Annotated in this window: 109 protein-coding genes and 1 pseudogene (1 of these 110 cut by a window edge); 58 read left to right on the forward strand and 52 right to left on the reverse strand. The window is 71.0% G+C overall.

Translation table 11 applies throughout. The annotated features are described in order from the left end of the window. Positions 1–199: 199 nt before the first annotated feature. Positions 200–664 carry a tetratricopeptide repeat protein gene (locus AB0L65_RS05885; protein ID WP_364240756.1) on the forward strand — a complete coding sequence of 155 codons (465 nt, stop codon included), beginning with the start codon at positions 200–202 and terminating at the stop codon, positions 662–664. 97 nt (positions 665–761) lie between these two features. Here the strand turns inward: AB0L65_RS05885 and AB0L65_RS05890 are convergent, their stop codons facing one another. Then, positions 762–1,373 (reverse strand): dihydrofolate reductase family protein, encoded by a 612-nt coding sequence (locus tag AB0L65_RS05890; RefSeq protein WP_364240759.1) that lies wholly within the window; start codon positions 1,371–1,373, stop codon positions 762–764. Between the two features lie 75 nt (positions 1,374–1,448). Continuing rightward, positions 1,449–2,291, reverse strand: coding sequence for a helix-turn-helix domain-containing protein (locus AB0L65_RS05895; RefSeq protein WP_364240762.1), 843 nt, complete (start codon positions 2,289–2,291; stop codon positions 1,449–1,451). 440 nt (positions 2,292–2,731) lie between these two features. Here AB0L65_RS05895 and AB0L65_RS05900 point away from each other — a divergent pair, with 440 nt between their 5' ends. Further along, positions 2,732–3,739 (forward strand): phosphotransferase, encoded by a 1,008-nt coding sequence (locus AB0L65_RS05900; protein WP_364240765.1) that lies wholly within the window; start codon positions 2,732–2,734, stop codon positions 3,737–3,739. A 331-nt stretch (positions 3,740–4,070) separates the two neighbouring features. On the opposite strand, the gene lgt is transcribed toward AB0L65_RS05900, so the two are convergent. Next, on the reverse strand, positions 4,071–4,967 hold the full coding sequence (lgt, locus tag AB0L65_RS05905) for a prolipoprotein diacylglyceryl transferase (RefSeq protein ID WP_364240768.1): 897 nt from the start codon (positions 4,965–4,967) through the stop codon (positions 4,071–4,073). Positions 4,968–5,544: 577 nt separating this feature from the next. Further along, entirely contained in the window at positions 5,545–6,618 is a 1,074-nt protein-coding gene (locus AB0L65_RS05910; protein ID WP_364240770.1) for a LuxR C-terminal-related transcriptional regulator, read from the reverse strand. 111 nt (positions 6,619–6,729) lie between these two features. On the opposite strand from AB0L65_RS05910, the gene AB0L65_RS05915 reads away from it, so the two are divergent. After that, a complete protein-coding gene (locus AB0L65_RS05915) occupies positions 6,730–7,674 on the forward strand; it encodes a hypothetical protein (RefSeq protein ID WP_364240773.1) in 945 nt (314 codons plus the stop codon). Between the two features lie 147 nt (positions 7,675–7,821). On the opposite strand, the gene AB0L65_RS05920 is transcribed toward AB0L65_RS05915, so the two are convergent. Together AB0L65_RS05920 and AB0L65_RS05925 are read right to left on the reverse strand one after the other, a co-directional pair. Beyond that, on the reverse strand, positions 7,822–8,100 hold the full coding sequence (locus AB0L65_RS05920; protein ID WP_364240776.1) for a hypothetical protein: 279 nt from the start codon (positions 8,098–8,100) through the stop codon (positions 7,822–7,824). Between the two features lie 308 nt (positions 8,101–8,408). Then, positions 8,409–8,798 (reverse strand): hypothetical protein, encoded by a 390-nt coding sequence (locus AB0L65_RS05925; protein ID WP_364240778.1) that lies wholly within the window; start codon positions 8,796–8,798, stop codon positions 8,409–8,411. Positions 8,799–8,936: 138 nt separating this feature from the next. On the opposite strand from AB0L65_RS05925, the gene AB0L65_RS05930 reads away from it, so the two are divergent. Then, complete coding sequence (locus tag AB0L65_RS05930; protein ID WP_364241817.1) at positions 8,937–9,101, forward strand: helix-turn-helix domain-containing protein; 165 nt, start codon at positions 8,937–8,939, stop codon at positions 9,099–9,101. A 4-nt stretch (positions 9,102–9,105) separates the two neighbouring features. Here the strand turns inward: AB0L65_RS05930 and AB0L65_RS05935 are convergent, their stop codons facing one another. Further along, positions 9,106–9,432: a helix-turn-helix domain-containing protein gene (locus AB0L65_RS05935; protein ID WP_355212670.1), complete on the reverse strand. Its 327-nt coding sequence runs from the start codon at positions 9,430–9,432 to the stop codon at positions 9,106–9,108. A 153-nt stretch (positions 9,433–9,585) separates the two neighbouring features. Between AB0L65_RS05935 and AB0L65_RS05940 the strand changes: the two genes are divergently transcribed. Further along, positions 9,586–10,017 (forward strand): STAS domain-containing protein, encoded by a 432-nt coding sequence (locus tag AB0L65_RS05940; RefSeq protein WP_364240780.1) that lies wholly within the window; start codon positions 9,586–9,588, stop codon positions 10,015–10,017. Between the two features lie 226 nt (positions 10,018–10,243). On the opposite strand, the gene AB0L65_RS05945 is transcribed toward AB0L65_RS05940, so the two are convergent. Continuing rightward, the gene (locus AB0L65_RS05945; RefSeq protein ID WP_364240783.1) at positions 10,244–11,176 is read right to left on the reverse strand and encodes a helix-turn-helix domain-containing protein; all 933 of its coding nucleotides are present in this window, start codon (positions 11,174–11,176) and stop codon (positions 10,244–10,246) included. 97 nt (positions 11,177–11,273) lie between these two features. Between AB0L65_RS05945 and AB0L65_RS05950 the strand changes: the two genes are divergently transcribed. Continuing rightward, complete coding sequence (locus tag AB0L65_RS05950) at positions 11,274–11,939, forward strand: HD domain-containing protein (protein WP_364240786.1); 666 nt, start codon at positions 11,274–11,276, stop codon at positions 11,937–11,939. Positions 11,940–12,398: 459 nt separating this feature from the next. Beyond that, positions 12,399–12,980, forward strand: coding sequence for a carbonic anhydrase (locus AB0L65_RS05955; RefSeq protein ID WP_364240789.1), 582 nt, complete (start codon positions 12,399–12,401; stop codon positions 12,978–12,980). Between the two features lie 156 nt (positions 12,981–13,136). Here AB0L65_RS05955 and AB0L65_RS05960 read toward each other — a convergent pair whose 3' ends face one another. Further along, positions 13,137–13,268 (reverse strand): hypothetical protein, encoded by a 132-nt coding sequence (locus AB0L65_RS05960; RefSeq protein ID WP_364240792.1) that lies wholly within the window; start codon positions 13,266–13,268, stop codon positions 13,137–13,139. Positions 13,269–13,786: 518 nt separating this feature from the next. Between AB0L65_RS05960 and AB0L65_RS05965 the strand changes: the two genes are divergently transcribed. Beyond that, a complete protein-coding gene (locus AB0L65_RS05965; RefSeq protein WP_364240794.1) occupies positions 13,787–14,311 on the forward strand; it encodes a hypothetical protein in 525 nt (174 codons plus the stop codon). Between the two features lie 604 nt (positions 14,312–14,915). Here the strand turns inward: AB0L65_RS05965 and AB0L65_RS05970 are convergent. The 3 genes from AB0L65_RS05970 to AB0L65_RS05980 form a co-directional block, all read right to left on the reverse strand. Beyond that, on the reverse strand, positions 14,916–15,143 hold the full coding sequence (locus AB0L65_RS05970; protein ID WP_364240797.1) for an antibiotic biosynthesis monooxygenase: 228 nt from the start codon (positions 15,141–15,143) through the stop codon (positions 14,916–14,918). Between the two features lie 120 nt (positions 15,144–15,263). Continuing rightward, positions 15,264–16,184, reverse strand: coding sequence for an NAD(P)-dependent oxidoreductase (locus AB0L65_RS05975; protein ID WP_364240800.1), 921 nt, complete (start codon positions 16,182–16,184; stop codon positions 15,264–15,266). Continuing rightward, positions 16,181–16,774: a dihydrofolate reductase family protein gene (locus AB0L65_RS05980; RefSeq protein WP_364240803.1), complete on the reverse strand. Its 594-nt coding sequence runs from the start codon at positions 16,772–16,774 to the stop codon at positions 16,181–16,183. Before AB0L65_RS05980 ends, AB0L65_RS05975 begins: the two co-directional genes overlap by 4 nt. Before the next feature lie 92 nt (positions 16,775–16,866). Here AB0L65_RS05980 and AB0L65_RS05985 point away from each other — a divergent pair, with 92 nt between their 5' ends. Beyond that, a complete protein-coding gene (locus tag AB0L65_RS05985) occupies positions 16,867–17,319 on the forward strand; it encodes a helix-turn-helix domain-containing protein (protein ID WP_364240806.1) in 453 nt (150 codons plus the stop codon). Between the two features lie 851 nt (positions 17,320–18,170). Here AB0L65_RS05985 and AB0L65_RS05990 read toward each other — a convergent pair. Continuing rightward, entirely contained in the window at positions 18,171–18,821 is a 651-nt protein-coding gene (locus AB0L65_RS05990; protein WP_364240809.1) for an NAD(P)H-binding protein, read from the reverse strand. 45 nt (positions 18,822–18,866) lie between these two features. After that, entirely contained in the window at positions 18,867–19,508 is a 642-nt protein-coding gene (locus AB0L65_RS05995) for a DsbA family protein (RefSeq protein WP_364240811.1), read from the reverse strand. A gap of 139 nt (positions 19,509–19,647) precedes the next feature. On the opposite strand from AB0L65_RS05995, the gene AB0L65_RS06000 reads away from it, so the two are divergent. The 4 genes from AB0L65_RS06000 (at position 19,648) to AB0L65_RS06015 (ending at position 23,811) form a co-directional block, all read left to right on the forward strand. After that, positions 19,648–20,565: a helix-turn-helix domain-containing protein gene (locus AB0L65_RS06000; protein WP_364240814.1), complete on the forward strand. Its 918-nt coding sequence runs from the start codon at positions 19,648–19,650 to the stop codon at positions 20,563–20,565. Between the two features lie 166 nt (positions 20,566–20,731). After that, positions 20,732–21,319, forward strand: coding sequence for an HD domain-containing protein (locus tag AB0L65_RS06005; RefSeq protein WP_364240817.1), 588 nt, complete (start codon positions 20,732–20,734; stop codon positions 21,317–21,319). A 263-nt stretch (positions 21,320–21,582) separates the two neighbouring features. Further along, complete coding sequence (locus AB0L65_RS06010; RefSeq protein WP_364240820.1) at positions 21,583–22,128, forward strand: hypothetical protein; 546 nt, start codon at positions 21,583–21,585, stop codon at positions 22,126–22,128. A 444-nt stretch (positions 22,129–22,572) separates the two neighbouring features. Next, positions 22,573–23,811, forward strand: a complete 1,239-nt coding sequence (locus AB0L65_RS06015) for a HAMP domain-containing sensor histidine kinase (RefSeq protein ID WP_364240823.1) — start codon at positions 22,573–22,575, stop codon at positions 23,809–23,811. Between the two features lie 44 nt (positions 23,812–23,855). Here the strand turns inward: AB0L65_RS06015 and AB0L65_RS06020 are convergent, their stop codons facing one another. Further along, on the reverse strand, positions 23,856–24,419 hold the full coding sequence (locus AB0L65_RS06020; protein WP_364240826.1) for a TetR/AcrR family transcriptional regulator: 564 nt from the start codon (positions 24,417–24,419) through the stop codon (positions 23,856–23,858). 68 nt (positions 24,420–24,487) lie between these two features. On the opposite strand from AB0L65_RS06020, the gene AB0L65_RS06025 reads away from it, so the two are divergent. After that, positions 24,488–25,276 (forward strand): ABC transporter ATP-binding protein, encoded by a 789-nt coding sequence (locus tag AB0L65_RS06025; RefSeq protein ID WP_364240829.1) that lies wholly within the window; start codon positions 24,488–24,490, stop codon positions 25,274–25,276. Then, the gene (locus AB0L65_RS06030; RefSeq protein WP_364240832.1) at positions 25,273–26,598 is read left to right on the forward strand and encodes an FtsX-like permease family protein; all 1,326 of its coding nucleotides are present in this window, start codon (positions 25,273–25,275) and stop codon (positions 26,596–26,598) included. Before AB0L65_RS06025 ends, AB0L65_RS06030 begins: the two co-directional genes overlap by 4 nt. Here the strand turns inward: AB0L65_RS06030 and AB0L65_RS06035 are convergent. Beyond that, the gene (locus AB0L65_RS06035) at positions 26,582–29,773 is read right to left on the reverse strand and encodes a BTAD domain-containing putative transcriptional regulator (protein WP_364240835.1); all 3,192 of its coding nucleotides are present in this window, start codon (positions 29,771–29,773) and stop codon (positions 26,582–26,584) included. The two genes, AB0L65_RS06030 and AB0L65_RS06035, sit on opposite strands and share 17 nt — an antisense overlap. A gap of 173 nt (positions 29,774–29,946) precedes the next feature. On the opposite strand from AB0L65_RS06035, the gene AB0L65_RS06040 reads away from it, so the two are divergent. Beyond that, positions 29,947–30,435 carry a hypothetical protein gene (locus AB0L65_RS06040; protein ID WP_364240838.1) on the forward strand — a complete coding sequence of 163 codons (489 nt, stop codon included), beginning with the start codon at positions 29,947–29,949 and terminating at the stop codon, positions 30,433–30,435. A gap of 310 nt (positions 30,436–30,745) precedes the next feature. On the opposite strand, the gene AB0L65_RS06045 is transcribed toward AB0L65_RS06040, so the two are convergent. Then, on the reverse strand, positions 30,746–31,162 hold the full coding sequence (locus AB0L65_RS06045) for a hypothetical protein (protein WP_364240841.1): 417 nt from the start codon (positions 31,160–31,162) through the stop codon (positions 30,746–30,748). A gap of 368 nt (positions 31,163–31,530) precedes the next feature. Between AB0L65_RS06045 and AB0L65_RS06050 the strand changes: the two genes are divergently transcribed. Further along, on the forward strand, positions 31,531–32,043 hold the full coding sequence (locus AB0L65_RS06050) for a SigE family RNA polymerase sigma factor (protein WP_350741375.1): 513 nt from the start codon (positions 31,531–31,533) through the stop codon (positions 32,041–32,043). Continuing rightward, on the forward strand, positions 32,040–32,972 hold the full coding sequence (mltG, locus tag AB0L65_RS06055; RefSeq protein WP_364240845.1) for an endolytic transglycosylase MltG: 933 nt from the start codon (positions 32,040–32,042) through the stop codon (positions 32,970–32,972). Before AB0L65_RS06050 ends, mltG begins: the two co-directional genes overlap by 4 nt. Here mltG and AB0L65_RS06060 read toward each other — a convergent pair. From AB0L65_RS06060 to AB0L65_RS06080, 5 genes are read right to left on the reverse strand one after another with little or no spacing between them, the layout of a single operon-like run. Continuing rightward, positions 32,959–33,501: a hypothetical protein gene (locus tag AB0L65_RS06060; RefSeq protein WP_364240848.1), complete on the reverse strand. Its 543-nt coding sequence runs from the start codon at positions 33,499–33,501 to the stop codon at positions 32,959–32,961. The two genes, mltG and AB0L65_RS06060, sit on opposite strands and share 14 nt — an antisense overlap. A 24-nt stretch (positions 33,502–33,525) precedes the next feature. Beyond that, the gene (locus AB0L65_RS06065) at positions 33,526–34,710 is read right to left on the reverse strand and encodes an NAD(P)/FAD-dependent oxidoreductase (RefSeq protein WP_364240851.1); all 1,185 of its coding nucleotides are present in this window, start codon (positions 34,708–34,710) and stop codon (positions 33,526–33,528) included. After that, the gene (locus AB0L65_RS06070) at positions 34,707–35,537 is read right to left on the reverse strand and encodes an SDR family NAD(P)-dependent oxidoreductase (protein ID WP_364240854.1); all 831 of its coding nucleotides are present in this window, start codon (positions 35,535–35,537) and stop codon (positions 34,707–34,709) included. Before AB0L65_RS06070 ends, AB0L65_RS06065 begins: the two co-directional genes overlap by 4 nt. Next, positions 35,524–36,957, reverse strand: coding sequence for an AMP-binding protein (locus AB0L65_RS06075; RefSeq protein ID WP_364240857.1), 1,434 nt, complete (start codon positions 36,955–36,957; stop codon positions 35,524–35,526). The genes AB0L65_RS06070 and AB0L65_RS06075 overlap by 14 nt, the downstream gene beginning before the upstream one ends. Positions 36,958–36,992: 35 nt before the next feature. After that, a complete protein-coding gene (locus AB0L65_RS06080) occupies positions 36,993–37,496 on the reverse strand; it encodes an EF-hand domain-containing protein (RefSeq protein WP_364240860.1) in 504 nt (167 codons plus the stop codon). Between the two features lie 217 nt (positions 37,497–37,713). Here AB0L65_RS06080 and AB0L65_RS06085 point away from each other — a divergent pair, with 217 nt between their 5' ends. Both AB0L65_RS06085 and AB0L65_RS06090 read left to right on the forward strand, forming a co-directional pair. Continuing rightward, the gene (locus AB0L65_RS06085; RefSeq protein ID WP_364240863.1) at positions 37,714–38,769 is read left to right on the forward strand and encodes a histidine kinase; all 1,056 of its coding nucleotides are present in this window, start codon (positions 37,714–37,716) and stop codon (positions 38,767–38,769) included. Further along, positions 38,766–39,404 carry a response regulator transcription factor gene (locus AB0L65_RS06090; RefSeq protein WP_364240866.1) on the forward strand — a complete coding sequence of 213 codons (639 nt, stop codon included), beginning with the start codon at positions 38,766–38,768 and terminating at the stop codon, positions 39,402–39,404. The genes AB0L65_RS06085 and AB0L65_RS06090 overlap by 4 nt, the downstream gene beginning before the upstream one ends. A 10-nt stretch (positions 39,405–39,414) precedes the next feature. Here the strand turns inward: AB0L65_RS06090 and AB0L65_RS06095 are convergent, their stop codons facing one another. Then, on the reverse strand, positions 39,415–40,233 hold the full coding sequence (locus tag AB0L65_RS06095) for a lipase family protein (protein WP_364240869.1): 819 nt from the start codon (positions 40,231–40,233) through the stop codon (positions 39,415–39,417). Between the two features lie 199 nt (positions 40,234–40,432). Between AB0L65_RS06095 and AB0L65_RS06100 the strand changes: the two genes are divergently transcribed. From AB0L65_RS06100 to AB0L65_RS06115, 4 genes and pseudogenes are all read left to right on the forward strand, one after another. Further along, complete coding sequence (locus tag AB0L65_RS06100; RefSeq protein WP_364240872.1) at positions 40,433–43,534, forward strand: hypothetical protein; 3,102 nt, start codon at positions 40,433–40,435, stop codon at positions 43,532–43,534. A gap of 3 nt (positions 43,535–43,537) precedes the next feature. Continuing rightward, positions 43,538–45,577 carry a hypothetical protein gene (locus AB0L65_RS06105; RefSeq protein ID WP_364240875.1) on the forward strand — a complete coding sequence of 680 codons (2,040 nt, stop codon included), beginning with the start codon at positions 43,538–43,540 and terminating at the stop codon, positions 45,575–45,577. Positions 45,578–45,756: 179 nt separating this feature from the next. Continuing rightward, positions 45,757–46,467, forward strand: a pseudogene (locus tag AB0L65_RS06110) (aldehyde dehydrogenase family protein); the annotation flags it as partial. 124 nt (positions 46,468–46,591) lie between these two features. Then, a complete protein-coding gene (locus tag AB0L65_RS06115; RefSeq protein WP_364241836.1) occupies positions 46,592–46,897 on the forward strand; it encodes a hypothetical protein in 306 nt (101 codons plus the stop codon). Here the strand turns inward: AB0L65_RS06115 and AB0L65_RS06120 are convergent. The 3 genes from AB0L65_RS06120 to AB0L65_RS06130 all read right to left on the reverse strand — a co-directional run bounded on the left by AB0L65_RS06120 (position 46,887) and on the right by AB0L65_RS06130 (position 50,898). Further along, positions 46,887–47,774, reverse strand: coding sequence for an alpha/beta fold hydrolase (locus AB0L65_RS06120; protein WP_364240878.1), 888 nt, complete (start codon positions 47,772–47,774; stop codon positions 46,887–46,889). The genes AB0L65_RS06115 and AB0L65_RS06120 overlap by 11 nt on opposite strands. Before the next feature lie 3 nt (positions 47,775–47,777). Beyond that, complete coding sequence (locus tag AB0L65_RS06125) at positions 47,778–50,489, reverse strand: AAA family ATPase (RefSeq protein WP_364240881.1); 2,712 nt, start codon at positions 50,487–50,489, stop codon at positions 47,778–47,780. 187 nt (positions 50,490–50,676) lie between these two features. Further along, a complete protein-coding gene (locus AB0L65_RS06130; RefSeq protein WP_364240884.1) occupies positions 50,677–50,898 on the reverse strand; it encodes a hypothetical protein in 222 nt (73 codons plus the stop codon). Positions 50,899–51,070: 172 nt separating this feature from the next. Between AB0L65_RS06130 and AB0L65_RS06135 the strand changes: the two genes are divergently transcribed. After that, positions 51,071–51,523, forward strand: a complete 453-nt coding sequence (locus AB0L65_RS06135; protein WP_364240887.1) for a hypothetical protein — start codon at positions 51,071–51,073, stop codon at positions 51,521–51,523. Positions 51,524–51,530: 7 nt separating this feature from the next. On the opposite strand, the gene AB0L65_RS06140 is transcribed toward AB0L65_RS06135, so the two are convergent. The 6 genes from AB0L65_RS06140 to AB0L65_RS06165 all read right to left on the reverse strand — a co-directional run bounded on the left by AB0L65_RS06140 (position 51,531) and on the right by AB0L65_RS06165 (position 57,611). Beyond that, a complete protein-coding gene (locus AB0L65_RS06140) occupies positions 51,531–53,102 on the reverse strand; it encodes an ABC transporter permease (protein WP_364240890.1) in 1,572 nt (523 codons plus the stop codon). Next, positions 53,099–53,989 (reverse strand): ABC transporter ATP-binding protein, encoded by an 891-nt coding sequence (locus AB0L65_RS06145; RefSeq protein ID WP_364240893.1) that lies wholly within the window; start codon positions 53,987–53,989, stop codon positions 53,099–53,101. The genes AB0L65_RS06140 and AB0L65_RS06145 overlap by 4 nt, the downstream gene beginning before the upstream one ends. Next, positions 53,986–54,615, reverse strand: coding sequence for a TetR/AcrR family transcriptional regulator (locus tag AB0L65_RS06150; protein ID WP_192783476.1), 630 nt, complete (start codon positions 54,613–54,615; stop codon positions 53,986–53,988). The genes AB0L65_RS06145 and AB0L65_RS06150 overlap by 4 nt, the downstream gene beginning before the upstream one ends. Positions 54,616–54,793: 178 nt before the next feature. Then, positions 54,794–55,423 carry a Rid family hydrolase gene (locus AB0L65_RS06155; protein ID WP_364240896.1) on the reverse strand — a complete coding sequence of 210 codons (630 nt, stop codon included), beginning with the start codon at positions 55,421–55,423 and terminating at the stop codon, positions 54,794–54,796. A gap of 14 nt (positions 55,424–55,437) precedes the next feature. Beyond that, on the reverse strand, positions 55,438–57,027 hold the full coding sequence (locus AB0L65_RS06160) for a flavin monoamine oxidase family protein (protein ID WP_364240899.1): 1,590 nt from the start codon (positions 57,025–57,027) through the stop codon (positions 55,438–55,440). Positions 57,028–57,149: 122 nt separating this feature from the next. Beyond that, positions 57,150–57,611 carry a hypothetical protein gene (locus AB0L65_RS06165; RefSeq protein WP_364240902.1) on the reverse strand — a complete coding sequence of 154 codons (462 nt, stop codon included), beginning with the start codon at positions 57,609–57,611 and terminating at the stop codon, positions 57,150–57,152. A gap of 175 nt (positions 57,612–57,786) precedes the next feature. On the opposite strand from AB0L65_RS06165, the gene AB0L65_RS06170 reads away from it, so the two are divergent. Continuing rightward, positions 57,787–58,506, forward strand: a complete 720-nt coding sequence (locus AB0L65_RS06170) for a hypothetical protein (RefSeq protein ID WP_364240905.1) — start codon at positions 57,787–57,789, stop codon at positions 58,504–58,506. Positions 58,507–58,650: 144 nt separating this feature from the next. On the opposite strand, the gene AB0L65_RS06175 is transcribed toward AB0L65_RS06170, so the two are convergent. Beyond that, entirely contained in the window at positions 58,651–59,118 is a 468-nt protein-coding gene (locus AB0L65_RS06175; protein ID WP_364240908.1) for a MarR family winged helix-turn-helix transcriptional regulator, read from the reverse strand. Positions 59,119–59,250: 132 nt separating this feature from the next. Between AB0L65_RS06175 and AB0L65_RS06180 the strand changes: the two genes are divergently transcribed. After that, positions 59,251–60,225 (forward strand): nitronate monooxygenase, encoded by a 975-nt coding sequence (locus AB0L65_RS06180; protein ID WP_364240910.1) that lies wholly within the window; start codon positions 59,251–59,253, stop codon positions 60,223–60,225. A gap of 6 nt (positions 60,226–60,231) precedes the next feature. Here AB0L65_RS06180 and AB0L65_RS06185 read toward each other — a convergent pair whose 3' ends face one another. Next, on the reverse strand, positions 60,232–61,917 hold the full coding sequence (locus AB0L65_RS06185) for an aromatic amino acid ammonia-lyase (protein WP_364240913.1): 1,686 nt from the start codon (positions 61,915–61,917) through the stop codon (positions 60,232–60,234). 223 nt (positions 61,918–62,140) lie between these two features. Here AB0L65_RS06185 and AB0L65_RS06190 point away from each other — a divergent pair, with 223 nt between their 5' ends. Continuing rightward, positions 62,141–62,665 carry an RDD family protein gene (locus tag AB0L65_RS06190; protein WP_364240916.1) on the forward strand — a complete coding sequence of 175 codons (525 nt, stop codon included), beginning with the start codon at positions 62,141–62,143 and terminating at the stop codon, positions 62,663–62,665. A 67-nt stretch (positions 62,666–62,732) separates the two neighbouring features. Further along, positions 62,733–63,047 (forward strand): hypothetical protein, encoded by a 315-nt coding sequence (locus AB0L65_RS06195; protein ID WP_364240919.1) that lies wholly within the window; start codon positions 62,733–62,735, stop codon positions 63,045–63,047. 16 nt (positions 63,048–63,063) lie between these two features. On the opposite strand, the gene AB0L65_RS06200 is transcribed toward AB0L65_RS06195, so the two are convergent. Then, positions 63,064–64,035: a hypothetical protein gene (locus AB0L65_RS06200; protein ID WP_364240922.1), complete on the reverse strand. Its 972-nt coding sequence runs from the start codon at positions 64,033–64,035 to the stop codon at positions 63,064–63,066. A gap of 2 nt (positions 64,036–64,037) precedes the next feature. Continuing rightward, positions 64,038–64,220, reverse strand: coding sequence for a hypothetical protein (locus AB0L65_RS06205; protein WP_364240925.1), 183 nt, complete (start codon positions 64,218–64,220; stop codon positions 64,038–64,040). A 99-nt stretch (positions 64,221–64,319) separates the two neighbouring features. Between AB0L65_RS06205 and AB0L65_RS06210 the strand changes: the two genes are divergently transcribed. The 3 genes from AB0L65_RS06210 to AB0L65_RS06220 all read left to right on the forward strand — a co-directional run bounded on the left by AB0L65_RS06210 (position 64,320) and on the right by AB0L65_RS06220 (position 67,206). Next, positions 64,320–64,796 carry a hypothetical protein gene (locus AB0L65_RS06210; protein ID WP_364240928.1) on the forward strand — a complete coding sequence of 159 codons (477 nt, stop codon included), beginning with the start codon at positions 64,320–64,322 and terminating at the stop codon, positions 64,794–64,796. Between the two features lie 76 nt (positions 64,797–64,872). Then, complete coding sequence (locus AB0L65_RS06215) at positions 64,873–66,387, forward strand: helicase HerA-like domain-containing protein (protein ID WP_364240931.1); 1,515 nt, start codon at positions 64,873–64,875, stop codon at positions 66,385–66,387. Between the two features lie 165 nt (positions 66,388–66,552). Next, entirely contained in the window at positions 66,553–67,206 is a 654-nt protein-coding gene (locus AB0L65_RS06220) for a DUF6069 family protein (RefSeq protein WP_364240934.1), read from the forward strand. Positions 67,207–67,263: 57 nt separating this feature from the next. Here AB0L65_RS06220 and AB0L65_RS06225 read toward each other — a convergent pair whose 3' ends face one another. Beyond that, positions 67,264–68,331: an alkene reductase gene (locus AB0L65_RS06225; protein WP_364240937.1), complete on the reverse strand. Its 1,068-nt coding sequence runs from the start codon at positions 68,329–68,331 to the stop codon at positions 67,264–67,266. Between the two features lie 162 nt (positions 68,332–68,493). Between AB0L65_RS06225 and AB0L65_RS06230 the strand changes: the two genes are divergently transcribed. Continuing rightward, the gene (locus AB0L65_RS06230) at positions 68,494–68,994 is read left to right on the forward strand and encodes a MarR family winged helix-turn-helix transcriptional regulator (RefSeq protein WP_364240940.1); all 501 of its coding nucleotides are present in this window, start codon (positions 68,494–68,496) and stop codon (positions 68,992–68,994) included. A 10-nt stretch (positions 68,995–69,004) separates the two neighbouring features. Here the strand turns inward: AB0L65_RS06230 and AB0L65_RS06235 are convergent, their stop codons facing one another. Beyond that, entirely contained in the window at positions 69,005–69,475 is a 471-nt protein-coding gene (locus tag AB0L65_RS06235; protein ID WP_364240943.1) for a nitroreductase/quinone reductase family protein, read from the reverse strand. Beyond that, positions 69,472–69,900, reverse strand: a complete 429-nt coding sequence (locus tag AB0L65_RS06240) for a PPOX class F420-dependent oxidoreductase (protein ID WP_364240946.1) — start codon at positions 69,898–69,900, stop codon at positions 69,472–69,474. Before AB0L65_RS06240 ends, AB0L65_RS06235 begins: the two co-directional genes overlap by 4 nt. 69 nt (positions 69,901–69,969) lie before the next feature. On the opposite strand from AB0L65_RS06240, the gene AB0L65_RS06245 reads away from it, so the two are divergent. Continuing rightward, entirely contained in the window at positions 69,970–70,467 is a 498-nt protein-coding gene (locus tag AB0L65_RS06245; protein ID WP_364240949.1) for a MarR family transcriptional regulator, read from the forward strand. A gap of 21 nt (positions 70,468–70,488) precedes the next feature. On the opposite strand, the gene AB0L65_RS06250 is transcribed toward AB0L65_RS06245, so the two are convergent. Then, positions 70,489–71,439 (reverse strand): helix-turn-helix domain-containing protein, encoded by a 951-nt coding sequence (locus AB0L65_RS06250; RefSeq protein ID WP_364240952.1) that lies wholly within the window; start codon positions 71,437–71,439, stop codon positions 70,489–70,491. A gap of 151 nt (positions 71,440–71,590) precedes the next feature. On the opposite strand from AB0L65_RS06250, the gene AB0L65_RS06255 reads away from it, so the two are divergent. Continuing rightward, positions 71,591–71,998, forward strand: a complete 408-nt coding sequence (locus AB0L65_RS06255; RefSeq protein ID WP_364240955.1) for a DUF6010 family protein — start codon at positions 71,591–71,593, stop codon at positions 71,996–71,998. An 8-nt stretch (positions 71,999–72,006) separates the two neighbouring features. On the opposite strand, the gene AB0L65_RS06260 is transcribed toward AB0L65_RS06255, so the two are convergent. Beyond that, complete coding sequence (locus AB0L65_RS06260) at positions 72,007–73,179, reverse strand: acyl-CoA dehydrogenase family protein (protein ID WP_364240958.1); 1,173 nt, start codon at positions 73,177–73,179, stop codon at positions 72,007–72,009. Positions 73,180–73,262: 83 nt separating this feature from the next. Between AB0L65_RS06260 and AB0L65_RS06265 the strand changes: the two genes are divergently transcribed. Continuing rightward, positions 73,263–76,829, forward strand: coding sequence for a serine/threonine-protein kinase (locus tag AB0L65_RS06265; RefSeq protein ID WP_364240961.1), 3,567 nt, complete (start codon positions 73,263–73,265; stop codon positions 76,827–76,829). Positions 76,830–77,240: 411 nt separating this feature from the next. Beyond that, positions 77,241–78,482, forward strand: a complete 1,242-nt coding sequence (locus AB0L65_RS06270) for an MFS transporter (RefSeq protein WP_364240964.1) — start codon at positions 77,241–77,243, stop codon at positions 78,480–78,482. Positions 78,483–78,662: 180 nt separating this feature from the next. Here AB0L65_RS06270 and AB0L65_RS06275 read toward each other — a convergent pair whose 3' ends face one another. From AB0L65_RS06275 to AB0L65_RS06285, 3 genes are all read right to left on the reverse strand, one after another. After that, the gene (locus AB0L65_RS06275; RefSeq protein WP_364240967.1) at positions 78,663–79,193 is read right to left on the reverse strand and encodes a hypothetical protein; all 531 of its coding nucleotides are present in this window, start codon (positions 79,191–79,193) and stop codon (positions 78,663–78,665) included. Positions 79,194–79,275: 82 nt separating this feature from the next. Then, on the reverse strand, positions 79,276–79,776 hold the full coding sequence (locus AB0L65_RS06280; RefSeq protein WP_364240969.1) for an NUDIX domain-containing protein: 501 nt from the start codon (positions 79,774–79,776) through the stop codon (positions 79,276–79,278). 92 nt (positions 79,777–79,868) lie between these two features. After that, positions 79,869–80,321, reverse strand: coding sequence for a helix-turn-helix domain-containing protein (locus tag AB0L65_RS06285; RefSeq protein WP_364240971.1), 453 nt, complete (start codon positions 80,319–80,321; stop codon positions 79,869–79,871). A 95-nt stretch (positions 80,322–80,416) separates the two neighbouring features. On the opposite strand from AB0L65_RS06285, the gene AB0L65_RS06290 reads away from it, so the two are divergent. Together AB0L65_RS06290 and AB0L65_RS06295 are read left to right on the forward strand one after the other, a co-directional pair. Beyond that, positions 80,417–80,542, forward strand: a complete 126-nt coding sequence (locus tag AB0L65_RS06290; protein ID WP_364240974.1) for a hypothetical protein — start codon at positions 80,417–80,419, stop codon at positions 80,540–80,542. Between the two features lie 56 nt (positions 80,543–80,598). Continuing rightward, positions 80,599–80,982 (forward strand): PPOX class F420-dependent oxidoreductase, encoded by a 384-nt coding sequence (locus AB0L65_RS06295; protein WP_364240976.1) that lies wholly within the window; start codon positions 80,599–80,601, stop codon positions 80,980–80,982. Positions 80,983–81,237: 255 nt separating this feature from the next. Here AB0L65_RS06295 and AB0L65_RS06300 read toward each other — a convergent pair whose 3' ends face one another. After that, positions 81,238–82,116, reverse strand: a complete 879-nt coding sequence (locus AB0L65_RS06300; RefSeq protein ID WP_364240979.1) for an alpha/beta fold hydrolase — start codon at positions 82,114–82,116, stop codon at positions 81,238–81,240. A 116-nt stretch (positions 82,117–82,232) separates the two neighbouring features. Beyond that, positions 82,233–82,898, reverse strand: coding sequence for a 1,4-alpha-glucan branching protein (locus AB0L65_RS06305; RefSeq protein WP_364240982.1), 666 nt, complete (start codon positions 82,896–82,898; stop codon positions 82,233–82,235). Between the two features lie 134 nt (positions 82,899–83,032). Between AB0L65_RS06305 and AB0L65_RS06310 the strand changes: the two genes are divergently transcribed. Beyond that, the gene (locus AB0L65_RS06310) at positions 83,033–83,503 is read left to right on the forward strand and encodes a hypothetical protein (RefSeq protein WP_364240985.1); all 471 of its coding nucleotides are present in this window, start codon (positions 83,033–83,035) and stop codon (positions 83,501–83,503) included. A 366-nt stretch (positions 83,504–83,869) separates the two neighbouring features. Here AB0L65_RS06310 and AB0L65_RS06315 read toward each other — a convergent pair whose 3' ends face one another. Continuing rightward, positions 83,870–84,538 (reverse strand): response regulator transcription factor, encoded by a 669-nt coding sequence (locus AB0L65_RS06315; protein WP_364240988.1) that lies wholly within the window; start codon positions 84,536–84,538, stop codon positions 83,870–83,872. Continuing rightward, positions 84,535–85,755 carry a histidine kinase gene (locus AB0L65_RS06320; RefSeq protein ID WP_364240991.1) on the reverse strand — a complete coding sequence of 407 codons (1,221 nt, stop codon included), beginning with the start codon at positions 85,753–85,755 and terminating at the stop codon, positions 84,535–84,537. The genes AB0L65_RS06315 and AB0L65_RS06320 overlap by 4 nt, the downstream gene beginning before the upstream one ends. A gap of 159 nt (positions 85,756–85,914) precedes the next feature. Between AB0L65_RS06320 and AB0L65_RS06325 the strand changes: the two genes are divergently transcribed. Together AB0L65_RS06325 and AB0L65_RS06330 are read left to right on the forward strand one after the other, a co-directional pair. After that, on the forward strand, positions 85,915–87,360 hold the full coding sequence (locus AB0L65_RS06325; RefSeq protein WP_364240993.1) for a lipase: 1,446 nt from the start codon (positions 85,915–85,917) through the stop codon (positions 87,358–87,360). A 167-nt stretch (positions 87,361–87,527) separates the two neighbouring features. Beyond that, positions 87,528–87,848 carry a hypothetical protein gene (locus AB0L65_RS06330; RefSeq protein WP_364240996.1) on the forward strand — a complete coding sequence of 107 codons (321 nt, stop codon included), beginning with the start codon at positions 87,528–87,530 and terminating at the stop codon, positions 87,846–87,848. A 578-nt stretch (positions 87,849–88,426) separates the two neighbouring features. Here the strand turns inward: AB0L65_RS06330 and AB0L65_RS06335 are convergent. Next, positions 88,427–88,816 carry a hypothetical protein gene (locus tag AB0L65_RS06335; RefSeq protein ID WP_364240999.1) on the reverse strand — a complete coding sequence of 130 codons (390 nt, stop codon included), beginning with the start codon at positions 88,814–88,816 and terminating at the stop codon, positions 88,427–88,429. A gap of 353 nt (positions 88,817–89,169) precedes the next feature. Here AB0L65_RS06335 and AB0L65_RS06340 point away from each other — a divergent pair, with 353 nt between their 5' ends. Beyond that, positions 89,170–90,177: a hypothetical protein gene (locus tag AB0L65_RS06340; protein WP_355198612.1), complete on the forward strand. Its 1,008-nt coding sequence runs from the start codon at positions 89,170–89,172 to the stop codon at positions 90,175–90,177. Positions 90,178–90,504: 327 nt separating this feature from the next. Here the strand turns inward: AB0L65_RS06340 and AB0L65_RS06345 are convergent, their stop codons facing one another. Then, entirely contained in the window at positions 90,505–90,750 is a 246-nt protein-coding gene (locus AB0L65_RS06345; protein WP_364241838.1) for a hypothetical protein, read from the reverse strand. Between AB0L65_RS06345 and AB0L65_RS06350 the strand changes: the two genes are divergently transcribed. The 7 genes from AB0L65_RS06350 to AB0L65_RS06380 all read left to right on the forward strand — a co-directional run bounded on the left by AB0L65_RS06350 (position 90,688) and on the right by AB0L65_RS06380 (position 98,200). Then, the gene (locus AB0L65_RS06350; RefSeq protein WP_364241820.1) at positions 90,688–91,455 is read left to right on the forward strand and encodes a hypothetical protein; all 768 of its coding nucleotides are present in this window, start codon (positions 90,688–90,690) and stop codon (positions 91,453–91,455) included. The genes AB0L65_RS06345 and AB0L65_RS06350 overlap by 63 nt on opposite strands. Positions 91,456–91,528: 73 nt before the next feature. Beyond that, complete coding sequence (locus AB0L65_RS06355) at positions 91,529–91,879, forward strand: bifunctional 3-phenylpropionate/cinnamic acid dioxygenase ferredoxin subunit (protein WP_185074514.1); 351 nt, start codon at positions 91,529–91,531, stop codon at positions 91,877–91,879. Then, complete coding sequence (locus AB0L65_RS06360; RefSeq protein WP_364241002.1) at positions 91,876–93,054, forward strand: FAD-dependent oxidoreductase; 1,179 nt, start codon at positions 91,876–91,878, stop codon at positions 93,052–93,054. The genes AB0L65_RS06355 and AB0L65_RS06360 overlap by 4 nt, the downstream gene beginning before the upstream one ends. A gap of 15 nt (positions 93,055–93,069) precedes the next feature. Continuing rightward, entirely contained in the window at positions 93,070–94,155 is a 1,086-nt protein-coding gene (locus AB0L65_RS06365; RefSeq protein ID WP_364241005.1) for an S-(hydroxymethyl)mycothiol dehydrogenase, read from the forward strand. 70 nt (positions 94,156–94,225) lie between these two features. Further along, positions 94,226–94,849: an MBL fold metallo-hydrolase gene (locus AB0L65_RS06370; RefSeq protein WP_364241008.1), complete on the forward strand. Its 624-nt coding sequence runs from the start codon at positions 94,226–94,228 to the stop codon at positions 94,847–94,849. A 28-nt stretch (positions 94,850–94,877) separates the two neighbouring features. Then, positions 94,878–95,990: an aromatic ring-hydroxylating dioxygenase subunit alpha gene (locus AB0L65_RS06375; protein ID WP_364241011.1), complete on the forward strand. Its 1,113-nt coding sequence runs from the start codon at positions 94,878–94,880 to the stop codon at positions 95,988–95,990. Beyond that, on the forward strand, positions 95,987–98,200 hold the full coding sequence (locus tag AB0L65_RS06380) for an FdhF/YdeP family oxidoreductase (protein WP_364241014.1): 2,214 nt from the start codon (positions 95,987–95,989) through the stop codon (positions 98,198–98,200). Before AB0L65_RS06375 ends, AB0L65_RS06380 begins: the two co-directional genes overlap by 4 nt. Here the strand turns inward: AB0L65_RS06380 and AB0L65_RS06385 are convergent. Further along, positions 98,172–98,945: an IclR family transcriptional regulator gene (locus AB0L65_RS06385; protein ID WP_364241017.1), complete on the reverse strand. Its 774-nt coding sequence runs from the start codon at positions 98,943–98,945 to the stop codon at positions 98,172–98,174. The two genes, AB0L65_RS06380 and AB0L65_RS06385, sit on opposite strands and share 29 nt — an antisense overlap. Positions 98,946–99,072: 127 nt before the next feature. Between AB0L65_RS06385 and betA the strand changes: the two genes are divergently transcribed. Beyond that, entirely contained in the window at positions 99,073–100,710 is a 1,638-nt protein-coding gene (betA, locus tag AB0L65_RS06390) for a choline dehydrogenase (protein ID WP_364241020.1), read from the forward strand. 45 nt (positions 100,711–100,755) lie between these two features. Here betA and purU read toward each other — a convergent pair whose 3' ends face one another. After that, positions 100,756–101,619 (reverse strand): formyltetrahydrofolate deformylase, encoded by an 864-nt coding sequence (purU, locus tag AB0L65_RS06395; RefSeq protein ID WP_364241023.1) that lies wholly within the window; start codon positions 101,617–101,619, stop codon positions 100,756–100,758. Positions 101,620–101,840: 221 nt separating this feature from the next. Here purU and AB0L65_RS06400 point away from each other — a divergent pair, with 221 nt between their 5' ends. The 7 genes from AB0L65_RS06400 to AB0L65_RS06430 all read left to right on the forward strand — a co-directional run. Then, on the forward strand, positions 101,841–103,301 hold the full coding sequence (locus tag AB0L65_RS06400) for an aldehyde dehydrogenase family protein (RefSeq protein ID WP_364241026.1): 1,461 nt from the start codon (positions 101,841–101,843) through the stop codon (positions 103,299–103,301). A 24-nt stretch (positions 103,302–103,325) separates the two neighbouring features. Then, positions 103,326–104,384: a glycine betaine/L-proline ABC transporter ATP-binding protein gene (locus AB0L65_RS06405; protein ID WP_364241029.1), complete on the forward strand. Its 1,059-nt coding sequence runs from the start codon at positions 103,326–103,328 to the stop codon at positions 104,382–104,384. Next, positions 104,384–106,381 (forward strand): ABC transporter permease subunit, encoded by a 1,998-nt coding sequence (locus tag AB0L65_RS06410; RefSeq protein WP_364241032.1) that lies wholly within the window; start codon positions 104,384–104,386, stop codon positions 106,379–106,381. Before AB0L65_RS06405 ends, AB0L65_RS06410 begins: the two co-directional genes overlap by 1 nt. Positions 106,382–106,411: 30 nt before the next feature. Further along, positions 106,412–107,383, forward strand: coding sequence for an ABC transporter substrate-binding protein (locus AB0L65_RS06415; protein ID WP_364241823.1), 972 nt, complete (start codon positions 106,412–106,414; stop codon positions 107,381–107,383). Positions 107,384–107,568: 185 nt separating this feature from the next. Continuing rightward, positions 107,569–109,971 (forward strand): FAD-dependent oxidoreductase, encoded by a 2,403-nt coding sequence (locus AB0L65_RS06420; protein WP_364241034.1) that lies wholly within the window; start codon positions 107,569–107,571, stop codon positions 109,969–109,971. 14 nt (positions 109,972–109,985) lie between these two features. Continuing rightward, positions 109,986–111,242 carry a serine hydroxymethyltransferase gene (gene glyA, locus AB0L65_RS06425; RefSeq protein WP_364241037.1) on the forward strand — a complete coding sequence of 419 codons (1,257 nt, stop codon included), beginning with the start codon at positions 109,986–109,988 and terminating at the stop codon, positions 111,240–111,242. Continuing rightward, positions 111,239–111,474, forward strand: the beginning of a protein-coding gene (locus AB0L65_RS06430; protein ID WP_364241040.1) for a sarcosine oxidase subunit beta family protein. Its footprint extends 976 nt past the window's final position; only the first 236 of its 1,212 coding nucleotides appear in the window; its start codon is at positions 111,239–111,241; the stop codon falls past the right edge of the window. The genes glyA and AB0L65_RS06430 overlap by 4 nt, the downstream gene beginning before the upstream one ends.

A 111,474-nucleotide genomic window follows, 5' to 3' on the forward strand; every position in this document is an offset into this window, starting at 1 on the left:
ACATGCTCGGCTGGGACCAGCCAGCACTCGGGGGCTGATCGGCCGGAATGTCGGTCAGCACCCGGAGGTCGTCGCGGGCGACTCCCGGTCGTTGTCCCGGTTGCTCAACCGAACCTGCTGGTCAACCGCATGACGGTTTTTGAGCCGCGTCAGGCGAGTAGGCTGACCGCGCTTGCCCGCGACGATCAAGGAGCCGCTCATGACGACCGACCCGACGATGACCCGGATCGGCCAGGGGGTGGAGTTGCATCACCACCAAGGTCAGCGTGAAGCTGCTCGCGACCTGTTCGCGCAGATCTGGGATGACATCGGCGGCGAGCAAGGCGATCCGCTGCATGTTTGCGTTCTTGCCCACTCGATGGCCGATGTGCAGGACGACGTGCATGAGGAGCTGATGTGGGATCTGCGGGCGCTTGCCGCCGCCGATCTGGTCACCGATGAGCAGGTGGCCCAAGCCGGGGTGCCGCTTTCGGTGGCCGGCTTGTATCCGTCGTTGCACCTGAACCTGAGTGAGTGCTACCGCAAGCTGGGCGATCTCGATCGCGCCCGTGAGCACCTCCAGCAGGCGCGGGACGGGATCGGCGTGCTTGGCGACGACGAGTACGGGCGGCTCATCAAGGGTGGCCTGGAGCAGGTGGCCAAGCAGTTGGGTGAGACCATCTGACGTCCTCAGGCCAGGACCTCCGGGGTCTCCAGCAGCTCCACCGGCGTCCGCCAGGCAGATCCTTGAGCCATGCACATCGGAACAGTCTCAGCACCCCTTAACGACGCACCTTGAACCTCAGGTGCAGCACCCCTTCGCCCTGGATGACCACGTGGGGATCCTCCAGCAGATGCTGCCCGTCGATGCCGCCGAAGTAGCGTTTGCCCGACCCGAACACCACCGGCACCACGTCCATCGCCACCTCGTCCACGAGGCCCGCCGCCAGGATCTGGCTGCCCACGTCGCCGGCGTTCACAGCGACGGTTCGCTCCCCGGCGAGCTCCTGGGCCTTGTCGATCGCAGCCGTCACGCCATCGACGAAATGGTACGACGCCTCGGGGTGCCAGCCCTCAGGTTTGGGCCGGTGGGACACCACGACCACGTGGTCCCCGGCGGGCGGTCGCCCCTCCCAGCCGTTCACCAGGTCGAACAGGTGGCGGCCCATCACGATCGTGCCGATCGTCTCCCACATCGACCGGACGTACTCCGCCGATGCACGTGAGACCTTGAAGCCGCTTCCGGCTCCGGAATGGTCGTACTGCTGGTCGCCGCCTTCGGTGATCGGGATGTCGCCGTTGAAGTACCAATCGTGGAGTGGCCCGACGTCGTCGTTCTTGTCGGCGATGAAGCCGTCCACCGACACCACGTTGTGCATGATCACTGTGCCCACAGGTTCTCCCTGGAATCTCCTTGCGCGTTCGTCCCCGATCCTGCCGCCCTCAGGGGCGAGTGGGCTTGTAAAAAATCAATCGGCGGGCATCGGACCGCTGTCCGGCGGGAACCCCCGCTCGGCGGGGAACCGGCGCCGCAGGTCCAGGTAGTCCGTCGGGGTATGGCCGGTGAAGTCCTTGAACTCCCTGCTGAAGTGGGCCTGGTCGAAATAGCCCGCCGTTTGGGCGAGCTGCGACCAGTCGACCGGACGCAGTGCGTCCACGGACACGATCAGCCGCGCGAACCGGTAGATCCGCGCCACCCGCTTCGGGGTGACCCCGACATGAGACTTGAACTGCGTGGCCAGGTGATTGCCACTCACCCCGGCGGCATCGGCCAGCGCACCGACCGGGACCACGCCGTAGGAGGTCTCCAAACACCGGCCTGTGTGCCGGACCAGGTCGAGACCGCGCGACGGCGCCTCGGCAAGCCGCGATCGCAGCTCCTCCTCCAACACCCGCAGTGCCTCGGCGGCGGACGTGAGGTCGCCGACCTGGTTGCGGATCCGATCCATAGACCGTTGCCAGACGGCGTCGACCGGCACCCATCGGTCCCGCAGTTCGGTCGCCGGCATGTCGGCGAACGGCGAGATCCCCCAAGGCTTGAAGTGCACCCCCACGAGCCGCACCGGTGTGGGGTACTCGAAGAGGAAACGCCTGGTCCATACCCCCATGAACCACCCATCGGTGAACACTACCGGCGGCACCGAAGGGTCGGAATCCCACAGGCGGACGGGTCCGCCCAGGTTGATGAACAGGTGTGCCGACGGCATCGGCGGGACGTTCATCCGTCGGTGGCGCGGCACTCCGGTCAGGCAGTAGATGTCGTCGATGAACCGGTCGAGCGGCGGCGCGGGCACCCGGACGACGTACTCCATGGAGCCAGTGTGGCCGACAAGGGTTCAGTCCCGATAACCCTCAGCCCGGCCGGGCTGGCACCGCGCCGAACGCCGCGCAGGCCGCTCCCGGCGGCGGAAAGCCGAACGCCGGTCAGGCCCCGAGGCCTCTCGATTCCAAGCGGTGCCAACCCGGCATGTTCTGCATCTTCGCCGACGATCTGACCACCGCCTACGGCAGCTGCTAGAGAGCCGGTCATGTAGCCGTCCTGCTGTCGGGCTGCGACGTGGAGGTTGTGGACTACCACGGTGCGTCGCAGGTCGAACAGGTTCTTGCCGACTTCCGAGATTCTCGGCTCGACCCGCGCAGGAAAGCGCGACCCCGGCTGGTTGACCAGAATGGGAACCCTTTGCTGACTCTTGCTCCGAGGGGCCCATAAACCGGTTGCGGGCCGGCCTGGGCATGCCGCCAGAATTGGCGCGTGACTGCGCCCGCCGACCTGGAGTTCCTGGTCGGGCTGCCGGCCGCGTGGGGGTTTCCCCCGGACACGACGATCATCGGAGCCGAGCAGGGGACCAACAACCAGACGTTCGTGCTCCGCCAAGGGGACCTCCGATTCGTGCTAAGGGTCAGCCAGACCCTGTCCGCCGCGCAGGTCGGCGCCGAGCACCGGATCCTGCGGCGGCTACGGCAGGCCGGACTTCCCTTCCAGGTGCCTGAGCCGGTCGCCGCGCTCAGCGGGGACACCGTGATCGAAACCGCGGCCGGGCCCGCCACCGTCTGCCGGTGGATCCCCGGCGTACGGCCCGACCTCACGGGCCAGACGGCACTCGAGCGCTTCGGCCGGGCGGCCGGGCTGCTCGGCGAGACGTTGCTGGGCGTACCGCCAGAAGACGGGCTGACAGACTGGCGCGGCAATCCCCTGGCGCACCCCGCCGTACCGCACGTCGGCGCCCTTTGCCGTCAGCTGCGCGCCGCCGGGATCAGCGCGGAGCGGGCCGCCCACCTCGAGGCCGTGGCACGCCGCGTCGAGCAGGGGTGGCCTGTGGGCGGCGGCACACTGCCGACCCAGGTCATCCACGGTGACCTGGCGGCCTCGAACATGCTGGTCGACGAGGACACCGGGGAGGTGAGCGGGCTGCTTGACTTCGAGTTCGCCGGGGTCGGCTTCCTGGTCCAGGACGTGATGGCGGCGCTGTTCTACAGCGGGGCCCTGGAGACGCGCGACTGGCAGCTCCGCACGGCGGCCTTCCTCCGGGGGTACGCCTCGGTCCGCCCGCTGGACGCCGCCGAGGCCGACGCCCTCCCCCGGCTGCTCCTCGCGCGGGCGATCGGCAGCGCCCTCTGGCGGGCGGGCCATTGGCTGAACGGGAGGGTGCAACTCGACGAGGTCGCCGACCGAATCCGCAAGCTGGAGGACACGACCCGCTGGCTCGACGCCAACGGCGGAAAGCTCCGGTCACTCGCGGCTGCCGGCGGGCACGGCTGACGAGCGCGAGCGCCTGCCTCCATGAAGACTGGTCAGGACTGCGCGCACCTCCGTCGCTTCCCAACGCCGCCTTTCAGGGCGAGTACTCGGCGAAGTCCGGCGCGTTCGTCAGCCGCGTGGACTCCTCCCACAAACGCCGGGCCGGCACCGCATCGCGCGCCTGCGGGCCGCGCGGGTCCTCGACATCGAACCAGTCCGTTGGGCGTCGCTGCCGGTGTGGATGACGCGCGCGTCCGGCGTTCGGGCCGCCCGCCGGCGCGCAGACTGTTCAAGCACGGCCGCTGGCCCAGATCGCCTACTCGCGGGGCTCAAGCACGGCATGTCGGTCGCGTCAGGTGCTCTCGGCCGGATCGGAGACCTGCCCGCCATTCTCCTCGTGCGAGGCATTGCCTTGTGAGGCCGGCACCACGATCTCTTCGTTGTCCTTGTTACGAGTCACCCAGAGATAGACCAGCGCGCCGACGAACAGCACGATCGAAGTCCACTGGTTGATCCGCAGCCCCAGGAGCGTCACCGCGTGGTCCACCCCGCCGACCGGGTCGATCCGCAGCCCCTCGATCCAGAACCGCCCGAACGTGTAGCCGGCGACGTAAAGGGCGAACAGGCGGCCGTGGCGCAGCGTGAACCGCCTGCCGGCCAGGATCAGTCCGAAACCGAGCGCCGCGTCCCACAGCGACTCGTACAGGAATGTCGGGTGGTAGAGCACGCCTGGCTCGCCGCCGTGCGCCTGGTCGATCTCCAGGCCCCACGGCAACGTGGTCGGGCTACCGTACAGCTCCTGGTTGAACCAGTTGCCCCAGCGGGCGATCGCCTGCCCGAACGCGATGCCGGGCGCGACCGTGTCGGCCACGGCTGCCAGGGACAGCCCCCGGCGGCGGCAGGCCAGCCACATGCCCAGGCCTCCCAGGGCGACCGCGCCCCAGATGCTGAGCCCGCCTTCCCAAATGAACAGCGCCTGGTACGGCTCCTTGATCGCGCGCGGGCCGAAGTAGGTCTGCCAGTCGGTGATGACGTGGTAGAGGCGAGCCCCGATCAGGCCGAAGATCACTCCGGGGACCGCCAGGTCGCCGATCGTGCCCTTCTCGCCGCCGCGGGCGCGCCAGCGGCGCTCGCTCAGCCAGATGCCGAAGCCGATCGCGATGATGAAGCACAATGCGTAGGCCCGGATCGGGATGAATCCGAGATACCAGACCCCTTCGGAAGGGCTGGGAATCGAGGCGAGAGACATGCCGGTGAGGCTAGCCAACGCGAGGCCCCTTGGCCGCCTTCGTGACCTGATCGCGAGCCTTCTGCGACGTGACGCGACATAGCCGAACCGGTGCGGCATCCGACGCCGGGCCCGACGGTATTGCGACCTACGTGGCCGAAGACGGCCCGGCCTTCGACATCACGACCCACACAGCACAGTCGGGGATGATCGCCCTACCTGACAGCGGTTCTTCGATGGCTCGGCGATGCTGATAACCCACCTGTACGCGTACGACGGAACAGGCGCCCCTGCCCGCCAGGGCTCCGTCGTCGACCCGACCCGTACACGCCGAACAGATCACGGTCGGCCCCGGCCCGACGGCGATCGCACTGACCCCGGACGGACGCTACGCGTTCGTGACGAACCAGGGCGACCACACCATCACCGGCGCGCTATCGACCGCAATCCCGGCCGCGCGGACGCCTCCGTTCGACGGCCCCCGCGTCGTCGTCACCCACCAGAAGCAGGGAGGCGTAACCCTGCTATGACCCGCCGAGCGCGGCGCGTCCCTGATGACGTTGCGACCATCACCAGTCCAGGGTCCCGGCCGGGCGCCTCAGGTCCACACGTCCGGGGGATGGGCCATGAGAAGTCGTGCGACGAACTCGCGCCGGCTGCGAACACCGGCCTTGGTGAAGATCGACTTGAGATGATCCTGCACGGTCAGTGGCGTCGTGCAGAGGATCTGGGCGATGTCGCCGGTGCTGCGGCCCTGCACGATGCGTAAGGCGACCTCGCGTTCGCTGGGAGTGAGCCCGTAGGAGGCGAACACCACTGGCATGATGTCGGCGGGCGAGGCCGGGGTGATCACCACCGCTGCGGGTCCGTCCGCCTTACCTCGCAGCAGCGAGGCGTGCAGCACGAACCATCTGCCGTCGCGCCCCCGCACCCGCAGGCCCGAGGGAGTCCGGATGCCTGTCGCCGCGCTCCTGGCCTGCTCGGCCACCATGACGAACGACGTCGGCACGGTGAATATCGAGCCGGAGTCGTCGGTGAATTCGCCGAGCAACCGTTCTGCCTGCTCGTCGGCGCCAAGCAGGTGGTTGTCGGGCCCCAGCACCACCACGGCGGGCGGCAGTGGCGGCTGCGTGAAAGGCGAGTGCAGCAGTTGGCTGCGCTGCAGAGCGATGCCGAGATGCCGCGCGGCGCGCTGGGCCAGCACCAGCTCACCGGCCCGGTACGGGCCCCGGTCGGGGGCGCGCATGAACGCCGCACAACCCCACATCCCGCCTCCGGCGTCGAACACCGCGCGCAATTCGTCACCGAAGCCGGCCGGAGCGATCTGCTCGCGATAGCGCAGACTGCGCCGCAACACCCCGCCGGTGGCGCGGCTGAGGGTGTCGGCGCCGCGACCGCTGAGCCGGATCTCGGGGAACCTCGCGACGTCATCACCCCAGATCTCCAGCTGCACCGCCTGGCGAAAATCGTCCAGCTCCAGATCGTCGGTGAGCACCGAGTTGACCAGCCCCGTCGCCGGATCAGTCGTGTGCCAGCACACCGCGTCGAATCCGAGCACATCCCGCAGCATCGGATCGGCCTGCCGGAACACCTCCGGCGCGCTCAAGCCCGCCCTGGCCAGGTCCCGTAAATCAGAGATCACCTGGCGCTCCACTTCCCTGCGCGAGATCACGGCGGCAGCCTAACCCGTCGCCCGGAATATCCCAGATATCTGGGATATTCACGGACTTCTCCTTGCTGTGATCATGAGCTGGTCATCCCCCCAACTGAACCAGGAAGACGCATGACGCCTCGCAGATCCCCGCGACGAAAACCCCTCATGCTCGTCCTCGCCACCATCTCCTTCCTCCTCTCCCTCCTCACCGCGATCACGATCACCCCCGCACCCGCCTTCGCCGACGGAACCTGTTCCACCAGCGGCGGCCCCGGCGGAGGCGACGGAGGCGGCGGTCCCGGCGGCATCCCGGAAGATCCCGACGCGGACCCGAGTCAAGAGCCGCAGCTGACGGACGAGGAGATGCAGGCGTACGTGGCGGAGAACGAGAGCCCCTACGGGCTGAGCGGCAATCCGCACGTCTATCCCGACACCGCCGACCCCCCGCACCCCTCGGTGGGCGTCGGGTTCAACCTTGACCGCCTTGACGCCCCCGCCCTGCTGGCGGCCGTCGGCGCCAATTACGCCGCGGTACGCGCCGGAACCCAGGACCTGACGCCGCTTCAAATCAGCACCCTGTTCCAGGCCGACTACCGCACCGCCGTCGCGAACGCCCGCCGGGTGTTCCACAATTTCGACCTTCTGACGTCGGCCAGGCAAGTCGTGCTGATCGACATGCTGTACAACCTCGGTCCCGGGAGATTCGCAGAGTTCAAGGCCACGATCAATGCCGTGAACACCGGCAACTTCCTCGCCGCTTCGGTGCATATGCAGAACTCGAAATGGGCGAAGCAGGTCGGCAACCGGGCCAAGAAGAACGGGAGGCTGATGAGCCAGGGCGCGGTATGTGACCCCAGAGACAGGCCGCGCCACGTCCCCGTCCCCCACGGAGGCGGTGGCGGCGGTGCCACATATCCCGGCGGCATCGAGGTCATGCCGGTAGGCGGGAACAGCCAATCCGACTTCGAGATGATGCTCAAGAGCATCGCCAGCGAAGTCCGCTGCTACACCATGACCGTCACGGTCACCGGGCCAGGCGGAACGTATTCAGCCTCAGCGATCCGCTGCGACTGACCTGGAAGCGGCGGCGACGGGAAACCCCGCCGCCGCTTCTCACAGCGGCAGTGCACAGCGGGCGAGGGTGGCGACCGCGGATGTCGAGCCAGGCGGTAGTGCGGTTGATGTAGGCGCCGGCCTGGCTCAGGGCGCGGCGGGTATTGATCAGTACGTGGCCGTCGGACGGACGGGCCAGGTACGGCTCGATTCGAGGTTGTCGAAGATGACCAGCCAGCCCGGATGGGCGACCAGCCGGCTCAGCGCCCAGGCAGCGGCTTCTTCCTCGGTGGCCTGCTCGGCGGCCACCGAGTCGATGCCGCAGGTCAGCGCGCGGGCGAAAGCGGCCGGCCCGGCTCGGATCTGGTCCGGGCCGTCGGCGTCGACCCACCACCCCGGCCGGTACCGGCCGCGGTGGCGGTGGGCGTATTTGCAGGGCCGGTTCACTCTTGCCGACGCCGCTCAGCCCGAGTAGGGCCTGATTGACCGCACCCGTCCCGTCCTGCAGTGCCTGGCGGATGACGGTCAGGGCCGCATCGCGGCGACGAAGGATCGCGGCAGGACGGTCAGCCCGGTGCGGACTCGCACAGCGCCTGCCTCAGGCAGTGGCCGCCGCGGTGCATAGTGAGTGACCTGGTTGATGGTCTGGTCGCGAGCCACCCGGTAGAACCGGCCCTGCCCACGAGCGACGCCGTCCATCCGGACGTCCGGACGTTCGGGAGCAGGGCCGGGGAATCAGCCGCCCGGGGTGGTGGTCATCGTTCGTTGATGGTCTGGTCGCCGCCTGCCTGATACACCCGGCCCTCCCCCGAGGCCTGCGCCCGCATCTGCACATTGCGCGCGCCATCCCCGGTCGAGACGATGCCGGAGTTGTCCCCGCCGATGGCGATCGACCGCTCCCCCGAAGCCGACACGCCAGGCGGCGTCTCGGGCACCGCCTCCGCTGGATCAGTGGTGGCGGTCGGCTGAGTACGGTCGGCGCGCAGTTGCAGCAGCAGCGCCACCACCGCGACCACCAGTCCGGCCGCGCCGATGAACATGCTGATCACGCTGGCCCGCTGATCCAGCACGCCCAGCACGTCCGGCGGGAGGTGTAGCGGGTCGGCGAAGAAGCCGATCAACCCCACGGCCAGGAACGCTGTCATCGCGACGATCGCGGCGATGGCCGTCCACCGCCTGCCCCGTGACCGTGGGGCGCGTCCGGATCCTGCTGCCGTCTTCGACATGCTTCCAGAGTGCTCCCGAACCAGCATGAGCGGGACGCATAGTGACGAACGCGTTATCTGACACGGCCTGACGAAGCAAGGGGAGGAGGAAGGTGGTGCCGCGCCCGTGGCCAGTCCGTCACCCAGATCGCCCGCAAGGTCGGCGTCGGCCGCTCCACGCCGTACCGGGCGCTGGAAGACGACGACCAACCCGCCACATCGGCCGCCGAGCCGGCAAAGTAACGGTCTACGGCTGGTGCGACGGCGGGCCGTCGGGCAGGTCGCGGTCGGTGAACATGGCGATCAGGCGGCGCACCGGCATGCCGGCCTCGGTGGGGTAGCGGAAGTCCAGGTCGGTGTTGATGGTGTAGCGGTTGTGGCGGCCGACTCGTTCGCGGGTGAGGTATCCGGCGTCGTGCAGGTCGTTGACGATGCTCTGTACGGTGCGTTCGGTGATGCCGATCCAGGAGGCGATCTCGCGCAGTCGTACTTCGGGGTTGCGGGCGATCTCCAGCAGCACGCGGGCGTGGTGGGTCAGGAAGGTCCAGGCCGGGGTCTCGTGACCGGGCTGCATGGCGCTCACGCTTTCAGTCCGTGGTGGCGGACGGTGTCGGGTAGTGGCTGACTTCAGAGTTTATAGTGAAAGCCATTTCATGTAACCTTCTTCAGGGTTTACGGTTGAGAGCGTCACCAAAGTCCCCGTACCGATCGAGGAGGCGGATACGCGATGTCCGAGCAGGCGGTCGGCCACCATGCCGAGGACCTGGCCGCGCGGATGACTGACGTGACCCCGCTACGCCTGACCGGCCGAGCCCTGATCGGCGGCACCCTCATCGAGGTGGTTGGCGAGGTGGATGCCGCCACCGTCGCCCAGCTGACCGCCTACATCGAGCGTCAGCATCCGGACGCCGGCCTGCCCCTGGTGCTGGATCTGTCCGGGGTGACTTTCATGGACAGCTCCGGCCTGCATCTGCTCATCCGGCAGCACCACCGTCAAGATGAGCATGGCGCCGGCCTGCACCTGGCCGCCCCGCACGAACGGGTGAAGCGCATTCTGGAGATCACGGGCGTCGGTCAGTTGCTGCACACCCATTCCGGGCTCGATCAGGCACTGCTGGCCGCCGATCTGATCGATCCCATGCCGCGGTCCGCGGCATGACCTGACGCTCTGGCCATCGGATTGCCCCAGATCTGGACGGCCAACTCGCGCACGAGCCTGCATGCGTGCGGCTAGCCAGGCCGTCGGTGTCGGCTCCATTTACGCCCAGCGGGCATCGGACAGGTCCGGGGGTAAGGACGGCGTGAGGTCATAGCCCCCGTGTTGGCAGCTGTCGCCCCAGAAGGCCCGCATCTGTCGAGTCGGGCGATTCAAGGGCACCCCAAGATCATGCGTCCGCCATCTCGTCCTTGTGGCGGAACAGGCTCCGGTATTCCTGAGGGGAAGTGCCGAGGTGTCGATGGAATGCGGCCCGCAAGGAAGCGGGAGCGCCGAGACCGGTCAGGCGGCCGATCTGCTCGATGGGCACGGTGGTCGCCTCCAGCAGTTCGCGGGCTCGGTCAATGCGTGCGTCGGTCAGCCAGGCCATGGGTGGAGTGCCGGTCTCCTCGCGGAAGCGGCGGATCAGTGTCCGCCGCGACATATGGGCGCGTTCGGCGAGGTGGTCGACGGTCAGGGGCGTCGCAAGGTTGTCAAGCATCCACTCCCGCAGAGGTGCGAGTTCATCTCCGCTCGCTTCGGGGCGGAATTGTTCGATGAACTGCGCTTGGCCTCCCCGTCGCCGTGGCGGCGCGACGAGATCGCGTGCGTGTGTGTTCGCTGCTGCGGCGCCCAGGTCGGTACGGATCAGGTGCAGGCACAGGTCAATTCCCGCGGTCACGCCGGCGGACGTGAGGATCTCGCCGTCGTCGACGTAGAGCTGATTCGGCAGGACATCGACGTGTGGGTAGCGCTGACGCAATTGCTCGGCGTGCCGCCAGTGTGTGGTCGCGCGGCGCCCGTCGAGCAGCCCGGCCGCGGCCAGGGCGAAGGCGGCGGTGCAGATGGAGACGAGTCGGGCGCCTCGGTCATGAGCTGCTCGCAGTGCCGTCAGAAGCTCAGCTGACAGGGTCGCGTCAATGTGGTCGTAACCCGGAATGATCACAGTGTCGGCGTCGTCCAGGGCCTCGAGGCCGGCCGCGACGGTGATCGCGAAGCCGAACCCTGGCACCAGGCCGGTCTCGGTGTCGGCGCACACGGTCAGCTCGTAGTGGGGGTCCATGGCGAAGATCTGCGTCGCGGTACCGAACTCGAGCGGCAGCACACCGGGCAGTACGAGCACCGCAACGTGGTGTCTGTTTGTCATAGTGGCACGACTGTAGCGCTGGTTGGCATCCGTGCCACTTTTGGCAGGAGGGCCGGTTCCATAGTGTCGAGTCATGACCGGCATCCCCGCACTCTCGGAAGGCCTGCAGAACGAGGTACTCGCTCTTCCTGCCGGGCCGCTGGTTGAGGCAAGCCTCGCCGCGGCACGTGCTGCGACGCATCCGTCTGTGCTCAACCACTGCATTCGCGGTTTCTACTGGGCCCGTCTGTTCGCCGCCCACAAAGGCGTCCTGAACGACGCGGACTACGACGAGGAACTCCTCTTCGCCGCGCATGTGATGCACGACCTGGGAACAGGCCCCGACGCACCCGGCAGGCTCCGGTTCGAGATGGAAGGCGCCGATCTTGCCGCCACGGTGCTGACCGATCTCGGCGCTCCCGCCCGGGACGTCGACCGGGTCTGGGAGGCGATCGCTCTTCACACCACTCCGCAGATCCCCGAACGAATGGGACTGCTGACCTACCTCACCTACGAAGGCATCTGGATTGACTTCGGCAAACATTTCGACCTCGTGGCCAAGGAACAGAGGCAGATCCATGCCGCCTACCCACGGCTCGAGATGGTCCGCCATCTGACCGACGAAGTCCTCGCTCACGGAGCCCGCTCCGAGACCGCCGCGCCCCCTTACGCGATCGCCTACCACCTGGCGCGTGAGCGGGAAGCAGATGGAGTCACAGTCATGGAGCGTGGCGTAGCCAATGGCCCGTGGGGGGAGTAGGCGGAGACCCTCGGCACCGGCTTCATGGTGACCGTTTCCGTCGGCTGGACAGGGTCGCCTTTCGACCCGTCCCCTCCAATCAGGAAGCCAGCCCTCAATGACCGTACAAACCTCCGCCGATGCGAACGCGCGAGTAGCCACTACCCCGCAAGACCGATGACCATATCCTGCCGGCGGGCGGCGCGAGGATACCGCTGGGCCGCGTGCCGCCTCAGCCCAGATGGCCGGCGACGGCACACGGCCCCATTCTTTCACTCAGCAGTCCGTGCGCCGACGCATGATGAGCGGGCATCAGCTCAGCACCCCGGCCAGTCCTTCGTCGCCCAGCTGGTGGGCGTCCCGTCCAGGGGGGATGCATCGGCATCGCCCACCGAAAGGTCACAGAGGCGGTGCTCATATTCGAGTATCCCGGACTTTGCGTGAAAGCCCGGGACCGTACCGCGAGAATCGGAGTTGAGCATGTCGGATTTTGTCGAATTCACATTCCGTGGACAGCCGGGCTACAGCGAACCGGCAGTTCGGGAGATCGTCACCAGTTCGATTCCCGTCAGGACGATCGCCATCTACTGCTTTGACCCCCGGGCGGCGGGCGCCGCACAAGCAGTGGCCGATTACTTCGGCGACGAGGTCTACCCTGGTGACCTTGTCCTCGACGCGGCCGGCAGAAAGAGAGGTTCTACAGCGACGGTGTTCCCCCTCATCGTCGGCGGTGGACGTGCAGCGGACGCGCTTCGCTCGATCACGGTCTCCCAGCACCTCTTCGGAATCGAGCGGGTTGTCGTCGTACACCATTCCTTCTGTGGCGGTACCTCATTCACGGAGGAGGGGATCATCGATGCGTGGAAACGTGAACAGCACACCGATATCTCGTCGGCGTACGACTGGGACGGCATCTGCATCGCCGACTTCGAGAAGTCACTCAACTACGACGTAAGCCTGATCCGCAACAGCCCAGGCACGCCGAAGCACGTTGAGATTCATGGCCTCTTCTACGACATCGATTCCGGCGAGCTGACAGAGGTCGTCCGGGACGTTCCGTAATCCATCTGCACGTGCGGCGGGATGATCGGGGCGACGGTGATGGTGAGCCTGGGTTTGTGCTGGGTCGCGGTGGCGTCGGTGAAGGTGAACACGCCGTCGAGCTGCGCGCCGGTGGTCAGCGGGCCGGCGACCTGGCCGCCCGCGCCGCACGGCGCTTCACAGCTCGGGGTGAAGACCAGGCTTGAGCCGGCCGGGATGCCGAGCCGTCTTCAGGACCTCGACCGTCAGCCGTTCCGTGACGGTCTGGGAGTTGGCCCTGGCGGTGAGCGGGTGGGTGGCCACGAACACCACGGTTCCTTCCGGGACGCCGTCGACCAGAACGCGGCCGCGCCGCTGCTCGCAGGAAGAAAAGCGTGCACGAGGCGGCGGCCTGGCTGCCGAGTGCCCGGTATCCCGGCTTGCCTCCGGCACCCGGTGGGGCGCAGCTTGTGTCCACCAGGCGGTTCGTGAAGCAGAGCGGGATTCGCCAGGCCCGTGGCTGTGTGGCCGAACTGATCGGGCGGGCGGCGGGTCGCCTTCGACCCGGTGTGGCCTGGGCCGCAGGGCGGCCGGTCGAGGTGACCGCCCCTGTGCGCCGGCCGACCTGCGGGCCGCATAAAGCTGCGCGTCCAGGCCGCGGTGGATGACAGGTACGCCGCCGACCGGCTGGCCGGCGCGTCGGCGCGGGCAGGGGCGGGCGGGTGCTTGTACGGACTTGTACGGATGATTCGGCCAGGGCTTCACCGGCCACGGAATTCTCGTCAGCGTGGTTCCAGCAACGACCCATCGCGGAGCGCACGGCTTCGCGCCAGCAGAGAGGAACCCCGTTGTCCAGACTCATCAAGGCCGCTTTCGCCGCGGCGGCGCTGTCCGGCGCTCTCGCGCTGACGATCACCGCCGCCGACGCCGTGTCCAGTTCCCAGACCGGCACGCAGACCAGCGCTCAGTCTTACACCGGGGAGAGCAGCCCATGGACCGCCCAGACGGTCGGAGCCTGGGGGAACATCCCGACGGCGTCTGTCAACGTCACCGTGCCCTCGGGGACGACGCGGTTCGTCGACGCCCGCTTCACCGCCGAGTCCATTTGCGCCGGCGACGCCAGTGCATGGTGCTCCGTGCGTATCGTCGTGATCAACTCCGCGGGGACGACCACCGAGCTGCAACCGGTCACGAGCACGGACTACAGGTTCGACAGCCCCGGTGGCGTCGAGGAAGCGCACGCCCTCGAGCGTTTCTCTGCTCCCCTGGGCCCGGGCACCTACACCGTCCGGGTGCAAGCCCTGCGCATCACGGGCATCACTCAGTTCACCCTGGACGACTACGCGTTCGCGGTCGGCCTCGTCGAGCCGTAAGGCGTGATCATCGATAGGTCCCTGCGGACGTCTCCGCAGGGACCTATCGATCGTGAGATCAGGCGGCCGGGTCGCCGTGGCCTGCACGCCGTACCGGGTCAGGTCCACCATCCGCCGGTGCGGCGCCTCCGGTGGCAGCGGCATCGACCCCAGTCCGACACCGAGGACCCCCGCGGCTCGTTCCAACGTCCTGTCCAGGTTCTTGCCCGATGCCAAGTGAGCTCCGCCCGCATCACCACGCCGCCGCTCGGAGCCGTGGACGCAGCAACTGACCAAGCGCCAGTCCCCAGCGCCGATGTCGACCTCTACCGGCATCGTGGGGGTGCAGCAGCCGGTCCTTGTCAGCGGCGAGTCCGGCGCCGGCATGGGTCGGCGGCGCGCGCGACGGGGCCGATCTGGCCGGGAATGGGGAGTTTGCGTGATCGCAGCGTCAGTGCCGGCGTGAACAGCTGCGTGCTTTTGGCGTCAGGTTCACCGGTGGCGATGCGTCCGCCGGGCCCGGCCGGCGTGCCTGCCTCGTTCAACGGCAGGTGATCGACGCGCGCCACCACAGCCCAGCCGCGTGTGTCGCGGGGGTCGTGGCCTGGCTCTTGTCGGCTCCAGGTCACTCGTCCAGATTCGACATGGTGCTGTGCCCGAAGGGGATGACCATGGTCCAGCCCTCGACCAGGTCATTCATGATCTCACCGAACCTCTGCACCGGTCCGTTCTTGATGTGGCTCTCGAAGGCGGCCTCATCCGTGTAGACCTCGTAGACGTACACCACGTCAGGTTCCGTCTCGATCTCCCACAGGTCGAGTCGCAGCGTGCCCGGCTCGGATTCCCTGACCACCTGGGTGTTCCAACGCGAAAGCTCCAGAACTCCGATCGCTTTCCTGGTTTGATGACGAGCCTGACGAGTGCCCCGTACATCAGATGCTCCTGATCTTGGGCCGGCCGCTGCCGGGTGGTTCTAGCGGGGGTTGTCGGCGCGCCAGGCGACGTAGTCGGCGACCGCCTTGGCGAGGTCGAAGGCCGGCGCGAAGCCGGTGTCGTGGGTGAGCCGGGTGGTGTCGAGGTAGGGGTTGTCGCCGGGGCCGGCCTGCCGTCCGGGCAGGAGGTCGAGCCGCAGGCCGGGAGTGGTCGCCTGCACGGCGTCCGCAAGCTCGCGGTTGGTGAACGGTCGGCCGCTGGAGACGTTGTAGGTGTCGTGCCTCAGGGTTTCCGCGGTCGTCAGCAGGGCGATCGCGCGCCCGGCGTCGGGTGCGTAGCAACTGTCGCCGCCGTCGTCGGCGTAGAGTGGCCGCGGCTTCTCACCGCGGAGCACGGCGCTGATGTACGGCGGGATGTGGTTGAACGGTGATTCCGGGTCCATCAGCGGTCCCCAGATACTCCCGATCCGGAGCACGACCGGCTGGACGCCGCTGCCCTGGAGGCTGTGCGTGGTCAGTGGCTCGACGGCCTTCTTGAAGGCGACGATCAGGTGCGGCAGGTTCGCGGTGGGCAGCGCGAGCTCCTCGTGCCAGCGGGTCTCGCTCCGGCCGACGTACACGCCGAGGCTGCCGGCGACGGCGAACCGGCGCACGCCCCAGGTGCGGGCGGCGTCCAGCGCGTTGAGCAGGCCGATCGTGTCCGTGCGGAAGTAGCTGACCGGGTCCTCGCCGGGGATGCTGCCGGCGAGGTGGACGATGTCGCTGATGTCGTGGCGATCGGCGAGAGCCAGGAAGGCGTCCCGATCGGTGACGTCGAGAGGCTCCACGCTGACCCGGCCGGCGAGGAACGACGGGACCTCGGTCCGGTGGTGTGCGGTGACGACGACCTCGTGTCCGAGGTCGACGAGCGCGCGGGCGGTGTGCGCGCCGATCATGCCCAGCCCTCCGGTGACGAGGATCATCGGACCACCTCGTAGTGGAGGTGGGTGACCCCCTGTGCCGGTACGGCCTCCAGCAGGCGGAGGTGTACGTGCTCGGGCAGGGACTGGAAGAAGGGGCGGCCGCCGCCGAGCAGGACGGGCACCTGGTGGAGGATCACCTCGTCGACGAGTCCTGCCTTCAGGGCCTCGGTCGTGACGCCGCCGCCCATGAGGCCGACGTCCCGGCCGTCGGCGGCTTCGCGAGCGGCTGTGATCGCGTCTTTGATGCCGGTGGTGATGAGAGTTTGCCGTTCGGTCATCTCCGGTGCGGCCCGGTGGCTGAGGACGACCAGGCGGGCCTTCGGGTGCGGGCTGCCGCCTCCGAAATGGTCGGAGTCCTCATAGGTGTTGCGCCCCGCGACGACCGCGCCCACACGTGCGGCGAGGGAGTCGAAGACGCGGGCGCTCGGCTCGCTCAGTTTGAAGCCGTCGAAGACCTGGCTGGGTGTGTCGCCGTTGACGTACCAGTCGAACAGCATCGTTGCGTCACCCAGTCCGCGTCCGGCGCCGGGGTCGCGGCCGGTGATGTAGCCGTCGACCGACACCGCGTGGGCGGCGATGACCTTGCTCATGGCGGCAATTCCTTCCCTGGGTTCCTTGAAGAGACCCTATGAGCGTAGCACTTGAAGTTCCTTAAAGGAACTCCAATGGGTAGACTGACCCCATGCAACGCACCCACTTCGGCGACATGGCCTGCTCCATCGCCCGCACCCTCGACGTCATCGGAGAGCCCTGGTCGCCCCTGATCCTGCGCGACATCTGGGCCGGCCTGAACCGATTCGACCACCTCCAGGCCGACCTCGGAATCTCCCGCAAAGTCCTGACCGAACGCCTCAACCACCTCGTCGACCAAGGCATCCTCGAACGCCGCCCCTACGACAACCGGCCACGCCACGAATACCACCTGACCCTCAAAGGCACCGAACTGGTCGACCTGCTCATGGTCATGGCCAGCTGGGGCGACAAATGGCTCGCCGGCCAGGCCGGACCACCCGTCCTCTACCGCCACCACGCATGCGGCGAGATCAGCCGTACCGACCTGCGCTGCGCCCACTGCGGCCAGCCGATGCACGCCGGCGACGTCGACCTGCTACCAGGCCCAGGAGCGGCCACGTGATCGGGACCGGCTGCACAGCTCGCCGGGAGGCACATGCCCTGCCGTGCGACGAGGTAGGGCCGGCAACACCACGAACACCAGCGGCGACGACAGGGTGAGGACCGCGGGACCGAGCCACCGCCTCGGTTCCGGCCCGCGGCGCAGTCCGATCCATGATCATGATTGCGCTCCTTCCGGTTGCCGAAAAGTCTCGCGGCTCCGCCGCTCGACCGGCAGATGCCGATGTGGACTGTCATCGGTGACGAACGCCATCGCGAGTTTGGTGATATTTGCATCTGTTTCCGGAGGCCCGCCGCGGCAAGGCGGCCCGGGTATCCAGTCGGGAAAGCCGCGCACTAACGGTTGAGCTGCGGGGCGACGGCGAGCGGGTACGGGCGGAGACCGGCCCGGCGCCGGTGGCGCCTGATCTGCGAAAAAAACCGTTCTACGCCCTCGCGAAGGGGCAGGTCACCGTCGATGACGCGGTGGCCTCAGGACGACTTGTCGTGGAGGACGAGCCTGACACCGCTCGGCTGTTCTTCGAGCTGTTCCGCCTGCCCGACGGACATCGAGCCGGGCTGAGGCATTTACGCCTCCACGAAGTTCGCCGTCGAGGGATTCACCCAGACCATCCACGCCGAACTGGCGCCCCTCGGCGTCCACGTGACACTCGGGCCTCTTCCGCACCGGCGTGATCGACGACCACGCCGGCACCATGCGTGAAGCCGCTACGGGGCTCAACCACAGCTCGTCCAGTCCTTGAGCAGCCCCGGTCCCCCGTGCCCTGGAGTTCGGTGAGGGTGGCGGCGGGGATCTTCGGCGAGCCGCGCGTTGCCGGGCTGGAGGCTGCAAGAGCCTCAGGCCCCTGTCGGTCAGTAGCCGACGGTGAAGCGCTGCCCACGGTGCCTGGGCTGCTCGATCTCATCGACGAGGGCGACCGCGTAGTCCTCCACGGTGATGGTGCTGTTGCCGTCGTCGTCGGTGATGAGGTCGTCCAGGGCGGTGCGGTAGCCGCCGGTGCGGGTGCCGGGCTCGATCATGGCCGCGGGGCTGATGTTGGTCCAGTCGACGTCGGTGACGGTCCGGTAGTAGTCGAGGGCGTCGCCGTGGGCGTGCATGATCTGCAGCAGGAAGTCCGGCAGGCCCGGGGCGTCCCACACCTGCCTGCCGTCGGGAGTGCGCAGGGAGCCGGCGCCGCCGACGGTGATCAGGCGGGGTGCCTGCCCGCCGAGGGTCCGCAGTCCTTCGGTGAGGGCGACGGCGGCCGGCTTGATGGTGGCGATGTGGCCGGGGCCGTCACCGCCGCCGACAGCGCTGACGACGACGTCGCCGCCCTTCGCGGCGGCGGCGACCGACTGTGCGTCGAGGACGTCGCCGGTGGTGACGGTCAGGTTCGCGTGGTGTTCGGTGACCTTGGCGGGGTCGCGGACGACGGCGGTGACGGTGTGGCCGCGGCCGAGGGCCTCGCGGACGATGGCGGAGCCGATGGTGCCGTTGGCGCCGAAGACAGCGATGTTCGTCATGGCAGTGCTTTCCTTTGTGATCTGTTGTGGTGGTTCGGGGGGCGGTCAGGCGGAGGCGGGGGCCATGTGCCGGTCGAGGGCCTCGGTGAGCTGGAGGGCGTTCGAGATCGGTCCGCCGAGCCGGTGGATGCCGGTGGGGGTGTGCAGGAGCAGGGTCGGGTAGGCGTCGACGCCGAGCCGGCGCAGTTCCCGGAAGCCGTCCTCGGCTTCGGCGCGGGTGGCCGGGTCGAGGATGGCTTCGGCGACGGCGTCGGCGTCGAGGCCGTGCCCGGCGGCGATGGACCGGTACAGGTCGAGGTCGGAGAGGCTGTGGCCGTCGACGCACCAGGCGCGCTGGAGGGCACTCGCCAGTTCCAGGACGCGTCCGGGAGCCTGGCGGCTCAACGCGACCAGGCCGACGGCGGCGTCGGTGGAGTCCAGCACCAGGGTCCCCTTGGCCAGGGCGTGCTTGTAGCCCTCACCGAAGGTGACCCCGGTGGCGGCGGCGATGCGCCGGCTGGCGGCCGGGATGTGCGGGTACGCCGCCACGGGCAGGGCGCGCGGGCCGGAGAAGAGACCCCCGGACAACACCCGCAGATCGATACGGTCCGCGTTGCCGTCGGCGAACTGCCGCAGCGCCGGGCCCAAGCCGTAGCACCAGCCGCAGTAGGCGTCGAACGCGTACGTCAGACGGATACGGTCTGTCATTCGGGCCTCCTGACATTGGTAGAAGTCAGTCATCGATATCGGCCGGGAGCTGCGACATCGTTGCCGCCGCATATGCTCTCGACTGAGTTCAACCATAGGAGCCGGGCAAGGTTCCGCCCAGGTACGGTGAGGTCTCGTCGTGGTGAAAAACGGACACGAAGCGATCCCGGAGATCCAGTACGTCCCGCCGGCGGCCGGCGCGGTCGGTGTCGAAGTGATGCCGATCGCCGAGCTGCGCCGCCGCCTGCATCGCCACGGCGGGGTAGAAGGCGCACGGGACGCCGAGGGAGCCGGCCGCGCACAGCGCCCGGACTTCCACCTGCTCCTCACGGTGGAACAGGGGCTGCTGTGGCACATGATCGACTTCGCCGACTACGCCGCCACCGACAGCACCTGGCTGTGGGTCCGCCCCGGCCAGGTACAGCGCTTCGGCGACCTCGGCGCGGCGACCGGCACTGTGGTGCTGTTCCAGCCCGACTTCCTCGACCCCGCCACCGCCGCCGACGTCCGCCTCGACGACCCCTTCGGACGCACCCTGTGGCAGATCACCGCAGAGGACGCCCCCGCCCTGCACCGGGCCCTCGACCATCTCGCCCACGAATACGGCACCACCCACATGCCGACCCCCACCCGCTCCGCCATCCTCCAGCGGCTGCTCGCCGTGCTCCTGCTGCGCCTGACCCACTTGACCGCACCCGTGGGCACCCCGCCCGCCGAGCACGCGGAGACCTTCCAGCGCTTCCGCGCCGCCGTCGAAACCGGCTTCACCCAGGCCCGCGACGTCGGACACTACGCACGCGTCCTCGGATACTCGCCGCGGACCTTGACCCGGGCCGCGCTCGCCGCGGCCGGCGTCGGTGCCAAGGAGTTCATCGACCGTCGCGTGGTGCTGGAGGCCAAACGCCTCCTCGCCCACGGCGAAGAACCCGTCGCGGGCATCGGGGCCCGCCTCGGCTTCCTCGACGCCAGCAACTTCGTCAAGTACTTCGTCCAGCGCACCGGCACCACACCGGCCACTTTCCGTAGCCGGTACCGCCCGGCCCGGGCCGCCCGCTGAAGCCGCCAGACGTACCTTCAAGCGGCGCCGTGCCGCGAGACGCCGTCCACCAAGGACACGGTGCAGTGCGCTCCCTGGGCGGCCACCTGGTGTCATGACCCGATCCTGGCGATGCATGGCACTCGGGCCCCTTCTCGCTCTTGCTCCGCCCTCATACGTTCGGCGCATGAACGACATATTCGCCCTGCCCACGGGGCCGCTGGCCGACGCGAGCCTCGCCCTCGTACAGAAGACGGAGAGCCCGCCGATCGCCGACCACAGCATCCGCAGCTTCCTGTTCGCCCGCCTGCTGGCCGAACAGGAAGGCTGCCTGAACGATGCGGCTTACGACGAGAATCTGCTCTTCGCCGCCTGCGTGATGCACGATCTTGGGCTGGGCACCCTCGCGGCCGGCCAGGCCCGGTTCGAAGTGGAAGGCGCCGATCTGGCGGCATCCGTGCTGACCGAGCACGGCATCGCCGCGGCGGACGCCGACCGGGTGTGGGAAGCGATTGCCCTGCACTCCTCCCTGGGCATTGCCGACCGGCGCGGACTGCTGACCTACCTGACGCACAAGGGTGTCTTCACCGACGCCGGCGTCTTCACCGACCTCGACGCCGCGATCCTCCAGCCGGTCTACGCCACATACCCCCGACCCGCCGACGACCGCTCTGTCTCGGACGCGATCGTCGAGCATGCCTCCCGATCCCGGGCCGCGGCACCGCCGTACTCGATCGCAGCCGAGTTGCTGCGCCGGCGACAGGCCGGAGAGTGACCTCTGAGCGCCCGAACATGACCTGTTGACCGTGCAGTTCCGGGCAACGCCGGCTTGACGTTGGAGATCACCGCGCGCCGCCACATCGCCTTCGTACGACGCATCGTCTGTCGTACGGCGTATCGCTTCCTTCACCCGGTGGTGTGAATGGGTTCCCTCGTGCGAGGGAGGCGCGCCATCACCCCTTGACGGGAGCCTTGCGGTGTCACGGATGTTCGGCGTCGGGAGGGCGTGTGGCTGCTTCGCTGCGGGTTCGGAGGGCGGTGTATCTGCTGCTGTGCGGGCTCGTGCCGTGGGCGGGGGTGAAGACGGTGTGGACTCTTGGCGGTGATGCCCTTGGAGTGAGCGGGGAGGCCTGGCTGCGGGGGGTCGAGAGCGATGGGGACGCCGTCTATCAGGCGCTGGCGGATGTCGGCATTGACCTGACGGTGCTGGCGGCGCTGCTTGGCGTGTTTCTCGCTCTTGGACTGGTGCAGCGGTGGGGAACGGTCTTTCCGCGGTGGACCCTGTTTCTCGCCGGGCGGCGGGTGCCTGCCTTCCTGCCCCTGGTTCCGGCCTGGGGGGTGGGGTTGTGCCTCAGCGTGTACGGGGTTGTGCTGCTGGTCCTGGCGCCGCTCAGCGTTGCCGGGGTGATTCCGCGGTTCGCGCCACCGGCGCCCTTCACCAGCAGCGGGGACGTGACATGGATGATCTTGTTTGGCGGGCTGGCCTTCGGAGGGCTCGGGGGTGCTCTCGTCGTGGGAGCGTGGTCCTACGGACGGCGCGTGTCTGCGGCGAAGCGGGCCGCCGTGGGACCGGACGTGCCCTGAGGCCGCCGCGCCGCTCGGCCTGCCCGCCGCGGCTCCCGTCCTGGTCCGCCGCGCCAGGCCCGGCAAAGACGGGCCCGGCGTACGTCCATGGAGCGGCTGCCGCTGATCGGCGGCGGGTCGAGCACGGCGGGCTCGTCCCGTCGCGGGACTCGGCGGCGCAGAGCCGTCCTGCTCGGCGTCGTGATGGTCATCACCGGCGCCAGCCGGCGGCGTGAGAAGCGGTGGGCGGCGGGGAAGGCCCATGAGCAGGTCGTGGCCATCCGCGGAGACTTGGCCGAGGCTTTCCCCCAGCATTGTCCTGGTCCAGGACAGTTTCACTACTTTGGGGGTGTGGGCAGCTATTTGTCGAAATTGCGCCCGCGGTCGATTCGCGGGCGGCTCACGATCTTGAGCGTCGTCTGCACGCTGCTGGTCCTCATACCCATTGCCCTGATGATGAGCAAGATGATCTCAGAGGCGATCGCCGATGTGGCATGGCAGGACACGCAGCAACAGGCGGTGCTGGCGGCGGCCGCCGTACGCGCGGGCGTCCTGCCTCGTACGGTCAAGCCGTCGGTGCCCGGGGTGGATCTGTTGCAGGTCGTGAGTCCCAGTGGGCATGTGCTCGCGGCGTCCCCGTCGGCCGGCGGCGAGCCGATGGCGAAACTGGTGCCCTCTTCCGGCGGTTCGATGGAGAACAGCCAGACCTGCGCCAACCCCGCGCCCGGCTGCCTGCGCATCACCGCGCTCCGGGTGGACGGGCCGGGGTCCCCGATCGTCTACGCCGCCCGGCGCACCACGACGCTGACGTCCACCACGTTCGTCAACTCCATCGTGGCGGCGCAGGCCGCCATCCTGGTCGCCGGCGTCGGATGGATCGCCTGGGAGGTCACCGGGCGCATCCTGCGACCCGTGGAGGCCGTCCGGTCCCAGCTCGCCACGATCACCCTCAACCATCTGAGCGATCGCATCACCGAGCCGGAAGGCGACGACGAGATCGCCAGGCTGATCCATACGCTCAATCAGACGCTGCTGCGGCTGGAGCGGGCCACCTACGAACAACGGCGGTTCGTGGCCGACGCCTCGCACGAGCTGCGCACCCCGCTGGCCGGGCTGCGCGTCAAGCTGGAGGAGGCCCAGATACATCCGCAGGGCCGGGACGTGGATGGCCTGCTCACCGAGACCTTGGGCGACGTCGACCGGCTGCAGGCGATCATGGGGGATCTGCTCATGCTCGCCGGGCTCGGATCCAGCACATCCGCGGTGCGCGAGAAGGTGGACCTGGGGGACCTGACCCGTACGGAACTGGGGCGGCGCGCCGATCGGATCCCGGTCCGGGCGAGCCTGGCGGAAGGTGTCACGGTGCAGGGGGTGTCCAGCCAGCTCACCCGCGTGCTGACGAACCTGCTGGACAACGCCCAGCGGCATGCCCGCGAAAAGATCGAGGTCGAGGTGCACCGCGATGGGGGGCAGGCCATCATGGCGGTCGGCGACGACGGCCCGGGCATCCCCGAGGCAGATCGCGAGCGGGTCTTCGAACGGTTCACCCGGCTGGACACGGCCCGCAGCCGCGGGCACGGCGGCACCGGCCTGGGCCTGGCGATCGTCTCCGACGTCGTACGCTCCCACTCGGGAACCATCGCCGTCCTGGACTCCGCCTACGGCGGCGCCTGCTTCGAGGTGCGCCTTCCCCTTGCGCCTTAGCGCCGCCTTCCGCACAGTCCTCCCGATCGGCTACAGAGGCGGTATCACCCGCGATGGCCGGAGCTGAAGCCAGAGGCGGCGAACTGCTCTGCCGTGGGCGCGCGTTCAGGATCGGCGAGCCATTGCGAGGCGAGCCCGACGAGCAGGGCGAGGTAGTGTGATCCGGCCGCCCGGACCTCCCCCGGATCGCTGTCCGGCCCGAGGCCCGCGAACGCCCGCGCCAGCGATGCCCGCGCGAGCTCCTGACCGCCGGCGATCATTCCCCGGATCTCTTCGTCCTGCCGCGCGGACGCCACGGATTCGAAGTTGACGAACCACAGCGATCGGTTGGCCTGGATGGAGTCGATGATCCGTCCCCACAGGGCTTCCTGATCGCCGGACCGCGCCCCGGCGGGCTCTTCGAGCACGGCGAACAGCAGCTCACCCCACTCCGTGTTGAGATCGCGCAGGGCCCGCGTGAGCAGTTGCTCCTTGGACCCAAAGTGGTAGTTGATCGACGCCTGGTTCGCCCCTGACGCCGCGACCAGGTCTCGCACGGTGGTGTGCGCGTACCCCTTGGTCAGCAGGCAGTCGCGCGCCGCCAGCAGCAGCTTGTCCTTCGCACTCACATGCCCTACGGTATCAAATAAACGTTCGTTTAAGATGTTCGTTTAAAACAATCATTTAGAGAGGTTCCATGACCCCGTACGCCACCGCCGCGCCCGCGCCACCCGTGCTGCGCATCCGCGGTCTACGCTGCGAGTACCCAGGAGAGGCCGGGCCGGTCCATGCCCTTCGCGGCGTCGATCTCGATGTCGCCCGGTCCTCCTTCATCGCGATCATGGGACCGTCGGGTTCCGGCAAGACCACACTCATGCACTGCGCCGCCGGGCTGCAGCAGCCGACGTCAGGCTCCATCGAGCTCGACGGGCAGGACCTTCGCTCTCTCGATCAGACCCGGCTCACGCAGTTGCGCCGGCGCCGCGTCGGATTCGTCTTCCAGTCGTTCAACCTGCTGCCCGCGCTCTCGGCCGTCGACAACGTCGAGCTCCCCCTGCGCCTGGACTCGCGGGAGACGACGCCGGCGCGCACGACCGACCTGCTCACCCGCGTGGGGCTCGGCAACCGGGGCAGCCACCGCCCTCACCAGCTGTCCGGCGGTCAGAAGCAGCGCGTCGCGGTCGCGCGAGCGTTGATCACCGACCCCGACGTCGTCTTCGCCGACGAGCCCACGGGCGCCCTCGACATCCGCAGCGCCAGGGACGTCCTGCGGTTGATGCGCGAACTCGCCGACCGCGGTCAGACGATCATCATGGTCACGCATGATCCGGTCGCCGCCTCCTATTCCGACGCCGTCCTCTTCCTCGCCGACGGCCGGATCGTCGATCACCTCCCGCGGCCCACCGCACAGCAGGTCGCCGGCAGAATGGCCGTCCTGGTCGAATCGGCCGAACAGGCCGCCAACGATGCGACGGCGAGCCGATGATCAGAATCGCCATGCGCTCCTTCGCGCATCACCGCGCCACCGCGATCGCCACCGGCCTGGTCGCGCTCGTCGGCACGATCCTGGTCACGGGCATGATGAGCCTGCTCGGCACCGGGCTGGCCCAGAGCACGGCCGCCGCCGACCGCGCGTTCCTCGTGCAGTTCCCGCTCATCATGGGCGGGTGGGCGGTCGCGATCGTCCTGTTCGCCATGGTCTCGACGATCAGCGTCGCGCTCGGCGGCCGGGCCGGGGAGATCGCGGGCATCCGTCTCATCGGCGCCGGTCCTCGGCAGGTGCAGCAGCTGCTCGCCATCGAGACAGCGGCCGTCTCGGCCGTCACGGCGCTCCCCGGCCTGGCCGGCGGCTACCTCGTCGGCTGGATCGTCATGCGCGGCGTCCATGCCGCCGGGCTCACCGACGCGGCCTCGGTCTTCGCGCCCGGCGTGCTCCTCCCGGTCCTCGGCATGCTCGTCGTGCTGGCCGCGAGCGTGCTCGCCGCGTGGATGGGCAGCCGCACCCTCGCTCATCGCAGCCCGGTTGCCGACGCGTCCCCGCCCCCGCGCCGTCGTACCGTACGGCGTCCGGAACGGCGACGCCGTATCGCCGCGACGATCATCATCGCCGCCGGTCTGGCCTCGTCGGCCGCGGTATTCGCCATGGACCCGGCCGACGTGCTCACCACCGCGATGACCGGACCCGGCTGCGTACTCGTCGCCGCCGGCCTGTGCATTCTCGCCCCGGAGCTCGTCGTCACGGCGAACACCACGCTCAGCGCCTTCCGCCGGGCACAGGCCACCGCCCCGTCCCGCCTGGCCGCGATCAACCTCGCCGTGGCCCCGGACCGGGTACGACCGACCGTGACGTTCCTGACCCTCTTCGTCGGCGTCGCCGCCGGCACGCTCAGCATGCAAGGCATCGAGAACAGCGCCGGCACGGCGAACGGCACCGCTCAGGTCCTCGCCTCGATCAACTACTTCGTCGTCGCCCTGATCGCGGCGTTCATGGCCATCGCCCTCACCAACAACCTCGTCGCCTCCATCACCCGGCGCCGCTCCGAATTCGCGACCATGTCCCTGATCGGCGCGACCGGCGCCCAGACACAGCGCATGCTGGTACGCGAGATCGGTACGGCCGCCGCCATCAGCACCGTCGCCGGAAGCGTGGGTGCGTTCGTCACGGTCCTGCCCTTCGCCGTCGTCAAGACAGGCAACCCCCTGCAGGCCGCGGCACCCCTCCCCCACGCCGTCACGATCGTGGTCGGGATCGGCGTCACCCTGGGCGTCACGTCCGTCGTCGGAAGGCGCGTCATCCGCCAGGCGTGAGGTCGTGACGGGCCGGGGAGCGCTCGGTCAGCTCCTTCGCCCTGCGGTGATCGTACGGTGCGCAGAGCCGTTCGGCCGTCCTCATGGCCTGCTCCGCCGCCTTCCTCGCGGCCTTCCGCCGTCCCCCGTGGGCCAGGACGAGGGCGCGGGCCCAGCCGATGCGGGCCGCGGCGCCGGGGTGGCGGGACTGGAACGCGGCCAGGTGCCGGTCGAGCCGGCGCGCCGTGGCGGCGTCCGGGGGCAGGGACACGAGCAGTTCGGCCAGACCGGACCAGCACTCCAGGAGGCCGCGCCGGCCCGCCGGCAGCCGGGCGGCCAGCTCCAGCACCGTGGTCAGCGCCTGTCCCGGGCCGATCCGCCCGAGGCGGGCCGTGGCCGTGAGCAGGCGCATCTCCTGGATGACCGGCATGACCGCGCCGTCACGCAGGCCGAGTCGCTGCTCGTGGGAGCGGCGGCGGTCCGTCGACGCGCGGGCCGCCGCCAGTACCTGCCCGATCCGCTCCGCGCTCGTCCCGTCGAGGCGCAGCAGCGCCTCGGCCTGGCCGATCAGGCACCAGTGGCGGCCGATGTCGTCGCCGCCCACCCGCCTGGCCGCCTGCTCCGCCGTGGCGGCGAACAGCTCCGCCGCCTGCTCGAAGTCGCCGCGCCACAGGGCCGTCTCGGCGAGCATCCCCGCGCAGTTCTCCGCCACCCGGGGGTCGACGGTCCTGGCCCGGCACTCGGTGAACGAGGCGCACGCCGCCTCGAAGTCCCCGGCCGCGAGCAGATCCAGGCCCCTGGCCAGGCGGGCGCGGCTCGCCGGCTCCGTCGGGTGGTCGATGTCGCTCAGCGATCGATCGGCGAGGGCGCCGTAGCGGGTGGCCAGGCGATGTCGTCCGGCGACGCGGGCGATGGTGGCGAAGTTCGCGTACGCCTCCGCGCGCAGGGCCGCGTCCGGCGTCCGGTCGGCGGCGTTGAGCTGGCGTAACGAGGCGGCCAGCATGGTGAGCAGGTCCTGCTGGTGGTAGGCCAGCCGCGCCAGGAACGTCAGCGCCTGCGCCACCTCGGCCTGTGTCGACGCGCCCGAGCGACGGATCGGCAGGACGCGGTGGAGGACCTGGCGGGCGGCGGCCGTCAGGACGGCGGCGGCGAGGCCGGGGCGGGACGTCGGGAGCGGCTCGCCTATCGTGTCGAGCGCCGCCCTGGCCAGACGGGTGGACTCGCGCTCCCTGGCCAGCTGGTGCTCGCTCACGCCCGCCATCCGCAACCACCGCGCCCGAAGGTACGGGGCCTCGCGCGTACGGGCGAGGTGCCGCAGGACGACGGCGCCGGACTCCTCGTACAGACGAAGGCGCAGGCACAACACCCAGTAGCGGTCGAGGAAGCCGGGCCGGCCGGACACCGCCCAGGCCAGCCGGATGTTGTCCAGCTCCACGCCCAGCACGCGGGTGACCTCTGCGTCGGAGGCGTCCTGCAAGGCGGCGGCGTGCCGGTCGAGCAGGCGGGCGAAGTGGGCGGCGTGCCGTTCCCGCACCGCGCGGCGCTCCCGGGGGTTCAGGTGTCCGGCGGCGAACTGCCGGATGACCGGATGCAGGACGTAGCGGCCGGACGGGGTGAGCTGGATCATGCTGTGATCCACCAGGTGGACCAGCACGCGCGGCGTGGTCCCGGCCACCTCCAGCGCGGCCCGCAGCGTGCAGCCGCCGCTGAACACCGACAACGCCGCCAGCGCCGCTCGCCCGGCCGGGTCGAGCAGCCGCCAGGAGGTCTCGAAGACCGTACGCATGCAGGCGTGCCGCGACCGGGCGGCCGGCCCGTCGGCGGACAGCAGGCCGGTGTCCACGCCGAGGCGCTGGGCCAGCTCCGCGAGCGGCACCGCGCGCAGCAGGCCGGCCGCCAGTTCGATGGCCAGGGGCAGGCCGCCGATGGCGGCGCAGATCGCGGCCATCGGGACGGCGTGCGGGCCGGGGTCGAAGGCCGGTTGCGCCCGTACGGCCCTGGACGCGAACAACGCCTCGGCCTCCGGGCCCGGCAGGCCCGGCACCTCGAACGTCACCTGTCCGGGCACGTCCAGCCGGCGTCTGCTGGTCGCGAGGATCCGCACCCCCGGAGCGGTGCGCATGATCCGGGCGATGACCGGGTCGATGGCCGGCAGGTGTTCGAGGTTGTCCAGCACGAGGAGCTGATCGCGGCCGGACAGGACGGCCAGCAGCAGGTCAAGGGCCGGGCGCTGCGGGGAGAGGTCCACGCCGAGACGCCGGGCGAGCGTCGTGACGGCCGCCTCCGGGCCCACCCCGGCGAAGGACACGAACGCGCACGACGACGTGGCGGCGGCGATGGCCAGGCGGGTCTTGCCGACGCCGCCGGGGCCGAGCAGGGTCACGAGGCGTTCGCGGGCCAGCAGCGCGCGCAGTTCGCGGATCTCCGTCTCCCGGCCGAACAGGTCGGTGCGGGGTACGGGCGGCGCGGCGCGGACCTGCCGGCCGGCGGGCGCCGCCTGCGGCGCCCGTACGGAGGTGACGAGCTGCCGGCGGACGGCCGCCGTCTCCGGCGCGGGCTCCACCCCCAGCTCGTCGGCCAGGCGCCGCCGCAGGTCGTCGTAGCAGGCCAGCGCCGCGCCCCGGTTCCCGCCCCGGGCCAGCGCCGTGATCAGCAGCCGGTGCGCCTCCTCGTCGTACGGATCCAGCCCGGCCACCAGCCGCGCCAGCCGTACGAACTGGTCGGGCGGCGCGGAGCCGGCCCCCAGCAGGAGTTCGCGCAGCAGCAGCCGGGTCCGCCCGCGCTCCGACTCCAGCCAGCCGCCGAACGCCGGGGCGTCGCAGAACCACACGCCGTCCATGAAGTCGCCGCGCCACAAGCGCAGCGCCTCGGCCACGGTCGGCGTCTGGGCCAGGCGCCCGTGATCGACGAAGCAGCCGTCGCCGGCGCGGAAGCGTACGTGGTCGCGGGTGATGTCCAGCCACCCGCCCACCTCCTTGCGCAGCTCCGACAGCGCCAGGCGCAGGCTGCCCCGGGCGTTGGCGTCGGGCCGCTCGCCCCACAACAACGCGGCCAGCTCCGAGCGCGGTCGCGGCCCCGGCGTGGCGGCGAGGTAGCAGAGCAGGGCGCGCGTCTTGGCGGCGCGGATGTCCACCGGCCGCCCCGCGACGGCCAGCTCCGGCGGACCGAGCAGCAGCAGGGTCAGCGACTCTCCCATAGAAGCAGCACAGTAGGCGCGCCCCGGCCGCGCGGCTGTGCCAAAAGGCGCATATGGAACGTGCTCTCCGTCACTGACCTGGGCTCTCACGATCCGCTCACGCTGCCGGCCCCACTCTGATGCCGCGTTCCGCGACAGCAGCGGAGCACACCTCACACCGTAGGAGAAACAGGATGCGCACTCAGAAACTGATCCCGGCGCTCGCCCTGACGGCGACCCTGGCCGTACCGGCGGCCCTGGCCGTCGCACCGCCTGCCGGCGCGACGGCCAGGGCCGCGACATGCCGGGTGGAACTGGACTACATCGACTCGAACAACGTGGACGAGTCCGACAACGTGGACGAGATCCGGATCAACCTGGGCGGGATCATGTATCCCGCCGGCAACAACTGGGTCAACATGTGGGCCGGCTCCCGTGCCTACACCGCTTCCTTCGGCAGCCCGAGCGCCACGATCAGCTCCACCGGCTCGGCGCTCTACAGCCTGCGCGAGGTCACCCCGCCGTGGGTCTCCGGCGGCACCACCCTCGGCACGATCACCGCGCAGGGCTCGGTCTGCGCCACGCTCTCCACGGGGCAGTCGGTCGGCCTGGTGAAGACCATCACCGGCACCGACGACACCTACTACTCCTACTACATCAGGCTCGTGATGACCGGCCTCTAGCCTCCCACCGGTGACGGGCCAGGCGTGAACGTGAATGGTCGTACCGGCAGATCCGCAGTGATCCACTGTCGACGATCAGGAGCTTCACCGTGCGTAACCGAGCCAGAGCGGCCGGGGTGTTACCGCTGACCGCGGCCGCGCTCTCCGCCCTGCCCGCCGCCACCGCGCAGGCGGGGCCGGGGCGGAGGCCCGGAGCGTCACCTTGATCACGGGCGACCGGGTGACCGTCGTGGGCCCGGACGCCGTGCTCGTCGAGCGGGGCGAGGGCCGCGATGAGGTCATGTTCCACACCCGCGAGGACGCGGGCCGGTTACGCGTGATCCCCGGCGACGCGCTCCCGCTGCTCAGGGCCGCGGTCGGCGGCTACGCCGTACAGGAGAAACGCGTGCGGGCGGCGCGGTTCTGGTGGGATCTGGCCGGATCCACCGGCCGGGCCGGGCTGCTCGGGGCGCGCGGCAAGGTCTGGCTCGTTCGAGGTGCCGACCGGCGAGGCCGGATACCGCCTGGTGGCCGAGGCCGAGCGCGGCGTTCCCGCCGTGCTCGGCACGCGCGTGTCGGTCGCGTGGACGTTCCGTTCGGCGACCGCCGCGGACGGCACCGTACGGCTGCCGGTCTCCGTGGTGACGTTCGCCCCTGCGCTGAACGCGGAGAACGCCGCGCCTGCGGGCCGGCTTTTCACCGTGCCGTTCTCCGTGCCGTTCACCGTGCCGATCACCGTGCCGATCACCGTGCCGTTCTCCGTGCGCCCGCAGCCGGGCGGCTCGGCGGGACGCCCGCGGGAGACGACCGTCGAGGTGTCCTACGATGACGGCGCCACCTGGGCGAAGGCGGAGGTGAGAGGCCCGGGTGGTGCTGCGGCATCCCGTGGGCGACGGATTCGTGTCGCCGCGGGCCAGGTCCGGCGACACGGCGGGGAATGCGGTGGCGCAGACGGTGATCAGGGCTTACCGGATCGTCGCGACGGGCTGAGCCCGTAGGGACCACGTTCAGAGCTCGCCACCCCGACGCCATCGGGGTGGCGAGAAACCTGGGCCGTACCGGCATAGATCGACGTGCCGCTCGCGTCCTTGCCCGTGAACGTCGCGAGGAGGACGGGTGGATCCAGGATTTGAGGCGGACTTCCGAAAGTTCGTCGTCGACCGATCAGGGGCGTTGTTCCGCACCGCTTACCTGCTGACCGGTGACCGGCACGCCGCCGAGGATCTGGTGCAGTCGGCCCTGGTCAAGACGGCCGCGAAATGGCGCAGTCTGCGCGATCCGGCCGCCATCGAGGGATACGTCCGCCGTGCCATGTACCACGAACAGGTGAGCTGGTGGCGGCGGCGGTCACGCGTCGCGGAGGTGTCCACCGGACGGCCGCCCGAGCGGATCGACGCCGGGCACGCCGACGTCGCGGACCTTCGCCTGGTGATGCGCGCGGCCCTGGCCCGGCTCACCCCCCGGCAGCGGACCATGCTCGTGCTCCGCTATTTCGAGGACCTCTCCGAGACCGAGATCGCGCGCCTGCTCGGCGTCCGCGTGGGGTCGGTACGCAGCCAGATCTACCGCTCGCTGGAACGCCTGAAGAAGACGGCACCTGAGCTGACCACCGTGAGGGAGTTCGGATGAACATCGAGAACCTGCTGCGCGAGACCCTCTCCGACATGGCCGACGAAGAGCGGCCGCCCGCGCCGGAGCGGTTCCTGCGGCCCCGCGAGCGCCGCCCCCGTCGCCGCGGCCTCGCATTGGCGGCGGCGACGGCCGTCGCCGCGCTGGCGGCAGGATCCACCCTCGTGGTCCAGCAGCTGTCGGCGCGGGCCCCCGGTGACGACGTCCCGCGCCCGGCCGTCTCGATCCAGGCGGGGGTCACCGTCAACGTGGCGGCGGGGATCCGGCTCTCGCAGCTGTTCAAGCAGCTGTCGCAGCTCACCGGCAGGCCGGTGGCGGAGTTCGAGCGGGCCGCCAAGGACGGTACGGCGCTCGGCCTGCCGTCCTCTGCCGGGCGGAAGCTCGAAGGGTTCGCCTTCCCCGGCACCTACGAGTTCCCCCCTGCCGCGAGCCCGGCCGAGATCCTGCGGCCGATGGTGGCCCGGTTCGAGGCCGCCGCCGAGGCCGCCGACCTGGTCGACGGCGCCAGGCGGGCCGGCAGGACGCCGCTGGAGATCGTGACCATCGCCAGCATCGTCCAGGCCGAGGCGGGCAGGGACGAGGACATGGCCAAGATCGCCCGGGTCATCCACAACCGGCTGGACCGGAAAATGCGCCTGAATATCGACAGCACGGTCCTGTACGGCCTGAACAAGTACGGCGCCGAGGCGACGCTCAAGGATGTCCGGAGCCCGTCGCCGTACAACACCTACCGGCGTCCGGGCCTGCCGCCCGGCCCCATCGGCAACCCCGGGGCCGAGGCCATCAGGGCCGCGCTGCACCCGGCGCGCGGCACCTGGCGCTATTTCGTGGCGATCGACCCGAAGAATCGCATCCTGAAGTTCGCCACCACCGAATCGGAGTACGCCGCACTGGTCGAGGAGCGCCGCAAAAATCTCAAGGGCAGGTGACCGGCCCGCCGGTCGTCGCGGGGTCGAAAAGGTCTGGATTGAAGGTTTCGCGGATGAAGAGGGCCGGCTGAGCGCTGCCGGGGTCGATGATGAGGTACCACCGGGAGACGGCGGCGCGGCCGGGGCCCCACGAGTCCAGTCCGAGTCCCAGCGGATGGCGCTCGTGCGGCTCGGGCAGGTGCCGTCCCAGCGGAGCGGCGCACGAGCGCAGCAGCCGCTCGGCCCAGGGCAGCCGGCCGAGCGGGGCCAGGACGAGGTTGCGGGAGACCTGGTGGCGCGCGACGGCGAGCGTGGTGCGGCGGACCAGGACGGGAGCCGCGGCGGGCAGGCCGAGCGGCACGGCAGCCTCGGGGCAGATCCGGTCCACGGATGCGCGGGACACCTCCACGGTGTGGACGTCCACGCGCTCGTCCAGGAGGCGTTCGAGCTGGCAGGTGGTGCTGCCGGTGTGGGAGAGGAGGGCCTGGGTCCGGGGGTCGGTGAAGATCTCGACGCTGACGGGCTGCGGCGTGATCGTTCGGGGCATCATGGGGAACCTCACAGGGACGAACGTTCAGTAGAGGCTGCCGGGGATCCCGGCGTCGCGCGGTCCGAAGGGTTTGCTGTCGAGCCAGGTCCCGGCGCGGGGCAGCACCCGGGCGGCGAGGGCGGCGGCCCGCTGCGCGGCCTGGCGGTACGGGCCGGCGGCGGTCAGGTGGGCCAGCGCCTTGCCCGCGGCCGCGCGGTTGCGCTGGGCGGCGGCCCGCCTCACCCGGTCGTACTCGGCGAGTGCGCCGAGGGCGGCCTCAGGACCGATGCCGGCTTCGACGATCGCGTCGATGGCGGCGGCCGCATCGGCGACGCCGGAGTTGAGGCCGCGCGCGCCGAAGGGCGCATAAAGGTGCGCGGCCTCCCCGGCCAGCAGGACCCGGCCCTTGGTGAAGGTCTCCGCGACCGCCTGGCGGAACAGGTAGTGGGAGGACCAGGTGACCTCGCAGGCGTGCCCGGACGGCAGCAGGGGCCGGAGCCAGGCGCAGGGGTCGGCGGCGAGCGCCGCGGGATCGTCACGGGCGCGGCACTGCAGGTCCACGCGGTGGCCGCCGGTGAAGGGGATGATGAGCACGTTGCGGCCTGCGGCCCGCGGATGGCGGTAGTGGAAGATCCGCTCGGCGGGCAGCGGCCGGTCGGGATCGTCGGCGACGTCCGCGACGACGAACGCGTTGCCGCCGGCGTCGCCGTCCATCAGGATGCCCAGCCGGCGCCGCACGATCGATCCGGCCCCGTCCGCCGCGACGACGAACGCGGAGTGCCACTGCCTGCCGTCGGCCGCGCGGATCAGGACGGAGGTGTCCAGGAGGGTCACGTCGTCGGCCGGCGCGCCCCAGGAGAAGCTGACGCCGGCCCGCACGGCCGCCTCGCGGAGCAGCTCTTCCACTCTGGGCTGCGGAAGGCTGACGAACGGCGCGAGCCTGGGACTCACCGGTTCGTAGCGGCGATGATGGACCCTTCGCCCGGCCCAGTACGTCCGGCGTCCCGGCCAGACCAGGCCCTCCCTCACCAAGTGGTCGGCGAGGACGGGCGAGGCCGTCGCGAGGGTCTGGATCGTCTGCCGGTGCAGGTAGATCGCCCGGCTGCCGGGCTTGGGCGCGGTTTCGGGCAGCCGTTCCAGCACGTGGGCGGGCAGTCCCCGGGCGCGCGCCAGCAGGGCGGCCGACAGCCCCACCGGGCCCGCGCCCACGATGAGCGGTCCGTCGATCATGATATTGCCCCCTCGGGCGGACGTACCCTGCTCAGCGCGGCCCGCGCACGTGCGGGCATGGCCACCGCGAAGCCTCCGTCGACGGGTATGTCGGCCCCGGTGACGAAGGAGGCCGCCGGCGAGGCCAGCCACGTCACCACGGTCGCGACCTCGTCCGGGCTCGCCCAGCGGCCCAGCGGCACCAGGTCCAGGGCCGACTCCGACAGCGCGGGGTCGGCGACGTAGGCGCGGTTGACCGCGGTGTCGATCCACGCCGGGCTGACCGCGTTCACCCGCACCCCCTGGGGCCCGAGCTCGCCCGCGAGGGTCTGGGTGAGGTGCCGCAGGCCGGCCTTGGCCGCTCCGTAGGCGGCGATCTCGGGCCAGGGCCGGGCCACCGCGATCGACCCGATGTTGACGATGACCCCCTGGCGCCGTTCGGCCATCGCCGGCGCCAGCCGCCGGACGAAGCGGAAGGCGCTGGTGAGATTGAGGTTGTGCACCCGCTCCCAGCCGTCGTCGCGGACGTCCAGCACCGACGCCTGGAAGACGGGCCCGCCCGCGTTGTTCACCAGGATGTCCACCGTGCCAAGCCGTTCCTCGACGGCGGCGCACGCGGTCTCGATCTGGGCCGCGTCGGTGACGTCGCACTCGGCCACCACGGCCCGGCGGCCGTGTGACCGTACGGTCGCGGCGACCCCTTCCAGGTCCTGGCGAGAGCGCCCCAGCACGGCCACGTCCGCGCCCGCGGCGGCGAACATCTGGGCGACGGCCGCGCCGATGCCCCGCGAGGCCCCGGTCACGAGCGCGGCCCGGCCGTGCAGCCGGAGCCGGTCATTCAGCGACATGCGGATGTCCTCCGGAGGTCGTCAAGGTCAGGGCACGCTTGTCGACCTTGCCGTTCGCGGTGAGCGGCAGGCCGGGGACGAGGACCACGCGGCGCGGCAGCTTGTGGGCGGCCAGCAGTGCCCGGCAGTGCCGGATGATCTCTTCGGAGGCGGGGGCGGCCCCCTGCTCCGCCACCACCCACGCGCACGGGATCTCGCCCAGGACCGGATCGGGCACCCCGGCGACCGCGACGTCACGAACCGCCGGATGCCCGCGGATGGCACGTTCCAGCTCGGCGGGGAACACCGAGTAGCCGCCGCACAGGACGACGTCCTTGATCCGGTCGACGATCCGGACGCGCCCGTCGGCGGCGATGACGCCGACGTCGCCGGTCCGCAGCCACCCGTCCACGCCGATCGCCGCGGCGGTCTGCCGGGGCGCGTTCCAGTAGCCGGGGGTGACGATCGGGCCGTGCACCTGGAGTTCGCCCTGCACGCCGGGCGGCGCCAGGTGCCCGCCCGCCTCCACCCGCAGCCGGACGCCGGGCAGCGCCGTTCCGGCCGTGCCGTGGCGGCCGGCCAGCTCCGGCGCGGCCAGCGTGGCCATGCCGCCCAACTCCGTCATCCCCCATCCCTCCACGTACGGGGCGCCGGTGCGGTCCTCCCAGGCCATGGCCAGCTCCTCCCCCGCGCATTGGCCGGCCGAAAGGCCGCACCGCAGCGAGCGGGGCATCAGTCCCGCCGGCTCGGACAGCAGCCGCCGGTACATCGTCGGCACGCCCGCCACCACCGTCGCCGCGTGCCGGGCCGACCGCTCCAGCATCGTCTCCACGTCGAAGCGCTCCAGCAGGATCAGGCCCGCGCCGCTGCCCAGCGCCGCGTTCATGACGTTCGTCCCATAGGTGTGCGCCAGCGGCAGCGCCGTCACCACCCGATCCCGCGGCCCGAGGCGCAGGCGTGCCGCCAGGTTGTCGCCACCCGCGCGAACCGCCCGCCGCGTCTGGATCACCCCCTTGGGCGACCCCGTCGTCCCCGAGGTGTAGGCCAGGCATGCGGCACCGGCCGGCGCCGCATGCCTGGGCCCGCGCTCCGGTGCCATCCAGTCCTGGGGGATCGCGCCGTCCGGGCAGAGCAGCACCTGGTCCGCATACGTATCCGCCAGCGCCTCGGCCCGGTCGGCGGACACGAACAGCGCGCGCATCCCGCAGTCGCGGACCACATGGGCGATCTCCGCGACGGCCGACGCCGCGTTGAGCGGCACGCAGCACGCCTGGAGCCGGGCCAGCGCCAGGTACGTCACCACCCACTCGCAGCCGTTGGGCAGGCACAGCCCGACGAGATCGCCTCGTCCGATCCCGCAGGCCGCGAGCCTGGCCGCCCGTCCGTCCGCCAGCGCGGTCAACTCGGCACGGCTCACCGTACGATCGCTGCACACCAGCATGAGAGCGCGGTCCTGTCTCTACCGGGATCGGCTCGTCAGATCAGGTCGTCGGCGCTGGTGTAGAACTTCCGCAGGAACTCGGCGAAACTGCCCGTACTCACCTGGCCGGTCCCGCCGCCGTCCAGGTCGTCGAAGAGCTTCGTCGAGTACGTCAGCGGGAATCCCCCGGCGCTGTGGAGGCCGAGGAAGTGGTCGCGCTCGATGAGGCCGTCGTCGTCCAGGTCGCAGACGGTGGACACCGCCGCCGCGTACGCCTCGCCGTGCTCGTCGAACCAGGAGTCGGCGTGGGAGAACGCGCGATATTCCTCGAAGGTCACCTGCCCGTCCTGGTTGCGGTCGGCGGCTTCGGCCAGCCCTTCCCAGAAGAGCCGGCACCCTTCAGAAAGCGCCTCGGCCTTGGGGGAGCCGGCGGGCACGCCCAGCACGCGGCAGACGCGCGAGGCGAAGAGCTCGAAGTCGGCGGACGTCAGCGTGGTGCTGCCGTTGACGTCGAGGAGGTCGAAGCGCATCCGCAGGCGGTACGTGGCGGAAAGGGACATGGGGGTTCTCCCTTCGGTTCGTGATCCCGGTGATCACGTGATCGACTGGTCTGCCGGTCCTGCCCCGACGTGGCGCCGCGGCAGGTGAGGGATGAGGACCGTCGACTGGGGGTCGACAACCCTGCAACTACCCTAAGCCACGATCACACAACCCTGTGTAGCAGATCGAGGTTGGCGGCGAAGTTGACGACGGTGGCGATGAGTAAGGTGAGGACTCATGTCGAGGTATGCGCTTGTCGCCGCGGTCGTGGCCGCGGACACGGCGCTGTTGTGGCTGGACGGGACGCAGGGGCCGCCGCTGGCCGCGTACGCCGCGGCGTACGTGCTCACCATGGCGGCGGCGGACCGCCTGCCGTTCGCGTCCTTCCTCGCGGCGCTGGCGCTGGCGGTGCTCACCGGCGCGTCGCTGGCCCTGCTCGCCTGCACCGGTTTCCAGGCCGGGCAGCGCATCTCCACCCGCCGGGACGTCGTCGTGACGGCAGGCGCCTTCACCGCGTACGTGTGCGTTCTCCTGCTGGTCGAGGAGCGCTCCCCCGGCGACCAGGATCCGTGGATCACCCTGGCCCGCGTCGCCCTGCTGACCGCGCTGCCGCTGCTGGCCGGCCGGTACATGGCCCAGGAGCGCGAGCACCTGCGCCGGGAGAAGGCCCTCGTCGCCGAGCAGGAACGGCTCCGCGAACGGCTGCGCATCGCCCACGACATGCACGACTCGCTCGGTCACCTGCTCAGCCTGGTCTCCGTGCGGGCCGCAGCGCTGGAGGTGGGCCAGTTGCCCACGGAGCAGCGGCGGGCGGTGCGCGGCCTGGCCGACACCGCGCGCGCCGCCGCGGCCGAGCTGCACGAGGTGGTCAACGCGCTGCGCGGCCATGACGTCCTCGGCCTGGAGGAGATCGAGGGCCTCGTCACACGGTCCCGGGCGGCGGGCGCGTCGGTGGCGTTCGAGACGTCCGGCGAGGCCGTCCCGCTCGCCGACCCCAGGGCTGCCCACGCCGCCTACCGGGTCGTCCAGGAAGGGCTGACCAACGCGGTCAAGCACGCGTCCGGCATGCCGATCACCGTGTCGCTCGACTGGCAGCCCGACGCCCTCCTGATCTCGGTGGCGAACCCGGCGCCCCACCGTCGGCCCGCTGCCGGCGGCGGGAGCGGCCTGCGCGGGCTGACCGAACGCGTCGCCGCGGCCGGGGGCCTGCTGCGCGTCCACGCCGGGCCGCGCGAGTTCCGGCTCGTGGCCATGCTCCCGCTGGTGCCGGCCCTGGCGGAGGCCGCCGCGTGATCAGGACGTTGATCGCCGACGACGAGCCCCTCATCACCGCCGGCATCCGTACCGTCCTGGAATCGGCTGGGGACATCGAGGTGGTGGCCGTCGCGGGAGACGGACGCGAGGCGGTGCGGGCCGCCCACCGGCACCGCGTCGACGTCGCGCTCCTGGACATCGCGATGCCGGTGCTGGACGGCCTGGCCGCGGCGGCCGAGCTGACGGGGCCGCGCGTGGTGCTCCTCACCGCCTTCGGCGACGAGGCCAACGTACGGCGGGCGGTACGGCAGGGAGTGGCCGGCTTCGTCCTGAAGACGTGCACCCCGGACGAGCTGATCCGGGCGGTCCGCGCCGCTCACGCCGGGCACGCGTACCTGTCGCCGGCCGTGGCGCGCCAGGTGCTCGACATGGCGGCGCCGGGCGCCGGCGAGCGCGAACGCGACGCCGCCCGCCGGCTGGCCGCGCTCACGGCGCGCGAGGCCGACGTTCTCGCCCTGGTGGCGCAGGGCCTGTCCAACGCCGAGGTCGCCCGGCACGTCCACATGACCGAGGCCAGCGTGAAGACCTACGTCAGCCGCATCCTCGCCAAACTGAACTGCGCCAACCGGGTGCAGGCGGCCCTGCTGCTACGCGATGCGCAGTCCCCCGGCTGAGGCTCGGGGCTCAGCGTAGGTTGGCGTCGAAGTTCGCCAGGTAGGCGTTGATGAAGTGGTCGCGGACGCCGTCGCCGCCGGGCGCCAGCAGGTCTGCGGTGCGGCCCTTCAGCCGGTCGGCCAGCTCCGCCGCCAGGGGCATCTTCTCCCGCAGCTTGCCCTTGGCGTCGAAGTAGCGTTCCTCGGCCACGTGCTGGAACAGCGGCGGTGGCGGGAGCTGGGCGACGACGTCGTTGTTGTTGACGAAGCGGAACATCCGGCCCCGGAACGCCTTGTCGTAGGCGGCGGCCAGCAGCGGGCAGCAGGTGCGGGGCTGGCCGAAGGTGTAGACGCCGTCGGCGAGCAGGCTCGGGTCCTCGAAGTAGGTGCGCGCCGCCGCCAGCATGGCCAGGGCGCCGCCCAGGCTGTGCCCGGTGAACCAGAGCGACTGCCCGTCGGCGCGCCAGTTCTCCAGCGTGTCCAGCATGCCGGAATGCACGACGTCCAGTGCGCGGTAGAAACCGGAGTGGATCATGCCGGTCCCGGCGGCGTACGGCGTCAGCAGCGTGTTGGCGTCCGACAGCCAGTCACGCAGCTCCTCGGGCTGGGTGCCGCGGAACGCCACGACCATCATGCGGTCGTTGGCCGCGATGTAGGCCTGCGTGTCCACCAGCGGGAACGGCGGGGTGTGCGGTACGCGGAAAGAGGTCACCCGGTCGAAACCCCAGTCGTTCGCCGTGGCCCTGACCCGTTCCTCGTCCTTGTAGGCCAGCTCGGCGGCGTAGGCCAGGCAGCGCGCCTGCGCCAGGCTGTAGCCGGTGGCCCTGTGATCGAAGCTGATCATGGTCATGTGTCCCCCTCGCCGCTGGTGGGGGGAGGTGTCAGCTCACATCTATCACGCGGTGTCGGACGGGTTTGCGGTGCCACGCCCGATCCGTCGCACCCGTCCTGTCCCCGGCCGGAACGGCATGGAACGCCTTAGTCGGCACAGGCGAGACGCCGCACGGACGCGGCGCCTCGAAACACGGGGGCGGAGGAAAAACAAGCCCATGGAAAATCTCTTCCGATTGATGCTCACCCGGCCGGCCGTGGCCCAGGACCCGGAGACTCCCAGCATCCCGCTGGCCCAGGACACGCCGTTCCAGGAGTCGCTGCGCGAGGCCGTCGGGGCGGCCCAGCGGCGTACCGCCATCGAAGCGGCCGCCACCGCGTACGTGGCGGGGCCGGAGTTCATCGGCGACCCGGCGGACACCCCGCTGGGCGCCGAGCTCGACCAGCTCGCCGGACGCCTCGACGAGATGGAGGACGTCGACGTGTCCGCCTCACCGGAGATGGTGCGGCAGGCCATCGACGACGTGTTCGGGATGAGCCCGAACCAGGTGACCGGCCTGGAGGACTTCCAGAACGCGGTCAGGAGGCTCAAGGACAGCCTCGTGGCGATCAAGGTGCTGCAGGAGGAGCACGCGCGGCCCATCGAGCAGCTCGCCCGCCAGCTGCGTACGGCCGAGGTCATCGTGCGCCACGCCGACGACGACAAGTTCCCCAAGGACCTGCAGGAGCTGCGGCGCTGGCGGCGGCGCTCGCTCCGCCTGCCGTTCGACCTCGGCCTGACCTCCAGGCTGTCGACCCGCGAGGCGGAGGAGGCGGTACGGGGCCGGCGCGAGGAGGCGGTGGCCGCGCGCCGCCAGGAGGTCGACGACCTGCTGGCCCGGCACGCGGACCTGCGGACGGCGCTGGGCGAGCTGGCCCAGCTGAACGCCGAGCACTTCCACGTCACGTCCCAGACGACCAGCGCCCTCGTGCAGCCGCCGGACCAGGTACGGCTGACGAACGTGGCCACCGCGCTGAGCGCCTTCCACGGCAACCTGCGCGAGCGGGTGGCCCCGACCCCGATCATCGGCGAGGCGGCGGAGACGGGCACGGACACGCCGGAGACCTCCGACGTGGTCAGCGCGCCGGTGGCGCAGTCCCTGCTGCAGACGCCCGCTCCCGTGCTGCGCGGCCGCACGGAGTTCCGGCCGACCCCGACGCCCGAGGTCGGGTTCGTGCTCCTGCCGACGGCCGGCGGGCAGCTGTCCGAGGCCACCCGTACGGTGCTCACCGAACGCGGCCTCGACCTGACCGCCGTGCCGCTCGACCGGCTCAGCAACCGCCTCGAAGCCGACCTGGCGGCGACGGTCAACCAGCTGGAGGCGGTCGCCGGACACCCGGTGCGCCAGTCGTTCCTGCGCGTCGGCGAAGCGCTCGTGACCGTGCAGACCCCCGTCACGACCGGCTGGGGAACGCTCGGGACCGGCGGCACCGTCCCGCTGCCGCCGATCCCGCTGGACGGCCGCGTCCCCCACACCAAGGGCGAGGTCGCCCCGGCCGGCATCGCCGACCTGCTCGTGATCAAGCAGCAGCTGACGGGGTACGAGTCGGCCGACGTCGCGCACATCGAGAACGTGCTGCGCGGCGAGCGCAAGGTGCGCGACCACAGCCGCCGCGACACCACCGAGCTCATCACGATCAACGAGCAGGAGACCAACACCAGCGAGGACCGGGACCTGCAGACCACCGACCGCTTCGAGATGACCAGGGAGACCGAGCAGACGGTCAAGGAGGACGTCGCGCTCAAGGCCGGGCTGAACATCTCCGGCAGGTACGGCCCGGTCGTGGAGTTCTCCGCCAGCGCCGAGGGCTCCATCGCGCGCAGCAAGCAGGAGGCCACCCGGTCGGCCGCCACGTTCTCGCAGGACGTCACCGAGCGGACGTCACGCAAGATCGCCGAAAGGGTGCTGACCCGTACCCAGCTGACCACCACGACCGAGACCATCGAGAAGAACACCCACGAACTGGACAACACCCGCAGCTCCCAGAACGTCTCGGGCGTCTACCAGTGGGTCAACAAGGTCTACCAGGCCCAGATGTTCAACTACGGGCTGCGGGCGATGTTCGACTTCATGGTGCCCGAGCCCGCCGCCTTCCTCATCGCGGCCATGCAGCAGACCAACGCCGCCGCCCGCAACCTGATCAAGCCGCCGGACTTCCCGCTCAACCCCGGCCAGATCACCGAGAGCAACTACCAGTACTGGGTCAAGCAGACCGGCGCGACCGACGTCGCGCCGCCTCCCGAGCTGTTCAAGACCAAGTCGCTGGACTTCAAGGCCGGCGGCGGCGACAGCGACACCAACTACAACCACTCGGGCCAGATCAGCATCGACGAGGGCTACCGGGCCGTGTACGCCAGCGTGGGCGTCGTGCGCAACATCTGGGAGAGCGACAACTCCGTGGACGTCGTGGTCGGGCGGCGTACGCACCGGATGCCCGACGGCAACTGGCTGTGGACCACCGCGCTGGACGACGAACGCGACTCGGTCGCCGTGGGCATCGACACCTTCCACCTCTCGCAGGTCGCGGTGGCCGTCGAGGTCAAGTGTCAGCGCACCGACCGGGCCATGGACAAGTGGCGGCTGGAGACCCACGCCAAGCTGGAGACGGCGCACAAGGCGGCCGTGGCCGACTACGAGGAGAAACTGGCGGCGCTGCAGCTGCGGGCAGGCGTGGACATCCAGGGCCGCAACCCGGCCGCCAACCTCGCCCTCATGCAGACGGAGCTGAAGAAGAACTGCGTCAGCATCCTGACCGACCAGCACTACGACCTGTTCGACTCCATCGAGATCTCCCCCGCCAACGGGCTCCCGGAGATCAACGTGTTCGAGGCCGCCGGCGAGGGCCCGTACGTGCGCTTCTTCGAGCAGGCCTTCGAGTGGGAGCACATGACGTTCGTGACCTATCCCTACTTCTGGGGACGCAAGGACCAGTGGGAGGAGCGGCTCGGGTTCGACGACCCGGACCCGGCGTTCGCCGACTTCCTCCGCGCCGGGTTCTGCCGGGTCTCGGTGCCGGCCCGGACGGGCTTCGAGGGCGCCATCGACCACTTCCTCACCTTCGGCGAGATCTGGAACGGCGGCCCGCTGCCGACCATCTCCAACCCCCTGTACCTGCCCATCGCCGACGAGATCGCCGAGCGTCTCGACCGGCCCGGCACCGAGGTCCCGCAGGGGGACCCGTGGCTGGTGCGGGTGCCGACCTCGCTGCTGAAGCTGCGCCAGGACGACCAGCTGCCCCGCTGGGAGCAGGACTCCGACGGGGAGTGGGTCGAGGTCTAGGACATGGCAGATCCCGTCGTGCCGGCCGTCATGGCCGGCCCCCTGCTCACCGGGTACGTCGAGCCGGGAAAGGGGCGCGGCGTCCTGACCTTCCACGCCGACATCGCCGACCCGGTCCGCGGCGCCACCTTGGAGATCACGCTCACCGCGCCGCCCTGGAACCAGACCGGCCACCAGCCCTTCACCTGGCGATACCTGCCGCCCGCCGGGGAACGGACCTTCCCCGTCATCTGGCTCGCGCTCGCCCGGCAGGTCACGGTGACCACCAGACGCATGGGCGGCACGGCCGCCGACCTCCTGGGGGTGCTCGGCCCGCGCTCTCCCCTGGTCGAGATCGTCCGCCCCCAGGACGACGACCTGATCCCCCAGCCCGACCAGTCCGTCATCGAGCTGTGGCGGCTACTCCCCCAGCCGTTCACGGTCGGTCCTTTCGCCGACGACGAGGCCGGCCGCCGGGGCGACTTCTTCGCCCAGGCGATCACGGTCAACGTGACGACGAAACCGCTCGGCGTGGTCATCAGGAACGTGCTCAACGGCTACGTGGTCACCATCGACATCGACAACCGGCAGGCCGGCAGACCGGCGGCCTTCGTCTACGACATCGTCGTCCATTCGCACGAGGACGAGGACAACCTCTTCGGCGACCGCGTCGTCGTGCGCGTCGTGCACACGCACAACGTGATCGTGCACGCGGCGGCCTCGCCGGACATGGCCGGGTTCATCGATGTGCAGACCCTGCGGCTGGACGACTCGTTCATCCCGCGCTTCCCGCCGCAGGGAACCGTGCTCGACAACACCACCTTCCAGCCCAAGGAGGTCGAGGTCCACTTCGCCCCGGAACACCAGGGGCTCATCTTCCTCTTCGAGCTGGCCATCCAGTTCGTCCCGTACATCAACGTCCTGTACGACCTGTCGCAGATCGCCTTCCAGCTCGCGACCGGCAAGGACTTCTGGGGCAACGAGGTGACCGGCACGCAGATCCTCGCGTACGGTGTGCTGTCGGCGCTGCCCTTCGCCAAGGCGCTGCCCCGCGCGGTCCTGCAGTCCGTACGAACCGAGCTCAAAGCGACCAAGCTCGCCAAGGTGCTCCAAGAAGACGTGATCAGCGAAGTCGGACGCGTCGCCGAACGCGAGTTCCTCGAGGCCGTCGGGAGCATCGACGTCAAAGGCGCGACCGACCTCGCCCGGACGCTCACCCGCTTCGCGGCGGGCAAGCTCTCGATGGACCAGGTGCTCAGGCGCTTCCACGACCTCGTCGGCAACGCCTACCTGCGAGAGCTGGACCGGCGCATCGTGGAACGGCTCCTGACCGGCAACTTCAAGACCTTCCGCAACCCCCGCCTGGCGGCCGGCTTCAACGCCTTCACCAACAGGAAACTGGCCCGGGGAATCGCGCAGAGCCTCGACCCGGTCTCGTGGGCGCTCAGCCAGCGAGGCAAATCCCGCTTCATCAAGGAACTGGAGAGCGAACTCGGCACCGACTGGGCCGAAACACTCAAACGAGCCAAGCAGACCGACAGCCGGCTGCGCCGGCTCAGCGCCGCCGACATCGCGCACTACGACCGGCTCGCCGGACGCGTCGAGGACTACCGCACCCTGGCCAAGCTCAACCGCGGCCGGGGCGACCTGTACGAGGTGGACCACATCCTCGAACAGCGCTTCTGGCGCAACGACCCGCGTGTGCAGACCGCGTTCAACGAAAAAGGCGAGGGCATGGCCATGGTCATCCCCAAGAACCCGGCGATCGCCGCCAAGATGCCCGGCAACGCCATCGCCTACGTCCACTCCCTCAAGACCCGCCTGCTCACCGAGCTGATCCCGAACGGACGGGAGGCGGAGTTCACCGTCCAGCAGATCTTCGACGCCCACATGTGGGTGCTGGAGTCGTTGCGGGTCGACCGCTCCGTGACGGTGGGCGATCGCCTCCTCGGTGACTTCCGCCTCCTGGCCAGATCCCGGGGGGAACGGCTCGAACTCCGCATGCCCACCGCCGCGACCTTCACCCGGCAGGGCGGGTGGCCGGTGCTCGTAGGCGTTCAATAAGGGGATTGTTGAACAATGCTACGATCGACTGCACCTCGCCCCCGCGCCCCACCGGCGAAAGGACGCCCTTGACCAGCTCCACCGACAACGCGGTGCGCACCTGCGCGATCCGGGCCCGACAGAGCTCCCCCGCTCTCGAACGCGCGACGGACGCCGCCATCGACGCCGCGCTACGCGGCATGGCCGAGCGGCTGCGCACCGCACGAGGCACCCTCGTCTCCGCCAACGAGGAGGATCTCGCCGCAGCCGTCTCCGCCGGAATGTCACCCGCCCTCCAGGACCGCCTGCGCCTCACCGGCGCACGGCTGGACGGCATGGCGGCGGAACTCCGCACCCTGGCGGACGTGCCGCACGAGCCCCGCGACAAGGTCCTCGAGGAGCGCCCGGACCACCTGACCCTGCTGGAACGCCGCCGGCCCGTCGGAGTGATCGGCGCGAACTTCGAAGCGCGTCCCAACGTCACCCTCGACATCGCCTCGCAGTTCCTCAAATCACGCAACGCGGGCGTCCTGCGCACCGGGTCGGCCGCGCTACGCTCGTCGCGGGCCATCGTGGAGCACGTGATCGCGCCGGCCCTCGACGACGCCGGCCTCGACCCGGATGCCGTCCAGCTGGTGCCGAGCGAGGACCGCTCGGCGGCGTACGCGCTGGTGTCGCTGCCCGAGCTCATCCCGCTGGTCATCCTGCGCGGCAGCGGCGACAGCACCCGCGACCTCGGCCGCGAGGCCGCCAGGCACGGCGTGCGCACCCTCGCGCACGCCGACGGCGGCGGCGTCCTCTACATCCACTCGGCCGCCGACGACGACACCGTCCACCGCCTCATCGCCGGCAGCCTCGACCGGCTGGGCGTGTGCAACCGGCTCAACCTGCTGCTCATCGACCGGTCCTGCTACGACGAGCGGCTGCCTCGCGTCCTCGAGATCCTGGACCGCCTGGGCATCGGCGCGTCCCTGCCCCCCCCACGACCACCCGCGCGGGTACGAGTGGTCGCTCGACCCGGAGCGCGCGGCCACCGTGACCGTCGACGCCGCCGACGGCCCGCTGCACGCGGCCCGGATCGCCAACGAGGAGACCTCCGGGCTGGCGGCCGCCGTCGCGACCGAGGATCCGGCGGCCGCCGCGGAGTTCATCGACGCCTACGCCGGCTCCGGGGTGTTCTGGAACTCCACCACCCGGCTCCTCGACGGCTTCAAGCTGCTGCGGCTGCCGGAGACCGGCATCAACATCGACCGGGTGCCCGGCCCGCGCGGCCCGGTGAGCTTCCGGGACCTGTACCTGCGGCAGTACGTGGTCGTGCCGAGCGGGCGGCTCACGTCCTGACTTCGGAGGTGTGCGCGAGGATGGCGGCCGCCAGCTCCTCGTGCACCTCCGCCGGCAGCGTGTGCCCCATACCCTCCACCATCATCAACCGCGCCCCCGGGATCCCCCCGGCGATGATCGCGCCATGACCCGGCTTGGCCGGCTCGTGAGTGCCCTCGATCACCAACGTGGGCACCTTCACCCGATCCAGCACACCCACCGGCTCGAAATCCGGCCGAGCCATCGCAGCCAGGCGGTGGTTCACCACCGCGTCCAAGTTCCGGGCCCGGTCGTAGATGCGCTCCTGCAGACGACGGGCAGCATCCTCATCGAACGGCAACCCCGTGCCATGCAGCACCCGCTGCTCAGCGATCATCGCCTCGATCCGCTCCCGCCGGTCGACCGGCGGCGGCGAAGTCATCAGCCCCTGATAGTGGGCCACGAACTCCGGCGCCGGCTCCGGCAGGCTCCCCTCCGGCTGCGGCTGACCCATCAACGCCCGCATGATCACCATGCCCTCACCCCCACCGAGCGGCGAGGAACCGATGACCGTCAGCGAACGCACCCGCTCCGGCCGCTCCACCGCGATCAACTGCCCCAACAGGCCACCCGCCGAATGACACACCAGATGCGCGCTCTCCAGACCGTGCGCGTCCATCACCCGCAGCACATCGTCCCTGATGTCGCCCCAGGTATACGGCTCCTTCCCGAAGTCCACGGTCGCCGACCTGCCGGTGTCACGGTGGTCGTACCGGACCACCCGACGGCCACCGGCGGTCAGCCGGCCCACGAACTCATCCGGCCACAGGACCCCCTGCGACATCGAACCCATCACCAGCAGAATCGGCTCGTCGGTGGCGGCGCCGAACTCTTCACTCCAGATCTCCACGTTTTGCATGACTCAGAGCATGCCGCCTCCGGCTACGGGCGCCTTCTGTAGAACTACCAGCCGCGCCAGATCCGTACGGGTACCGATGCCCAGCTTCGGATAGATCTTGTACAGGTGGTATTCGACCGTGCGCGGGCTCAGGAACAGCTGCGCGGCGATCTCCTTGCTGGACAGGCCGTCGGCGACCAGGCCCGCGATGCGCAGCTCCTGCGGGGTCAGCACGTCCAGCGCCGGGCCGCGGGCGGGCTCGGCGCTCTCGCCCGCCGCCCGCAGCTCGCCGTGCGCGCGCCGCGCCCACGGCTCCGCGCCCGCCCGCCGGAACGTCTCCAGCGCCGCCCGCAGGTGCGGCCGCGCCTCGCCGGGCCGGTGCGCGCGGCGCAGCCGCTCGCCCAGCAGCAGGGCGGTCCTGGCCGCCTCGTACGGGTTCGCGTGCAGCCGCAGCGCCTCCTCCAGCTCCTTTTCGGGCAGCTCCTTCTCCGGGCCGACGCCGACCAGGGCGCGGCACCGGGTCAGCAGGGCGCGCGACTCCGCGGTGGCCGCCTGTGCCGACCAGCGCTCGTACGCCTCCAGCGCCGCCCGCGCCGCCTCCAGGTCGCCCGCGCCCACGGCCGCCTCGATGCGATCCGGCGCCGAGCGCCACACCACCGTCGGATGCCCGGCCCCCGGGCCCGCGGCCACGATCGCGGTGAACCGGTCGTGCGCCGCGGCGAAACGGCCCGTCCCCAGGTCCAGCATGGCCAGCGCGTACGCGGCCACGCCCGCGCGCAGGCCCACCCGGTGCGGGATCGCGATGGCCAGCGCCTCCTGGGCGTGCCTGCGGCACGTCTCCTCCTCGCCGCGCAGCGCCGCCAGCACCGCGAGGTTGGCCAGGTGCGCGGCCACCGAGTTGGCGTACCCGGCCTCGCGGGCCAGCTCCAGCCCCTCCTCGGAGATGGCCTGGCTCTCCGCCAGCCGCCCGGCGATCCGCTCGCCGGTGGCCACGAACTCCAGCACCACCGGCAGCTGCCCCACCATCCCCGACACCCTGGCCACCCGGCCCGCCCGGGCTACCAGGTCGACCGCCAGATCGGCCTCACCCAGGTAACTGGCCGCCGCCGTCGCCCACAGGAACCCGGCCGCCTCCGTCAGCTCCCCGGTCCTGCGCAGGGCTCGCCTGAGCATCCCGTGCCCGGTGCCGTCCGAGAGCATCAGGCCGATGCCGGTCAGCACGTCGCGCAAGAACCCTTCGGGGAAGGCCGCCGCCCGCCGGCCGATCTCGGCGATGGCGGCGGTGTCGCCCACGTACGAGGCCGCCTCGGCGGCGTCGGCCAGCATGTCCAGGCTGTCGCCCGTGGCCAGGATCCGCACCGCCTCGGCGGCGCTTCCGGAGTTCAGCTCGAACCTGCCCCGCAGCTGGGCGATCTCCATCTCCAGCGCGCGGTCCCCGCCCGCGTGGTCGCGGGCCTCGGCCAGCAGGGACTCCGCCTGCCCCGGACGGCCTCCGAGCCAGGCGGCCATGGCGGCGTCCTTGAGCCTGACCGCCCGGGTGTGCGGCGCCGGGGTCAGCTCGGCGGCCCTGGCCAGGGCGGTCGCGGCGTCGCCGTACCCGCCGCGGTCGCGGGCCCGGGCGGCGGTCTCGGTGAGCGCGGCGGCGACGCTCTCGTCCTGGCCGAGCGCGGCCGCCGCCAGGTGCCAGGCGCTGCGGTCCCCTTCTGACAGCCCGGCCAGCGCCTCGTGCGCCGCCCGGCGGGACGCCGGCGCCGCGGCCTCGTGCACGGCCGAGCGGATGAGGGGGTGGCGGAATCGTACGGACGCGCCCTCGACCCGCACCAGCCCGGCGACCTCCAGCTCATGCAACGCCGCCCGCCCTGTCCCCGCCGCCCCGGCAGCCCCCGGCCCGTGCGGCGCCGGCCTGCCCGCGCCGATCCGCGCGGCGGCGCGCAGCACCAGGTCGAGGTCGCTTTCCACGGCCGCGAGCAGGGCCACCAGCCGGGCGTCGTCCGGCAGCGCGGCCACCTGCTCACCGAACAACTGCGTGCCGCCGGGCAGCGGATCAGGCAGCGGCTCGCGGCCGGCGAGCTGTCCGGGGCCCAACCGCCGTACGATCTCGCGCAGGGCCAGCGGGTTGCCACCGGTGGCCGCCACGAGCTCCCGCTTGACAGCGGGCGGCATCGCGGCGTCGAGCAGTTCGGCCGCCGCCGGCTCCGGCAGGCCGCCGAGCCGCAGCGGCGGCACCCCCTTCACCGGCGCATCCCCGCGTACGGCCAGCAGCATCGCGATCGGCTCCGTGGCGAGCCGTCGGGCGGCGAACAGCAGCGCGTCCGCCGAGGCCCGGTCCACCCACTGGAAGTCGTCGACCACGCAGACCAGCCCGTCGGGCGCGGCGGCCTCGGCCAGCAGCGACAGCACCCCGGCCGCCAGCAGGAACCGGTCCCCCGACGCGCCCCCGCCCAGCCCGAGCGCCCCGCGCACGGCCTCGCGCTGCGGCTCCGGCAGCGTGTCCAGCAGCCCGGCGACCGGCCGCAGCAACTGGTGCAGCGCGGCGAAGGCCAGGTCGGACTCGGGCTCGACGCCGGTCGTCCTGAGCACCCGCATGGACCCGCCCCGGGAAGCCGCCAGGTCGAGCAGGGCCGTCTTGCCCACACCTGCCTCGCCCCGCAGCACGAGGGCATCGCCCGCGCCCTCGCGGGCCCGGGAGATCACGTCATCGATGGCGGCGATCTCCGCCGATCTGCCGAACAGCACAAGCGCCCACTGTATGCCCAAATCCGGACACTCCCGGCGGGCCCCCGCGGGCTGCGGGTGCCGCGTCCTCGCCGATCGACGCCGTGGACGGGTGAAGACGGTGGCCCGCTCGAATGCCTGCCGCCGGATGCGGCCGGCCGCCGTGCGGGAGCCCCGCGAAGGCACGGCCCTACAGGAGCCCCGGGCCTCACGGAGCGAGGGACGCGGGCGTCGGCTGGTCGGAGGGGGAGGATGCCGTGGTCTCGGCAGGTTCGTCGCGCGCGGGCTCGGGCGGGGTGTCGGAGCACTGCCCCCGGCAGTAACCGTTGGTGACGATCAGCCGCCCCCGAGCGGGCGTGTAGGCGCTGTCCCGCGCCCCGACGATCACACCCTGACACGTGGAGCAGATGAGCGGCTGGTCGGCTGTCATGAAAGCCCTTCCGAAGGTCCTCGCGTGCACGGTGCGCCCGGGAGACCGTCTCGGGCGCGGGACCTACCATGCCGGACGCCACCGACAATTCTCGCCGCCACATCCGGCCCGGAATGGGTGTGTACTTGAGACGCCCCGAAACCGACACCCCGACCGCCCTGGAGAAGTCGTCATGACCACGCCCGAGCCCATCACGACCTGGCGCGACGCTCGCTTCGACATGCCCGTCAGCCGGCAGCTGGAGCGCTACGACGCGCTGGCCGCCAAGGACGCGGCGGCTCGCGCCCGGGTCGAGCTGGTGACCCGGGGGATCTACGACCCCGACCGGCACGGCGCCGACGACCGGCCCGCGCTCACCGTGGCCGAGCACCTCGAGCTGCTGGCGCTGGCGGAGTGCATCGCGCGCACCGTACGCCATCCCGCCCACGTCCATCACGCGCTGCAGGCGGGGGCCACCTGGGCCGACATCGCGCGGATCGTCGACTCCGACGAGCCGACCGTCCGGCGGGACTACCAGCAGTGGGCCGACGACCAGCACGACCTCCACCAGAGCTACCCCCACCTCGGCATGACCGCCGACGAGTACGCCGCCGCGACCGCCAGGGCTCGCCGGACGGAAGCCTGAGCGGGGATCAGGCGGACGGCACCAGGTTGCGGCGGCGCAGGAACGCCAGCCCCGCCGCGGCCAGGGCGACGGCCACCGCGGTCAGCCCCAGCAGCGGCGCCACCGCCGACGAGGAGCCGCCCAGCAGCATCGCCGGCACGTGCACGAACGGCGACAGGTTCAGGACGATCCCGGTGGCCAGCTTGAACTCCGCCAGCAGATCCACGACCAGGAAGAGGCCGAGCGCGGTCCAGCTCACGGCCACCGCCAGCCGGGGCAGCAGGCCGAACAGCAGCGTCGCGATCCCGACCACGGTCCAGACCGCGGGCAGGTACGCCAGCGTGGCCCCGGCGACGCGGGCCACGTCGCCGTCGTAGGTGAGCCCGGCCGCCGCGCCCAGCACGGCCAGCAGCAGCACCGGGCTCACGACGGCGAACACCAGGTGGCTCAGCGCCCAGCGCAGCCGGCCGACGGGGGTGGACAGCAGGAGTTCGGCCCGGCCCGCCGCCTCCTCGCCGCGGGCGCGCAGCGCCGACACCAGCGCCGCGCCCGTGACGAGCTGGCTGAGCACGTACATCACGAACGTGAAGAACACGTCCGAGATGCGGGCACCGGCGCCGCCGACGGTCGCGGCCAGCTGCTGGAACTGCGGCGTGTCCAGCTGGGTGTCCAGGCCGCGCGCCGACACGCCGAGCAGCGCCCCCAGCAGGCCGAATCCGATCGCGAAGCCCGCGAGCGTGCTCCGGTGCAGCCGTCCGGCCAGGCCGAACGCGCCCGGCAGCCCTCCGGTGGCGGGCCCCTGGCGGATGGGCATCAGGCCGCCGGCCACGTCGCGCCGGGTGGACAGGACGAAGGCGGCCGTCGCCACGGCGGCGACGGCCACCGCGATCAGCCCCAGCACCCACCAGTGGTCGCCGGCGTAGGGCTTGGTCAGCCGGACCCAGCCGAACGGCGTCAGCCACGCCGGCCAGCCGATGCCGCCGCTGTCGGCCAGCGAACGCAGCGCGAACAGCAGGCCGCCGACGGCGATCGCGATGCCGCGCGCCGTACCGGATGACGCGGTGAGCTGCGCGGTGACCGCGGCCACGGCCGCGAACGCCCAGCCGCCCCCGGCGGTGGACAGCCCGAACAGCAACGAGGAACCCGCGGGCAGGCCGCTCGCGATCAGAGGGACCACCGACAGCAGGCCCAGCAGCAGGTTGGCGGCCAGCACGACCGCGAGCGCGGCGGCCAACGGGGCGTGGCGGCCGATGACGCCCGACGACAGCAGCTCGCGCCGGCCGGTCTCCTCCTCGACCCGGGTGTGCCTGGTCACCAGCAGGATGCTGACCAGCCCGCCGATCAGCGCGAGGGACGAGCCGAGCGTCCAGGCGGTCAGGCCGCCGACGCTCGCGTCGTAGATGTGGCCGCGCATGGCCAGCTGCGCGGGGTTGCTCGCCGAGGCCGCCGCGAAGGCGTCGCGGGCGGCCTGGTCGGCGTACAGGTCGCTGGTGGCGGAGGCGATGCTCGCCGGCAGCAGCGCGCTGATCGCGATCCACACCGGCAGCAGCACGCGGTCCCTGCGCAGGATGAGCCGGATCAGGGTCAGGGTGCCGGTCATGCGGCGGCCCCCTCGTAGTGGCGCAGGAACAGCTCCTCCAGCGTGGGCGGCTGGGTGGTCAACGTGCGTACGCCCGCCCTGGCCAGCTCGGCGAGCACGGCGGTCAGCGTGTCACCGTCCACCTGGCAGCGCAGCCGGGCGCCGTCCACGGTCAGGTCGTGTACGCCGGGGAGCGCGGCCAACCCCGGCGCGGGCCCGATCAGCTCGGCCGTCACCGAGGTGCGGGTGAGGTGGCGCAGGTCGGCCAGACTGCCGGACTCGACGGTACGGCCGGCGCGGATGATGCTGACGCGGTCGCACAGCGTCTCGACCTCCGACAGGATGTGGCTGGACAGCAGCACGGTGCGGCCGTCGCGCTTCTCCCGCAGGACGCAGTCGTTGAAGACCGCCTCCATCAGCGGGTCCAGGCCCGAGGTCGGCTCGTCCAACACCAGGAGTTCCACGTCGGAGGCGAAGGCGGCCACCAGCGCCACCTTCTGCCGGTTGCCCTTGGAGTAGGTGCGGCACCTCTTGCGCGGGTCGAGCTCGAAGTGCTCGAGCAGCTCGGCGCGTCGCCGCGGGTCGAGGCCGCCGCGTACCCTGCCCAGCAGGTCGATGACCTCGCCGCCGGTCAGCGAGGGCCACAGGGTGACGTCGCCGGGCACGTAGGCGAGCCTTCGGTGCAGCTCGGTGGCGTCGTGCCACGGGTCGCCGCCCAGTAATTCGATCCGGCCGCCGTCGGCGCGCATCTGGCCCAGCAGAATGCGGATCGTGGTGGTCTTGCCCGCGCCGTTGGGGCCGAGGAAGCCGTGCACCTCCCCCGTCCTGACGGTGAGGTCGAGCCCGTCCAGGGCCCTTGCCTGGCCGAAGGTCTTGACCAGGCCGTCGGCGCGCACTGCGGCGTTCATTGTTGTCCCTCGAACTTCTCCAGCCCGGTCCGCGCCTGTTCGAACAGCTCGCGGCCGAGGAATTCGGGTCTGATCAGGTCAAGCTGGGCCTTGCCGACGCGCAGCGCGCCCTGCGGGGCGTAGAGGTCCGTGCCGAGCGCGCGGGAGACGTGCTCGTGCAGCACCGTGATGCCGAGCTTCATCGCCGTCAGCACGGTCGCGCGGGCGCGGTGGTCGGCCTCGGAGTGCTGGTCCTCGTTGGCGAGATGCTGCTCGGTCACGGTCACGAGGTCGTCGAACATGGTGGCCGCCGCCGGGGAGCCCTCCACGAGCGCGCGGCCGAGGTACTTCATCAGGGGCGGCGCGGTGCGGTGGACGTTCTCGATGAACTCGGGCTTCTCCAGGTTGCGGTCGGTGACGCCGGCGGTGACCTGCTCGCGCACGTAGCTGAGAACGTACTCGTCGCAGGCCTGCCTCAGCGCTTCCTTGGTGCCGAAGTGGTGCTGCACCAGGCCGGGCGAGACTCTGGCCGCCTCGGCGATCCCGCGGATCGTGGTGGCCTTGACCCCCTGCTCGGCGAACAACGCCATCGCGGCGTCGCGGATGCGGGCACGCGTGGTCAGGTCCTCTTCAGAAATTGGTCGCACGTCCAGCATTCTATACAGTTGTATTGGTTGCCATGCAAGCGTTCAACCAATCGGGCGCCGGAGGCCGGTGGCGGGAACGATGAAGGCGCCGCCTCTCTTCAGTGCGTGAGCAGAGGCGGCGCCTTCATGTTTCTTCCCTTGGACAACAGAGCCCACACCAGCCTCGGCAGCGCCGAGGTCAGTGCTTGTAGGCGGCGACGACCTCCACTTCGACGAGCCAGCCCGCGACCGGGAGGTTGGCGATCTCGATCGTCACGCGGGCCGGGCGGGCCGGGTTGACCTCCATGGGCGGGGCGGGCGCCGCGGTGCCGAGCGGGACGGGTACGGGCCGGCCGGTGGCCAGGTCCGTGTTGGCGAAGAACTGGCGGTAGGCGCGGTTCCAGCCGGCGAAGTCCGCCGACTCGGCTCCGGGCGGCTTCTCCAGGTAGGCGCGCATGGAGACGACGTCGGCCAGGCCAAGCCCGGCCGCGGTGAGGTTGGCCTTGACGCGTTTGAGCACGTTGAGGGCCTGGGCCTCGGTGAGGGTGACGCCCGGAGGCAGGGTTCCGCCGGGGAGGTCGACGTAGCGTTCGGGAGAGTCGGCGGGGGCCGCGGGGTTGCCCGCCGCCGGCCCCAGACCACTGGCGGTGTACGTGGCCACCTGCTTCCCGAGCGCCACTCCGTCGGCGATCGCCGGGTTGGTGTTGCCCTCGGGGAGGAACGGCCTGACCTCCTGCGGCCGGGGCGACCAGGTGGGGGTGGCGGCGGCCGTACCCGTGCCGAGGACGAGGACGACGGCCGCGGGGAGGGCGATGGTGCGGATCTTCATGCGGAGGTGTCCTCTCAGGAGGTGCTCAGGACGCGCTGGTGCAGCTCGGTGACGACCTTGCGGGCGGACTCCAGGGCTCCCGACTGCCAGGCGATCATGTAGCTCAGCCAGTCACCCGCGAAGTACACGTGCCCGGCGGGCTTGCCGAGCAGCTGGTACGCGCCCTGCCGGGACGGCCAGCCCACCCACGCGCCCTCGATGTGCGGCTGGAGTTTCCAGGCGATGGACACCGACGACGCCAGTTCGTCGCGATATTTCGCACCATGGATCTTCATGCCCTGCTCGATCGCGCGGCGCTCGCGCTCGGCCGGCTTCAGCGCGGCGTACGCGTCGGCCTGGGCGCCGAAGTTGTAGTAGCCGACGACCATGCCGCGCGAGGTGCCGTACCCGTAGGAGGGGTACCAGATCGTGCCCAGGTCGAGGTCGGTGGCGGTGACGCCGCCGTAGATGTCCTCGTCGACCTCCCACCAGCGGCGGCGGTACTCCAGGCCGATCTTGCCCGCGTTCGTGGCGGTCGGGGTGGCGAGGGCGGCCTGGACCTCCGGGCCGAGGTTGTGCGCGGTTCTGGCCAGGATGTGCGGCGGCATCGCCGCGACGCACAGGTCCGCCTTGATCTTCTGGGTACGGCCGTGGCGGTCCTCGTACTCGACCTCCACGCCGTCCGGCAGATCGGTGATCCTGGTGACCTTGGCGCGCAGCCGGATCCGCTGCCGCCCGATCTTGCCGGCGAAGGCCCGCGGGATCGCGTCCATGCCGCCCACCGGCTGGAACATCAGCATCGCCTGGTCGTAGCCGAACTCGAACGCGAACCGCTGCCCGACGCCGCTGGCCAGCACCTCCGACAGCGACGGCACCGGCCCGAGTGCCGTGCCCGGCTGCTCGCCCGCGCCCGGGTTCACGCTGTGGCCGCGGCGGGTGCCTCCGGAGTACTTGAATCCGCTCGCCTTGTCCCCCACCGCCCCGAAACTCGACAGGAAGGCGATCAGCCGCTCCTTGTCCTGCGCCGTGAGCGCGGCGTCCAGCGCCCCCGCGTCGGTCGCCCGCGACAGCAGCTCCGAGACGTACCCGTACACGTCGGCCTTGGCGGTGCGCCAGCGGACGGGGGCCCGCATGTTCTGGTGGTAGATGTAGGCCTGGGCGTTGGAGTTGGTGAAGACCTCCAGGTCCACGCCGAGCTCGCGGCAGTAGTCCACGGTGACCATCCACTGCGCCAGCCGGGCTGGCCCCGCGTTGAGATAGACGCCGTCACCGAACTTCGCGACCTGCGTGGAGCCGTCCAGCTCGGTCACGCGGTCGCCGCCGCGGATGGTCCAGTTCCGGCCGCCCACCCGGTCGAGCGCCTCCAGAATCGTGCAGTCGTAGCCCGCCTTGCCCAGTTCGTACGCCGTGGCGAGGCCGGCTATCCCGGCGCCGAGGATCACGACCTTCTTCGCGGAGCGCCCGGTGAGGGAGAAGTCGGACTGCTGCGGCGGGTCGAAGGTCCCCTTCGCGGACGCCTCGGCGGTCGGCGCGAGCCCGAGCGCGCCCATGGTCGCGAAGAGCGCGCCTGCCCCACCGGAGACACCGACGGCGGACAGGAAATCGCGTCTGCTGTACCCCAACACTTACCTCCAAGATTTTGCTGGAGGTGAGTCTGGATGCGGTTTGTTGCCGTTCATCCTTCGGTGTGTTGTTTGTGCGTTGCAAGCAGATCATCGGGTTTGTAGTGAAAAGTGAGGTTTCGGGGTCAGTCTCGGCTGGAACAGCGGGCGTAGAGATCACGGGCGCTGGCGTGCAGGAGCTGGCCGGACTCGCGCCGCATGCCGCCGACCGGCCAGGCCGTGCCGAGCACTTCGACGGACATGAGGTCCGCGTACAGGCGTCGTCCCTGAGCCCGTACGTCCTTGGCGACGGCGGGGTCAACGAGAGCGATCATGGCGGCGGCGTACATCCATCGGGATCGCCACCGCGCCAGGGCGACGCCGCGCTCGTGCCGCGTCGTCGCGTCGCGCATGCCGGTACGGACGTCCTCGACCGCCGCGGCCAGATCCAGGGCGGCCCGGCGGGCTCGTTCCCGGCGGGCGGTGCGCCGCCGGGTCCGCCCCCGGATCAGCGCCGAGCAGGCCCCCAGCACCACGATGCCGATCAACGATATCCCCGCAGCGCCCCACGGTGCGGCCGCGTCCGCCCCAGCGGTGTCTCCAAGCATGTCCGGACCATATGAGCCGCGAGCCCAACAGCCGATCAAGCCCGGCACTTGCCGCGCCCAAGATGCTCATAGCGGCATTGACCATGAACACCATCCCCAACACTGGGGAATGCCCGGGCCGCCGCCCCGCCCGACCATGAAGGAGTTCGCACCACTAACAGGGGGAGGCAAACCCGTGACAAGCATCTCGACCCCGGCCCGCCGCCAGATCGAGCGGTTCCTGGAGTTCTCCGACCACGTCGGCGGCCTGGACGAGGGCGACGTGCTGGCGCTGCTCAGCGACCGGGGCATCACCACGCTGGAGGCGCTCGTCAGCGAGGCCGTCAACGCGCCGCGTTCCGCCCCGCCCATCCAGATGGACGCCGCCCAGGCGCTGAGCAGGCCCGCTGCCGTCTCGACCCAGCCCGTCACCCACCCTGCGCCCGCCATGGCGGTGGTCGTGGACGGCGTCGAACACGACCCTCGCGACCTGTCGCGGTTCGACGGCCGTCCGCTGACCTACATCTACGGCACCGAGCGCCTGGTCGCGCTGACCGACGACAGCGCGCTCAACGGCGCGGCGTGGGCGGCCTCGCAACTGCGCGCGGCCGACCCCCGCCCAGCGACGCAGGGCCAGGTCCAGATGTTCGAGCACGTGGACTACGGCGGCGACTGGTTCTGGTGCGGCGCCCGCCAGGCGCACAACGACCTGACCAGCGTCCACCACGGCCCGCTCCACCTGCACGACTGGAACGACGTCATCAGCTCCATGGGCAGCACGAACAACTCCGTCCGCTACTACGAGCACATCAACTTCAGCGGCAGCTCCCTGTTCGTCCAGCCCTTCGCCGACATCCCGACCCTCGTCCCCAGCGGATGGAACGATCGCATCTCCTCCGTCTGGAACCTGGGCTGACCGCCCGGCCGCGGCAGCAGGACGGCACACCACCTGCCCGCGGCCGACCGAACCCCTCCTGCCCGGCGAGCCGTAGCGAGAACGCCGCCGGGACCCGCGAGCCCGCTCTGCGCGAGCGGGCTCGCGGCTTTTCTCGGCAAGGTCCTACTGGCGCTGCCCCAGCAGTTTGGCGAGGATCGCGCTCAGCTGGGCGCGCTCGTCGGAGGTGAGGGCTTGGAAGGTGTCGTCGAGGAAGGCCGGGATCGAGGCCTGGGCCGCGGCGAGCCGTCGCCGCCCCGAGTCGGTGATGGTGACGGCGTAGGAACGCCGGTCACGCGGGTTGCGCTCCCTGCGGACGTGGCCCTCCCGCTCCAGGTCGTCGCAGACGCCGACCATGACGCTGCGGTCGATCCGCAGCTCCTCGCTGAGTGTCTGCTGGGAGCAGGGGCCGACGGCGTCGAGCATCTGGAGCACGAGATGCTGACCGACCCCGAGACCTTCCTCGGCGGCGTGCGCGTCCGCGGCGCGGGCCACGGCGGCCGAGGCCCGGCACAGCGCGATGTCCAGCCGCTCGGCGGCGAGTCGCGGGAAGTACGCCGCCCCACGGTCCGTCGTCCTGGTCGTCGCCGCCATCGCTCTCCTTCCGGGTGAGCCGCCAGTCTAGCGCACATCCATCTCGTCTCAGATCGTTTGGCATAAGATGATTGGCTGGCAAACGGTCTGCCTGCCGCCCGCTGTCGCCGCCGATGAGCGATGATGGCGATCATGGCATTGATGACGGAGTTCACGGAGTTGTTCGGGGTTCGGCATCCGATCGCGCTGGCCCCGATGGGCGGCTCGGCCGGCGGAGCGCTGACCGCGGCCGTCTCCAACGGCGGCGGGCTGGGACTGCTGGGCTCCGGGAACGGAGATCCGGACTGGCTGGCCCGCGAGCTGCCGATCGTCACGCGGAGCACCGACCAGCCGTGGGGTGTCGGCTTCCAGGTCTGGGCGACCGACGTCGGCGCGGTCGAGCGGGTGCTGGAGCACGGCCCCAGGGCGGTGATGCTGTCCTTCGGCGATCCGCGTCCGTTCGCCGAGCGCGTCCGGGCCTCCGGCACGTCGCTGATCATTCAGGTCACCGACCTGGAGGAGGCCCGGCAGGCGATGGACGCGGGCGCCGATGTCATCGTGGCGCAGGGCACCGAGGGCGGCGGGCACGGGGCCCGGCATGGACGGTCGACGCTGCCGTTCGTACCGGTCGTGGTGGACCTGGTGGCTCCGGTGCCGGTGCTGGCCGCGGGCGGGATCGCCGACGGTCGCGGCGTGGCCGCGGCGCTGGCTCTGGGCGCCGCCGGGGCGCTCATCGGCACCCGATTCCAGGCCACCGCCGAGGCCCTGGTCGACCCTTCGGTCACCAGGTCGATCGTCGAAGGCCGCGGGCAGGACACCAGCCGCAGCCGGGTGCTGGACATCGCCCGCGGCTCCAAGTGGCCCTCGAAGTACACCGCCCGCACCCTCGGCCACCCGTTCATCGATCGATGGCTGGGCCGGGAAGCGGACCTGGCCGGGGATCCCCAGGCCAGGCAGGACTACCAGGACGCCGTGGCACGCGGGGAGGTGCCCGCGTTGCCGGTGTGGGCCGGCGAGGCCGTCGATCTCATCACGGACCTGCCGCCCGCGGCCGACCTCGTCGCCCGCCTGGCCGCGCAGGCCGAGAACGCGCTGGCCCGCGCGGGCAGAAGGCAGCCGGAAAGCTGAGCGGCGTCAGGCGGCGGCCGGTACGAGGCGGCGGTTGCGTACGAGCCAGACGGCGCGCTCCAGGTCGGGCGTCATGTAGCGGTCGTCGATCAGAGGGGTGATGTGCTGCCGGATCTCCGCGTGCAGGGACCGCGTGACGGGGCCGAGCGGGAGGCCCTCCATCTTCTGCGCGATGAGGTCGATGCCCTGGGCCGCCATCATGTACTGGACGGCCAGGACGACCCCGAGCCGGTCCAGATTCTGCTGCAGGTTCCGGACCGAGGCCATCGCCATCGTGTTGTGGTCCTCCTGCCCGTCCTTGACCGGCCGGGAAAGCGTTCCCGCCGGCGTGGCCCTCACCTGCATCTCCGGGACCAGCGCGGCGGCCACCGTCTGCACCTGCACCATGCCGGAGTTGAGGCCGACGGTCCCGCCGGCGAGGTTGGCGGGCAGGCCGTAGCTCCACTTGGGCGACAGCAGCCGCCCCGACAGCTCCTGCGACAGCACCCCGACGTCGGTGATCTCCGCGTTCAGGGTGTCGGCCAGGTGTCCCATGATGGAGGCGTCCCAGTTGCCGCCCATCACGAACTCGTACCCCTGCCCGTCCCCGCGCAGGAAGACCAGCGGGTTGGAGGTCGAGGAGTTGGCCTCCCGCACCAGGGCGCGGCGCGCCTCGGCCAGCGCGTGCCGCAGCCCGGCGAGGATGTGCGGCGCGGCCCGCACCGACACCGCGTCCTGGATGCGCGGCTCGTAGTTCGCCGGGTCGAGGCGCTTGCGGCCCTCCTCCGTCATCCAGCCCGAGCCCGCGACCATCGCGCGCAGCCGCGTGGCCACCGCGTCCTGCTCGGGGATGTGGCGTTCCTTGTGGGTACGCGCGTCGAGCGAGCCCTGCTCGGCCCTGGTCGCCTCCATGAACAGGGCGAAGGCGCCCTCCGCCTGGTCGGCGAGCGTGGTGGCCCGGTAGACGGCGTTCATCAGCACGGCGGCCACGACGGTGCTGCCGCTGATGATGGGCAGCGCCTCCCCCGCCTGGAAGACGAAGTCCTTGGGCAGCCCGGCCTGCGGCAGGATCTCGGAGGCGGGTCCCTCCCGGCCCAGGTAGCGTACGGGCGCGTTCTCGCCGGCCGCCGCGAGTCCCGCGGCGGCCTGCGGCTGGAGGTCGCCGGTGCCCAGCGACCCGATCTGCGGCATCCGCGGGATGACTCCGGCGTTGACCATGGACAGCAGGCGCTGCGGCACCTCGGGCCGCACCCCGTACGTTCCCCTGGCCATCTGGTTCGCCTTGAGGATCAGGGCCAGCTTGGCCACGTTGTCGGGCAGCGGCTCGCCGACGCCCGCGGCGTGGGAGCGCAGGACGTTGTGCTGGAACTGCTCGGCCTGTTCGGGCGTGAGGGGGCGGTCCTTCAGCGGCCCGAGCGCCTGGTTCCAGCCGTAGACGCGCTGGTTGGCCAGGGCGGCCAGCGCCCCCTGCCGGGTCTGGTTCATGGTCGCCGGCACGGTCGCCGCGAGCTGTGCGGTGACGGGGCGGCCCGAGAGGACCGCGAAGGCGTCCCGCAGCGAGAAGGAGCTTCCGTCCAGGACCAGGCTCAGCGGCCGCGGCGGCGGTGCCGCCGCCGTGGGCGGGCGTTCGGGGGTGGCGACGGCCTGGCCCGGTACGAACATGGCGACGAGCAGGACCGCACCCGCGGCTGCTCGTCCAACTTTGGTGGTCAACGTGTCCCCCGGCCTTCGCGACGCGGATCAGCAACGCTCCCTTTTAGACACGGGACGGGACGGCGCAGAAGACGGCTCGGCAATGGCGGGACAAATGCTGACTCACCCTCGACCGGTCCGTGACAGGCCGTCTTCGAGGTGACCCGATACCTTGCCACACAAGGCATGCTGCGGGCCGAGTGGAGCGGCCTGGTGGACGCCATGCGACAGCTACTCGACACCCTTGGCGAGGTGCAGGAATGAGCGACGAACAGCGGATCATCGACGACTACGCGGAAAGGGCCGGACGGCACCTGACCGGGCCGGCCCGGGAGAGGGTGAAGGCGGAGCTCGTCGATCACCTGTCCGACGCGGCGGAGGCGGGCGAGCTGGCCGAGGCCCTGAGCCGGCTCGGCACCCCGGAAGAGGCGGCGGCGGCCTTCGCCGAGATCGGCTCCACGCCGCCGGGCTGCTCTACACCCTGGGCGTGCCGCTCGCCCTGGCCTGGTCGATCGTCGGGCTGGGGCTGCTGGAGGCGTGGACCGGCACGACGCCGGGCAAGCGCGCCATGAAATTACGGGTGGTGACCGAGGCCGGGCTGCGCATCCGTCCGGTCGCCGGCATCGTGCGCAGGCTCAGCCTGCTGCTGGGGCCGTTCGTCTGGTTGGACTGGGCTCCCGTGGTGTGGGGCGACCGGCGGCGGGTGCTCGATCACCTGGTCGCGACCAAGGTCGTCAACGCCCAGGTCAACGACGTTTCCGCGAGGTAGGCGAGGGGATGATTCCGAACCGTCTGGGATCGCGGCAACCGCTGACCTTCTGGTCTTAGGGGGAGCGATGGAGTTCCATGTCGAGGCGCGGGAAGGCGAGGAGCCGCACCACCAGTGGTGTCTGGTGTACGAGGTCGAGTCGTCCCGGGTCGTCCACCTGCACCAGCACGTCGCCATCAGCCCGGACGCGGCCCTGGCGAAGGAGCAGTTGGCCGAGGCGGCCCTGGCGCAGGTGCCGTCCGGCGTCTCCCGAGAGCGCCTCGCCGTCGCGCATCCGGCTCCCGGCGTGGAGTTGGGCCCGGACATGACCTATGTGATCGATCCGGAATCGGGCCGGGTGGCCGCCAGGCCGGACGCGAAGACGTTCTACGAGCCGCGCTGAGCCGGGTCCCGCGTGCTCATGCCGGTGCCGCGGCCGTGGCGGCGCGAAGCTTGCGCGGGTGCAGCAGCTTGGCCCGCGACGCCAGGATTCCGCCGGCGGACCCGGCGTCTTGAAGGGCGGCCGTGAGCCAGTCGACGCTCACCGGCTGGCCGTCGCCCTGCTTGATCAGCAGATCGCCGGCGGCCCGGGTGGAGCTCACCGCCCTCAGCCAGGGATGGACCCACGTGGGGACCGGGAAGGTGACGACATCGCCTCGATCGTCGCGCATGGTGACGAGCACCAGCGGGCAGTCCGAGCCGTGACCCACGGCGTGGAGGTCCTCGCTGGTCAGGCTCGCCAGCGTGGCCACGCTGGCGCCGGTGGCCTCGATCAGGGCGACGGCCACCGCTTCGGCCACGCGGCCGTCCGCGGCCAGCCGGGAGGCGCCGTGGCGCAGCAACCGCCGCTCCTCGCGCGTGACCACGAGCGACTGGGGCTCATCGGCAGGCGTGGAGCCGCCGTCGCCCTGCCGGATCGCGCCGATCGACCAGGCGAACCAGTAGAAAGAGGACAGGGCGCGGTGCTTCCTCGCCACGGTCGCGCCGGAGAGGGCCCGGCCGGGGTTGCGTACACCGACGGTGAGAGCGCCGATCCGGGCCTGCTCGCTGTAGGCGTCCAGGTGATCGCCGGTGGCGGCGAGCAGCCCCAGGCCCGGCTCCACGGCCTGCAGCCAGCGCAGGAACCCGGCCAGGGTCTGCAGGCACGCCTGCCGCGTGGCCGTGCTCGGCCGGTCCAGCAGCCAGGCGGCCACCGTCCGCCGGGTGTGACAGTCCAAGGCGTCGAGGAGCTCGACGTCGGCGCGGGGCCGCAATCCGGCGATCTGCCCGACGCCGGATACGGCTTCCGCGCGAGGAGGCGGCGTCCCGGCCCCGCGACGGCGCGCGGCTCGGGTCCCGGCCGAGTCCTCGTCGGCCGGCGCGTCTGCTCCTCCGGCGGGTGCGTACGACATGCTCACCACGCGCGCGCCGGTGAGACTTCGGCGCGGCGGGGTCGTCCCGCGCCGGTGGCGCACGGCAGAGCCGCATGGCCGCGCGTCGGCGACGCGGCGGTCGCGAAGACATGACCGCCGCAGTCGGCACTCAGACCAATCATCATCGTGTTGATCTTCTCATGGATGGAGGCGCGCTGTCGCATGCGATCGATCCCATGGGCCGCTCTTCCTGAAGGCGTCTAAAGCGGTCTGCATGCGGCCGTCAGGGTGCTGAAAGAGCGTTGCAGGCGCTCTGCCCATCAATGGTGACGCAAGCCTTCGTCAGCCTTCGTCACCCAGGAGCACCCGATGAAGCGCACCATCAGAACGCTGCTCGCCGTCACCGCCACCGCCGGCGCCCTCGCCGTGGGTGTCCCGCCCTCAGTGCCGCAGCGGACGCCTCGACCTCGTCCTCCGCAGGCACGCTCGACGGCCTCAGGCAGGCCCGGCCCTTCCTGTTCACCTACACCTTCAACGGGCACCTCAAGGTCGCCGGCGGCAATTTCACCGTCGACCGCCGCGTCTACCTGGCCGTCAAGTACAACACCGGCCGGGTGGCGTTCTCCAGGTGGGAGATCGCCCGGCCGCATGCCGTCACCCCCGGCGGGGCCGTCTACGTGGAGACGACGATCGCCGCTCCCTGCGCCGGGAGCAAGAACGGGTACGCGGTGGCGTACGACGAGGCCACCCGGACCTGGTCCCCTCGCCTGCAGGTGACGATCTGCCAGCGGATCGACTGACGCTTGTCGCTCTTTTCCGTGACATGTCCATCGCAATGGGTAACAACATTGCGGGGAAGCCACACGGGGAGAGCCGATGAAGGGATACGACGTCGAGGGACCGGCGCTGGAACTCGGGGCCCTGGTGCGCGAGGACGGCACCGCCGACCCCTCGGAACAGATCCGCATCTCTCTCGGCATGCTGAACCGGCACGGACTGGTCGCCGGCGCCACCGGAACGGGGAAGACCAAGACCCTCCAGCTCATGGCGGAGCAGCTCGCGGCCCAGGGAGTCCCGGTCTTCCTGGCCGACATCAAGGGGGACCTGTCGGGGCTCGCCTCGCCGGGCACGACGTCCGAACGCGTCACCCGGCGGGCCGCCGAGGTGGGGCAGACGTGGCAGCCCATGGCCTGTCCGGCGGAGTTCTTCTCCCTGGGCGGCCTGGGGACCGGAATCCCGATCCGCGCCACCATGACCGCCTTCGGGCCGACCCTGCTCGCCAAGGTCCTCGGCCTCAACGAGACGCAGGAGTCGTCGCTCGGCCTGATCTTCTATTTCGCCGACAAGCACGGGCTGCCCCTGCTCGACCTCAAGGACCTGATCGCGGTCATCCGGTATCTGACCGACACCCCGGAGGCGCTGAGCGGGATCGGCGGGCTGTCGGCGGCGACGGCGGGCGTCATCCTCCGGTCGTTGACCAACTTCGAGGCGCAGGGGGCGGAGGCGTTCTTCGGCGAGCCGGAGTTCGACGTGCGCGACCTGCTCCGGGTGACCGGCGACGGCAGAGGCATGGTCTCCGTTCTCGAGCTGCCCGCCGTGCAGGACCGGCCGCAGCTGTTCTCCACCTTCCTGATGTGGCTGCTCGCCGACCTCTTCCACGTGCTCCCCGAAGTGGGCGATGTCGACAAGCCGAAGCTCGTGTTCTTCTTCGACGAGGCGCACCTGCTGTTCGACGACGCGTCCAAGGCGTTCCTGCAGGCGATCACCCAGACCGTGCGGCTGATCCGGTCGAAGGGCGTCGGCGTCTTCTTCGTCACCCAGACGCCGAACGACGTGCCGTCCGACGTGCTGGCCCAGCTCGGCGCGCGCGTGCAGCACGCCCTGCGCGCCTTCACCCCGCAGGACGCCAAGGGGCTCAAGGCCACCGTCTCGACCTTCCCGGCGTCCTCCTACGACCTGGAGCGGCTGCTCACCGAGCTCGGCATCGGCGAGGCCGTGGTCACGGTCCTGTCGGAGACGGGCGCCCCGACCCCCGTGGCCTGGACGCGCCTGTGCGCGCCGCAGACGCTCATGGCGCCGTCGAGCCCGGACGTGGTCCAGGGCATCATCGCCGCCTCGCCGCTGCAGCAGAAGTACGGTACGGCGGTCGACCGCCAGTCCGCCTACGAGATCCTGTCCGCGAAGCTGGCCGAACAGCAGCAAGCCGAGGAACCCACCGCCGAAGCCCCACGTGAGCCGGCGCGGCCCAGGGAGCCGGAGCCGAAACGGTCCACGCTGGAGAGCGTGCTGGAGTCGAAGGAGTTCCGCTCCATGGCGCGGTCGGCGGCCTCCGCCCTCGGCCGGGAGATCACCAGATCCATCTTCGGCACCGCCCGCCGCGGACGGCGCTGACCCGGAGCACGTCCGGCCAGGCCGTCCCAGATCAGACCGGCGGCGAATCGGGCTCGGAGGTGACTCACAGTGATCGGCTTGGAGCGGAAAGCGGCTTTACCCTCTTGACGGCGCGTGTAAGGTGCTCGAAGTGCCTGATCAGCATCCGCGACAAGGGTGATTCGCATGTCATACCCCTCCCACGATGGCTACGATCGCCGCCCGGCTCCCGCCCGGCCGAGGGTGAATCCCGCGCGAGTGTGGGGAGGCGGCGTGGCGGCCGCCGTGGTGGCCGCACTGATCGTGGTGGTCGGAGTCATGATCAGCAAGAGACTGCTCGGCATCCGCGTCCTCACCCCCGACGGGGCGCCCGTCTACGGCAGCTCGGCGACCACGGGATACGCGATCTCGGCCGCCGCCCTGGCGCTCATCGCCACGCTGCTGCTCTACATCCTCATGCTGTCGACCCCTGAGCCGAACAGGTTCTTCGGCTGGATCGGCGGGCTCGGCGCCGTCATCATCACGCTCCTTCCGTTCATGAACTCCGCGGCCCTCATCCCGCAGATCGCCACGGCCGTCATCAACCTGATCATCGGCGTCGCGATCGTCTCGCTGCTGGCGTCGATCGGACGTACGGCCATCGAGGAGGTGCCGGATCAGGCCTCGTACCCGTACGAGGAGCCCCGCGGATATGAGCAGCCTCGCGGATACGAACAGCAGCGGGGATACGAGCAGCAGCGCGGATACGAGCAGCAGCGGTATGAGCAGCCCCGGCACGAGCGGTCGCGCGGATACGAGCAGCGCGGATACGAGCGCCGGGACCACAACCCGTACGACTGACCGCCCGGTCCGACCACCGGTTTCGGATGCCGCAGAAGGCCTCGACCCGCGGGCGGGTCAGGTGAGGGCCGGGTAGTCGGTGTAGCCGCGGTGGTCGCCGCCGAAGAAGGCGGCCGGGTCGGGGGTGTTGTACGGGCCGCCGGCCGCGAGGCGGGCGGGCAGGTCGGGGTTGGCCAGGAACATCGAACCGAAGGCGATCATGTCGGCGGTGCCGTCCTCCACCAGGTCCAGCGCGTCGGGTCCGGTGGGGGCCGGATGGGTGAACGGGTTGAGGATGAGCGCGCCGGGCCAGTCCTTGCGCAGGCGGCGGGTCAGGTCGCGGTCCGCGCCTTCCACCAGGTGCAGGTAGGCCAGGTCGAGCGGGACCAGCCGCGCCACGAGAGCGCCGTACGTCTCCTCCACATCATCCTCGGCGATGTCGTTGTAAGGGTTGCCGGGCGAGAGGCGAAGGCCCACCCGCTGCCCGCCGATCGCCCCGGCCACGGCGGTGGCCACCTCGGCGGCGAAGCGGATGCGGCCCTCGGCCGAGCCGCCCCAGGCGTCGGTGCGGCGGTTGCTGTTGGGGGCGAGGAACTGCTGGATCAGGTAGCCGTTGGCGCCGTGGAGCTCCACCCCGTCGAACCCGGCGGCGATCGCGTTGCGGGCCGCGGCGGCGAAGTCGTCGACGGTCCGGCCGATCTCGGCCTCGGTCAGCTCCCTGGGAGTGACGAAGTCCTTGGGGCCCTCGTGGGTGTAGATCTGCCCCTTGGCCGGCACGGCGGAGGGGGCGACCGGGTGCAGGCCGTCGGGCAGGAGGCTGGGGTGGCCGATCCGGCCGGTGTGCATGATCTGCGCGAAGATCACACCGCCCGCGCCGTGTACGGCGTCGGTGACCTTCCGCCAGGCCGCGACCTGTTCGGCGGAGTGCAGTCCGGGGGTGTCGGGGTAGCCCTGGCCGACCACCGACGGCTGGGTGCCCTCGGTGACGATCAGGCCGGCGCCGGCCCGCTGCGTGTAGTAGGCGGCCATCAGCTCGGTCGCGCCGGCGCCGGGGCCGTAGGCGCGGCTGCGGGTCATGGGGGCCATGACGATGCGGTTGGCCAGGCGCTTGCCGCCCAGTTCGTAAGAGTCGAATGCCGTTGGCATGATCACATTCCTTGTTGAGAGTTACTACGTAACGTTACCTGTTCGAGCAAGTAAGTTGGCGGATCCATTCCGGGTGGCCGCGTGATCCATGTCACGCATGGCGAGAAGCCGTTCCGATAGGATCAATGCTTGTTCGAGCAGCCACGTTCACGGGAGAGGCCGATGGGCCCAGCGAAGAAAGCCGCCGAGATCGCGGCGACGGCCGACACGCCGCTGCCGCCCTCCGTCCAGGCGGGCCCGCTCAACCACGCGATCATCCGCGTCGCGCGCCTGCACCGCATGCTCGCCGCCCAGCTCCTGCGCCGCGTCGGCCTCCACCCCAGCCAGGAGCTGGTCATGATGCAGCTGTGGGACCGCGGCCCCCAGCGTCAGACCGACCTGGTGCGCATGCTCGGCTCCGACGCCGCCACCATGACCCGCACCATCCAGCGCCTCGAGCACGCCGGCTTCGTCCGCCGCCACCCCTGCGCCACCGACAGACGCGCCACCATCATCGAGCCCACCCCCGCCAGCCAGGCGCTGCGCCACGAGGTCGAGAACATCTGGGCCGAGCTCGAGAGCAGCGTCGCCGGCGGCCTGACCCCCGATCAGCAGGCCGACGCGCTCGACGTGCTCGAACAGATCGAGGCCGGCCTCGCCCGCGCCACCACGCAGAGCACCTGAGCGGTCTTGCTCACTCTCCGCCGGATCGGGGCGTCAGGCGGATGATCGGCAGTTCCCGGTCGGTCTTCACCTGATACTGGGCGAAACGGGGTGCGGCGGCGACGATCTGCTGCCACGCCTGTTCGCGTTCCGCGCCGTGGAGCTGCTCGGCGACCACCGGCACCGTGCGGCCGTCGACCTCGATCCGCACCTGGTCGGGGTGGGCGGCGAGGTTGTAGTACCACGCCGGGTTCCCCACCGCCCCGGCCGCCGAGGCCACGATCAGCCGACTGCCGTCCTTCCCGGGGAACCAGCCCACCGGCGTCGTACGCTCCAGCCCGCTCTTGCGGCCGACGGTCGTCAGGATCAGGGCGTTGAAGCCCATGAACGTCCCACCGCCCTTGCGCCGGAGCCGTCTGGCCATCAGCTCGTTCAGCCATCGGAACGCCCGGCCGGCCGGCTGGCGGGCGCCCCGGGTCCCCGCGGGGGTGTCGAAGCTCATGCGATCTCTCCATCGTCGGTCGGGTGGACGGTGCGGCGGACCTCGACCTCGCGGTCGTGGCCGAACGGCAGCCCCTCCAGGTTGAAGCTCCACGACACCGCGGGGGTGATCCGCATGTAGGACGCGAGCCCGAACTGGCCCTGGCGTTCGACGAGTTCGGCCTCGCCGTAGATGCGCAGGTAGCGCGGCGTCCACGGATCGGTCGAGGGCAGGTCGTCGATGACGAGCGCGACCTTGGTGTTCCCGTCCCGCACGTTGCGGAACTTCCTGGTCCTGTCCGGATCGATGCCGCCGACGTACACGTGCGTCCCGTCGAAGTCGAACCCCACCGGCACCACGTCCGGCTGGCCGTCGTCCGAGACGGTGGCGATGCGGGCCAGTCGCTGGGACCGCAGGTAGCCGATCTCTTCTTCGCTGAAAGACATGCTGAACCCGTTCGTTAACGGAGCGTACTGTATGCGGCATTAACTATATGCCCCATGTACCGTAGTGCCGTGAACAAGACGGCGCAAGCAGGGCTGGAAGACGCGACGGAGGCACGCCACATCGGCGACCCGCGGACGGACGTCGCCACCGCGCTGCACCAGCTCTCCACCCTGGTGCAGGGCATCTACCTCCGCGTCTCCGAACGCCACGACCTGACCCCCGTCCAGGCCAGGCTCCTGTGCGTCCTGCTCGACGGCCCCCGGGGCATGGCCGAGCTCGCGCAATGCTTCGGCGTGGAGAAGGCCGCGCTCACCGGCCTCATGAACCGGGCCGAGCGGCGCGGTCTCGCCCAGCGATCAGCCGTGCCGGGCGACCGGCGCGCGCTGCAGGTGACGCTGACCGACGCCGGTCATGAGGCGGCGATGGCGTTCCATGCCGAGGTCAGCGTGGAGCTCGACCGTCTCGTCGCACCGCTCGCGCCCGACGTCCGCGAGCGCTTCGGCGACACGATGGCCGAGATCATCGAGAAGTGCCGGGGGTCGGGCGGCTGCGCCGGACACCGCTGACCTCCGCGGGCCCCCGAAGGCTCAGGAGGCGTTAGTCCGGAAGGAGGAGCGGTAGGACTGCGGCGTGACGCCGACGACGCGCTTGAACCGCTCCCGGAACGCGGTGGCCGAGCCGAACCCGGCCTGCGCGGCGATGCGTTCCACGCCGTGGTCGGTGTTCTCCAGCAGGAACTGCGCCCGTCGTACGCGTGCGCGCAGCAGCCACTGCAGCGGCGTGGTGCCGGTCTGCTCGCGGAAGCGGCGGCTGAAGGTCCGCTCGCTCATCCCGCCGCGCAGGGCCATCTCCGCCAATGTCACCTCCTGGGCGAGGTTGTCCTCGATCCACGACAGCACCGGCTCCAGGAGCGACCCCTGGGGCACCGGCGGCTGGGCGTGGACGATGAACTGCGCCTGCCCGCCCTCCCGTTCCAGGGGCATCACCGACAGCCGGGCCGAGTCCGCGGCGACCGCCGAGCCGAAGTCCCGCCGGATGATGTGCAGGCACAGGTCCAGGCCGGCGGCGGCCCCGGCCGAGGTGAGGATCTGGCCGTTGTCGACGTACAGGACGTCGGGCCGCACCTCCACCAGCGGGAACCGCTGGGCCAGCCGGTGCGCCGCCGCCCAGTGCGTGGTCGCGCTCAGCCCGTCCAGCAGCCCGGCCTCGGCGAGGGTGAACGCCCCCGCGCAGATGGAGGCGATCCGGGTGCCGGCGGCGGCCGCCGCGCGCAGGGCGTCGAGCACCTCCGGCGCGGGCGGGGCGGCCCGCTCGGAGCAGCCCGGCACGACGATCGTGTCCGCCTCCCGCAGCGCCCGCAGGCCGTGCGGGGCGATGAGCGTGAAGGCGTCGCCGGCCACCTGCGGCGTCGCGGCGCAGACCAGGATCCGGTACGGGCTGCGCCCGTCCGCCAGCCGGGCCCGCCCGAACACCTCGATCGGCGTCGCCAGGTCGGCCGCCACCACATGGTCCAGAGCCAGGACCGCCACCGTGTGCATGAGGACACGGTAGGCGCTCACGGGTTCGGGCCGGATGGCGGGAACCCGTGGGAAATTGTCGATCCAGCCCATGGGGAGCCATGGCCGCGCGCTCTAGCGTTGCGCTGCGAGAACCGGAGAACCCCAACCTCAGAACGGATTGCCACACCCCATGTCCGTCATCATGCCGATCGTCATCGGGCTGATCTGCGTTTCCCTCCTGTCCCTGATCCCCGAGCCGAAACGGCGCCAGGTCAACGCCGTGCTCGTCGGCGGGGCCGGCGCCGCCTACCTCAGCGGGGGCGGACTCGGATATTGGGAGTTCGTCCTGCCGGTCGTCATGACCTACGTCGCCTACCGGGGGCTCGACAGCTGGACCTGGATCGGCATCGGCTGGCTGCTCCACACAGCCTGGGACGTCCTGCACCACCTCCAGGGGAACCCCCTCCTGCCCTTCGCCGCCCTTTCCTCCTTCGGCTGCGCCATCTGCGACCCGGTCGTGGCGCTGTGGTGCTTCGCGGGCGGGCCGTCGATCGTCAAGTGGTTCCGCGCCCGCAAGGCCGCGACGCCGCAGGCATAGGGCCCCGGTCAGTCCAGCCCGCCGCGTTTGACCAGCTGGGCGGCGATGACGTTGCGCTGGATCTCGTTGGTGCCCTCGCCGACGATCATCAGCGGCGCGTCGCGGAAGTAGCGTTCCACGTCGAACTCGGTGGAGTAGCCGTAGCCGCCGTGGATGCGTACGGCGTTGAGCGCGGCTCTCATGGCGGCCTCGGAGGCGAACAGCTTCGCCATGCCGGCCTCCATGTCGCAGCGCGCGCCGCTCTCGTAGCGCTCGGCGGCGTGCAGGATGAGCTGGCGGGCGGCGGTGAGGTCGGTGGCCATGTCGGCGAGGTGGTTGCCGACGGCCTGGTGCTTCCAGATGGGCTTGCCGAAGCTCTCCCGCTCCTGCGCGTAGCGCAGGGCGTCGTCGAACGCCGCGCGGCCCACCCCCAGGGCCCGGGCGGCGACCTGGATGCGGCCGACCTCCAGGCCCTTCATCATCTGCGCGAAGCCGCGGCCCTCCTCGGCGCCGAGGAGGGCGGTGAGCGGCGCCCGGTGGTCCTCGAAGACCAGCTCGCAGCTCTCGACACCCTTGTAGCCGAGCTTGGGCAGGTCGCGCGAGACCGTCAGGCCCGGCCCGTGTTCGATGAGCAGGATGGAGACGCCCTTGTGGCGCGGCCGCGCGGAGGGGTCGGTCTTGCACATGAGGGCGATCAGCTGGGAGCGGCGGGCGTTGGTGATCCATGTCTTGGCGCCGTTGACCACGTAGTCGTCGCCGTCCCGGCGGGCGGCGGTGGTCATGGCCTGCAGGTCCGAGCCGCCGCCGGGTTCGGTCAGCGCCATGGTCGCGCGGATCTCGCCGGTCGCCATCCTGGGCAGGTAGTGGTCCTTCTGCTCCCGCGTGCCGAAGGCGAGGATGAGCTTGGACACGACGGTGTGCCCGCCCATGGCGCCGGCCAGGCTCATCCAGCCGCGGGCGAGCTCGGCGGTGACCAGGGCGTAGCACGGCATGGACACCGGTGCCTCGCCCCAGGGTTCGGGGATGGCCAGGCCGAAGATGCCCAGCCGCTTCATCTGCTCGATGAGCTTGTCCGGGTATGCGTTGGCGTGTTCCAGGTCGCGGGCGACGGGCCGGACCTCCCGCTCGACGAAGTCGCGGACCGTGTCGACGACGGCTTGTTCCTCGGTGGTGAGCCCGGTGTTGAGCCCAGTGTTAAGCATGGTCCTGCGTCCTCTGCTGATCTTGTGGGCGGTGCCGAGCACCCCGCCCGAACCGGCGGCGTTGATCGGCCATCTAACCAACCATGACAGCAGACCCGCTGCGTCCGGGGGATCCGTCGAGGCTGGGCCGCTACCGGCTGGCGAGCAGGCTCGGCTCGGGCGGCCAGGGCGTCGTCTACGAGGGCTACGACGAGGCGGCCAACCGCGTGGCGGTCAAGGTCCTGCACGCGTACCTGTCCGGCGACTCTCCCCTGCGCCGCCGCTTCACCCGGGAGGTGACCGCCGCGCGGCAGGTCGCCTCGTTCTGCACCGCTCGCATCCTGGATCACGACCTCGAAGGCGAGCGCCCCCACATCGTCAGCGAGTTCGTGCCCGGCCCGAGCCTGCGCGCGGCGGTGGCGGAGGGGGCGCCGTTCTCGGGTGACCCGCTGCACCGGCTGGCCGTGGGCGTGGCCACCGCGCTGGCCGCCATCCACCAGGCGGGCGTGGTGCACCGCGACCTGAAGCCGGAGAACGTCCTGATGGGGCCCGACGGGCCACGAGTGATCGACTTCGGCATCGCCAGGGCGGCGGGCCTGTCGATGACCTCGACGGGCGAGCTGGCCGGGACCCCGATGTACATGGCGCCGGAATTGTTCTCCGGGGGCCGGGCCGAGCCGGCGGCCGACGTGTTCGCCTGGGGCTCGGTGGTGCTGTTCGCCGCGACGGGGCGCGACGCGTTCACCGCCCCGACGACGATCGCGGTCATCAACCGGCTGCTCAACCACGATCCTGACGCCGATGTCCTGCCCGAGGGACTGCGCGAGCTGGTTCGCGCCGCGCTGTCCAAGGACCCGGCCGCGCGTCCTTCCGCGCAGCGCCTGCTGCTGACGCTGCTCGGCGGCGAGCACACGACGCTGGCGGAAGGCGCCGAGGCCGCCGCGGGGGTGCGCCCTTCCGGCGGACGGGCCGCCGACCCGGCGCTCGGCGCGGTGGCCGAGCGGTTCTACGCCGGGCTGCCGGCGTCCGAGCGCGAGGTCGCGCGCGATCTGCTGCTGCGGCTGGTGGACGTCCGCGACGGCGACGAGACGCCGCGCACCGCCACCCTGGACGAGCTGATCGAGGTACGGCACGAGGCCGCCGAACGGGTGCTCGCCGCGCTCGAGGAGGCCACGCTGGTCCGCCGCCAGGGAGACGGGGTCGTCATCGGCAGCGCCGCCCTGCTGTACGCCTGGCCCCGGCTGCACGAGTGGGTGACCGGCGACCGCGACGCGCTCGGACGCCACCGCGAGCTGGGCGAGGCCGCCCGCCGCTGGGCCCGTGGCGGCCGCCGCCCTGAGGACCTCCTCCGCGGCACCGCCCTGCGCCACGCGCTGGACTGGACCGCCGCCACGCACCTGACCCTGAACTCCACGGAGCGCGAGTTCGTCGAGGCGAGCAGGGCCGGGTCGGCGCGGCAGAGCAGGCTGCGGCGCCTGGTCACCACCGGCGTGGCGGTCCTGCTCGTCGCCTCGCTCACCGCCGGCACCCTCGCCTGGCAGCAGTCGCGCAGGAGCGACGAGGCCGGCAGGCGCCTGGCCGAGGAGCGGTCGCAGGCCGCGGCGCGGCGGGTGGCGCTGCAGGCGGACGCGCTGCGCGGGACCGACCCGGTGAAGGCGATGCTGCTCAGCGTGGCGGCCTACCGCATCGCGCGGGTTCCCGAGGCACGCTCGGCGGTGCTGAGCTCGCTCGCCCAGCAGGAGCAGTCGGTCTTCACGGATCCCGCCCCGGCCAACGAAGGGCGGGCGCTGAGCCCCGACGGCCGCACGCTGGTCAGCGCGGGCGCCGGCCGGGTGACCGTCTACGACGTGGCGACGGGGCGGCCGGTCAGGACCTTCGGCGGCATCGGCGAGGCGCCCGTCACCGCCGCGGTGGGTCCGGACGGAGACACACTGGCCCTCGCGGGGGGTCGCGGGCTGGAGTTGTGGAGCCTGCGAACCGGCCGGCGGCTGGGCGAGGGCGGCTGGATGCCCGGAGGCTCGACGAGCAACGACGGCCGCCCGGCGAGCCTGGAGTTCAGCCCCGGCGGCGGCTACATCGTCGTGCGCGCCAACCTGGGCGGGCCGTACGTCGCGCTGTGGAACGTGGCGCGGCGGGCGCTGGAGAAGCAGGACGGCTACGTGAGCCACGCACGCGTCGGCCCCGGCGACCGCTTCGCCGCCCTCGAGATCACCGAGCACGACACCGTGACGACGCTGCGGGCGTTGCCGGGAGGGGGAACGCCGGCGGGCGAGCGGCTCCCCGGCCGTGGCCTGCCGGGGCAGGTCACGGCCATCAGCCCCGACGGCGCGCTGGCCGCTGTGGGCGGGCGGAAGGGCACGACGCTGTGGAGCCTGTCCACCGGCACGCGGGACCGGCGCAGCTTCCCCGGCCCGGGCACCGAGGCCGCCTTCAGCGACGACGGCCGCTTCCTGATCACCTTCGACAACTGGGCGGGCGGCCGCATCACCCTGTGGCGGCTGAGCGACGCGGCCCCGCTTCTGCGGCTCACCGTCGCGTCCAAGATCGTCGGGACTCCGCGGTTCGGCCCCGGGAGCCGTACGCTGAGCATCCTGGACGACGCCGGGCAGGTGACCACCTACGACATCAGCCGGCAGACCGGCCCCCGGCGCATCGCGCCCGCCGGCGCTCTGCAGCCGCGGTTCACCGCCTCGGGGGGCCTGCTGCTCGCCCGGACGGGCGACGCCGTGCGCGGCTGGTCGGTGCCCGGGTTCACCGAGACCCGGCGGCTCGACGTCGGCAGGGAGGGCGAGCCGATCATGCGGGTCAGCCCCGACGGGCGCACGGTCGTCACGATCTCCTCGGAGGATCTCACCACGGGACCCACGTTCTGGGACGCGGCATCCGGGCGGAAGCTGGGCCGCCTGACCCTGCAGATGACGGACGTCAGGGCGGACATGCAGATCAGCCCCGACGGCCGGCTGCTCGCCCTCAGCTCGGCCATGGCCGGCGACTACACCGGCGCGGGCGAGGTCGTGGTCGTCGACATCGCGCGGCGCGAGCGGGTCATGCGGTTCGGCCCGGTCGCGGGCGGCCCGCTGTCCTTCAGCTCCGACGGCAGGTTCCTGGTCACCGCCGACGCCGCGGGTGCCGACGTCATCGATCTGGTCACCCGCAGGGTGCTCCCCCGCGGGCAAGGCCCCGGGACGCTGGCCGTGGGGTGGATGGTCCTCGCGCCGAAGGGTCCGCTCGGCGTCTCGCCGTACGGGAGCAGGGCGGTGGTCCTGTGGGACACCCGCACCTGGCGTACGACGGGTCAGGTGTTCAGGGTGCCGGGAGACGTCGTGGGGGTCAGGTTCTCCCCCGACGGGCGGGTCCTGGCGGTCGCCCACGACACCAGGGTGACGCTGTTCGACACGGTCGCGGGCCGGCAGCTCGGCGCCGCCTGGACCGTGACCACCGGGGCGTTCGATCCGTACGAGCTGCACGACCTCATGCCGGCGCTCGCCTTCACGGCCGACGGCTCGGCCCTGCGCGTCGTGGGGCTCGACGGCGCGTTCCAGGAGCTGCCGGTCGACGCCGCGCCGGCCGTCCGGACCGTGTGCGAGCGGGCGGGCCGCCGGCTCACGCAGGCGGAGTGGCGCGAGCACGTGGGAACCGACGTGGGTTATCAGGAGGTCTGCCCCGCTTAGGTGAGGGTTACCCCATGGCGGACTGGAGTGCCGGCTTCAAGCGTCCGGGCTGGACCGCGAGCTGATCGAACTGCGCCGGGACCTCCACCGCCACCCCGAGATCGCGGCTCAGGAACAGCGGACCGCCCATCGAGACCGGTTACCCGCACTTCGGCGCCTTCACCCCGGACGAGCGTGCCATCGGCCACGGGGTCCGCGCGATGGCCGGCCGGCTGGCCACCCGGACCCGCACGTCCGGACCACCGGCACTGATATCGAATTGGTTATCTCCCTGGACACATATCGATATTGGACATGACCCGGCGGCTTCTGCTCTCCTCTTGCAGTGCAGATCGAGAATGAGAGGCCGACCGAGCCGCAGCGCCCCGACGTCCTCCGGCAGGCATCGCGATCGTGAGAACGACCCGGCCCATGGCGCCGAGTACGTCCGCCCCGCATCCGAGCCGACCGCTCGCCGGGGACCCCGCGCCTCCGGTGCGCCCGCCGGGCAACGGCCGCCACGTGCTCGCCGTCGTCGTCGGAGTGCAGCTGGCCATCTCGATCGGGTTCTTCGCGGTGATGGCGCACCTGGTCACGTACCTGCGCCACGACCTCGGCCTGCTCGCCGGCACCATCGCCGTGGTGCTCGGGTTGCGCGTGGCCCTGCAGAACATGCTGTTCCTGCCGGCCGGCGCGATCACCGACGCGGTGGGACCGGCCCGCGCGGGAGCGCTGGCCTGCGCCCTGCGGGCGGCCGGTTTCGGCCTGCTGGGGGTCATCGACGGGCCGGCCGGGTTGCTCTGCGCGGCGGCGGTCCTGGCGGTGGGCGGGGCCCTGTTCCACCCGGCCGCCCAGTCCCTGCTGGCCGGGGTGCAGCCCGAACGCCGCGCGAAGGGTTTCGCGTCGTACGTCGTCGCCGGCCAGTTAGGGGCGGTGGCCGGCCCACCCGTCGGGCTGGCCCTGCTGGGCGGCGGATTCGGGCTGCTGTCCGCGGCGGCGGCGGGCGCCTGGGCGGTCGGCGCCGTACTGTTCCTGCTGCTGCCGGCCGAACGCGGCGCCGGCCGTCTCCACGTACGCAGGCTCACCGGCGGCGTGTCGGCGGTGCTCCGAGACCGGGACTTCCGGCGCTTCGCCATGACCGCCGCGCCGACGACGCTGCTCGCCGACCAGATCGTCACCGTGGTCCCGCTCAAGGAGGTCGGGGCAGGTTCGACGACCCTGTTCTTCTGCGTGGTGGCGGTCGCCATGGCCGCGGTCCAGCCCTGGTGCGCGGCCGGTGGGCGAGGCGAACGTCCCTGGGTGCTCAGAAGCGGCCTCATCTGCGCCGGCCTCGGCTATCTGGCGCTGCTCGCGATGCCCTCCGGCGAGGGCGGTCACCTCGTCATCCTCCTGGCGGCCGCGGTGCTGCACGGGCTGGCCCAAGGGCTGATGCAGTCGGCGCTGTTCCAGACCGTCACGCGGTGCGCGCCGTCCGGACGGTTCGGGGTCTATTTCGGCCTGCTCAGCTTCGTGGCCGGGGTGGTCACGTTGACCGGCGGGTTCGTCGTCGGCCGGCTGTTCGACGCCGGGGGCGGCGCGGCGGCCATGGCGCCGGCGGGGCTCGCGCTGATCGCGGTGCTCTCCGCCGCCGTCCTGCGGCTTCCCGCGAGCACGACGGATCGTGATCTTCGCTGACGACACCCGCACCCATTCGAGGCTGCGCGAGCTTATCCCCGACTGATAGCGTGGAGGTCGCGAGGCCATGGGAGGGCTTCCTTCTCACTTTTGAAAAAGTCATCTAGCCTTCCCGCTTTCCTCGCGTTCAGGCCGTGAGACATTCTGCGGGCTCCCTGCGAGCCAGGAGCCCGCAAGGGTCTATGGCCGCTCTGGCGCTTCCTCCACACTTCGCCGATGCCATTCCGCCAGCTCCACCAGCAACCCATCGGCGGCCCCACCGAACATCGCCGCGAGCGCCTGTTCGCTGTCCACCACCACGACGGTGTCGAGCAGGTCCGCCCGCAGCCTCGCCGCTCTCGGATCCCCGGCGCCGTCAGGGTCGAAAGCGGTGGCGGCCAAGAACAAGCCGCCGACGCCTGCCAAGGTGCCGGCCTGGTGGGCCTGGGTGCCGAGCACCGCGGAAGCGTTCGCGGGCGCGGCAGGCAGTGCCGGCTGACCGTCGCGGAGCAGAAGCGCGAGCGGTCGGACGGGGACCGTTTCTCCTACCTCTCCGTCCGGCACATGAGCACTGCCGTCGCTACCGCGTGTCACACCGGACGGATATCCCCACGGCCGGCCGTCATCCTGGTCCTGCGCACTCGCGCGTGTGAACAGACCACCCTCGGCATCGACGACAAGGTCTCCAGGCTGCCATCGCTCGCCGTCGAGCGGTGCGTGCGTGTCCTTCATGGTGGGCAGGGTACGCCCCGACTACGACAAATGACCCGACAAGACGTACGCATCTTGATCGGCATCCCGCTCATATCGGCGGTCAGCCGTCGACGAGGATCGGGTGGCGGGGGTGGCCTTTGTCAAGGAGGGCGGCCAACAGGTGCGGCAGCCCGGCGGGGCGTAGGAGATCGGCGGTCTCAGCCAGTTCTTGCGCTGTCCACCAGCGGTGGCCTGTGATGCTCGTCCTCTCGAAGTCCTCCATGCGGGTGGTGTCGATCTCCGAGATGGGAACGCGGGCCAGGTAGTAGCGCTGCCGGACCTCATAGGTGACGCCGTCCCGCTCCGTGGTCCAGGGGCGTCCTCTCCACACCTCCGGCCCCAGCGCCACATCCGCCAGCCCGGTCTCCTCGCGCAGCTCACGCAGTGCCGCATCTCGGTGGTTCTCACCGGGCTGGAGACCGCCGCCCGGGGTGTACCAGCGAAGCGTGCCATCGCGTTGGTTGCGGCTGGAGAACAGCAGGAGCCGATCGGCGTCGTCGATGAGAACGACACGTGCACTGGGACGCGGGACCAAGCCACCCGCCGTTTCCACCACGATCATTTGTCTCCCCTGAAAGCAATCCTCTCCAGCCCTTCGGTGCCCCCGCTCGTCGGATGTTCAAAGACCTGAGGTCAAGGCCCTGGCCCCCTCGGTCAGACGGCTGCTCCTGGGCCTGGCAGCAGGTCGACGTCGCCGGCGTGCATCGGCTGGCCGCAGTGGGCGCAGCGCAGGTCGGTACGGCTGATCTCGCCGCATGCGTGGTGGCGGTAGAGGACAGGTGGTCCGGCCTGGCCGGCGAGCCATTTGTCGCCCCAGCCGGCCATGACCATGAGCAGGTCGACCAGTTCGGCGCCTTTGAGGGTCAGGTGGTATTCGTGGCGTGGCCGGTTGTCGTAGGGGCGGCGTTCGAGGATGCCTTGGTCGACGAGGTGGTTGAGGCGTTCGGTCAGGACTTTGCGGGAGATTCCGAGGTCGGCCTGGAGGTGGTCGAATCGGTTCAGGCCGGCCCAGATGTCGCGCAGGATGAGTGGCGACCAGGGCTCTCCGATGACGTCGAGGGTGCGGGCGATGGAGCAGGCCATGTCGCCGAAGTGGGTGCGTTGCATGGGAGCCAGTCTACCCATTGGAGTTCCTTTAAGGAACTTCAAGTGCTACGCTCATAGAGTCACTTCAAGGAACTCAAGGAAGGAATCGCCACCAGATGCCCATCCTGCTCGGTGGCGGCCGCCCCTTCTTCCAGTCGCTGCCCGAGCACGTACACCTCCGCCTGGTCGAAGCCGTACCGGCACAGGGCGTCACCCACCTCCACTACGAGGTCGAGCGCTGATCAGCGCTCACACCCCCTTACAACGTCACCACCGCAACCCCTGCAAGGAGAAGAAGATGCTCAACCCCGACGTACGCCGCGTTCTCGACGGCACTTCGCTGGCCCACCTCGCCACCGTCCTGCCGGACGGCTCGCCCCACACCGTCCCGCTCTGGGTCGGCACCCACGGAGACCACATCGTCTTCCTCACCAGTCCGCAGTCGCGCAAGGCCCGCAACCTGCGCCGTGACCCGCGGGTGGCGCTCTCCATAACCCCCGCCGACAACCCGTTCCAGCCCGTCATCGTCCGCGGCCGGGTCACCGAATGGCTCGACGGCGACACGGCCTGGGAGATCATCGACCAGATCTCAACGAAGTACATCGGCAGGCCCTACAACCGAGATGAGGAACGCATCGTCGCCGTCATCGAACCCGAGCGGCAGACCGTCGGCATGAGCTGAGCCACCCTCTTGCCGCTCATCCAGCACTCCCCCTGCGCCGGCCAACCACCCACGACGCTGTGCCGCATTCCGGCCGCGCCCGCATGATCGACTCAGTTCAACTCCCTCGGCGCTGCCCCGATCGTGCCGGCGTCCTGTTCGCGGTGGCCGTTGCAGGAAGCACGGTGCCCAATGTGCCGTACGGCTCGCCCGTGGCCCGTCCAGTCCGCCGTGCGCTGTGTTGATCTACCTCGGACGCTTCATCGACGACGCGGGTCATGCGGCTGTGTGCGCGAGGATGGCGGCCGCCAGCTCCTCGTGCACCTCCGCCGGCAGCGTGTGCCCCATACCCTCCACCATCATCAACCGCGCCCCCGGGATCCCCCCGGCGATGATCGCGCCATGACCCGGCTTGGCCGGCTCGTGAGTGCCCTCGATCACCAACGTGGGCACCTTCACCCGATCCAGCACGCCCACCGGCTCGAAATCCGGCTGAGCCATCGCGGCCAGGCGGTGGTTCACCACCGCGTCCAAGTTCCGGGCCCGGTCGTAGATGCGCTCCTGCAGACGACGGGCAGCATCCTCATCGAACGGCAACCCCGTACCATGCAGCACCCGCTGCTCGGCAATCATCGCCTCGATCCGCTCCCGCCGGTCGACCGGCGGCGGCGAAGTCATCAGCCCCCGGTAGTGGGCCACGAACTCCGGCGCCGGCTCCGGCAGGCTCCCCTCCGGCTGCGGCTGACCCATCAACGCCCGCATGATCACCATCCCCTCACCCCCACCGAGCGGCGAGGAACCGATGACCGTGAGCGAACGCACCCGCTCCGGCCGCTCCACCGCGATCAACTGCCCCAACAGGCCACCCGCCGAATGACACACCAGATGCGCACTCCCCAGACCATGCGCGTCCATCACCCGCAGCACATCATCCCTGATGTCGCCCCAGGTATACGGCTCCTTCCCGAAGTCCACGGTCGCCGACCTGCCGGTGTCACGATGGTCGTACCGGACCACCCGACGGCCACCGGCGGTCAGCCGGCCCACGAACTCATCCGGCCACAGGACCCCCTGCGACATCGACCCCATCACCAGCAGAATCGGCTCGTCGGTGGCGGCGCCGAACTCTTCACTCCAGATCTCCACGTTTTGCATGACTCAGAGCATGCCGCCTCCGGCTACGGGCGCCTTCTGTAGAACTACTAGCCGCGCCAGATCCGTACGGATACCGGCGGGCAGTCGTGCGGCTCCACGCGCGATCGCGGCGTTCCTCAGGCACGAGGGCCGGTGTGCAAGACCACGAACAGCCCTCGCGCGCGGGTGCCATCCGGCAGCCGCCAGGACCCGGCGACGTGGCCGATCGCTTCCGGCGGGAGGAGAGGCGCGTCGTCCGGGGCGGGACGCAGGACCCGGTGCAAACGCAGGGTCGTGCCGTCCGGTGCGGGCAGCTCAGTCCCCGCGCGGTCGTCGACGGCAGTGGCGGAGAAGTTCGTGGGGGCGGGGCTGTCACGGAGGTAGGAGCGGGTGACCTCCCGGTCGGGAGTGTCGCTGGTGTTCTGGTCCTGGGCCTGGACCCGGCCCTCGATCAGGGCCGGCAGCTGGGCGACCAGCACCGGGTCGTGGCAGCCGTCGTAGGCCCAGCGCCGTCCCAGCACCCCGTGCTCCATGGTGCCGACGAGGGCGTGCTCCGCCCCGTCGAGCGGGGCACCGCGATAGGTGAGCGGTACCAGGTAGCTGATCGGCTGGGTGCCCGAGGTGTCCGTGACCACCATGAACTCGATCCCGACCTCACCCTCGGGGTCGTCCAGCCGGAAGCCGCCGGCCTTGGCCAATTCCGGTTCGCCCGCTCCGCCCAGGTACCACGGCCGGGTGGGTAGCCAGGAGGTGAGCAGTTCCAGTTTGGTCGGCTTGAGGTCGGTGTGGTGGATGACGGCCATGCTGAGGATTCTCTTCCGTTGAGGGGGACGACCTCCACATCTTCCCAGTGGGCCTCGGAGAGCATGAGGGCGTACCCCCTCACCGGTCCGTGTTGTTCAATGGTGATCACCCAACGAACGTGCTGGAGGATGGCATGGTGCTGACCGAGGCGGCCCCGGAGGGGTTACCGAAGCAGCGGAGCAGGTGGCCGTTCTACGTGTGCCTGGGGCTCCTTGCCTGCGTCGTCGCCTACGTCCTGGTGTTCAAGGTCCCCGAGTGGCGGAACGACGAGAAGCTGGCCCGGCTGGAGGAGCGGGTGAGCATGTTCCCGCTCCCGCCCGACACGGAGCCAGATGATCGCGGCGTAGAGGGCACGGTGGGTCTCCAATCGGGCAACAGTAATCATTGCGACTATCTGGTCCGCATGTCCCTACTCACCAAGCTGCCGGACGCCGAGATCGCACGCTACTACGAGTTCGCCGCGATCGAGGGGGTCGAAGGCCGCGCGCTCTTCGGCACCGTGTACGTCAACCCGAGCGGATCATGGCGGGGCGGGTTCAAGGGCGTCATCGTGGAGTTCTTCGACGGATATCACGAACCCGGGTTCGACATGCGCTGCCACTGACCAGCGACGGCCTGGTGCCGGTGCCGACCCCGACCGGTGGCACCTGCGGCAGGACCTCGCCCCGGTGCTGCGCGTCAGCGACCGGCGGGCGGCCCATTCGGCCTCTTCGGCACCATCGCCGCCCGCGACCAGGCAGGCGCGCAGGAGGGGTGGCCGCAGCCATCGCGGAGTTGGCCGACCGCGCGGGGACCGGCCGGAGCAGTGGCCGTTCGCAGAGTTGGCCGGCCGCGCGGGGACCGGCTGGGGCAGTGGCCGTTCGCAGAGTTGGCCGACCGCGCGGGGACCGCTGTGACGCCTGGAGTCGCTGCGTCTATGGGCCTTCCTTTTGGCTCCGCCTCCATGTGAACGGTGGTTCGGGCGCGGTGGTCAGAAGTCGGGGGTGGAGGGGCGGATGAGGCCGGTTTCGTACGCGAAGACCACCACCTGGGCGCGATCGCGCAGCCCGAGCTTGACCAGTACGCGGCTCAGATGCGTCTTGACCGTCGCCTCCGCCAGGTGCAACGCCGCGGCGACCTCGGCATTGGACAGCCCGCGCGCCACCTGCACCAGCACCTCGTGCTCGCGCGCGGTCAGCTGCGCCAACCGTTCGTCCCGCTCGGCGGGTCCCGGCGTCATCTGCGGCGCGAACCTCTCCAGCACGCGTCGGGTGACGCGCGGCGACAGCGCCGCCTCTCCGGCCGCGACGTTGCGGATCGCGCTCAGCAGTTCCGGTGGCCGCGTGTTCTTCGGCAGGAACCCGGCCGCTCCGGCCTTCAGCCCCGCGAAGGCGTACTCGTCCAGGTCGAAGGTGGTCAGGATGAGCACGCGCGAGCGCGGGCTGTCGCGCACGATCCTGCGGGTGGCCTCGATGCCGTCCAGGCCGGGCATGCGCACGTCCATCAGCACCACGTCCGGACGCAGGTGCCGCGCCAGCCGGGCCGCCTGCTCGCCGTCGTCCGCTTCCCCGGCCACCTCCATGTCCGGCTCGGCCTCGAAGACCATGCGGAAGGCCATCCGCAGCAGCGACTCGTCGTCGGCGATCAGCAGCCGGATCATCGTGGCGCTCCCAGGTCCAGCACGGCCAGCACCCGCCATCCGCCGCCCGCCACCGGCCCGGCGTCCAGGGTCCCGCCGTAGGCGGCCACCCGTTCCCGCATACCCGCGATCCCGCGCCCATCGCCCCGGAGCCCGGAGCGGGGCCCCGACACCCAGGTCCCGGAGTCGAGAGGCCCGGGAGCGAGAGGCCCGGAGTTGCCAGGCATGACCGGCTCGCGAACGTCGATGACCTCCACCTCGGCACAGCGCGACGATACGTCGACCCGTACCTCGGCGCGGGCTCCGGACGCGTGCCGCAGCGTGTTCGTCAGCGCCTCCTGAACCAGCCGGTAGATCGTCAGCTGGGCGGCGGCGGGCACCGCCCCGGCGTCACCGGCCACCCGGACACCCGTCGCCAGCCCGGCCGCGCGCATCCGTTCGGCCAGCGGAGCGAGCTCGGCGATCCCGGGCGCGGGCTGAAGCATCTCGTCGAGGCAGTCCTCGTCCGAGGTGGCGTGGCCGGTGTTCAGGGAGCGGCGCATGTCCTGCAGGGCTTGGCGTCCCGTCGCGGCGATGCGCTCCATCGCCGCCGCGGCCCGGTCCGGCGCGCTGTGGCGGACGTAGGCGGCGCTGTCGGCCAGCGCCACCATGACCGACAGGTTGTGGGTGACGATGTCGTGCATGTCGCGGGTCATCCGTGCGCGTTCTCCGGCGACGGCCAGCCGGGCCCGCTGCTCGCGGTCGCGTTCCAGGGAGGTCACGTACGCCCTCCGTACCCGCATCCACAGGCCGGCCATGAGGGCGGCGGCCGCCATCGCGCTCAGCGCGGCCACCGTGAAGGGGAACTGGCCGGGCGGCGCCCAGCGGGCGGCGGCCAGCAGCACCCCTGCCTGCAACGCGAGCGCCGCCGGCAGGGTGTGGCGCCACGGGCGGTGCGCGGCGACCGTGTACAGGGCCACCAGGAGGGCGGCGTCGGCGGGAAGCTGTACGTCCAGCGCCCACTGGACGGCGGCGGCCAGGCCGATCGCGCCCAGGACCGTCATCGGAGCGCGCCGTCTCCAGGCCAACGGCGCGACCAGCGCCGTCTGCAGCGCGAGCAGCCATGGGGGACCCGACAGCACCTGGCCGGGCCCGAGCGTGGCCAGGAACAGCACGGCGGCCAGCGGCGCGTCGGCGGGCAAGGTCGACCATCGGCTCAGCGCGGTGAGGCGGGCCGCCAGACGGTCGGCTGGGTTCATGCGCTTCACCCTAGTTGTCCTGCGGGTTCGCTCCCGCTCGTCCTCGGGGATGACCGTCATCCGAAAGTCGCAGGCGCGCGTGCTACCTCCGCCGCTGTGCCGCGGGCGTGCCAGGTGTCAGCCTGTCGGACGTCCCTTTTCCGATGGAGGAGCTTTCGCATGTCCGTTGTCACGAAAAATCCTGATCTGGCCATGCGCGCCCAGGCCACCGGCCCGTCCACCGTCTCCAAGAGCCCAGCATTCGCCATCACAAAAGCCGCGGGCACCGTCGCGAGCAGAGGCGCGCACACCGTCGCGGGCACCGTCGTGGGCAGGGTCGGAGGCAGGGTCGCGGGCAAGGCGGCGGGCAAGGCGGCGGGCAAGGCGGCGGGCAAGGCGGCGGGCAAGGCGGCGGGCAGGGTGGCGGGCAGGGTCGCTGGGCTGGCCGTGCTGGTGCTGGCGGTCTCCCTGCCCTCGTCCAGCGCCGGTGCCGACGCCGGTGCCGACGCTGGGAGCCCGATCGGGGTGAGCCTGCCCGCGCCCGGCGGCCCCTATCCGGTCGGGACCGTGGCCATGCGGCTGGTGGACCGTTCGCGGCCCGATCCGCTGATGGCGGCCAAGCCGTACCGGGAACTGATGATCAGCCTGTGGTACCCGGCGGCGGGCGGCGGGCCGCTCGCTCCGCACATGGAGCCACTGGCCGCCGCCGACTGGGATCGGCACTCGGCGCCGCCCCTGGGCATCGCCAAGGGCGCCGTCGCCTGGGCCGCCACGCGCACCCACGCCCGCGTGGGCGCGCCGGTCGAGCCGCGTGCGGGCAGGCTGCCGGTGGTGCTGTTCAGTTCGGGGGACGGCGGGCCGCGAACGCTGGGCACCGCCCTGGTCGAGGACCTGGCCTCGCGCGGCTACCTGGTCGTCACCGTCGACCACACCTACGAGGCCGACCAGGTGGCGTTCCCCGGCCGACGCCTGGTACGCGCCCTGCCGCTGCCCGCGAAGCTGACGCCGAAGGTCATCGCCAAGCTGCTGGCCGACCACGCGCGGGCGCGCCTGGCGGACATGCGGTACGTCCTGGACCAGGTCACCGCCCTGGCCCACGGCCGCCCGATCGGCGGCGAGCTGCCCAAGGGGATGCACAGCGCGCTCGACGCCTCAAGGGTGGGGGCACTGGGACAGTCACTGGGCGGGTCGGTCGCCGCGCAGCTGACCCGCGACGACGCCCGCGTGGACGCGGCCGTAAACCTCGACGGCTCCTACGTCGGCCCGGTTTCCACACGCGGTGTGACCAGGCCGTTCCTGCAGCTGGCGGCCGAAACCCATACGCGTGACAGCGAGCCGAGCTGGAAGTCGTTCTGGCGGGCCTCGACCGGGTGGAAGCGGGAGCTGCGCTTCAAGGGTGCGGCCCACGGCTCGTTCACCGACCTGCAGCCGTTGCTGCCCCAGATCGCGGCCAAGCTCCCCAAGGTGCCGCTCGCGGACTACGTGGGTACGATCGATCCCGGCCGTTCGGTGGCGGCCCAGCGCGCCTACGTCGGGGCCTTCTTCGACCTGCACCTGCGGGGCAAGCCGACCCGCCTGTTCGAGGGCCCCGACACTCGTTTCCCCGAGGTCTCCCTCATCCCCTGACCCGTGAGTTCCTGTGGCTCCCCGGTCAGGCGGCTCGTAGCCGGCACCGGGGTGCTCGCGTTGATACGAAATGGCCGGTAGATGCCCTCCTGCTGCCCTGTCCCCGGATCATGCGCACGCGAAAGCATGAAGCGCGTAAGCCAAACTGAAGGCGCAAAGGAGACGCAATGGGTAACGTCCTCCGGGCCCTGGCTGCCGCGGCAGCCGGCGCGATAGTCCTCGCCGGTATCGCCACCCCGGCGCACGCCGAAGTATGGAATTGCTTCACTTCCGTCAACACGACGACGAACGTGGCGGGCGCACTGTGCGCGTCCGGCTTCGGCAGCTACCGGGTTGCCGCGAAGTGCAACTCGGCTCACTACCCCTACACGAGAACGATCGTCGGCCCGTGGGTGACCAAGGTCTCCGGCCAGCAAGGGACGTGGTCCACCGCTTCCGGCGACGCCCAAGGCTGCCACGTCGTCGAGGCCTCGACACAGGTCCGCTGAGAGCCGATGCGACGCGACCGCCGTACGGACGGTTCGAGCTGGACGTGGGCACCCTCGGGCCGGAAGCAGGGTTGCGCCGACGGAGGTTGACGCCGCTGTCGAGGTGGGAAAGCGTCGCGTTGTATGCGGGTACGGAGACGCCGCGTTCTGTGCGGGTACGGAACCGCGCGTAACAAGGAGGCATGGGAGCGACTGGCCGGGGCCGGCGTCGAGCCGTGGGCGGCCGAGCGGCTGCTGATCTTCCTGCCGATGGCGTACACGCGGCGGTTGCTGCCGGACTTCTCGTACCCGGACGGGCTGGTGACGCCCAGCGGGCGGGCGAGCCTCTCGACCGAGCGGCTTCCGGCCGCGCGTAGCGGGCGGGTGAGCTTCTCAGCCGGGCCGCTGTTCGTGGCGGCGTCGGGCCGCGCGCAGCGGGCGGGTGAGCCTATCGGCCGAGCCCTGTTCGTAGCGGCTTCCGGCCGCGTGCAGTGGGCGGGCGAGCCTCTCGACCGAGCCGCTATCCGAGGCGGCGCCGGCCGCGTGCAGTGGGCTGGCCGTGGCCGGGGTTGGGCGGATCGCGGTGCGCAGCAGCGAGTTCAACGATCAACAACGCGCTGTACGCCGGGTCGCAGCCGTCGGATGCTGTGGCGGGCATGTGGTGACTGCACCGCCGCCGCGCCTCGCACGCGGCTGGCCTTCTGCGCGGCAGCTGGCAGGATGTCGTGCGCCGACAGCTTCACCCGCGTCCCCGGCACGGTCCTGGGAGGGGCGGCGACCGGACGGCCGGCGCCCGCAGGACGCCCATCGGGCTCGGTCACCTCGTCCGTCACCTGCCGTCCCGCGCGACCGACCACGTAGGCCCAGACGCGTTGTCGGTATTCGTCGTGCATACCGGTGAACCGGTGCGCATCGCCCGCCACTTCGGGTGTGTTCTCTGACATCAGGAAATAGCGCGAAAACCTTCCGCTCTTTTCGCCTCGACTCACACCTTTTCCCCCAGCAAGAGCGCGGGTGATCACGGGGAGACAGTTTTCGGCTGCGCCATGTGGTCATAAGAAATCGCCCGAAACACCGGGTCCCCCCGGCACACTACGTGGTGCCGAAAGATCGCCTCTGCCGCTGGACGGCACGGGGCAGGACACGTAGTCGACCCCGATCGGAGCACGACATCAAGACATCACATCGCCAGGACGTCGAGAATCGCCGGCGCTTACCCCTCGTCCGCGCGTTCGCCCGGAGCTCCTTCTCCGCCGCCGTCGCCCTCGCCTGCCTCGCCGCCGCCCTCTCCACGAGCGTCGTCACCGGCGGCGAATTCCGTGCGCGCGGTGCGGAGGAGGTCGTGAACCCCATCGACGCCCGGCCCAATGACGGCTCAGGCTACTGGCCGGACTTCTCGAACACCGGCTACGCCAACACGCCGGCCAACGCTGGAGGCCTGGGGCTGGGCGCGTACCCGGGCAAGCTCACCGACTACGCGGCGGGCATGAGCGCCGACAAACCGCTGAGGCTCGAGTTCCCGGACAACAGCGTCATCTCCTACAAGCGCTTCCTCGGCCTGAAGGTGCTGATCTACGGCGACAACCTCACGTTCGTCGGCTGCCTGTTCGAGGGCACCAACCCCAACGACAACCTCGTCCAGATCTACTCGGACAACAACATCAAGTTCCTGTACTCGACGTTCAAGCCGAGCTCCTACGCGATGCCGCCCGGCAACGACGGCACCGTCTCGTCGTCCCACACCAAGCCGGGCACGCCCTTCGAGGATTCCTGGCAGCTCGCCACGACGATGAAGGAAGCCGTGGCCGTCATGGACCACAACGACATCTGGGGCAACGCCGGCATGATCATGGTGACGGGTTTCCCGGACCGCCCGTCAACGTGGACGAACAACTACATCCACGACATGGCGGATACGTCGCATGACGAATACCACCACGACGGCATAGGCCCGCAGAGCGAAGGCAACGGCGGACCCATGATCGTCCACCACAACACCCTGGCCTCCCTGGGCAACACCAACGGGCTGGCCCTGCAGGGCAACGGCGTCTACGACCACATCTCGGTCACGAACAACTACGTCTCCGGCTGGGGATACGCGCTCAGCATCGGCGTCGAGAACAACGCCACGAACATCACCGTCACCGACAACGTCTTCTCGGCCGAACTCGAGCAGCTGTACGGCTTCCTGTACGGCAACATCTGGGGCGGATCGGCGCGCGGCTCCACCTGGCGCCGCAACCTCATCCAGGCCCGTACGGGAGACGACAACAAGAACTTCACGACGGCTGACCACGGCAGATACCTGTGGCCGTCCGGCGAGACCCGCACCACCGACTACACGGGCTGAGCCCCTGCCCGCGTGACGCGCGCCTCGCCGCTCTCCAAGAACCACTCCGGGCCGGAGAGCGGCGAGGCCGCCCAAGATTCCGGGCGAAATGATCGGGACGCCTCCACCCGTGAAGGGAGCGTTCGTACCCGTACCGGAAGCTGGGAACCGCCTGTGTCAGCTGACACGCACAGGTTCGAAGCGGTCTGCCGGGCGACCTACGACCAGATCACCGCCTACGCCGGACGCCGCTGCGACTCGCCGCAGGACGTGGCCGACGTCGTCGCCGAGACCTTCGTCATCGTCTGGCGCACGAACTACCCCCGGGCGCGGAACGAGGCTCTGGGTCTACGGGGTGGCCCGCAACGTGCCGGCCGACCACCGCGCAGCGCGCTGCGCCACCGGGCGCGGCACCGGGACCTCGATGCGGAGATGGCCGACATCTACGGCGATCTCGCCGACCACAGCGTCGAGCGGAACGCGATCGCCCGGGCGTTCGCGACGCTTCCCGACGACGACCGCGAACTGCTCGTGCTGGTCCCGTGGGAGGGCCTGGACCGCAGGGAGATCGCCACGATGCTGGGGCTCTCCCACAACGCAGTCCGTATCCGGCCCCACCGCGCGCGCAGACGCCTCTCCCGGCGCTCAGGGCACGCCCGGCGTGGTGCACTTCGAGCTGGGCAGGCCGGCCAAGCCGGGAGAGTCCTACGAGAACGACCGGCTGTCGGCCACCCGTCCCGGAGAGCTGCCGGCCGGCTTCAAGGTGAGCGGCCGGACCGTCGACGACGTGCTGGCCGAGGCCGGGAAACGCTGACTGAGCGCCGGAGCCCCGCTGGCCTCAAGGAGGCGCATCAGACGGCGTGCTCCTGGGCGGCCGGTGGTGGCCGGGCGGTGGTGGCCGGGCTCGCCGGGCTGTCGCACGCCGCCTACTCGTTCGTCGGCGGGAAGCTCATTGCACGGGGGCATCCCTCCGGTGCGGTGGCGGGGGGCGATGTTCGGTGCGGCGGCGCTCCTGGTCCTGCTCGTGCTGTTGGGAAGCGGCACGCAGTGGCCGGCCGGTCTCCGCAGCGGTGCCGGGCGTCGCGCGCGAGCGGTCGCCGGCGGTGCCGGGCGTCGCGGGCGAACCGTCGCCGGCGGTGCTGGGCGTCGTGGGTGAGCGGCTGCCGGTGCTGTGCCGGTGCGGGATGGCCGTACTCGCCGGGGGTCCGGCATTCCTCGCCTTCCCCGCCGCCGCACCGCGTTCACGGACGCGGCGAGACGGCCGGACACTGGGGTTTAAGTCCGACAAATCAGCCTTGACATCTCCCCGTCACACCCTCACTCTGTTGCGTATAGCGCTAGACGTTTCTCTTTACGAAACCGGGGTGACAGGATGATCCCAGCGTGCCCACTGGCGTCACTCCCTCGAGGCGAGGCCCTTCGCGTCGAGGCCGACCCGCCGATCGCGGTTTTCCACACCGAGGACGGCGAGATCTTCGCCATCGATGACACCTGTACCCACCAGGACGCCTCGCTCGCCGACGGCTGGCTGGAGGGGTGCGAGATCGAGTGCCCGCTGCACGCCTCGCGTTTCGACCTGCGCACCGGCCAGGTGGACGCGCCGCCGGCCAAGCGCCCCGTGCGCACGCACGAGGTGGTGGTCGACGACGGCGTCATCTATGTCAAGCAGTCCGAGGCGCCACCCAACCTGCCGCCGGGCGTCACCGTCAAGGGGCAGGTGTGAACACGATCTGCGTCGTCGGCGCCTCCCTCGCCGGGCTGCTGACCGCCAGGGCGCTGCGCGCCCAGGGTTACCGGGGCAGGCTGGTGCTGGTCGGGGACGAGCGCCACCGACCCTATGACCGCCCGCCGCTGTCGAAGGACTTCCTGCGCGGCGACCTGGCCGAGGCCGACCTGGCCCTGGAGAGCGAGGGTGAGGGCGAGGAGCTGGACGCGGAGTGGCGGCTCGGCGTGGCCGCCGTGGCCCTGGACCCCGGGGAGCGCCGCGTCGAGCTGAGCGACGGCACCTCGGTGCGGGCCGACGGCATCGTCATCGCCACCGGCGCCACCGCCCGCCGTCTTCCCGCCACCGGCCACCTGGCCGGCGTGCACACGCTGCGCACCCTGGACGACGCCCGCTCCCTGCGCGCCGACCTGGAGGCGGGCCGGCGGCTGGTGGTGATCGGCGGCGGCTTCGTCGGAGCCGAGGTCGCCGCCACCGCCCGCGACCTCGGCCTGGACGTGACGCTGGTCGAGTCCGGCCCGGCGCCGCTGGCCCGCGTCGTCGGCGTGCCGATGGCCGAGGCGCTGGCCGCGCTGCACGAGCGGCGCGGGGTGCGGCTGCTGTCCGGCACGGTCGTGTCCGACCTCACCGGCGAGGACCGGGTGGACGGGGTACGGCTGGCGGACGGCACCCACCTGCCCGCGGACGTCGTGGTCGTCGGGATCGGCGCCGTACCCGCCATCGACTGGCTCCGGGGCAGCGGCCTCGACCTGGGCGACGGCGTACTGTGTGACGAGGCGGGCGGCACCTCCGTCCCCGGCATCGTGGCCGTGGGCGACTGCGCCGCCTGGTTCGACCCCGTCCAGGGCAGGCATCACAGGATCGAGCACTGGACGGGAGCCCGGCAGCGGGCTTCGGTCGCGGCGGCCACGCTGCTGTCCGGCGGCACCGCCCGCGCCGAGGCGCGGCGGCCCACCTACATCTGGTCCGACCAGTTCGATGTGAAGATCCAGTTCATCGGGCACGCCGCGGACGCGGATACGGTCAGCGTGGAGGAGGGCGACCCGGCCGAGCACAGCTTCCTCGCGGTCTACCGGCAGGGCGACCGCCCGGTCGCGGTCCTCGGGGTCAACCAGGTACGGCTGTTCACCCGGTGGCGGCGGCAGCTCGAAACGGCGCCGGTTCAGGTCGGCTGAGAGCAGGAGTGAATCATGGCTCATGAAGTACGCGGGGTCGTCGCGACCGGCAAGGGCAAGCCGGTCAGCCTGGAGACCATCCTGGTGCCGGACCCGGGACCCGGCGAGGCGCTGGTCCAGGTCCAGGCCTGTGGGGTCTGCCACACGGACCTGCACTATCGCGAGGGCGGCATCAGCGACGACTTCCCGTTCCTGCTCGGCCACGAGGCGGCCGGCGTGGTGGAGTCGGTCGGCGACGGTGTCACCGACGTCGCGCCCGGCGACTTCGTGATCCTGAACTGGCGGGCCGTGTGCGGCTCGTGCCGGGCGTGCCTGCGCGGCCGCCCGCAGTACTGCTTCGCCACCCACAACGCCACCCAGAAGATGACCCTGGCCGACGGCACCCCGCTCAGCCCGGCGCTGGGCATCGGCGCGTTCGCCGACAAGACGCTCGTGGCCGCGGGCCAGTGCACCAAGGTCGACCCGGCCGCCTCCCCCGCCGCGGCGGGCCTGCTCGGCTGCGGCGTGATGGCCGGTCTCGGCGCCGCGGTGAACACCGGCGGGGTCAGCAGGGGCGACTCGGTGGCGGTGATCGGCTGCGGCGGCGTCGGCAACGCGGCCATCGCGGGCGCGCGGCTGGTCGGCGCGACCACGATCATCGCGGTCGACGTGGACGCCCGGAAGCTGGAGTGGGCCCGCGGCCTCGGCGCGACGCACACGGTCGACGCCAAGGACGGCGACCCGGTCGAGGCGATCAGGGAGCTGACCGGCGGGTTCGGCGCGGACGTCGTGATCGACGCGGTCGGCCGGCCGGAGACGTACCAGCAGGCCTTCTACGCCCGTGACCTGGCGGGGACCGTGGTCCTGGTCGGGGTGCCCACGCCGGAGATGACGCTGGAGTTGCCGCTGCTCGACGTGTTCGGCCGCGGCGGGGCGCTGAAGTCCAGCTGGTACGGCGACTGCCTGCCCAGCCGCGACTTCCCCATGCTGATCTCCCTCTACCTGCAGGGACGGCTCGACCTCGACGCGTTCGTCAGCGAGACCATCGGCCTGGACGACGTCGAGGACGCCTTCGCCAAGATGCACCGCGGCGAGGTGCTTCGTTCCGTGGTGGCGCTGTGATGGATCCGCAGCGAAGCGAGGACATCCATCACCGCACTGCCGGGCGGAGCACGGCCAAGGAGGCACAGTAATGCGGGTCGAGCGCGTGGTCACCTCGGGCACGTTCAGTCTGGACGGCGGGACGTGGGAGGTCGACAACAACGTGTGGCTGGTGGGCGACGACCGGGAGGTCCTGGTCATCGACGCCGCCCACGACGCCCCCGCCATCGCCGAGGCCGTCGGCGGGCGCCGGGTGAGCGCGATCGTGTGCACTCACGCGCACGACGACCACGTCAACGCCGCCCCCGAGCTGGCCGAGCTCACCGGCGCGCCCGTGCTGCTGCACCCCGACGACGAGGTGCTGTGGAAGCTGACCCACCGGACGGCCACGCCCGGCGGGCCACTGGCCAACGGGCAGCTCCTGCGGGTGGCCGGCTCCGCCGTGCACGTGCTGCACACGCCGGGGCACGCGCCGGGCGCGGTGTGCCTGTACGTGCCGGAGCTCGGCGTGCTGTTCTCCGGGGACACCCTGTTCAAGGGCGGCCCCGGCGCGACGGGCAGGTCGTACAGCGACTTCCCGACGATCATCTCGTCGATCAGCCGGGCGCTGCTGACGCTGCCCGGCGAGACCGTGGTGCACACCGGACACGGTGAGGACACCAGCATCGGAGCCGAGGCTCCGCAGCTCGAGGACTGGATCCGCCGAGGGCACTGACCCGGCCTGTCTCAGAGGAGTACTGCCCGTGACCACCACCACGTCAAGCGTGATCCCCACCCTCCCCGGTCGCTACTACGTGGACCCCGAGATCTTCGCCGCGGAGCAGCGGAACATCTTCGAGGCGATGTGGTTCTGCGTGGTGCGCTCGGCCGACCTGCCCAAGCCGGGCTCGTTCAAGACCGTTCAGGTCGGCTCCGAGAGCATCCTCGTCACCAGGGCGCGCGACATGTCGGTGCGCGCGTTCTTCAACGTCTGCCGCCACCGGGGCGCGACGCTGCGCACGGAGGAGTCGGGCGAGGTGAAGCGGGCCTTCCAGTGCCCGTACCACGCCTGGACCTACGACCTGGACGGCAAACTGATCGCCGCGCCCAACCTGACCAAGATGGCCGACCTGGACCGGGTGGAGTACGGCCTGGTGAAGGTGCACGTGCGCGAGTGGCTCGGCTACGTGTGGGTGTGCCTGGCCGACGAGCCGCCCTCCTTCGAGGAGGACGTGCTGGGCGCGGTGACCGAGCGGCTCGGCTCGCTGGAGCTGCTCGAGAACTACGACGTGGCCGGCCTGGAGGTGGGCCGCAGGATCGTCTACGACGTGAAGGCGAACTGGAAGCTCATCATCGAGAACTTCATGGAGTGCTACCACTGCGCCACGATCCATCCCGAGCTGACCGAAGTGCTGCCGGAGTTCGCCGACGGCTACGCGGCTCAGTACTTCGTGGGTCACGGCGCCGAGTTCGGCGAGGAGATCCAGGGCTTCACCGTCGACGGGTCCGAAGGGCTCGACCGCATCCCGGGCGTCAGCGAGGAGCAGGACCGCCGCTACTACGCGATCACGATCAAGCCGCAGGTGTTCATCAACCTGGTGCCCGACCACGTGATCGTGCACCGCATGTTCCCGCTGGCGGTGGACCGCACGGTGGTCGAGTGCGACTGGCTCTACCTGCCCGGCGTCGTGGCGGGCGGCAAGGACCTGGACAAGTCGGTGGAGCTGTTCCACCGGGTCAACGAGCAGGACTTCGAGGCGTGCGAGCGGTGCCAGCCGCAGATGGGCTCGCGTACGTACGCCAAGGGCGGCGTGCTGGTGCCCAGCGAGCACCACATCGGCGCCTTCCACGAGTGGGTGCAGGACCGCGTCGGGTGAACGAGCACGATGACGAACGCCTGACGGCCGGCCCGCCCAAGGACTGGGCGGGCGGCCTGCCCGCCGTGGGCCACGCCCTGCGCATCGCCCACCGGCAGATGGGGATCGGCCGCACCGCGCTGACGCTGCTGCGCGTCAACCAGAAGAGCGGCTTCGACTGCCCCGGCTGCGCCTGGCCGGAGGGCGAGCACCGCAGCCCGGCCGAGTTCTGCGAGAACGGCGCCAAGGCGGTGGCAGAGGAGGCCACCACCCGGCGCGTCACCCGCGAGTTCTTCGCCGCCCACCCGGTGAGCGAGCTGGCCCAGATGAGCGACTACTGGCTGGGCCAGCAGGGCAGGCTGACCGAGCCGATGTACAAGCCCGCGGGCGTCGAGCACTACGAGCCCGTCGGCTGGGCGCAGGCGTTCGGCATGATCGCGGCCGAGCTGCGCGCGCTGGACAGCCCCGACGAGGCGGTGTTCTACACCTCGGGCCGCACCTCCAACGAGGCGGCCTTCGCCTACCAGCTGCTGGTGCGCCGGTTCGGCACCAACAACCTGCCCGACTGCTCCAACATGTGCCACGAGTCCAGCGGCGCCGCGCTCACCGAGACGATCGGGATCGGCAAGGGCACCGTCTCGCTCGACGACCTGCACCGGGCCGACCTGATCTTCGTGGTCGGCCAGAACCCGGGCACCAACCACCCCCGCATGCTCACCGCCCTGGAGAAGGCCAAGCGCGGCGGCGCGCGGATCGTCGCGGTCAATCCGCTGCCCGAGGCCGGGCTGCTGCGCTTCAAGAACCCGCAGCGGCCGTCCGGGCTGGCCGCGGGCACCGGGCTGGCCGACCGGTTCCTGCAGATCCGGCTCAACGGCGACCTGGCGCTGTTCCAGGCGCTGTCGCTGCTGCTGCTCGACACCGCCGACGAGGCGTTCATCGCCGAGCACACCAGCGGCTTCGAGGAGTGGAAGGCGCACCTGACCGGCCTGGACTGGGCGGAGGTGCTGGAGGCGACCGGCCTGACCCGGCAGGAGCTGGAGGAGACGGCCCGTGACGTCAGGGACGCCGGGTCCGTCGTCGTCTGCTGGGCCATGGGGCTCACCCAGCACCGCAACTCCGTGGCCACCATCCGCGAGGTGGTCAACTTCCAGCTGCTGCGCGGCAACGTGGGCCTGTGCCCGGTGCGCGGCCACTCCAACGTCCAGGGCGACCGGACCATGGGCATCTACGAGAAGCCCTCGAAGGACTTCCTGGACGCGCTGGCCGCCGAGTTCGGCTTCGAGCCGCCCCGCCGCCACGGGCTGGACACGGTCGAGGCCATCCGGGCCATGCGCGACGGCGAGGCGAAAGTCTTCGTCGGCATGGGCGGCAACTTCGTCCGCGCCACCCCCGACAGCCGCGTCACCGAGGCGGCGCTGCGCCGCACGCGGCTGAGCGTGCAGGTCTCCACCAAGCTCAACCGCTCGCACGCGGTGTGCGGCGAGCGGGCGCTCATCCTGCCCACGCTGGGCCGCACCGAGCGCGACCCGGCCGGGTTCGTCACCGTCGAGGACTCGATGGGGCTGGTGCACGCCTCGCGCGGCCGGCTCGCGCCCGCCTCCCCGGATCTGCTGTCGGAGGTGGCGATCGTGGCCCGGCTGGGCCGCGAGCTGTTCGGCGAGGAGCCGTGGGCGGGCTTCGAGCGGGACTACGCCGCGATCCGCGACCGCATCGCGCGGGTGATCCCCGGTTTCGAGGACTTCAACGACCGCGCGGAGGCCGGCTTCGCGCTGCCCAACGCGCCCAGGGACGAGCGCCGCTTCCCCACCGCCACCGGCAGGGCCGGCTTCACCGTCAACCGGCTGGAGGTCCTGCGGGTGCCGCCGGGGCGGCTGCTGCTGCAGACCGTACGCAGCCACGACCAGTACAACACCACCGTCTACGGCCTCGACGACCGCTACCGCGGCGTCAAGAACGGCCGCAGGGTGGTCTTCGTCCACCCCGGCGACCTCGCGGAACGCGACCTGGCCGACGGCGACGTGGTCGACCTGGTCAGCGAGTGGCCCGACGGCGAGCGCACCGCCGAGGGCTTCAGAGTCATCGCCTATCCGACCGCCCGCGGCTGCTGCGCCGCCTACTTCCCGGAGACCAACGTGCTGGTGCCGCTCGACTCGGTGGCCGAGACCTCCAACACCCCGACCTCCAAGAGCATCGTGATCCGGCTCAGCCGGCGTACCCGAGACGGCGGCTGATCTCGTCGGCCCCGCCGATCAGGACGGGAGCGAGCTCGTGCATGCGCTCGGCGGTGAAGCGGTAGGCGGGGCCGGAGGCGCTCACCGCCGCGACGACGTCGCCGTGGTAGGAGCGGATGGGCGCCGCCATGGCGTTCAGCCCCTCCTCCAGCTCCTCCAGGCAGTAGCCGTAGCCGGCCCGCTTGATCTCGGTCAGCTGCTCCCTGAGCCGGTCGAGGTCGGTGACGGTGCGGGGCGTGAAGGACTCCAGGGCCCCGTCGGACAGCACCCGCTCGCGCTGGCGTTCGTCCAGGTGGGCCATCAGCACCTTTCCGCTGGAGGTGGCGTGCAAGGGCGTGATCTGACCGACCCAGTTGTAGGCGGTGACCGCCGAGGCGCCGCGCACCTGGTCGAGGTTGACCGCGTAGCTGGAGCGGAGCACGGCGATGTTGACCGTCTCGCCGATCTCCTCCGCCAGGCGCTGGCAGACCGGGCGCCCCCGCTGGGTGACGTCGAGCTGGGTGTTGACGCCGCCGGCCAGGCGGATGATGCCGAAGCCGAGCCGGTATTTGCCGCGTTCCTCGGCCTGCTCGACCAGGCCGCGCGCCTCGAGCGCGCCGAGCAGCCGGAACGCGGTCGACTTGTGCACGTCGATCTCCGCGGCGACCTCGCTGACCCCTGCCTCGCCCCGCCGGGAGAGGATCTCCAGCACGCTGATCGCCCGATCGACCGACTGCACGCCCCCGCTGCCCGAATCGTTGCCCATAGCGAAACTCTAAGTGCTGGAGGGAACTCCGTCTAACGTACGACCAAAAGATCTCCTGTTGCGAGTAGTGAAACGCAATGCGTATAGCGCTACGATTTGGCGAAACGCGCGAGCGAGACGAGGCACCATGACGTCACATCAATACGACTTCGTCATCGTCGGAGGCGGCTCGGCCGGCAGCGCGCTGGCGAACCGGCTCTCCGCGGACCCTGCCACGCGGGTGCTCGTCCTGGAGGCGGGCCGATCGGACTACCCGTGGGACGTGTTCATCCACATGCCCGCGGCCCTGCCCTTCCCCATCGGCAACCGCTTCTACGACTGGCGCTACGAGTCGGAGCCCGAGCCCCACATGCACGGCCGGCGGATCTATCACGCTCGCGGCAAGGTGCTCGGCGGCTCCAGCAGCATCAACGGCATGATCTTCCAGCGCGGCAACCCGCTGGACTACGAGCGGTGGGGCGCCGATCCCGGGATGAAGAGCTGGGACTACGCCCACTGCCTGCCGTACTTCAAGCGGATGGAGAACTGCCTGGCCGACCCCGACACGCCGTGGCGCGGCCACGGCGGGCCGCTGGTGCTGGAGCGCGGGGCGGCGAGCACGCCGCTGTACGACGCGTTCTTCGAGGCGGTGCAGCAGGCCGGCTATCCCCTGACCGACGACGTGAACGGCTACCGGCAGGAGGGCTTCGCCCGCTTCGACCGCAACATCCGGCGCGGGCGCCGGCTCAGCGCCGCCAGGGCGTACCTGCACCCGGTCATGAAGCGGCCCAACCTGACCGTCAAGACGCGCGTGCTGGTGACGAAGATCGTCTTCGACGGGAACAGGGCCGTCGGCGTCGAGTTCGACGGCGGCCGGGTCCGCGCGGGCGAGGTCATCCTGTGCGGCGGCGCGATCAACTCGCCTCAACTGCTGCAGCTGTCCGGGATCGGCAACGCCGACGAGCTGCGCGAGCTCGGCCTCGACGTCGTGCACGACCTGCCGGGCGTGGGCGAGAACCTGCAGGACCACCTGGAGGTCTACATCCAGCACGGCTGCCGCGAGCCGGTCTCGATGCAGCCGAACCTGCAGAAGTGGCGCCACCCCTGGATCGGCGCGCAGTGGCTGTTCCTGCGCGGCGGGCCGGGGGCGACCAACCACTTCGAGGCGGGCGGCTTCGTCCGCGGCAACGACGAGGTCGACTACCCCAACCTGATGTTCCACTTCCTGCCGCTGGCCGTGCGCTACGACGGCTCGGCGCCGGCGGGCGGGCACGGCTACCAGGTGCACGTCGGCCCCATGTACTCCGACGCCCGCGGCTCGGTGAAGATCAAGAGCACGGATCCCCGGCGGCATCCCGCGCTGCGCTTCAACTACCTGTCCACCGAGCAGGACCGGCGGGAGTGGGTGGAGGCCGTCCGGGTGGCCCGCAAGATCCTCGGGGCGCCGGCGCTGGCCGGGCTCAGCACGGGCGAGGTGTCGCCCGGCCCGTCCGTGGAGACCGACGAGGAGATCCTGGACTGGGTGGCCAAGGACGGCGAGACCGCCCTGCATCCCTCGTGCACGGCCAGGATGGGCGTGGACGCGATGTCGGTGCTCGACCCGGACACGATGCGGGTGCACGGCGTCGACGGGCTGCGCGTGGTGGACGCCTCGGCCATGCCGTACGTGACGAACGGCAACATCTACGCGCCGGTCATGATGCTGGCGGAGAAGGCGGCCGACCTCATCCTGGGCAACACGCCGCTGCCGCCGCAGACGACCGAGTTCTACCGTCACCGGGCATGACACAAGGGCGGTGGGGCACTCCCCCACCGCCCTTGTGCGTGAGCGTCAGCGGAAGACGACGGTGCGGTTGCCGTTGAGCAGGACGCGCTGCTCGCTGTGCCACTTCACGGCCCTGGCCAGCACCTGCGCCTCCACGTCCCGGCCGGCCGCGACCAGGTCCTCGGCGTCGAGCTCGTGGTCCACCCTGGCCACGTCCTGCTCGATGATGGGCCCCTCGTCCAGGTCGGCCGTGACGTAGTGCGCGGTCGCGCCGATGAGCTTCACGCCGCGCTCGTGCGCCTGGTGGTACGGCTTGGCGCCCTTGAAGCCCGGCAGGAAGGAGTGGTGGATGTTGATGGCCCGCCCCTCCAGCCGCTTGCACAGGTCGTCGGAGAGGATCTGCATGTAGCGCGCCAGGACCACCAGCTCCGCGTCGCACTCCTCGACCAGCTCCAGGATCCGCGCCTCGGCCTCGTCCTTGGTGGCGGCCGTGACGGGCACGTGGTGGTACGGCACGCCGTACGAGGCGGCCAGCGGCTCCAGGTCGGGGTGGTTGGAGACGATCGCGGGGATGTCGATGTTGAGCGCGCCCACCTGGCGGCGATAGAGCAGGTCGTTCACGCAGTGGCCGAACTTCGACGCCATCACCAGCGTGCGGGTGGGCGTGGCCGCGTCCTTCAGCTGCCAGTTCATCTGGAAGGACTCGGCGACGTAGGTGAACCCCTCGCGCAACCGCTCGATCTCGTCATGCGCGGCGAAGTGCACGCGCATGAAGAACCTGTCACCCTCGCGGTCGTTGAACTGCTTGCTCTGCAGCATGTTCCCGCCGTGTTGGACGAGAAAGCTGCTGACCGCGTACACGATGCCCGGCTTGTCGGAGCAGGACACCGTGAGGATGAACTCGCGGCCAGGGTCGGGACGTGGAGACATCACACCCTCCCGGTGTTGCGTATGACGCAAAGAAGAGATTTATACGCAACAGACTGAGGGCACGGGCCTGGCACGTCAAGGGGCAAGAAGGTCAAACCACAGCACAACGTATTTATTTGGCCAGTGATTCCGGCAAACCCTTGACGAACGCTCGGAGACGAGTCAATCCTGTTCCTCATTAAGCAGCGCCTTGCGCGATACGCAACTATCGAGGTGTGCCGATGACCGAGCTCTACATCGCGGGCGAGTGGACCAGACCACTCGCCGGTGGTCAGCGGCGCATCCACTCGCCCGCCGACGGCGACCTCGTGGCCACCGTGGCCGAGGGGACCGCCGCGGACACCGAGGCGGCGATCGCCGCGGCCAGGCGCGCCTTCGACGGCGGCCCCTGGCCCGCGACGCCGGCCCGCGAGCGCGGCGCGCTGCTCTACAAGGTAGCCGACCTGCTGGAACGCGACCGCCAGACCTTCGCCCGCGCCGAGTCGGGCGACACCGGCAAGCGCCTGGTGGAGAGCGAATACGACATCGACGACTGCGTGGCCAGCCTGCGCTACTTCGCCGGCGTCGCCGGCACCGACGCGGGCCGGGTCGTCGACACCGGCCGCGACGACGCGATCAGCCGCATCGTGCACGAGCCGATCGGCGTCTGCGGCCTCATCACGCCGTGGAACTACCCCCTGCTCCAGACCACGTGGAAGGTCGCCCCGGCGCTCGCCGCGGGCAACACGTTCGTGCTCAAGCCGAGCGAGCTGACCCCCAGCACGGCCATCCTGCTGATGCGCGCGCTGGCCGAGGCCGGGCTGCCGGACGGGGTGGCCAACCTCGTGCTCGGCACCGGCCCGGAGGTCGGCGCGCCGCTGGCCGGGCACCCGGACGTGGACATGGTCTCCTTCACCGGCGGCCTGGCCACCGGGCGGCGCGTCATGGCCGCCGCCGCGGCCACCGTGAAGCGGGTGGCGCTGGAGCTGGGCGGCAAGAACCCCAACATCGTCTTCGCCGACGCCGACTTCGACACGGCCGTCGACTTCGCGCTCACCGCGGTGTTCCTGCACTCCGGCCAGGTCTGCTCGGCCGGCGCGCGGCTGCTGGTGGAGGACTCCCTGCACGACGCGTTCGTGGACGAGGTCGTACGGCGGGCCGAGCTGATCCGCCTGGGCGGCCCCTTCGACCCGCACGCCGACACCGGCCCGCTCATCTCCGCCGCGCACCTGGCCAAGGTCGAGGAGTACGTGGCGGCGGGCCTGGCCGAGGGGGCCGTGCTGCGCTGCGGCGGCCGCCGCCTCGACGGGCCCGGACACTTCTACCGGCCCACCGTCCTGGACGAGTGCAAGCAGGACATGCGCGTCGTGCGCGAGGAGTCCTTCGGCCCCGTCCTGACCGTCGAGCGCTTCACGACCGAGGACGAGGCGGTCCGCCTCGCCAACGACACCGAGTACGGCCTGGCCGGCGCGGTCTGGACCCAGGACGCCGGCAGGGCGCAGCGGGTCGCGGGCCGGCTGCGGCACGGCACGGTGTGGATCAACGACTACCACCCCTACGTGCCGCAGGCCGAGTGGGGTGGCTTCAAGCAGTCCGGCAACGGCCGCGAGCTGGGCCCGACCGGCCTGGACGAGTACCGCGAGATCAAGCACGTCTGGCAGAACATCCGACCGCGCCCACAGCGGTGGTTCCCAGAGAACTGACGCTCCGACGACGAAGAGGTGGTCATGACCGTCCCGTCACTGACCGAAAGCACACCACTCAACACCGAGGCACCCCCCATTCTCGACGTCCGAGGCCTGTGGAAGGTGTTCGGCCCCAAGGCCGACCGCGTGGTCGGCAGCACCCTGAGCCGCACGGAGCTCAAGGAGCAGACCGGCTGCGTCGCCGCGGTCCGCGACGTCTCCTTCTCGGTCCGGCGGGGCGAGGTGTTCGTCGTCATGGGCCTGTCGGGCTCGGGCAAGTCCACCCTGGTGCGCTGCCTGACCCGGCTGATCGAGCCCACGGCGGGCGAGATCGTGCTGGACGGCGAGGACATCCGCACCGCCGACGCCCGCAAGCTGCGCGAGCTGCGCAGGCACCGGATGGCGATGGTCTTCCAGCACTTCGGGCTGCTGCCGCACCGGTGCGTGCTGGAGAACGTGGCCTTCGGGCTGGAGATCCGCGGCACCCCCAAGAAGGAGCGCTACGAGCGGGCCCGCGAGGTGCTCGGGCTGGTCGGGCTGACCGGCTTCGAGAACTCCTACCCCGACCAGCTGTCCGGCGGCATGCAGCAGCGCGTCGGCCTGGCCCGCGCGCTCGCGGCCGACCCCGAGGTGCTGCTGTTCGACGAGCCGTTCTCCGCGCTGGACCCGCTGATCAGGCGCGAGATGCAGAACGAGGTCATCCGCCTGCACCACGAGGTGGGCAAGACGATGATCTTCATCACCCACGACCTGAGCGAGGCGCTCAAGCTGGGCGACCGGATCCTCATCATGCGCGACGGCGAGCTGGTCCAGGTCGGCACGCCCGACGAGGTGGTGGGCGCGCCCGCCGACGAGTACGTGGCCAACTTCGTCAGCGACGTGCCGCGCTCGCACGTGCTGACGCTGTCGTGGATCATGCGCCCGCCGCTGGAGGGCGAGCCCCTCGACGGCCCTGAGCTCGGCCCCGACGTGGTCATCCGCGACGCCGTGCACACCGTGCTGTCGGCCGACCGCCCGGTGCGCGTGGCCGGGGACGACGGCCTGCTCGGCGTGGTCACCAGCGCGGAGATCCTCGAAGTGATCGCCGGAGGGCAGCACTGATGGCGGCCGTCACGGCGGTCGCCGCCAGGCTGCACAAGCTGCCCGACCGCAGGCTCCTGCTGGCCCTGGTCGTCGCGGCCTGGGTGGTGGGCTGGGCGGTGCTCGGCGGGCGCGACACGCAGCAGTTGGGCGGCGCCGAGCTGACCCCGCTGCACCGCGACCTCAGCCAGGCCATGGACGTCATCGACGACAGCCGCAACAGCAACCCGTTCTTCCTCTACTTCATCAACTACATCCGGCTCTTCCTGGACGACGCGGTGACCTTCGTCCAGGCGCTGATCAGCCAGCCGTCCTTCGGCCGCCCCCTGCCCGTGCTGGGCTGGCTCGGCGTGGTGGCGATCGCCACGGCCGTCGCCCTGCTGGGCGGGAACAGGAAGGTGGCGGCGCTGACGGCCGCGGGCTTCCTGTCCTTCGGCCTGCTCGGCCTGTGGCAGGAGAGCATGGACACGCTCGCCCTCACGCTGACGGCGGTCGCGCTGTCGCTGGCCGTGGGCATCCCGCTCGGGATCTGGGCGGGGCTGAGCGACCGGTTCCTGCGGCTGGTCACGCCGGTGCTCGACTTCATGCAGACGATGCCGACGTTCGTCTACCTGGCGCCGCTGACGCTGTTCTTCCTCATCGGCCCGGCCAGCGCGACCGTGGCCACGATGATCTACGCGGTCCCGCCGGCCATCCGCATCACCGCGCACGGCATCCGGCAGGTCTCGCCGGAGACGATGGAGGCGGGCACGTCACTCGGCGCCACTCCTATGCAGGCGCTCAGGCACGTGCGGCTGCCGATGGCCAGGCAGACGATCATCGTGGGGGTCAACCAGACCATCATGGCCGCGCTGTCCATGGCCACCATCGCGGCCCTGATCGACGCGCCCGGCCTGGGCAAGACCGTGCTCAAGGCGCTGCAGACGCTGGACGTCGGGACCGCCTTCAACGCCGGCCTGGCGATCGTGATCATGGCCGTGGTGCTCGACCGGGTGACCTCGGCCGCCAGCCGGCGGGTGGAGGACCAGCGCCGCGCGGGCCGGCTGCGTTCCGCGCGCCGGCGCCGCATCGAGGTGACGGCCGTGCTCGGGATCGCGGCCGTGCTGGCCTACCAGTCCTACACCTACCTCTGGGCCGCGGACTTCCCCATCGAGGCCAACGTCGGCTCGTACGTGCGCAACGCCGCGGACACCGCCAGCGCCTGGGTGCAGGACAGCCTGGTGACCTACACCAACGCGCTGAAGAACGCGCTCACCAACGGGCTGCTCAACCCGTTCGAGGCCCTGCTGACCGGCTCGCCCTGGTGGCTGGTCTGCCTGGTGGCGGTCGCCGTGGCCCTGCTGGTGGGCAGCGCGCGGGCCGCGCTGGTCACCGCCATCGGGCTGCTGATGGTGCTGGCGCTCGGACTCTGGCAGGACAGCATGGTGACACTGGCCTCCACGCTGGTCGCGACCATCCTGGTGATGGTGCTCGGCGTGGTCGCCGGCGTGTGGATGGGCCGCAGCGACCGGGCCGACACCCTGCTGCGTCCCGTGCTCGACGCGGGGCAGACCATGCCCGCCTTCGTCTACCTGGTGCCCATCCTCGGCCTGTTCGGCCCGACCCGGTTCACCGCGATCATCGCCGCCGTGGTCTTCGCCGCGCCGGTGGCGATCAAGCTGGTGGCCGAGGGGATCAGGCGGGTCTCCCCCACCACGGTGGAGGCGGCGACCTCGGCGGGGGCGGGCACCTGGCAGCTGATCTCCAAGGTGCAGCTGCCGATGGCGCGCAGCGGCGTGACGCTGGCCGCGAGCCAGGGACTCATCTACGTGCTCTCGATGGTCGTCGTGGGCGGCCTGGTGGGCGCCGGGGCGCTCGGCTACGACGTGGTGGCCGGCTTCTCCCAGCACGAGCTCCGCGGGAAGGGACTGGCCGCCGGGATCGCGATCGTCGTGCTCGGCATCGTGCTCGACCGCGTCATGCGCGCCGCCACGCAACGGGCCGACGCCGCCGCCCACGGAGGGCTTGCGAACAAATAAGGAACAGGAACACAGGAGGACCAAGTGGCGATGTCGAGAAGCGGCAGGATCAGGGCGCTCGCGCTCGTGACCGGCGGCGGCCTCCTGCTCAGCGCGTGCAGCGGAGCGAAGGTCGGCGAAACCCAGCAGGCCGCCGCGGGAGGCGGCAAGACGTGCGGCACGTTCAACCTCGCGGTCAACCCCTGGGTGGGCTACGAGGCCAACGCCGCGGTGATCGCGCTCGTCGCGGAGAAGAACCTCGGCTGCAAGGTGGTGAAGAAGGACCTGAAGGAGGAGGTGTCCTGGCAGGGCTTCGCCACCGGTGAGGTCGACGCGGTCGTGGAGAACTGGGCCCACGACGACCTGAAGAAGAAGTACATCGACGAGCAGAAGGTCGCCGTCTCGGCGGGGCCGACCGGCAACCAGGGCGTCATCGGCTGGTTCGTGCCGCCGTGGATGGCCAAGAAATATCCCGACATCACCGACTCGAAGAACCTCAACAAGTACGCCTCGCTGTTCAAGACCTCCGAGTCCGAGGGCAAGGGCCAGCTGCTCGACGGCGACCCGTCCTTCGTCACCAACGACGCGGCGCTGGTCAAGAACCTCGACCTGGACTACAAGGTCGTCTACGCGGGCAGCGAGACCGCGCTCATCCAGGCCTTCCGGCAGGCGGAGAAGCAGCAGACGCCGCTCATCGGCTACTTCTACGACCCGCAGTGGTTCCTGTCCGAGGTGAAGCTGGTCAAGGTGGACCTGCCCGCGTACACCAAGGGGTGCGATGCCGACGCGGCCAAGGTCGCCTGCGACTACCCGCCGTACGAGCTGGACAAGATCGTGAGCAAGAAGTTCGCGGACTCGGGCAGCCCCGCCTACACCCTGGTCAAGAACTTCACCTGGACCAACGACGACCAGAACCTCGTGGCCAAGTACATCGCCGAGGACAAGATGACGCCCGAGGAGGCGGCCGCCAAGTGGGTCGCCGCCAACCCGGACAAGGTCAAGGCCTGGCTTCCCGCGACCTGACCGCTCCTCCGCCGTGCGCCCGGCCCGATCGTCCTGCCGCGATCGGGCCGGGCGTACGCGTGCGCTCACCGGCCGAAAGGCTGTACTGAATAAGACAGAACACCCCTTGACACCCGGAATGCGGCGAGCGACGCTTGTTGCGGAAAGCGCGTTTGGTTGCATATACCGCAACAACGGAGGTGGCTATGACGGGCCCGAGCGTGGTCATCATCGGCGCGGGCGTGGTCGGCGCGGCCTTGGCCGACGAGCTGTCCGCCCGAGGCTGGACCGACGTCACCGTCGTCGACCAGGGGGACGTGCCCGCCACCGGCGGCTCCTCCTCGCACGCCCCCGGACTGGTCTTCCAGGTCAACGGGTCGAAGACGATGACCGAGATGGCCCGCTACACCGCGGAGAAGTTCGTCGAGCTCGACAGCTTCCTGCAGGTCGGCGGGCTCGAGGTGGCCACCAGCCCGCAGCGGCTGGCCGAACTGCACCGCAGGCACGGCTGGGCGGTCGCGTGGGGGCTCGAGGCCCACCTGCTCACGCCTCAGGAGTGCGCCGCCAAGCACTCATTGCTGGACGAGGCCAAGGTGCTCGGCGGGCTCTACGTCCCGACGGACGGACTGGCCAAGGCGGTCAAAGCGGTGGACGCCCAGCTGGCCAGGGCCCGGGAACGCGGCGTGCGGGTGCTGCCCCGGCACGAGGTGCTCGACATCAGGACCCAGGACGGCAAGGTGTGCGCGGTGGTGACCGACCACGGCGACCTGCCCGCCCAGGTGGTCGTGTGCTGCGCCGGGATCTGGGGCCCGAAGGTGGCCCGCATGGCCGGCATGGACCTGCCGCTCACCCCGCTGGCCCACCAGCTCGCCTGGACCGGGCAGGTGCCGGGGCTGGCCGGCCAGACCGAGGAGGCCACCCGGCCGATCCTCCGCCACCAGGACGCCGACCTGTACTACCGCGAGCGCTTCGACACGCTCGGCATCGGCTACTACGGCCACCGGCCGATGCCGATCACCGCCGACGAGATCCTCGCGGTGGACGAGGCGGAGGTGATGCCGTCGGTGCTCACCTTCACCCCCGACGACTTCGCCAAGGCCTGGGAGGAGACCCAGGCGCTGCTGCCCGACACGCAGAAGGCGGAGGTCGAGTCCGGCATCAACGGGCTGTTCTCCTTCACCACCGACCACCTGCCGCTGATGGGGCAGTCCCAGGACGTCGAGGGCTTCTGGGTGGCCGAGGCGGTCTGGGTCACCCACTCCGCGGGCGTCGGCCGGGCGATGGCCGAGTGGCTGGTCGACGGCCGCTGCTCCTCGTTCGACCTGCACGAGTGTGACGTCAACCGGTTCGAGCCGCACCAGCTGGCGCCCGACTACGTGCGCGATCGCGGCTGCCAGAACTACGTCGAGGTCTACGACATCATCCACCCGCTGCAGCCGATGGAGCACCCGCGCCCGCTACGGCTGAGCCCCTTCCACCCGCGCCAGCAGGACCTGGGCGCCGTCTTCCTGGAGGCCTCCGGCTGGGAGCGCCCGCAGTGGTACGGCGCCAACGCGCCGCTGCTCGACGGGCGCGACCTCCCCACGCCCGGCGCGTGGGCCGCCCGGTACTGGTCGCCGATCGTCGGCGCCGAGGCGCAGGCCACCCGCGAGGCGGTCACGCTGTACGACATGAGCGCGCTCAAGCGGCTGGAGGTCAGCGGCCCCGGCGCACTGGCGTTCCTGCAGCGGATCACCACCGGCGACGTCCACAAGTCGGTCGGCTCGGTGACGTACTGCCTGCTGCTCGACACCGACGGCGGCATCCGCAGCGACGTCACCGTGGCCCGGCTCGGCCCCGACCGCTTCCAGATGGGCGCCAACGGCAACCTGGACCTGGACTGGCTGGAGCGGCGCCGCCCCGCCGACGTGTTCATCCGCGACGTCACCGCCGGCACCTGCTGCCTGGGCGTGTGGGGCCCGAAGGCCCGCGACCTGGTCCAGCCGCTGACCGGCATCGACCTGACCGCGCTGAAGTACTTCCGCGGCGCCCGCGGCTTCATCGGCAACGTGCCCGTCACCATGCTGCGCCTGTCCTACGTCGGCGAGCTCGGCTGGGAGATCTACACCACCGCCGACATGGGGCTCAAGCTCTGGGACACGCTCTGGTCCGCGGGGCAGGAGCACGGCGTGCTGGCCGGCGGCCGCGGCGCCTTCACCAGCCTGCGCCTGGAGAAGGGCTACCGCTCCTTCGGCACCGACATGACCTTCGAGCACGACCCGTACGAGGCCGGCCTCGGCTTCGCCGTCAAGCTGGACAAGGGCGACTTCGTCGGCCGCCGGGCGCTGCTGGAGCGCAAGGAGTCGGTCCGCAGGAAGCTCACCTGCCTGCTGACCGACGAGGTGGTCATGGGCAAGGAGCCGGTCTACGACGGCGACCGGGCCGTCGGCTACGTCACCAGCGCCGCCTACGGCTACACCGTCGGCCGCGGCATCGCCTACGCCTGGCTGCCCGCCTCGCTCGCGAGCCCGGGCCAGGCCCTGCACATCGGCTACTTCGACCAGCGCGTCCCGGCCGTCGTGGCCGAGGAGCCGCTCTTCGACCCGGCGATGACCCGGCTGCGCGGTTAGGGAAAGGACCTCACATGATCGACACCCCGCTGGACGTGGTGGACCCCGAGGTCCACGCCCTGATCGGCGCCGAGCTCGCTAGGCAGCGCTCGACGCTGGAGATGATCGCCTCGGAGAACTTCGCGCCCGCCGCCGTGATGGCGGCCCAGGGCTCGGTGCTCACCAACAAGTACGCCGAGGGCTACCCCGGCCGGCGCTACTACGGCGGCTGCGAGCACGTGGACGTGATCGAGCAGCTCGCCATCGACCGGATCAAGGCGCTGTTCGGCGCGGAGGCGGCCAACGTGCAGCCGCACTCGGGAGCCCAGGCCAACGCGGCGGCGATGGCGGCGCTGCTGGATCCCGGCGACACCATCCTCGGCCTCGACCTGGCCCACGGCGGCCACCTGACGCACGGGATGCGCATCAACTTCTCCGGTCGCCTGTACAACGTGGTCGCCTACCACGTGCGCGAGAGCGACCACCTGGTGGACATGGACGAGGTCGAGCGCCTGGCCCGCGAGCACCGTCCCCGGCTCATCATCGCCGGCTGGTCGGCCTACCCGCGGCGGCTGGACTTCGCGGCCTTCCGCCGGATCGCCGACGAGGTGGGCGCGTACCTGATGGTGGACATGGCGCACTTCGCCGGGCTGGTGGCCGCCGGGCTGCACCCCTCCCCCGTGCCGCACGCGCACATCACGACCACGACCACGCACAAGACGCTCGGCGGCCCGCGCGGCGGGGTGATCCTGTCCACGGAGGAGCTCGCCAAGAAGATCAACTCCTCGGTCTTCCCGGGCCAGCAGGGCGGCCCGCTGGAACACGTGATCGCGGCCAAGGCGGTCTCGTTCAAGATCGCCGCTGAGGAGGCGTTCAGGGAGCGCCAGCGCCGCACGCTGGAGGGAGCCCGCATCCTGGCCGACCGGCTGCTGGCGCCCGACGCGGCGGCCGCGGGCGTGAAGGTGCTGACCGGCGGCACCGACGTGCACCTGGTCCTGGTCGACCTGCGCGAGTCCGCGCTGGACGGCAAGCAGGCCGAGGACCGGCTGCACGCGGCCGGGATCACGGTCAACCGCAACGCCGTGCCGTTCGACCCGCGACCGCCCATGGTCACCTCGGGCCTGCGGATCGGCACCCCGGCGCTGGCCACGCGCGGCTTCGAGGCGGCCGACTTCGCGGAGGTCTCCGACGTCATCGCCACCGCGCTGACGCCGGAGGCCGACCTGTCGTTCCTGCGCGACCGGGTCGAGGTCCTGGCCGGCAAGCACCCGCTATACGGAGAGGCGCGATGAACCTGCCCGAGCACCCCGAATGGCTGTGGGGCGCCACCGAGCCCAGGCGCTCCTACGACGTGGTCATCGTCGGAGCCGGCGGGCACGGCCTGGCCACCGCCTACTACCTGGCCAAGAACCACGGAATCACCGACATCGCCGTCCTGGAGCGGGGGTGGCTGGCCGGCGGGAACATGGCCCGCAACACCACGATCATCCGCTCCAACTACCTGTGGGACGAGAGCGCGGGCAT

Origin of the sequence: Nonomuraea sp. NPDC052116 (genome assembly GCF_040680035.1) — a bacterium.
Classification (GTDB): domain Bacteria; phylum Actinomycetota; class Actinomycetes; order Streptosporangiales; family Streptosporangiaceae; genus Nonomuraea; species Nonomuraea angiospora_A.

Bases quoted from the DNA above. Each gene is read 5' to 3' on its own strand.
- AB0L65_RS05885 (WP_364240756.1), top strand. From the start codon at position 200: ATGACGACCGACCCGACGATGACCCGGATCGGCCAGGGGGTGGAGTTG.
- AB0L65_RS05895 (WP_364240762.1), bottom strand. From the start codon at position 2,291: ATGGAGTACGTCGTCCGGGTGCCCGCGCCGCCGCTCGACCGGTTCATC.
- lgt (WP_364240768.1), bottom strand. From the start codon at position 4,967: ATGTCTCTCGCCTCGATTCCCAGCCCTTCCGAAGGGGTCTGGTATCTC.
- AB0L65_RS05915 (WP_364240773.1), top strand. From the start codon at position 6,730: ATGACGCCTCGCAGATCCCCGCGACGAAAACCCCTCATGCTCGTCCTC.
- AB0L65_RS05925 (WP_364240778.1), bottom strand. From the start codon at position 8,798: ATGACAGCGTTCCTGGCCGTGGGGTTGATCGGCTTCTTCGCCGACCCG.
- AB0L65_RS05935 (WP_355212670.1), bottom strand. From the start codon at position 9,432: ATGCAGCCCGGTCACGAGACCCCGGCCTGGACCTTCCTGACCCACCAC.
- AB0L65_RS05940 (WP_364240780.1), top strand. From the start codon at position 9,586: ATGTCCGAGCAGGCGGTCGGCCACCATGCCGAGGACCTGGCCGCGCGG.
- AB0L65_RS05950 (WP_364240786.1), top strand. From the start codon at position 11,274: ATGACCGGCATCCCCGCACTCTCGGAAGGCCTGCAGAACGAGGTACTC.
- AB0L65_RS05955 (WP_364240789.1), top strand. From the start codon at position 12,399: ATGTCGGATTTTGTCGAATTCACATTCCGTGGACAGCCGGGCTACAGC.
- AB0L65_RS05975 (WP_364240800.1), bottom strand. From the start codon at position 16,184: ATGATCCTCGTCACCGGAGGGCTGGGCATGATCGGCGCGCACACCGCC.
- AB0L65_RS05980 (WP_364240803.1), bottom strand. From the start codon at position 16,774: ATGAGCAAGGTCATCGCCGCCCACGCGGTGTCGGTCGACGGCTACATC.
- AB0L65_RS05985 (WP_364240806.1), top strand. From the start codon at position 16,867: ATGCAACGCACCCACTTCGGCGACATGGCCTGCTCCATCGCCCGCACC.
- AB0L65_RS05990 (WP_364240809.1), bottom strand. From the start codon at position 18,821: ATGACGAACATCGCTGTCTTCGGCGCCAACGGCACCATCGGCTCCGCC.
- AB0L65_RS05995 (WP_364240811.1), bottom strand. From the start codon at position 19,508: ATGACAGACCGTATCCGTCTGACGTACGCGTTCGACGCCTACTGCGGC.
- AB0L65_RS06005 (WP_364240817.1), top strand. From the start codon at position 20,732: ATGAACGACATATTCGCCCTGCCCACGGGGCCGCTGGCCGACGCGAGC.
- AB0L65_RS06015 (WP_364240823.1), top strand. From the start codon at position 22,573: ATGATCTCAGAGGCGATCGCCGATGTGGCATGGCAGGACACGCAGCAA.
- AB0L65_RS06025 (WP_364240829.1), top strand. From the start codon at position 24,488: ATGACCCCGTACGCCACCGCCGCGCCCGCGCCACCCGTGCTGCGCATC.
- AB0L65_RS06030 (WP_364240832.1), top strand. From the start codon at position 25,273: ATGATCAGAATCGCCATGCGCTCCTTCGCGCATCACCGCGCCACCGCG.
- AB0L65_RS06035 (WP_364240835.1), bottom strand. From the start codon at position 29,773: ATGGGAGAGTCGCTGACCCTGCTGCTGCTCGGTCCGCCGGAGCTGGCC.
- AB0L65_RS06040 (WP_364240838.1), top strand. From the start codon at position 29,947: ATGCGCACTCAGAAACTGATCCCGGCGCTCGCCCTGACGGCGACCCTG.
- mltG (WP_364240845.1), top strand. From the start codon at position 32,040: ATGAACATCGAGAACCTGCTGCGCGAGACCCTCTCCGACATGGCCGAC.
- AB0L65_RS06060 (WP_364240848.1), bottom strand. From the start codon at position 33,501: ATGATGCCCCGAACGATCACGCCGCAGCCCGTCAGCGTCGAGATCTTC.
- AB0L65_RS06065 (WP_364240851.1), bottom strand. From the start codon at position 34,710: ATGATCGACGGACCGCTCATCGTGGGCGCGGGCCCGGTGGGGCTGTCG.
- AB0L65_RS06070 (WP_364240854.1), bottom strand. From the start codon at position 35,537: ATGTCGCTGAATGACCGGCTCCGGCTGCACGGCCGGGCCGCGCTCGTG.
- AB0L65_RS06075 (WP_364240857.1), bottom strand. From the start codon at position 36,957: ATGCTGGTGTGCAGCGATCGTACGGTGAGCCGTGCCGAGTTGACCGCG.
- AB0L65_RS06080 (WP_364240860.1), bottom strand. From the start codon at position 37,496: ATGTCCCTTTCCGCCACGTACCGCCTGCGGATGCGCTTCGACCTCCTC.
- AB0L65_RS06085 (WP_364240863.1), top strand. From the start codon at position 37,714: ATGTCGAGGTATGCGCTTGTCGCCGCGGTCGTGGCCGCGGACACGGCG.
- AB0L65_RS06095 (WP_364240869.1), bottom strand. From the start codon at position 40,233: ATGACCATGATCAGCTTCGATCACAGGGCCACCGGCTACAGCCTGGCG.
- AB0L65_RS06100 (WP_364240872.1), top strand. From the start codon at position 40,433: ATGGAAAATCTCTTCCGATTGATGCTCACCCGGCCGGCCGTGGCCCAG.
- AB0L65_RS06105 (WP_364240875.1), top strand. From the start codon at position 43,538: ATGGCAGATCCCGTCGTGCCGGCCGTCATGGCCGGCCCCCTGCTCACC.
- AB0L65_RS06120 (WP_364240878.1), bottom strand. From the start codon at position 47,774: ATGCAAAACGTGGAGATCTGGAGTGAAGAGTTCGGCGCCGCCACCGAC.
- AB0L65_RS06130 (WP_364240884.1), bottom strand. From the start codon at position 50,898: ATGACAGCCGACCAGCCGCTCATCTGCTCCACGTGTCAGGGTGTGATC.
- AB0L65_RS06135 (WP_364240887.1), top strand. From the start codon at position 51,071: ATGACCACGCCCGAGCCCATCACGACCTGGCGCGACGCTCGCTTCGAC.
- AB0L65_RS06140 (WP_364240890.1), bottom strand. From the start codon at position 53,102: ATGACCGGCACCCTGACCCTGATCCGGCTCATCCTGCGCAGGGACCGC.
- AB0L65_RS06145 (WP_364240893.1), bottom strand. From the start codon at position 53,989: ATGAACGCCGCAGTGCGCGCCGACGGCCTGGTCAAGACCTTCGGCCAG.
- AB0L65_RS06155 (WP_364240896.1), bottom strand. From the start codon at position 55,423: ATGAAGATCCGCACCATCGCCCTCCCCGCGGCCGTCGTCCTCGTCCTC.
- AB0L65_RS06165 (WP_364240902.1), bottom strand. From the start codon at position 57,611: ATGCTTGGAGACACCGCTGGGGCGGACGCGGCCGCACCGTGGGGCGCT.
- AB0L65_RS06175 (WP_364240908.1), bottom strand. From the start codon at position 59,118: ATGGCGGCGACGACCAGGACGACGGACCGTGGGGCGGCGTACTTCCCG.
- AB0L65_RS06180 (WP_364240910.1), top strand. From the start codon at position 59,251: ATGGCATTGATGACGGAGTTCACGGAGTTGTTCGGGGTTCGGCATCCG.
- AB0L65_RS06195 (WP_364240919.1), top strand. From the start codon at position 62,733: ATGGAGTTCCATGTCGAGGCGCGGGAAGGCGAGGAGCCGCACCACCAG.
- AB0L65_RS06200 (WP_364240922.1), bottom strand. From the start codon at position 64,035: ATGTCGTACGCACCCGCCGGAGGAGCAGACGCGCCGGCCGACGAGGAC.
- AB0L65_RS06205 (WP_364240925.1), bottom strand. From the start codon at position 64,220: ATGCGACAGCGCGCCTCCATCCATGAGAAGATCAACACGATGATGATT.
- AB0L65_RS06210 (WP_364240928.1), top strand. From the start codon at position 64,320: ATGGTGACGCAAGCCTTCGTCAGCCTTCGTCACCCAGGAGCACCCGAT.
- AB0L65_RS06215 (WP_364240931.1), top strand. From the start codon at position 64,873: ATGAAGGGATACGACGTCGAGGGACCGGCGCTGGAACTCGGGGCCCTG.
- AB0L65_RS06220 (WP_364240934.1), top strand. From the start codon at position 66,553: ATGTCATACCCCTCCCACGATGGCTACGATCGCCGCCCGGCTCCCGCC.
- AB0L65_RS06225 (WP_364240937.1), bottom strand. From the start codon at position 68,331: ATGCCAACGGCATTCGACTCTTACGAACTGGGCGGCAAGCGCCTGGCC.
- AB0L65_RS06230 (WP_364240940.1), top strand. From the start codon at position 68,494: ATGGGCCCAGCGAAGAAAGCCGCCGAGATCGCGGCGACGGCCGACACG.
- AB0L65_RS06235 (WP_364240943.1), bottom strand. From the start codon at position 69,475: ATGAGCTTCGACACCCCCGCGGGGACCCGGGGCGCCCGCCAGCCGGCC.
- AB0L65_RS06240 (WP_364240946.1), bottom strand. From the start codon at position 69,900: ATGTCTTTCAGCGAAGAAGAGATCGGCTACCTGCGGTCCCAGCGACTG.
- AB0L65_RS06250 (WP_364240952.1), bottom strand. From the start codon at position 71,439: ATGCACACGGTGGCGGTCCTGGCTCTGGACCATGTGGTGGCGGCCGAC.
- AB0L65_RS06255 (WP_364240955.1), top strand. From the start codon at position 71,591: ATGTCCGTCATCATGCCGATCGTCATCGGGCTGATCTGCGTTTCCCTC.
- AB0L65_RS06260 (WP_364240958.1), bottom strand. From the start codon at position 73,179: ATGCTTAACACTGGGCTCAACACCGGGCTCACCACCGAGGAACAAGCC.
- AB0L65_RS06265 (WP_364240961.1), top strand. From the start codon at position 73,263: ATGACAGCAGACCCGCTGCGTCCGGGGGATCCGTCGAGGCTGGGCCGC.
- AB0L65_RS06270 (WP_364240964.1), top strand. From the start codon at position 77,241: ATGGCGCCGAGTACGTCCGCCCCGCATCCGAGCCGACCGCTCGCCGGG.
- AB0L65_RS06275 (WP_364240967.1), bottom strand. From the start codon at position 79,193: ATGAAGGACACGCACGCACCGCTCGACGGCGAGCGATGGCAGCCTGGA.
- AB0L65_RS06280 (WP_364240969.1), bottom strand. From the start codon at position 79,776: ATGATCGTGGTGGAAACGGCGGGTGGCTTGGTCCCGCGTCCCAGTGCA.
- AB0L65_RS06285 (WP_364240971.1), bottom strand. From the start codon at position 80,321: ATGCAACGCACCCACTTCGGCGACATGGCCTGCTCCATCGCCCGCACC.
- AB0L65_RS06290 (WP_364240974.1), top strand. From the start codon at position 80,417: ATGCCCATCCTGCTCGGTGGCGGCCGCCCCTTCTTCCAGTCGCTGCCC.
- AB0L65_RS06295 (WP_364240976.1), top strand. From the start codon at position 80,599: ATGCTCAACCCCGACGTACGCCGCGTTCTCGACGGCACTTCGCTGGCC.
- AB0L65_RS06300 (WP_364240979.1), bottom strand. From the start codon at position 82,116: ATGCAAAACGTGGAGATCTGGAGTGAAGAGTTCGGCGCCGCCACCGAC.
- AB0L65_RS06305 (WP_364240982.1), bottom strand. From the start codon at position 82,898: ATGGCCGTCATCCACCACACCGACCTCAAGCCGACCAAACTGGAACTG.
- AB0L65_RS06310 (WP_364240985.1), top strand. From the start codon at position 83,033: ATGGTGCTGACCGAGGCGGCCCCGGAGGGGTTACCGAAGCAGCGGAGC.
- AB0L65_RS06315 (WP_364240988.1), bottom strand. From the start codon at position 84,538: ATGATCCGGCTGCTGATCGCCGACGACGAGTCGCTGCTGCGGATGGCC.
- AB0L65_RS06320 (WP_364240991.1), bottom strand. From the start codon at position 85,755: ATGAACCCAGCCGACCGTCTGGCGGCCCGCCTCACCGCGCTGAGCCGA.
- AB0L65_RS06325 (WP_364240993.1), top strand. From the start codon at position 85,915: ATGTCCGTTGTCACGAAAAATCCTGATCTGGCCATGCGCGCCCAGGCC.
- AB0L65_RS06330 (WP_364240996.1), top strand. From the start codon at position 87,528: ATGGGTAACGTCCTCCGGGCCCTGGCTGCCGCGGCAGCCGGCGCGATA.
- AB0L65_RS06355 (WP_185074514.1), top strand. From the start codon at position 91,529: ATGATCCCAGCGTGCCCACTGGCGTCACTCCCTCGAGGCGAGGCCCTT.
- AB0L65_RS06365 (WP_364241005.1), top strand. From the start codon at position 93,070: ATGGCTCATGAAGTACGCGGGGTCGTCGCGACCGGCAAGGGCAAGCCG.
- AB0L65_RS06370 (WP_364241008.1), top strand. From the start codon at position 94,226: ATGCGGGTCGAGCGCGTGGTCACCTCGGGCACGTTCAGTCTGGACGGC.
- AB0L65_RS06385 (WP_364241017.1), bottom strand. From the start codon at position 98,945: ATGGGCAACGATTCGGGCAGCGGGGGCGTGCAGTCGGTCGATCGGGCG.
- betA (WP_364241020.1), top strand. From the start codon at position 99,073: ATGACGTCACATCAATACGACTTCGTCATCGTCGGAGGCGGCTCGGCC.
- purU (WP_364241023.1), bottom strand. From the start codon at position 101,619: ATGTCTCCACGTCCCGACCCTGGCCGCGAGTTCATCCTCACGGTGTCC.
- AB0L65_RS06400 (WP_364241026.1), top strand. From the start codon at position 101,841: ATGACCGAGCTCTACATCGCGGGCGAGTGGACCAGACCACTCGCCGGT.
- AB0L65_RS06405 (WP_364241029.1), top strand. From the start codon at position 103,326: ATGACCGTCCCGTCACTGACCGAAAGCACACCACTCAACACCGAGGCA.
- AB0L65_RS06410 (WP_364241032.1), top strand. From the start codon at position 104,384: ATGGCGGCCGTCACGGCGGTCGCCGCCAGGCTGCACAAGCTGCCCGAC.
- AB0L65_RS06415 (WP_364241823.1), top strand. From the start codon at position 106,412: ATGTCGAGAAGCGGCAGGATCAGGGCGCTCGCGCTCGTGACCGGCGGC.
- AB0L65_RS06420 (WP_364241034.1), top strand. From the start codon at position 107,569: ATGACGGGCCCGAGCGTGGTCATCATCGGCGCGGGCGTGGTCGGCGCG.
- glyA (WP_364241037.1), top strand. From the start codon at position 109,986: ATGATCGACACCCCGCTGGACGTGGTGGACCCCGAGGTCCACGCCCTG.